The sequence below is a fragment of the Salifodinibacter halophilus genome (assembly GCA_012999515.1).
Taxonomy (GTDB): domain Bacteria; phylum Pseudomonadota; class Gammaproteobacteria; order Nevskiales; family Salinisphaeraceae; genus Salifodinibacter; species Salifodinibacter halophilus.
Genome location: JABEEB010000001.1, coordinates 633,829 through 749,171 on the forward strand (window position 1 = coordinate 633,829; position 115,343 = coordinate 749,171).

At 57.9% G+C, this 115,343-nt stretch carries 105 protein-coding genes, 2 tRNA genes, 1 other RNA gene and 2 pseudogenes (2 of these 110 only partly in view); 47 read left to right on the forward strand and 63 right to left on the reverse strand.

Translation table 11 applies throughout. The features are described 5' to 3' along the window. The 6 genes from HKX41_02865 to HKX41_02890 form a co-directional block, all read left to right on the forward strand. On the forward strand, positions 1-583 hold the 3' portion of the coding sequence (locus tag HKX41_02865; GenBank protein ID NNC23098.1) for a LacI family DNA-binding transcriptional regulator. 401 nt of this gene lie to the left of the window's left edge; 583 of the gene's 984 nt are visible here — the last part of the coding sequence; its start codon lies beyond the left edge, outside the window; its stop codon occupies positions 581-583. Beyond that, entirely contained in the window at positions 580-1,482 is a 903-nt protein-coding gene (locus HKX41_02870; protein ID NNC23099.1) for a ribokinase, read from the forward strand. The genes HKX41_02865 and HKX41_02870 overlap by 4 nt, the downstream gene beginning before the upstream one ends. 7 nt (positions 1,483-1,489) lie before the next feature. Then, positions 1,490-1,903, forward strand: a complete 414-nt coding sequence (rbsD, locus tag HKX41_02875) for a D-ribose pyranase (protein NNC23100.1) — start codon at positions 1,490-1,492, stop codon at positions 1,901-1,903. 74 nt (positions 1,904-1,977) lie between these two features. After that, positions 1,978-2,898, forward strand: coding sequence for a substrate-binding domain-containing protein (locus tag HKX41_02880; protein ID NNC23101.1), 921 nt, complete (start codon positions 1,978-1,980; stop codon positions 2,896-2,898). Beyond that, on the forward strand, positions 2,895-3,686 hold the full coding sequence (locus HKX41_02885; protein NNC23102.1) for a sugar ABC transporter ATP-binding protein: 792 nt from the start codon (positions 2,895-2,897) through the stop codon (positions 3,684-3,686). The genes HKX41_02880 and HKX41_02885 overlap by 4 nt, the downstream gene beginning before the upstream one ends. Next, positions 3,683-4,648 (forward strand): ABC transporter permease, encoded by a 966-nt coding sequence (locus HKX41_02890; protein NNC23103.1) that lies wholly within the window; start codon positions 3,683-3,685, stop codon positions 4,646-4,648. The genes HKX41_02885 and HKX41_02890 overlap by 4 nt, the downstream gene beginning before the upstream one ends. A gap of 561 nt (positions 4,649-5,209) precedes the next feature. Here the strand turns inward: HKX41_02890 and wrbA are convergent. After that, entirely contained in the window at positions 5,210-5,812 is a 603-nt protein-coding gene (gene wrbA, locus HKX41_02895; protein NNC23104.1) for an NAD(P)H:quinone oxidoreductase, read from the reverse strand. 31 nt (positions 5,813-5,843) lie between these two features. Then, positions 5,844-6,725 carry a pirin family protein gene (locus HKX41_02900; GenBank protein NNC23105.1) on the reverse strand — a complete coding sequence of 294 codons (882 nt, stop codon included), beginning with the start codon at positions 6,723-6,725 and terminating at the stop codon, positions 5,844-5,846. Positions 6,726-6,841: 116 nt separating this feature from the next. Between HKX41_02900 and HKX41_02905 the strand changes: the two genes are divergently transcribed. Next, positions 6,842-7,774 (forward strand): LysR family transcriptional regulator, encoded by a 933-nt coding sequence (locus HKX41_02905; GenBank protein ID NNC23106.1) that lies wholly within the window; start codon positions 6,842-6,844, stop codon positions 7,772-7,774. Positions 7,775-7,932: 158 nt separating this feature from the next. Here HKX41_02905 and HKX41_02910 read toward each other — a convergent pair whose 3' ends face one another. After that, positions 7,933-9,102, reverse strand: coding sequence for an AI-2E family transporter (locus tag HKX41_02910; GenBank protein ID NNC23107.1), 1,170 nt, complete (start codon positions 9,100-9,102; stop codon positions 7,933-7,935). Positions 9,103-9,784: 682 nt separating this feature from the next. On the opposite strand from HKX41_02910, the gene HKX41_02915 reads away from it, so the two are divergent. After that, on the forward strand, positions 9,785-10,834 hold the full coding sequence (locus HKX41_02915; GenBank protein NNC23108.1) for a class I fructose-bisphosphate aldolase: 1,050 nt from the start codon (positions 9,785-9,787) through the stop codon (positions 10,832-10,834). 37 nt (positions 10,835-10,871) lie between these two features. Further along, positions 10,872-12,227, forward strand: coding sequence for a phosphomannomutase (locus HKX41_02920; GenBank protein ID NNC23109.1), 1,356 nt, complete (start codon positions 10,872-10,874; stop codon positions 12,225-12,227). 221 nt (positions 12,228-12,448) lie between these two features. Here HKX41_02920 and HKX41_02925 read toward each other — a convergent pair whose 3' ends face one another. Beyond that, a complete protein-coding gene (locus HKX41_02925; protein ID NNC23110.1) occupies positions 12,449-13,681 on the reverse strand; it encodes a class I SAM-dependent methyltransferase in 1,233 nt (410 codons plus the stop codon). 399 nt (positions 13,682-14,080) lie between these two features. Between HKX41_02925 and HKX41_02930 the strand changes: the two genes are divergently transcribed. From HKX41_02930 to ribA, 3 genes are all read left to right on the forward strand, one after another. Continuing rightward, positions 14,081-15,127 (forward strand): glycosyltransferase family 4 protein, encoded by a 1,047-nt coding sequence (locus HKX41_02930; GenBank protein ID NNC23111.1) that lies wholly within the window; start codon positions 14,081-14,083, stop codon positions 15,125-15,127. Continuing rightward, a complete protein-coding gene (locus HKX41_02935) occupies positions 15,124-15,429 on the forward strand; it encodes a hypothetical protein (GenBank protein NNC23112.1) in 306 nt (101 codons plus the stop codon). The genes HKX41_02930 and HKX41_02935 overlap by 4 nt, the downstream gene beginning before the upstream one ends. 167 nt (positions 15,430-15,596) lie before the next feature. Next, a complete protein-coding gene (gene ribA / locus HKX41_02940) occupies positions 15,597-16,718 on the forward strand; it encodes a GTP cyclohydrolase II RibA (GenBank protein ID NNC23113.1) in 1,122 nt (373 codons plus the stop codon). A gap of 57 nt (positions 16,719-16,775) precedes the next feature. Here ribA and HKX41_02945 read toward each other — a convergent pair whose 3' ends face one another. Continuing rightward, positions 16,776-17,543, reverse strand: coding sequence for a creatininase family protein (locus HKX41_02945; GenBank protein ID NNC23114.1), 768 nt, complete (start codon positions 17,541-17,543; stop codon positions 16,776-16,778). 323 nt (positions 17,544-17,866) lie between these two features. Between HKX41_02945 and HKX41_02950 the strand changes: the two genes are divergently transcribed. The 7 genes from HKX41_02950 (at position 17,867) to HKX41_02980 (ending at position 24,173) form a co-directional block, all read left to right on the forward strand. Further along, on the forward strand, positions 17,867-19,183 hold the full coding sequence (locus HKX41_02950; protein ID NNC23115.1) for a dicarboxylate/amino acid:cation symporter: 1,317 nt from the start codon (positions 17,867-17,869) through the stop codon (positions 19,181-19,183). A gap of 488 nt (positions 19,184-19,671) precedes the next feature. Further along, on the forward strand, positions 19,672-20,301 hold the full coding sequence (locus HKX41_02955; protein ID NNC23116.1) for a LysE family translocator: 630 nt from the start codon (positions 19,672-19,674) through the stop codon (positions 20,299-20,301). 184 nt (positions 20,302-20,485) lie between these two features. Further along, positions 20,486-20,905, forward strand: coding sequence for a cytidine deaminase (locus HKX41_02960; protein NNC23117.1), 420 nt, complete (start codon positions 20,486-20,488; stop codon positions 20,903-20,905). Between the two features lie 569 nt (positions 20,906-21,474). Next, positions 21,475-21,882: an MliC family protein gene (locus HKX41_02965; protein ID NNC23118.1), complete on the forward strand. Its 408-nt coding sequence runs from the start codon at positions 21,475-21,477 to the stop codon at positions 21,880-21,882. 13 nt (positions 21,883-21,895) lie between these two features. Continuing rightward, on the forward strand, positions 21,896-22,966 hold the full coding sequence (locus tag HKX41_02970) for a M42 family metallopeptidase (protein ID NNC23119.1): 1,071 nt from the start codon (positions 21,896-21,898) through the stop codon (positions 22,964-22,966). Positions 22,967-23,104: 138 nt separating this feature from the next. After that, a complete protein-coding gene (locus tag HKX41_02975) occupies positions 23,105-23,452 on the forward strand; it encodes a CidA/LrgA family protein (GenBank protein ID NNC23120.1) in 348 nt (115 codons plus the stop codon). Between the two features lie 7 nt (positions 23,453-23,459). After that, positions 23,460-24,173, forward strand: a complete 714-nt coding sequence (locus HKX41_02980) for an LrgB family protein (protein ID NNC23121.1) — start codon at positions 23,460-23,462, stop codon at positions 24,171-24,173. 111 nt (positions 24,174-24,284) lie between these two features. On the opposite strand, the gene HKX41_02985 is transcribed toward HKX41_02980, so the two are convergent. Together HKX41_02985 and HKX41_02990 are read right to left on the reverse strand one after the other, a co-directional pair. Next, a complete protein-coding gene (locus HKX41_02985; GenBank protein ID NNC23122.1) occupies positions 24,285-24,860 on the reverse strand; it encodes a gamma-glutamylcyclotransferase in 576 nt (191 codons plus the stop codon). Between the two features lie 48 nt (positions 24,861-24,908). Continuing rightward, positions 24,909-25,547, reverse strand: a complete 639-nt coding sequence (locus HKX41_02990) for a glutathione S-transferase family protein (protein ID NNC23123.1) — start codon at positions 25,545-25,547, stop codon at positions 24,909-24,911. A 118-nt stretch (positions 25,548-25,665) separates the two neighbouring features. On the opposite strand from HKX41_02990, the gene HKX41_02995 reads away from it, so the two are divergent. Further along, entirely contained in the window at positions 25,666-26,304 is a 639-nt protein-coding gene (locus HKX41_02995) for a DNA-3-methyladenine glycosylase 2 family protein (GenBank protein NNC23124.1), read from the forward strand. Positions 26,305-26,453: 149 nt separating this feature from the next. Here the strand turns inward: HKX41_02995 and HKX41_03000 are convergent, their stop codons facing one another. Further along, positions 26,454-27,452: an NAD(P)H-quinone oxidoreductase gene (locus tag HKX41_03000; protein ID NNC23125.1), complete on the reverse strand. Its 999-nt coding sequence runs from the start codon at positions 27,450-27,452 to the stop codon at positions 26,454-26,456. A gap of 7 nt (positions 27,453-27,459) precedes the next feature. Beyond that, on the reverse strand, positions 27,460-27,792 hold the full coding sequence (locus HKX41_03005) for a multidrug efflux SMR transporter (protein ID NNC23126.1): 333 nt from the start codon (positions 27,790-27,792) through the stop codon (positions 27,460-27,462). 224 nt (positions 27,793-28,016) lie between these two features. Here HKX41_03005 and HKX41_03010 point away from each other — a divergent pair, with 224 nt between their 5' ends. Further along, positions 28,017-29,123, forward strand: coding sequence for a class I SAM-dependent methyltransferase (locus HKX41_03010; protein ID NNC23127.1), 1,107 nt, complete (start codon positions 28,017-28,019; stop codon positions 29,121-29,123). Between the two features lie 172 nt (positions 29,124-29,295). Here the strand turns inward: HKX41_03010 and HKX41_03015 are convergent, their stop codons facing one another. Then, positions 29,296-30,447, reverse strand: a complete 1,152-nt coding sequence (locus HKX41_03015) for an aminotransferase class I/II-fold pyridoxal phosphate-dependent enzyme (protein ID NNC23128.1) — start codon at positions 30,445-30,447, stop codon at positions 29,296-29,298. Positions 30,448-30,758: 311 nt separating this feature from the next. Here HKX41_03015 and HKX41_03020 point away from each other — a divergent pair, with 311 nt between their 5' ends. The 3 genes from HKX41_03020 to HKX41_03030 all read left to right on the forward strand — a co-directional run bounded on the left by HKX41_03020 (position 30,759) and on the right by HKX41_03030 (position 34,317). Next, entirely contained in the window at positions 30,759-31,739 is a 981-nt protein-coding gene (locus HKX41_03020; GenBank protein ID NNC23129.1) for a D-2-hydroxyacid dehydrogenase, read from the forward strand. 82 nt (positions 31,740-31,821) lie between these two features. Then, the gene (locus HKX41_03025) at positions 31,822-33,273 is read left to right on the forward strand and encodes an NAD-dependent succinate-semialdehyde dehydrogenase (GenBank protein NNC23130.1); all 1,452 of its coding nucleotides are present in this window, start codon (positions 31,822-31,824) and stop codon (positions 33,271-33,273) included. A 21-nt stretch (positions 33,274-33,294) separates the two neighbouring features. Then, the gene (locus tag HKX41_03030) at positions 33,295-34,317 is read left to right on the forward strand and encodes a histone deacetylase family protein (protein ID NNC23131.1); all 1,023 of its coding nucleotides are present in this window, start codon (positions 33,295-33,297) and stop codon (positions 34,315-34,317) included. Positions 34,318-34,419: 102 nt separating this feature from the next. Here the strand turns inward: HKX41_03030 and HKX41_03035 are convergent, their stop codons facing one another. Together HKX41_03035 and HKX41_03040 are read right to left on the reverse strand one after the other, a co-directional pair. After that, on the reverse strand, positions 34,420-34,920 hold the full coding sequence (locus HKX41_03035; protein ID NNC23132.1) for an Hsp20/alpha crystallin family protein: 501 nt from the start codon (positions 34,918-34,920) through the stop codon (positions 34,420-34,422). Between the two features lie 146 nt (positions 34,921-35,066). Then, complete coding sequence (locus HKX41_03040; protein ID NNC23133.1) at positions 35,067-36,644, reverse strand: BCCT family transporter; 1,578 nt, start codon at positions 36,642-36,644, stop codon at positions 35,067-35,069. Positions 36,645-37,091: 447 nt separating this feature from the next. Between HKX41_03040 and HKX41_03045 the strand changes: the two genes are divergently transcribed. Further along, on the forward strand, positions 37,092-38,069 hold the full coding sequence (locus HKX41_03045; GenBank protein ID NNC23134.1) for a glycine betaine ABC transporter substrate-binding protein: 978 nt from the start codon (positions 37,092-37,094) through the stop codon (positions 38,067-38,069). A 70-nt stretch (positions 38,070-38,139) separates the two neighbouring features. Here HKX41_03045 and HKX41_03050 read toward each other — a convergent pair whose 3' ends face one another. Further along, the gene (locus HKX41_03050) at positions 38,140-39,213 is read right to left on the reverse strand and encodes an AI-2E family transporter (protein ID NNC23135.1); all 1,074 of its coding nucleotides are present in this window, start codon (positions 39,211-39,213) and stop codon (positions 38,140-38,142) included. A 10-nt stretch (positions 39,214-39,223) separates the two neighbouring features. Next, a complete protein-coding gene (locus HKX41_03055) occupies positions 39,224-39,382 on the reverse strand; it encodes a hypothetical protein (protein ID NNC23136.1) in 159 nt (52 codons plus the stop codon). Positions 39,383-39,481: 99 nt separating this feature from the next. On the opposite strand from HKX41_03055, the gene HKX41_03060 reads away from it, so the two are divergent. Further along, positions 39,482-40,999 carry a M48 family metalloprotease gene (locus HKX41_03060; GenBank protein ID NNC23137.1) on the forward strand — a complete coding sequence of 506 codons (1,518 nt, stop codon included), beginning with the start codon at positions 39,482-39,484 and terminating at the stop codon, positions 40,997-40,999. Positions 41,000-41,015: 16 nt separating this feature from the next. Here the strand turns inward: HKX41_03060 and HKX41_03065 are convergent, their stop codons facing one another. The 4 genes from HKX41_03065 to orn form a co-directional block, all read right to left on the reverse strand. Beyond that, entirely contained in the window at positions 41,016-41,282 is a 267-nt protein-coding gene (locus HKX41_03065) for a DksA/TraR family C4-type zinc finger protein (protein NNC23138.1), read from the reverse strand. A 43-nt stretch (positions 41,283-41,325) separates the two neighbouring features. Then, positions 41,326-41,832 carry a protease complex subunit PrcB family protein gene (locus HKX41_03070; protein ID NNC23139.1) on the reverse strand — a complete coding sequence of 169 codons (507 nt, stop codon included), beginning with the start codon at positions 41,830-41,832 and terminating at the stop codon, positions 41,326-41,328. A gap of 24 nt (positions 41,833-41,856) precedes the next feature. Beyond that, a complete protein-coding gene (cysC, locus tag HKX41_03075) occupies positions 41,857-42,495 on the reverse strand; it encodes an adenylyl-sulfate kinase (protein NNC23140.1) in 639 nt (212 codons plus the stop codon). A 198-nt stretch (positions 42,496-42,693) separates the two neighbouring features. Next, the gene (gene orn, locus HKX41_03080; protein ID NNC23141.1) at positions 42,694-43,239 is read right to left on the reverse strand and encodes an oligoribonuclease; all 546 of its coding nucleotides are present in this window, start codon (positions 43,237-43,239) and stop codon (positions 42,694-42,696) included. Positions 43,240-43,371: 132 nt separating this feature from the next. On the opposite strand from orn, the gene HKX41_03085 reads away from it, so the two are divergent. Continuing rightward, a complete protein-coding gene (locus tag HKX41_03085) occupies positions 43,372-43,653 on the forward strand; it encodes a 4a-hydroxytetrahydrobiopterin dehydratase (protein ID NNC23142.1) in 282 nt (93 codons plus the stop codon). 11 nt (positions 43,654-43,664) lie between these two features. Here the strand turns inward: HKX41_03085 and recR are convergent, their stop codons facing one another. The 4 genes from recR to ffs form a co-directional block, all read right to left on the reverse strand. After that, positions 43,665-44,273: a recombination protein RecR gene (gene recR, locus HKX41_03090; protein ID NNC23143.1), complete on the reverse strand. Its 609-nt coding sequence runs from the start codon at positions 44,271-44,273 to the stop codon at positions 43,665-43,667. A gap of 58 nt (positions 44,274-44,331) precedes the next feature. Then, complete coding sequence (locus HKX41_03095) at positions 44,332-44,655, reverse strand: YbaB/EbfC family nucleoid-associated protein (GenBank protein ID NNC23144.1); 324 nt, start codon at positions 44,653-44,655, stop codon at positions 44,332-44,334. 10 nt (positions 44,656-44,665) lie between these two features. Beyond that, positions 44,666-46,504: a DNA polymerase III subunit gamma/tau gene (gene dnaX, locus HKX41_03100; protein ID NNC23145.1), complete on the reverse strand. Its 1,839-nt coding sequence runs from the start codon at positions 46,502-46,504 to the stop codon at positions 44,666-44,668. 131 nt (positions 46,505-46,635) lie between these two features. Further along, positions 46,636-46,732, reverse strand: an RNA gene (ffs, locus tag HKX41_03105) — signal recognition particle sRNA small type. Positions 46,733-46,857: 125 nt separating this feature from the next. Here ffs and poxB point away from each other — a divergent pair. Beyond that, complete coding sequence (gene poxB / locus HKX41_03110) at positions 46,858-48,588, forward strand: ubiquinone-dependent pyruvate dehydrogenase (GenBank protein NNC23146.1); 1,731 nt, start codon at positions 46,858-46,860, stop codon at positions 48,586-48,588. 43 nt (positions 48,589-48,631) lie between these two features. Here the strand turns inward: poxB and HKX41_03115 are convergent, their stop codons facing one another. From HKX41_03115 to HKX41_03125, 3 genes are all read right to left on the reverse strand, one after another. Continuing rightward, positions 48,632-50,470, reverse strand: coding sequence for a glutathione-regulated potassium-efflux system protein KefB (locus HKX41_03115; GenBank protein NNC23147.1), 1,839 nt, complete (start codon positions 50,468-50,470; stop codon positions 48,632-48,634). Positions 50,471-50,612: 142 nt separating this feature from the next. Then, complete coding sequence (locus HKX41_03120) at positions 50,613-51,158, reverse strand: AAA family ATPase (GenBank protein ID NNC23148.1); 546 nt, start codon at positions 51,156-51,158, stop codon at positions 50,613-50,615. Further along, positions 51,151-51,777 carry a nicotinamide mononucleotide transporter gene (locus HKX41_03125; GenBank protein ID NNC23149.1) on the reverse strand — a complete coding sequence of 209 codons (627 nt, stop codon included), beginning with the start codon at positions 51,775-51,777 and terminating at the stop codon, positions 51,151-51,153. The genes HKX41_03120 and HKX41_03125 overlap by 8 nt, the downstream gene beginning before the upstream one ends. A gap of 336 nt (positions 51,778-52,113) precedes the next feature. On the opposite strand from HKX41_03125, the gene HKX41_03130 reads away from it, so the two are divergent. Next, the gene (locus HKX41_03130; protein ID NNC23150.1) at positions 52,114-52,485 is read left to right on the forward strand and encodes a DUF488 family protein; all 372 of its coding nucleotides are present in this window, start codon (positions 52,114-52,116) and stop codon (positions 52,483-52,485) included. Beyond that, the gene (locus HKX41_03135; GenBank protein NNC23151.1) at positions 52,482-52,697 is read left to right on the forward strand and encodes an acetyltransferase; all 216 of its coding nucleotides are present in this window, start codon (positions 52,482-52,484) and stop codon (positions 52,695-52,697) included. The genes HKX41_03130 and HKX41_03135 overlap by 4 nt, the downstream gene beginning before the upstream one ends. A gap of 50 nt (positions 52,698-52,747) precedes the next feature. On the opposite strand, the gene HKX41_03140 is transcribed toward HKX41_03135, so the two are convergent. From HKX41_03140 to rpsB, 27 genes are all read right to left on the reverse strand, one after another. Further along, positions 52,748-54,046, reverse strand: a complete 1,299-nt coding sequence (locus HKX41_03140; GenBank protein NNC23152.1) for a BamA/TamA family outer membrane protein — start codon at positions 54,044-54,046, stop codon at positions 52,748-52,750. Between the two features lie 223 nt (positions 54,047-54,269). Continuing rightward, positions 54,270-56,531, reverse strand: a complete 2,262-nt coding sequence (locus HKX41_03145; protein ID NNC23153.1) for a mechanosensitive ion channel — start codon at positions 56,529-56,531, stop codon at positions 54,270-54,272. 99 nt (positions 56,532-56,630) lie between these two features. Then, positions 56,631-57,899, reverse strand: coding sequence for an aminotransferase class III-fold pyridoxal phosphate-dependent enzyme (locus tag HKX41_03150; protein ID NNC23154.1), 1,269 nt, complete (start codon positions 57,897-57,899; stop codon positions 56,631-56,633). An 81-nt stretch (positions 57,900-57,980) separates the two neighbouring features. Further along, complete coding sequence (locus HKX41_03155) at positions 57,981-59,144, reverse strand: isocitrate/isopropylmalate dehydrogenase family protein (protein NNC23155.1); 1,164 nt, start codon at positions 59,142-59,144, stop codon at positions 57,981-57,983. A 157-nt stretch (positions 59,145-59,301) separates the two neighbouring features. Continuing rightward, positions 59,302-61,332 (reverse strand): TRAP transporter permease, encoded by a 2,031-nt coding sequence (locus HKX41_03160; GenBank protein ID NNC23156.1) that lies wholly within the window; start codon positions 61,330-61,332, stop codon positions 59,302-59,304. 91 nt (positions 61,333-61,423) lie between these two features. Next, positions 61,424-62,422 (reverse strand): TAXI family TRAP transporter solute-binding subunit, encoded by a 999-nt coding sequence (locus HKX41_03165; GenBank protein NNC23157.1) that lies wholly within the window; start codon positions 62,420-62,422, stop codon positions 61,424-61,426. A gap of 292 nt (positions 62,423-62,714) precedes the next feature. Then, complete coding sequence (gene tadA, locus HKX41_03170) at positions 62,715-63,224, reverse strand: tRNA adenosine(34) deaminase TadA (GenBank protein NNC23158.1); 510 nt, start codon at positions 63,222-63,224, stop codon at positions 62,715-62,717. A 121-nt stretch (positions 63,225-63,345) separates the two neighbouring features. Beyond that, on the reverse strand, positions 63,346-63,663 hold the full coding sequence (locus HKX41_03175) for a cell division protein FtsB (GenBank protein NNC23159.1): 318 nt from the start codon (positions 63,661-63,663) through the stop codon (positions 63,346-63,348). 37 nt (positions 63,664-63,700) lie between these two features. After that, positions 63,701-64,984 (reverse strand): phosphopyruvate hydratase, encoded by a 1,284-nt coding sequence (eno, locus tag HKX41_03180; GenBank protein ID NNC23160.1) that lies wholly within the window; start codon positions 64,982-64,984, stop codon positions 63,701-63,703. Between the two features lie 101 nt (positions 64,985-65,085). Continuing rightward, positions 65,086-65,919, reverse strand: a complete 834-nt coding sequence (gene kdsA / locus HKX41_03185; GenBank protein ID NNC23161.1) for a 3-deoxy-8-phosphooctulonate synthase — start codon at positions 65,917-65,919, stop codon at positions 65,086-65,088. A 6-nt stretch (positions 65,920-65,925) separates the two neighbouring features. After that, the gene (locus HKX41_03190) at positions 65,926-67,575 is read right to left on the reverse strand and encodes a CTP synthase (protein NNC23162.1); all 1,650 of its coding nucleotides are present in this window, start codon (positions 67,573-67,575) and stop codon (positions 65,926-65,928) included. Positions 67,576-67,658: 83 nt separating this feature from the next. After that, positions 67,659-68,972, reverse strand: coding sequence for a tRNA lysidine(34) synthetase TilS (gene tilS, locus HKX41_03195; protein NNC23163.1), 1,314 nt, complete (start codon positions 68,970-68,972; stop codon positions 67,659-67,661). Further along, entirely contained in the window at positions 68,969-69,931 is a 963-nt protein-coding gene (locus tag HKX41_03200; protein NNC23164.1) for an acetyl-CoA carboxylase carboxyltransferase subunit alpha, read from the reverse strand. Before HKX41_03200 ends, tilS begins: the two co-directional genes overlap by 4 nt. A gap of 96 nt (positions 69,932-70,027) precedes the next feature. Continuing rightward, positions 70,028-73,522: a DNA polymerase III subunit alpha gene (gene dnaE, locus HKX41_03205; GenBank protein NNC23165.1), complete on the reverse strand. Its 3,495-nt coding sequence runs from the start codon at positions 73,520-73,522 to the stop codon at positions 70,028-70,030. A 59-nt stretch (positions 73,523-73,581) separates the two neighbouring features. Further along, complete coding sequence (locus tag HKX41_03210) at positions 73,582-74,202, reverse strand: ribonuclease HII (protein ID NNC23166.1); 621 nt, start codon at positions 74,200-74,202, stop codon at positions 73,582-73,584. A gap of 2 nt (positions 74,203-74,204) precedes the next feature. Then, positions 74,205-75,377, reverse strand: a complete 1,173-nt coding sequence (lpxB, locus tag HKX41_03215; GenBank protein ID NNC23167.1) for a lipid-A-disaccharide synthase — start codon at positions 75,375-75,377, stop codon at positions 74,205-74,207. A 2-nt stretch (positions 75,378-75,379) separates the two neighbouring features. Next, entirely contained in the window at positions 75,380-76,153 is a 774-nt protein-coding gene (gene lpxA / locus HKX41_03220; GenBank protein ID NNC23168.1) for an acyl-ACP--UDP-N-acetylglucosamine O-acyltransferase, read from the reverse strand. Then, the gene (gene fabZ / locus HKX41_03225; protein NNC23169.1) at positions 76,143-76,592 is read right to left on the reverse strand and encodes a 3-hydroxyacyl-ACP dehydratase FabZ; all 450 of its coding nucleotides are present in this window, start codon (positions 76,590-76,592) and stop codon (positions 76,143-76,145) included. The genes lpxA and fabZ overlap by 11 nt, the downstream gene beginning before the upstream one ends. A gap of 16 nt (positions 76,593-76,608) precedes the next feature. Then, positions 76,609-77,640 carry a UDP-3-O-(3-hydroxymyristoyl)glucosamine N-acyltransferase gene (lpxD, locus tag HKX41_03230; protein ID NNC23170.1) on the reverse strand — a complete coding sequence of 344 codons (1,032 nt, stop codon included), beginning with the start codon at positions 77,638-77,640 and terminating at the stop codon, positions 76,609-76,611. Positions 77,641-77,690: 50 nt separating this feature from the next. After that, positions 77,691-80,042, reverse strand: a complete 2,352-nt coding sequence (bamA, locus tag HKX41_03235; protein ID NNC23171.1) for an outer membrane protein assembly factor BamA — start codon at positions 80,040-80,042, stop codon at positions 77,691-77,693. 9 nt (positions 80,043-80,051) lie between these two features. After that, complete coding sequence (rseP, locus tag HKX41_03240; protein NNC23172.1) at positions 80,052-81,422, reverse strand: RIP metalloprotease RseP; 1,371 nt, start codon at positions 81,420-81,422, stop codon at positions 80,052-80,054. Between the two features lie 91 nt (positions 81,423-81,513). Beyond that, positions 81,514-82,332, reverse strand: a complete 819-nt coding sequence (locus tag HKX41_03245) for a CDP-archaeol synthase (GenBank protein ID NNC23173.1) — start codon at positions 82,330-82,332, stop codon at positions 81,514-81,516. A gap of 75 nt (positions 82,333-82,407) precedes the next feature. Next, positions 82,408-83,139, reverse strand: coding sequence for a di-trans,poly-cis-decaprenylcistransferase (uppS, locus tag HKX41_03250; protein NNC23174.1), 732 nt, complete (start codon positions 83,137-83,139; stop codon positions 82,408-82,410). Positions 83,140-83,141: 2 nt separating this feature from the next. Then, the gene (gene frr, locus HKX41_03255; protein NNC23175.1) at positions 83,142-83,699 is read right to left on the reverse strand and encodes a ribosome recycling factor; all 558 of its coding nucleotides are present in this window, start codon (positions 83,697-83,699) and stop codon (positions 83,142-83,144) included. Then, positions 83,696-84,442, reverse strand: coding sequence for a UMP kinase (locus HKX41_03260; GenBank protein NNC23176.1), 747 nt, complete (start codon positions 84,440-84,442; stop codon positions 83,696-83,698). Before HKX41_03260 ends, frr begins: the two co-directional genes overlap by 4 nt. A 120-nt stretch (positions 84,443-84,562) precedes the next feature. Further along, positions 84,563-85,444, reverse strand: a complete 882-nt coding sequence (locus HKX41_03265) for an elongation factor Ts (protein NNC23177.1) — start codon at positions 85,442-85,444, stop codon at positions 84,563-84,565. 3 nt (positions 85,445-85,447) lie between these two features. After that, the gene (gene rpsB / locus HKX41_03270; protein NNC23178.1) at positions 85,448-86,341 is read right to left on the reverse strand and encodes a 30S ribosomal protein S2; all 894 of its coding nucleotides are present in this window, start codon (positions 86,339-86,341) and stop codon (positions 85,448-85,450) included. Between the two features lie 222 nt (positions 86,342-86,563). Between rpsB and map the strand changes: the two genes are divergently transcribed. Both map and glnD read left to right on the forward strand, forming a co-directional pair. After that, a complete protein-coding gene (gene map / locus HKX41_03275) occupies positions 86,564-87,328 on the forward strand; it encodes a type I methionyl aminopeptidase (GenBank protein NNC23179.1) in 765 nt (254 codons plus the stop codon). Positions 87,329-87,405: 77 nt separating this feature from the next. Beyond that, the gene (glnD, locus tag HKX41_03280; GenBank protein NNC23180.1) at positions 87,406-90,015 is read left to right on the forward strand and encodes a [protein-PII] uridylyltransferase; all 2,610 of its coding nucleotides are present in this window, start codon (positions 87,406-87,408) and stop codon (positions 90,013-90,015) included. Between the two features lie 169 nt (positions 90,016-90,184). Here glnD and HKX41_03285 read toward each other — a convergent pair whose 3' ends face one another. Then, entirely contained in the window at positions 90,185-91,024 is an 840-nt protein-coding gene (locus HKX41_03285) for an EamA family transporter (GenBank protein NNC23181.1), read from the reverse strand. 536 nt (positions 91,025-91,560) lie between these two features. On the opposite strand from HKX41_03285, the gene HKX41_03290 reads away from it, so the two are divergent. The 5 genes from HKX41_03290 to astB are packed head-to-tail and all read left to right on the forward strand — an operon-like array spanning position 91,561 to position 97,784. Continuing rightward, on the forward strand, positions 91,561-92,769 hold the full coding sequence (locus tag HKX41_03290; protein ID NNC23182.1) for an acetylornithine/succinyldiaminopimelate transaminase: 1,209 nt from the start codon (positions 91,561-91,563) through the stop codon (positions 92,767-92,769). Positions 92,770-92,776: 7 nt separating this feature from the next. Beyond that, complete coding sequence (locus HKX41_03295; protein ID NNC23183.1) at positions 92,777-93,838, forward strand: arginine N-succinyltransferase; 1,062 nt, start codon at positions 92,777-92,779, stop codon at positions 93,836-93,838. Further along, complete coding sequence (locus tag HKX41_03300) at positions 93,832-94,899, forward strand: arginine N-succinyltransferase (GenBank protein ID NNC23184.1); 1,068 nt, start codon at positions 93,832-93,834, stop codon at positions 94,897-94,899. Before HKX41_03295 ends, HKX41_03300 begins: the two co-directional genes overlap by 7 nt. Positions 94,900-94,932: 33 nt before the next feature. Next, entirely contained in the window at positions 94,933-96,429 is a 1,497-nt protein-coding gene (gene astD, locus HKX41_03305) for a succinylglutamate-semialdehyde dehydrogenase (GenBank protein ID NNC23185.1), read from the forward strand. Then, positions 96,429-97,784 carry an N-succinylarginine dihydrolase gene (gene astB, locus HKX41_03310; protein ID NNC23186.1) on the forward strand — a complete coding sequence of 452 codons (1,356 nt, stop codon included), beginning with the start codon at positions 96,429-96,431 and terminating at the stop codon, positions 97,782-97,784. Before astD ends, astB begins: the two co-directional genes overlap by 1 nt. A gap of 234 nt (positions 97,785-98,018) precedes the next feature. Here the strand turns inward: astB and HKX41_03315 are convergent, their stop codons facing one another. Continuing rightward, the gene (locus HKX41_03315) at positions 98,019-98,816 is read right to left on the reverse strand and encodes a transporter substrate-binding domain-containing protein (GenBank protein ID NNC23187.1); all 798 of its coding nucleotides are present in this window, start codon (positions 98,814-98,816) and stop codon (positions 98,019-98,021) included. A gap of 417 nt (positions 98,817-99,233) precedes the next feature. Between HKX41_03315 and HKX41_03320 the strand changes: the two genes are divergently transcribed. Continuing rightward, positions 99,234-99,854 (forward strand): LysE family transporter, encoded by a 621-nt coding sequence (locus tag HKX41_03320; protein ID NNC23188.1) that lies wholly within the window; start codon positions 99,234-99,236, stop codon positions 99,852-99,854. Positions 99,855-100,047: 193 nt separating this feature from the next. Beyond that, a pseudogene (locus tag HKX41_03325) lies at positions 100,048-100,173 on the forward strand (IS5/IS1182 family transposase). Between the two features lie 85 nt (positions 100,174-100,258). Here HKX41_03325 and HKX41_03330 read toward each other — a convergent pair. After that, complete coding sequence (locus tag HKX41_03330; GenBank protein NNC23189.1) at positions 100,259-100,897, reverse strand: TetR/AcrR family transcriptional regulator; 639 nt, start codon at positions 100,895-100,897, stop codon at positions 100,259-100,261. A gap of 73 nt (positions 100,898-100,970) precedes the next feature. Here HKX41_03330 and HKX41_03335 point away from each other — a divergent pair, with 73 nt between their 5' ends. After that, positions 100,971-101,843, forward strand: a complete 873-nt coding sequence (locus tag HKX41_03335) for an NAD(P)-dependent oxidoreductase (GenBank protein ID NNC23190.1) — start codon at positions 100,971-100,973, stop codon at positions 101,841-101,843. A 136-nt stretch (positions 101,844-101,979) separates the two neighbouring features. Here the strand turns inward: HKX41_03335 and HKX41_03340 are convergent. The 5 genes and pseudogenes from HKX41_03340 to HKX41_03360 form a co-directional block, all read right to left on the reverse strand. Further along, positions 101,980-102,261, reverse strand: a pseudogene (locus HKX41_03340) (IS30 family transposase). Between the two features lie 170 nt (positions 102,262-102,431). After that, a complete protein-coding gene (locus tag HKX41_03345) occupies positions 102,432-103,154 on the reverse strand; it encodes an ABC transporter permease (protein ID NNC23191.1) in 723 nt (240 codons plus the stop codon). Continuing rightward, on the reverse strand, positions 103,154-103,858 hold the full coding sequence (locus HKX41_03350) for an ABC transporter permease subunit (GenBank protein NNC23192.1): 705 nt from the start codon (positions 103,856-103,858) through the stop codon (positions 103,154-103,156). Before HKX41_03350 ends, HKX41_03345 begins: the two co-directional genes overlap by 1 nt. Further along, positions 103,855-104,622 carry an ATP-binding cassette domain-containing protein gene (locus HKX41_03355; protein NNC23193.1) on the reverse strand — a complete coding sequence of 256 codons (768 nt, stop codon included), beginning with the start codon at positions 104,620-104,622 and terminating at the stop codon, positions 103,855-103,857. The genes HKX41_03350 and HKX41_03355 overlap by 4 nt, the downstream gene beginning before the upstream one ends. An 82-nt stretch (positions 104,623-104,704) precedes the next feature. Continuing rightward, complete coding sequence (locus tag HKX41_03360) at positions 104,705-105,769, reverse strand: succinylglutamate desuccinylase (protein ID NNC23194.1); 1,065 nt, start codon at positions 105,767-105,769, stop codon at positions 104,705-104,707. A gap of 307 nt (positions 105,770-106,076) precedes the next feature. Between HKX41_03360 and gcvA the strand changes: the two genes are divergently transcribed. The 6 genes from gcvA to dapE all read left to right on the forward strand — a co-directional run bounded on the left by gcvA (position 106,077) and on the right by dapE (position 114,097). Then, on the forward strand, positions 106,077-106,991 hold the full coding sequence (gene gcvA, locus HKX41_03365) for a transcriptional regulator GcvA (GenBank protein ID NNC23195.1): 915 nt from the start codon (positions 106,077-106,079) through the stop codon (positions 106,989-106,991). 186 nt (positions 106,992-107,177) lie between these two features. After that, positions 107,178-108,548 carry a VOC family protein gene (locus HKX41_03370; GenBank protein NNC23196.1) on the forward strand — a complete coding sequence of 457 codons (1,371 nt, stop codon included), beginning with the start codon at positions 107,178-107,180 and terminating at the stop codon, positions 108,546-108,548. Between the two features lie 4 nt (positions 108,549-108,552). After that, positions 108,553-111,609, forward strand: coding sequence for an FAD-binding oxidoreductase (locus HKX41_03375; protein NNC23197.1), 3,057 nt, complete (start codon positions 108,553-108,555; stop codon positions 111,607-111,609). 172 nt (positions 111,610-111,781) lie between these two features. Further along, complete coding sequence (gene dapD, locus HKX41_03380; protein NNC23198.1) at positions 111,782-112,609, forward strand: 2,3,4,5-tetrahydropyridine-2,6-dicarboxylate N-succinyltransferase; 828 nt, start codon at positions 111,782-111,784, stop codon at positions 112,607-112,609. Further along, complete coding sequence (locus HKX41_03385) at positions 112,606-112,950, forward strand: Spx/MgsR family RNA polymerase-binding regulatory protein (protein ID NNC23199.1); 345 nt, start codon at positions 112,606-112,608, stop codon at positions 112,948-112,950. The genes dapD and HKX41_03385 overlap by 4 nt, the downstream gene beginning before the upstream one ends. Positions 112,951-112,957: 7 nt before the next feature. After that, on the forward strand, positions 112,958-114,097 hold the full coding sequence (gene dapE / locus HKX41_03390; protein ID NNC23200.1) for a succinyl-diaminopimelate desuccinylase: 1,140 nt from the start codon (positions 112,958-112,960) through the stop codon (positions 114,095-114,097). 20 nt (positions 114,098-114,117) lie between these two features. On the opposite strand, the gene HKX41_03395 is transcribed toward dapE, so the two are convergent. Next, positions 114,118-114,207: transfer RNA gene (locus HKX41_03395), tRNA-Ser, on the reverse strand. 132 nt (positions 114,208-114,339) lie between these two features. On the opposite strand from HKX41_03395, the gene HKX41_03400 reads away from it, so the two are divergent. Next, positions 114,340-114,416: transfer RNA gene (locus HKX41_03400), tRNA-Thr, on the forward strand. A gap of 206 nt (positions 114,417-114,622) precedes the next feature. On the opposite strand, the gene HKX41_03405 is transcribed toward HKX41_03400, so the two are convergent. Next, positions 114,623-114,958 carry a hypothetical protein gene (locus HKX41_03405; protein ID NNC23201.1) on the reverse strand — a complete coding sequence of 112 codons (336 nt, stop codon included), beginning with the start codon at positions 114,956-114,958 and terminating at the stop codon, positions 114,623-114,625. Positions 114,959-115,121: 163 nt separating this feature from the next. Further along, a protein-coding gene (locus HKX41_03410) for a competence/damage-inducible protein A (GenBank protein NNC23202.1) crosses the window boundary here: on the reverse strand, positions 115,122-115,343 show its final stretch. 543 nt of this gene lie beyond the right edge of the window; the window shows 222 of its 765 coding nt (coding positions 544-765); its start codon lies beyond the right edge, outside the window — the gene reads right to left on this strand; its stop codon occupies positions 115,122-115,124.

A 115,343-nucleotide genomic window follows, 5' to 3' on the forward strand; every position in this document is an offset into this window, starting at 1 on the left:
ACCCACTGTGGCAATCGACCGATTTGTACCAACGGTCGATTGCGTGAGCACGGACCACCGACAATCCGGCGCTGTGCTCGGGCACTACGCTGCGTCGCTCGGCCATCAACGCATTGGTTTTTTGAATGGGCCGCAGTCGCTGGTCAGTGCGCGTTATCGGCGCGCCGGCATAATGGATGCGCTGCCCGAGTCCATCGACACCGTCTGGGAGCGCGATGTTCCATTTTCTCTATCGTTACCCGCCGAGATCGAAGTTTTGCTGACCGATCCGGGCGTGACCTTGGTCGTCGGCGGCAATGACGCCATCGCTCTGAGTGCCATGCATAGTCTAAGCGAGGCCGGTTTTACGGTCCCCGACGACGTGTCGGTGCTCGGATTCGACGACATCCCGCTGGCCCAATTGGCCTGCCCACCTTTGACAACGGTGCAACAGCCACTACGAGATATCGGATCAGTCGCCGTCCAGCGGCTTCATGAGCGCTTAACGGGTGTGCACGGCGCCCCTGAGTACCGCGAATTGCCCGGCTCACTCGTCGAACGGCGGTCTGCCCGCTCGCTTCCCGAAACGGTGTATTCAACATGATTATCGTGGTTGGCAGTATCAATATCGATATGGTCGCGTCGGTGGCTCGTCATCCAGCGCCGGGCGAGACGCTACTAGCCGATTCCTACGCACAGCACCACGGCGGGAAAGGCGCCAATCAAGCCGTCGCCGCAGCGCGCGCCGGGGCGGACGTTCGCATGCTCGGCGCGGTCGGCACCGACGCATTCGGCACCCAACTCACTGATGGATTGCGGCAAGAGGGCATCGATATTGCGCACATGCACACTGCCGACGGCAGTAGTGGCATGGCGCTGATCCAAATCGATCAGCACGGTGAAAACAGCATCGTTGTCGTGCCTGGAGCCAACAATGCGTTTCAGCCACAAATGCTGGAACCGTCCAACTTCACGGACGCCTCGATTGTCCTTCTCCAGCTCGAAATCCCATGGGCAACGGTTTTGCACGCGGCCAAACTCGCTCACACAGCCGGCGCACAGGTGGTTTTGAATGCCGCCCCAGCTGACGGCGTCAATGTCGAGGCGCTCGGTGATATCGACTGGCTGCTTGTTAATGCCAGCGAAGCAGCGCAACTGTTAAACACCACGCAGGCAGAACGCGTTGAGGACGCACAGGCACAGGCACGCACTTTAAAACAATCCGGACCCTCCACAGTCGTGACGTTGGGCTCGGCGGGCCTCGCATGGTATGTCGACGATGACGATACTGGCTCGATGCCAGCACCGCCGGCTCATGTCGTTGACACAACGGCGGCGGGCGATGCCTTCGCGGGAGCGTTTGCACAAGGTATAGACGCGGGTTTGACGACCCACGAATCCATCGAGCGTGCCAATAGGGCGGGTGCACTGGCAGTCGGTTGCGCCGGCGCCCGCGACAGCCTGCCAACGTCACGCGTCTTGAACTCGGACATTAATCAATAGGCACACCATGAAACGTGACGGCATTCTGCATCCCGCTCTGAATTTCGAACTATGCCAACTTGGCCACGGCGATCGATTCGCGATCGCGGATGCTGGCTTGCCAATCCCACCATCCGTTACCCGCATCGATCTGGCGTTTAGTCCAGGGCAGCCTGACTTTTTAAACGTGCTAACCGCAATTTTGTCCGCCAGCGTTATCGAGGGCGCAACCGTTGCCCAAGAATTCGGCGACGATAACGAGCGGCGCCCCGAGTTCGAGCATTGCCTGCAAGGGCACGGCGGGATATCACCGTCCGCGATCACATATTTGACGCATGAGCAGTTAAAAACCGAGCTCACCAATATGCGCTTTGTGGTTCGCACCGGTGAAACGACACCATTTTGTAATGTGATTTTGCAAAGCGGGGTGTTTTTCGGGTGATCACGTCACCCGACACGGCCCAATCAAGGGGCAAATCAGAAGGCTAGGAGGTCTCGGCTATGTGTATAAAGCAATTGCAAACACGAACACAGGGTGTGATACCGGCATTGTTATTGGCGCTGGCAATGACAATGGCGCTGCCGGCGTTCGCAGACAGTGACGCGAATTCGAGCGAAGGTCAGATGGCATTGCTGCTGTCGACGACGAATAATCCATATTTCGCGGCCATGAAACGCGCCGCCCAGAACAAAGCCGAAGATCTTAACGTTGATTTTCAGGTTCTCGATGCGCATAACGACTCCAATCAACAGGTCAGCCAGATTCAGACGCTGCTTGCGAAGCAGGTCGACATGCTGTTGGTGAACCCGACGAATGCCGACGCGATAACGCCTGCCATCAAACAGGCCAACAAGGCCGGTGTGCCTGTGATATTCGTTGATCGTGCGACCAATGGCGGCGAGTCACTGGCATTTTTCGCTTCCGATAACGTCCAGGCGGGCAAGACGGCGTGCCAATATCTGGTTGATCAGATGGACGGCGAGGGCAGTCTTGCGATTCTGACGGGCGTACCCGGCGCATCCGCCACAAACGAACGCTCCAGTGGCTGTGACCAGGTTTTGAACGAGCACGACAAGATTGATGTTGTAGCTCGCCAGAGTGCGCATTTCGACCGCAGCGAAGGGCTCAACGTCATGCAGAACATGTTGACGGCGAACCCGCAGGGCATCGGCGCCGTGTTTGCTGAAAATGACGAAATGGCGCTTGGTGCCATCAAGGCGTTGAAATCGGCGCACGCATTGGACAATACGCTGGTTGCGAGTATCGACGGCACACCCGGCGGCCGAAAAGCGGTCAAAGCTGGCGAAATCGATCTGAATGTCGCTCAACAGCCCGCTTTAATGAGCAAATCTGCCGTTGCCACCGGCTATCAATATCTAAAAACCGACCGGCTGTTCATTCCCGTTCCGCTACAAAAACTTACGCAGGACAAATGACTGACAAGACAGAGGAGGGCGGTAGCAGCGGCGCTGCTGCTGCCGGCCCGTTTTTAACGCTTTCGGGTATTGCCAAGCGCTTTGGCAGCGTCAATGCGCTCACCGGGGTGGATCTGAATGTCCATGCCGGTGAAGTGGTCGGGCTTCTGGGCGATAACGGAGCAGGGAAGTCGACACTAGTCAAAATCATGTCCGGTGTCGAAGCGCCGAGCGCTGGGTCGGTCGCAGTGGCAGGGCAGGCAATGACCGAAGTCACGCCACAGCGGGCACGCACTGCCGGCGTCGAGACGATTTATCAGGATCTGGCGTTAGCCAGCAATCTGGACGTGGCGGAAAACATATTTCTCGGCCGGGAAATGACCGGCCGCATGCTCGGCATCGTGCCGACAGTCAGAAGAAAGGCGATGCGTGAGCAAACGCAGGCCTCACTCGATCAACTTCGAATCCGAATCCCATCGTTACGCGCTAAGGTCTCGACACTTTCAGGTGGTCAACGACAGGCAGTAGCCATCGCACGGGCGCTCTATTGGCAAGCAAAACTCGTGATTATGGATGAACCAACCGCCGCGCTAGGCGTTTCCGAACACGACAAAGTTATTGAATTGGTCAGAGAGCTGGCCGCAAAAGGGGTCGCCGTTATTCTCGTCACGCACGTCATGCAGGACGCGCTCGCGGTTACCGACCGTATTACCGTTCTAGCCAGAGGCGCCAAAGCGATGGATCGGGCGACCCGCGATCTCGATCGAAACCAAGTGGTCCACGCGATGATGACTGGAGAAGCATCGTGAATCGAGCAAACGCAGCCCAGCTCTATCGAGCCACAACGCGGATCGCTCTCGATAACACGGTACTGGTCGCATTTCTGCTACTCGCGATCGCTTTGGCGTTTACCACGCCGTATTTTCTGACCAGCCGCAACATTCTAAATATTTTGTTGCAGGCGGCCCCGTTCGTCATATTGGCGCTCGGCGAGCTCGCTGTCGTGCTTGTTGCCGGCATCGATCTATCTGTCGGCTCGATGGTGGGGTTGAGCGGCGTGCTGTTCGCATTTTTAACCGTCTCAACCGGTCTGCCATGGCCGTTGGCCATCGCAGTCGCGATCGCAGCCTGTACGACGCTTGGCATAGTCCAAGGGGCGCTGATTAACTATTTCAACGTTGCCGACTTCGTCGCAACACTCGCCGGATTATCGATTTTCCGCGGGCTGACGCTGATCATCACACAAGGAGACCCAATCCCCGGGTTGCCACCGGCTTTCAATTTCCTGGGCCAGGGGTTTATCGGGCCAATTCCGTTTCCGGTGATCATAATGGCAAGCCTCTGGGTCGTGACATCGTACTGGCTTTCCAAATCACGATCGGGGGTGCACATCTATGCCATTGGCGGCGGCCGAACGGCCGCACACCGTGCTGGTATACCGGTCGCACGCATGCGCATGTTGCTTTACGGGTTTAGCGCATTCATGGCAAGCATTGCCGGGTTGATACTGGCAGCACGCTTGGGCACAGCCGATCCAACTGCTGGCGCCACCTATGAGTTAGCGACAATCGCCGCGGTTGTTATTGGCGGCACGAGTCTTTTCGGCGGTCGCGGTTCGGCCTGGGGCGCAGCTCTCGGCGCGTTGATTCTCGCGACAATACTAAATGGTTTGACCTTACTCGATGTACCGCCGTTTTATACGGAATTGGTGCAGGGCCTGATTATTGTGACGGCCGTGCTGTTGGATAATCTGCGGCGCCGCACAGCATAGCGATCTTGCGGCGCTCGACACTCGTGTGTGCATCGAGCCAGATTAGTTATTTAACATAATATACATTATGTGTACTTAAATACAGGCGGCTCAAGCCCAATGATTACCCGCTGGACTGTATTTTCATCAGCATGTCTCCCATGTTGATTCGTCTGCGTACAGCATTGGTCGTCGCGGGCGCTAATTAAAACGCGGTAATACCGCACGAAACCATGACGACACAGCAACCGAAACGAGTCGACGGCACGGCATTTCCTACGGACTGCTCGCCGCAGCGTTCTGTGTCCCGGGATATTCGTGGTACTTGGTTATACGGGCGGCCATCGGCGACTGAGCTCGTGTTCTAGCGCTATGTAACCGTCCTATTCGCGCTCCTCGCGATACCGCTCGGCCTACTTTTTTTCGTTCGCCGCGAGCGCCACGTCGTTTAATTGGCGCCTTCGCTCGCCCAACTCGCGGTTACCGCCGCGCTTGGTTTGTTCACCCTGTATTTCTTCGAGATACTGGCATACCGCAGGCGCCGCACCGGCTTTTTGCGCGGTGCAGCGCCTTGAGCGTTGATCAATTGGAAAATTGAGTGGCCAGACGGGCAATTTTCTCGCCCTGATAGTGCGCGATGGATAATTCATTGTCGGAGGGCTGGCGCGAGCCATCACCGCCGGCGTAGGTCGATGCACCGTAAGGCGATCCGCCCCGCAATTCAGAAATATCGAACAGCTCCGTGGCACCGGCATAGTCAACCGGGACAATCAACATGCCGTGATGGGCCAGCGTATTCCAGAACGACGTAATGGTGGTCTCGTTGCCAGCGCCGGTCGCGCTGGAAGTAAACACGCTGGCAAGTTTATTGATCAGCCCGCCGTTGGCCCACAAACCGCCGGTCTGATCCATGAAGGTACGCATCTGGCCGGCCATATTGCCAAAGCGTGTTGGCGTGCCGAACACGATGGCGTCGTAATCACCCAGTTCGGCTGGTTCGGCCATGTCACCGGCTGGATCCTGTTTGGCACCGAGTTGATCCAGTGCTTCACGGCTCATGGTTTCGGGCACATGCTTGAGCGTTACCTCGACACCATCGACCGACGCTGCGCCTGCGGCCACGGTTTGAGCCATCGTCTCGATATGGCCGTACATGGAATAGTAAAGAACAAGAACTTTTTTCATAACAAACATCTCCGTCGTTTAAACTTTTAGATTATTCAGACAATGTTGCCGGGGTATTACCGAAGTGACCGGCCTGAAATCCCCGAATGGATTCCTGGATTTCTTCGGTCGAGTTCATCACAAATGGGCCGTGGCCGACGACCGGCTCGTTAATCGGTTCGCCGGTGAGAACCAACAGCTTGGCATCCGTATCAGCTGCCAGGTGGATATCGCTTTCCGCCCGGTCGAACAAAGCCAGCTCAGCATCTCGCACGGCTTCCACGCCATCCAACTGCACCGTACCGCTGAGCACGACAACCATCGTCGTGTGCCCTTCGGGTGCGATCAGCGTAGTGGCGTCATTGCGGACGAGTCGTAGATCCCAGACATTGATCGGACTGAACGTATCCGCGGGACCGGAAACGCCCGCATATGTGCCCGCAATCACATTCAATGACCCCACGTTTCCAGCCAGTTCCACACGCGGAATATCCGCCGCCCGGATAGACTGATACGACGCAGGCGCCGACTTGTCGGCAGCGCGTAGATTAACCCAGAGTTGGACCACTTCGAATCGCCCGCCCTGCTTGGCAAAAGCCGACGAATGAAACTCTTCATGAACGATACCGTTACCGGCGGTCATCCACTGTACATCGCCCTTGCCAATCACACCGCCACCGCCCGACGAATCGCGGTGCGCGACTTCACCGTCGTAGACAATGGTCACGGTTTCGAAGCCGCGATGCGGATGGGCACCGACACCGCGTGGTGTATTCGTCGGCTCAAAGTCGTGCGGCCCCGCATAATCGAGCATCAGAAATGGCGTGATGTGGTGTGCCCCCAGTCGGTCGTAGTTGAATAACGATCGAACCGGAAAACCATCGCCAACCCAATGTCCATGTGGTGCGGCGTAAATTCCCATAATGTTTTTCATGCTGATTTACCGGCTATCCGGTCTCGAACTGCTGATGCCAATCATCCTATGGGCGGAACGAGGACTCGGCTAGTAGGGTAGAATCAAACGCAGCGTCTCATTAATGGAACGTCGGTATGCAAGATCTCAACGATTTGTTCTATTTTGTGCAGGTCGTTGACCACGGCGGCTTCGCACCGGCAGCCCGCGCAACCGGCGTGCCGAAATCGAAACTTAGCCGTCGCATCGCAGAACTGGAAAAGCGGCTGGATGTCGGGCTGATTCATCGCAGCACACGCAGTATCACGGTTACCGAACTCGGTCAGGCCTATTACGAGCACTGCGCCGCGATGCTCTCGGAAGCCGAAGCCGCGCAGGAGACCATCGATCGCTCGATCGCCCAACCTCGAGGCCTGATTCGCATGAGTTGCCCGCCGGGATTACTGTATTTTTCGGTAGGCGAACAGATTTCAGCGTTCATGGCACGTTATCCAAACGTGCGTGTCGAGCTCGAATCCTCGAGCCGGCGCATCGATGTGGTGCGGGAAGGTTTCGATCTCGCATTGCGCGTACGATTCCCACCGCTCGAGGACAGCGACCTAAACGTCCGGGTGTTGTCGCATAGTCCACAGCGCCTGATGGCGGCTCCGTCACTATCCGAGAACGCACCCTGGCCTGTCACCCCGACCGATCTGAGCAAACTACCATCGCTCGATCTGCGGCGCGCTCACCATGCACATACGTGGTGCCTGGAAGGTCCCGACGGCGCTAGCGCCCAGGTTCACCACCAGCCACGTCTTGTAACCGACGACTTGATCACCTTACGACGCGCCGCCCTGGCCGGCCTCGGCATCGTCCAGTTGCCAATGCTATTCGGGGGACAGGATATTACCGACGGCACACTTGTCGATGTGCTACCGGACTGGGCGCCACGCAGCGGTATTGTTCATGCGGTCTTTCCCTCGCGACGCGGTCGCTTGCCAGCCGTGCGATTGTTAATCGACTTTTTGGCGACCCAGTTCGCGGAACAGGATTTCTTAACCCATACTGGCATCGAAACCGAAATTTAATGCACCCCACCGTCACAGGGCCACGATTGGTCCTTGGGGCGCAACGAGTTCTCGCCACAAGCTATCGCGCTGACGCGGTCGTGGGCCTCTGAGTTGTCGTAGACCTCGCCGAACGCGACGGACTACCGACTCATCAGATCACCAGTAAAAGCGCTTTTTTAGAATTCGGTATGTGCGGCCGAGTGTTCCTGATGGCATGCCTCGAATTCGGTGGACATACCGGGCATATGGGGCTGATCACCCAGCACATCCTCGATATAAAGCGCCTGCACGAATATCTGAGCGCACAGAGAGATGGGTGCGGCGAGCATCATTCCGAATGTGCCAGCGATTGCGAAGCCAAGTGTCTGGGCAATCAGCAAAAATCCCGGCGCAATCGAAACAGCACGACGCTGGATCAACGGTGCAAGAATATACCCCTCGAGTATGTGCAGAACCAGATAGAGGCCGGCTGCATAGAATGCGATGTCGACTCCCTGTAGCCCTGCGACTAGCACCGCTGGAACCGCCGATAGGATGGCGCCTAGATACGGGATAAAGGTCAACACACCAGCGATAAGACCTAGAGATACAGCAAAGGGGACATCCAATAACGCCAGACCGACCGCGCTGCCGATACCCACCGCGATCATTGATAGCCCACGGCCAATCAACCAACGGCGAAGCACCCACCCTACTGCGACCAACAATTTTTGGGTGCGCTGTCGTCGATCCTTGGGCACGAGTCGTATCAACGCGTTCAAATAGGCCGACGGCGTAAACGCCAGGTAGAAGCCGATAATAGCGACCACGAATGCGTTGGCCAGCGTGCTAATGGTGAGTGTAGCCGCACTCGATAGTTGACCGCTTAAGCGTGTACCAATCGATGTGTCGCTTTTATTGGATTGACCGCTAGCCCCGCGGTTGTTGTTGCTGGCCATATCCGCGCTACCCGAATCACGCACCCAAGAAGGCGCGAGGTGGGCCTGCTCGAGATTATGGGATATGCGATCGACCGAATGCGCAATCTGTGCCCGAAGTTGCGGCGCCTTGGCAGTGACATTGATAGCGCCGAACGTGATGATGCCGGCCAGACAAGCGACCACAATCACACTGGCAGCAGCAATAGACAGATGCCGGGAGATGGGCACGATGCCATGGATAAGCCGGGCCAGCCCATCAAGTGCAATGGCCAGGATTACGGCCGCGATGACCAGTAATAAACCGTTGATGGCATACCAGACAAACCAGCCCGCCACCACTAACGCAGCGGCCACCGCGCAAGCCAACAGGAAGCGGCCGAGAAACTGACGGTCGACCGTCGGCTTGTCATCCGTTTGTTGTGTCATAGCAAGCGCTATCAGTCATTGTTGTCGCGTGTGCCTTGTTGCACCAAGCGCCGCATGGCACGAGCACTCAAGCCGGTCACGCGTCGTGCATGGTAACGAGTCGTCGCGAGTAACAGTTTCGCTCGACACAACCGATGGTCAGTTCCATGCCAGTCACGTGCAATCTCAGACCCTCTGACGAACACTCTAATTGAGCTGTCTCAGCTGCGCTTGTATATAATCTATGCAAACGGGTTGACCGATACATACCACGTACGTGATAAATATACGTACCGTATAGACTGTTGGTTCCATGCCGCTGACCGGCCGCTTCTCTACGCTAGGCGCTAGACGTGCCACTTGCGCGCAGTTGATTGATGCCCATCAAATCAGACGGTCCCAGTCATGAACTCGAGCGCTACGATGCTGTCTCGCCCTTTATTGGCGCAACAGGCTGCCCACGCACTTTTGACTGGACCCCCCAAGCATTCGAAGATAACGCGCAGTTGCCCCATAGATCGCCTATCACGCCCAATCACGGCGGCCTTGATGGACGACACACCGCAGTTGAACGGAATACACCCCCAAAACCCGACATCGCCGCGTAAAAAGACTACGACGACGCATGCCGCTTGATGATTGAATAAAACGCGCCGGCCAGCCGACAGGCCTGCCGGTTGTCTTAGCCATAGGAACGAACGCCATGATCGATATCGAAAGCCACCTCGGCAATGAAGCCGACGACCTGCTGGGTCACAAATGCGAGACCATTGACAAGAGCAATCTCTATCTCCCCGGCCCGGATTTCGTCGACCGAGTCGTCGCGGACAGCGATCGTTCGCCCGCTGTCATGGCCTCTTTGCAACGGTTATTCGACCACGGCCGCCTCGGCGGCACGGGGTATCTCGGCCTGCTGCCAGTCGATCAGGGTATCGAACACTCGGGTGGCGCCTCGTTCGGGCCCAATCCGATCTACTTCGACCCGAAAAACATCGTGGAACTGGCCATGGAAGGTGGCTGCAACGGTGTGGCATCGACGCTCGGCGTATTGTCCAGTGTGGCCCGGCGCTACGCCCATCGAATCCCGTTCATACTCAAGCTCAACCACAACGAAACGCTGTCCCTGCCCCCTGTCTCCGACCAGACCTTGTTCGCCGATGTGGAACAAGCTAAGAACATGGGGTGTGCAGCGGTCGGCGCGACGATCTACTACGGCTCCCCCGAGTGTCGCCGGCAAATTCAGGAAATCAGCGAAGCTTTCGAGCGCGCTCACGAGCTTGGCATGGCTACGGTATTGTGGGCATACCTGCGTAACGACGCCTTCAAAAAAGACGGCGTCGATCACCACACATCGGCTGATTTAACCGGGCAAGCCATCCACATGGCGGCCACAATCAATGCCGATATCGTCAAGCAGAAAATGGCCACCAATAACCGCGGCTACACCGAAATCGGCTTCGGTAATACGCACGAGCGCGTCTATGACACGTTGTCATCCGACCACCCGATCGACTTGGCCCGCTATCAAGTGGCTAACTGTTATATGGGCCGTACCGGCCTGATCAATTCCGGCGGCAGCTCAGGGTCGGACGACTATGCACAGGCTGTGCGCACGGCTGTCATCAATAAACGCGCGGGCGGTACGGGCCTGATTTCCGGCCGCAAAGCGTTCCAGAAATCGATGAAAGACGGCGTTGCGCTCCTAAATGCGATCCAGGACGTATATCTCGACGACAATGTAACGATCGCATAGCACTCGATAAGTGCAGCGATCACCAGGAGAATCAACGGTGGGTGAATACTACGACTTTTTCAAAGCCTACGACGTCCGAGCGCGTGTGCCAGACGAACTCGATGCCGATCTCGCTTACAGGATCGGTCAATCGTTTGTCGGCGTCTTCAATCTGAAGACCGTAGTGCTTGGACGTGATATGCGACTGTCCAGTCCGGATATCGCCAATGCGCTTGCCGGCGGTTTGACCGCGGCTGGCGCCGACGTGCTCGATATCGGACTGAGCGGGACCGAAGAAGTCTATTACGGCGTGATCGCACAGCAGGCCGATGGCGGTGTCATGGTCACGGCCAGCCATAACCCGAAGGACTACAACGGCCTGAAGTTCGTGCGCGAAGGGGCGCGGCCCATCAGCAGCGACACGGGGCTAGCCGATATCGAAGCATCCGCCTATTACGGTGATATCAACCCACCGGCGCAGGCCGGAACGCGTCGCGAGTTGGCTCAACGCAGCGATTATGTCGATTTCCTGCTCGGCCAGATCAAGCGCGATCACATGAAACCGCTAAAGATCGTGGCCAACCCCGGCAATGGCTGTGCCGGCCTGGTCGTCGATGCATTGGCCGATCAGCTGCCGTTCGAGATCATACGCATGAATTTCGAGCCGGACGGCCACCTACCCAACGGTATTCCAAATCCACTGCTGCCCGAGAACCGCAGCGTCACGGCCGAGGCGGTTCGAGCACACGGCGCTGATCTCGGCGTGGCTTGGGATGGCGACTTCGATCGTTGCTTTTTCTTCGACGAGCGCGGCGAATTCGTCGAGGGCTATTACATAGTTGGCCTGTTAGCGGAAATGCTGCTGACAATGACGCCAGGTGCAGCGATCGTGCACGACCCGAGGCTCGTCTGGAACACACTGGCCCAGGTTGAAGCCGGCGGTGGCCAAACGGTTGCCTCGAAATCGGGCCACTCGTTCATGAAACAGGTCATGCGCGAATCCGATGCACTCTATGGCGGCGAAATGAGCGCACACCATTATTTCCGTGAATTCGGCTACGCCGATAACGGCACCCTACCTTGGCTGGTGCTGGCCCAACTCTTAAGCGAAACCGACCAGACAATGTCCAGCCTGGTGGCATCCCGGATCGCGGCGTTCCCGGCCTCGGGCGAAATCAATCGCGAAATTAACGATCCAACGGCCGCGCTGGCCGATCTCGAATCCCACTACACGGATGCTGCCGAGTCGGTCGACTATCTCGACGGGCTATCAATGGACTTCGGCAACTGGCGCTTCAACCTGCGTAAGTCGAATACCGAACCGGTCGTGAGGCTGAACGTCGAAACGCGCGGTGACCAGGCTTTACTCCAGGAGAAAACCGACGAGCTCCTGGCGCGCATCGACGCGAATTAAGTCCGGCACCATCGCCGCGAGCCTGTTTTGGAGCGCACGGTACTCGCCAGCCGTGCGCTCTAGCGATCGGCATCACGCGACCGCACAGGCGCACGCTTTAGTGGCTTTTCCTCGCCATCGGAGATCGGTCGGGTCGGTGCTGCCGTGCTGCCGTGCCCGACTCTTGGCGGCACATCTTGATTTGCCGGTAAACAAACCAAGATGCCCGCGTAACATCAGGTCTAGCTGTCGACCGGCGTCATCGTGGTGTCGCCCAGATAAGGTCGGGCGGCGTCACCGTCGTAGAGATAATCCCGGGTAACGGGGACCGCGTCGTTGGTATGGCCGAGCTGAATCTGGAACACGACGAGATCGCCCCAACGGAACACAGCTTCACAACTTTGCAAGTAGAACTCCCACATGCGACAGAAGCGCTCACCGAGCCGCTCGGTAAATATGTGCCGTCGATCCTGAAAATTAGCATTCCAGCAGGATAGTGTCCGCGCGTAGTGGCGCCGTAATACTTCAATATCGGTGCTGGCCAGGCCTGCGTTCTCGACCTTGGGCGCGATTTCGGAAAGCGATGGAATATAACCACCCGGAAAGATATATTTCGTGATCCAGTTGCGGTTCATCGGCGTCGGCGGACCATTGCGACCAATCGTATGGATCAAACTGCGACCGCCGGTACGCAACAGGTTGCGCACCTGATTGAAAAATATCTGGTACTGCGGCCGACCGACGTGTTCGAACATACCGACACTCACAACCGCGTCGAACGCGTCGCCGTCGAGGCTACGGTAGTCCTCTTGTTTGAACGTCACCTTATCGGTCAGTCCCTTGCTTTCCGCACGTTCCTGTGCAATCCGGTATTGATCGTCAGCAAGTGTCAGACCGACGACTTCCACGTCGTAGGTTTCGGCCAGATGTAGTGCCAGACCACCCCAGCCGCAGCCAATATCGAGCACGCGTTCGCCGGGTGACAGACAAAGTTTGCGGCCAATGTGGGCACATTTGGCGCGCTGCGCGTCGGCCAATGTCGTGTCATCAGTCTCGAAATAGGCGCAGGAATACTGCATGTCCGGGTCGAGGAATTCCCGGAACAGTTCGCTGTCTACATCGTAATGATGATGAATATTGCGCTGTGCCGACAGCTTGGAATTGGCTTCGCGGAAGCGCCGCACGCAACTGCCAATCAGGCGGTAGAAAAATGAAGCACTGGCCGACTCGACATTCGCGAAATACAACCGGAAAATCGCCAGCAAGCCACCACGACCCGGCCGCCAGTCATCGTCCATATAGGCTTCGCCGAAGGCCATCTCCGGATCAGCCATCAAGCGGCGCATAACGCCTTTACGCTGAAGGATGACTTCGGCACTCGGCTCGCCACTGCCGAAAGACTCACGCTTACCTGACGGATGCACCAATGTCAGGCTACCGTGGTGTAAAAATCGTTCGAAAATCCGTCGTTTCACCCTGACTCCCGGATTGATAACGCCCCACGCGTTAGCCGCGTACGAGCGCGGCAATGAATATTCGGAATATGCCCATTATAAGCCACATCACGTGCCACTCCAATCTTGATAACCAGCAGACCCCGCAGCCACAACGACAGACCCGCGCCCTTTAGCTCTATCCGCCGAATGACGCAGCAATCCATGTGCACACGCATCGGCACCGAGCAGCAACGAGCTCGTGATCCGCACGCGCTATACAGCCGTGAGTCGCGGCGCCAAGATTCGAGCGTCTGCACACAACGATCCGCAATGGGCGCGTCGATGAAAATGCCAGGCAGTGTCATCGCATGCAGGTAACGTTAGGCGAACCCACATCGCCTGGGCGAGCGCAAATGATCTCTAATCGGAGCGTATGGCATGCACTTCATCGTTGCCGGTAAACTTGATCAGGCAACAGGCGGCTACCGCTACGACGCACGTATCGTCGCGGGGTTGCGCGACGCCGGCTGGCGCGTCGTCGTCCACGAATTGGATGGATGTTTTGCCACGCCCGACGACCAGGCCGCCTCGGCACTTGAGCAGTCGCTGGCAAGCATTGACGCGGATCAACTGGTTGTAATCGACAGCCTGGCTCTGGGCGGACTACCGGAAATCGCCCAACGTTGCGCACAGCGTCTAACGCTCGCCGCCCTAGTCCACCACGCGCTCGCCGATGAACATGACACCGACGCGATGACACGCAGACGCTGGCTGGCCAGCGAGCATCAAGCATTAGCCGCGGCCACACGCGTGATTACCACAAGCGACTATACCGCCAATAGGCTGCTCGAACTCGAGCTGGTGGCGACGCGGCCCGCCGTGGTCGAGCCGGGCGTCGAGCCGCGGCCGTGCGCCACGCCCAATCTCGACATGCCGTTACGGCTGTGTTGCGTGGCAAGCATCATCCCGCGCAAGGATAACGCTGGCCTGGTGGCCGCCCTGGCCCAACTACGTGATCTGAATTGGCGCTGCGATATCGTCGGCGCACTGGACCGTGATCCGGCGACGACGACCGATTTACGCCACCGAATCGAGCGCCACGGCTTGGGCGAGCGTGTTCATCTGCGTGGCGTTCTGCCGAACGATGAGCTCGACGTGGTTTACCGACAAGCCGATCTATTTGTGCTCGCCAGCCGATTCGAGGGCTACGGCATGGTCATTACCGAGGCGCTGGCCTATGGGTTGCCGATCGTCACGACCACCGGCGGCGCACTGCGCGATACCGTACCGGTCAATGCTGGGCTCACCGTGCCCCCGAACGATGTACCCGCGCTCAGATCGGCGCTTGCACGTGTGCTTGGCAACCGTACGTGTTTCGACGCGCTTGTCGCCGGTGCGCGGCGCGCACGTAAAAACTTGCTCGACTGGCCGGCCGCCACCCAACGATTCACCCAGGTTCTAGCTGAAATGGACTCGATACGATGATCAATAAGCCGAATGTCTTTGCCGCTGAGTGGCTGGCATTACATGAGGCCGTTGACGCGCGTGTGCGTAGCTCGCGCCTGGCCGAAGCCGTCGATGAATGGCTGTGGCGCCACGCCGACACCGATTGTCGACCTAGGCGCCGGCACAGACGCCAATCTGCGCTATCCGGCGCCGCGGTTGACGATGCCCCAACGTGGACACTGATCAACCACGATCCGACGCTACTCGCCAACCACCCAGGCGGACCCGCTGCCGGATGGCTGGTCATCGATGCACCAGTCGTGTCTGTCGACCAATTTTGAGTCGCTGCATCGCGAACGATGCCTCAGGCGTAAGGAGTCCCTAGTGTCGGCATACTTGGGTTCAAAATCGACGTGCGCCAGGCTGCGCGGCATACTCGCACACCAAATAACCGCCGGCGGCGCTCGTCGCCGTCCGCGGCGACTACTCACGGATATCTCTTAACGCCATGGAACACGTTGAGCGCTGTTTGTTCGATCTACGCCGCGGTCTGCCGATCCGGTTACGCGACGATACTGTCGACGTTCTGATCTGGCCCGTCGAGCATCTGGATGAAAACGCGCTGGGACGACTACGCCATGTCGCCGATGATAATCCGGCGCTTGTCGTGACCGGTCACCGATTGGCGAGCGTCAAATCCATCGCGTCACAAGCAAACGAGACAAGCAATGCCCGCATCGGCATTACAGCCGCGGATGCCGCCGACGATGTCATCCGCTGGGCCTGCACACCGGACGTTGAAATCGACGCCGGCCGTATCGGCCCCGGACCGGACGACAATATCGACACATTGGCCCTTTTTCTCATGCGCTGTGCGCTACTCATCCCGGCCGCGGTGGTGGCCACGATTGGCGTCGATGCCCGGGGCGAGCTCGACACCGACGTTGATACGCGCGATCTGTTATCGATCGAACCAGCCACGGTGCACGCGTACGAGGCCGGGCGGCCGGAGCCACTCAAGCGTGTTAGCGAATCCGAGGTTCCGCTCGCGGACGCGTCCAGCACGCGTTTCGTTGTATTTCGCGAACCGGACGGCATGCGCGAGCACATCGCGATTTTGATTGGTGACAGCCAACACTGGCCAACTCCGGTGCCTGTGCGCCTGCACTCGGCATGCCTGACCGGCGATTTGTTCGGAAGCCTTCGCTGTGACTGTGGCGAACAACTACGCGGCAGTGTCGCTGCCATCGGCGAGCGCGGCGGTGGCGTATTACTGTATCTCGCCCAGGAAGGGCGCGGTATCGGCCTGGCCAACAAGATGCGCGCCTACCATCTTCAGGACGACGGCCTCGATACGATCGATGCCGATCAGGTGCTCGGCTTCAGCGAGGACGAACGACGCTACACGATAGCGAGCGAAATGCTTGCCGCACTCGATATCCACACCATCGATCTGCTAACCAACAATCCGGCCAAGTTGGACGCTATGCGTCAAAACGGCATTGCGGTCGCCGCACGCCAAGCGATTTACGGCTATCTAACGCCGCAAAACCGTGGCTATCTGAACGCCAAGGCCACGCGGGCCGGCCACTGGCTCGATAATCTGCTGGACCACAGCGCCGAACGTTAAATCGAGCTTGCGGCAGGAACGCAAACTCGGCACCGGCGACACCTCTGTGGGGTTCGGTCAACGCGGCAATTGCAAATCGGCTGTCTCTCGAATGACAGCCGCCAGACACCCGCCGAAATAAGCGACTAGTTGCCGACCGATATCACCATCGGCCCGGGCCGGCTCGCCGGCAATACCATCATCGCCAAAATCTTCAGCGAGCCAAGCGTAAGCCGCCCGGCCTTCCGGCGCCACCCACTGACTGGCCGGCGCATGCTTGGTCCGGGTCGATGGCGGGATGTGGTCGCGTCGAACCGCATCGGGAGCAATGTGCAACATCATCGATGTCTCCAACGCGCCGGCATGCAGATCCTGGGCTAGTTCATCAAAGTCATCGACCGCATCCGGCGTGCCGAACCGGAAATACGTGGCTTTAATCACATGTAATCCATGGTAGGCCCGTAAGTTGAGGGCCGCCGCATCCAATACGGCGGTGTTACCACCATGACTGTTGAACACGACCAGACGCTCAATGCCTGCCTGCCGAACGCTTTGCCCAAGCGCCTCGATCGTTGCCATGGCGGTTTCCGACGACAGAGTGAGCGTACCCGAGAAATTCGCGTGTTCGACGCTTGCTCCCATAGATTGGGTCGGCAGCACTATCACGGATACGGAATCGTCCGCCCTGCCCGATTCGATCTCGCCAAGCGCATGCGTGACGATAGCCTCTCCAACCACCACATCGGTATCGAGCGGCAAATGTGCGCCGTGTTGCTCGATCGCTGCCAATGGCAACAGCGCAACAGCATGCGTGGCTGCCACATCGGCGATTTCGGCGGTTGTCATACGTTGCCAATAGTAAATGCGCATTACTGCTCTGTTGGACCGAACTGCGGATTACCAATAATAGCCAGATTCGGCACGGACCGGTTATCTGGCGACGCCATTTTCCAAAGAATCAATTGCTGGCAAAACTCTGAATGCCGGGCCATGGCAACCTTGTAAATTACCAGGCGGCAGGCTGGCCACATTGGAATTATCCCGCGTCAATAGGAAAAAGGTTTTATTGACAAATACTAAATAATCTATTTAAGTTAATAAGATTATAGGCATTAAACATCTTTGATGCCGAATCAAGCGCCGCAAATAGATGAAATGGTTTAGTAATTATGGCAAGCCAAAATAAACAGAACGGATTCATGGCGTGGTATTTTAATACCAATTTATTACTTAAAATACTCATTGGCCTGGTTCTTGGCATAATCACGGGGCTGGCTGCTGGTGAACATATACTTTGGGTGTCACCTCTGGGCCAAATATTTGTTCATCTCTTAAAAATGATCGTCATGCCGATCATTGTTTCAACCCTGGTTCTCGGAGCGGCCAGTGTTAACCCAGCTCAGCTGGGTAAAACCGGTCTTAAGATTTTTGTATATTACATCCTGACCGGAGCCATTGCGGTCGCAATCGGCCTGATAGCAGGCAACATTTTTCAGCCCGGCAAAGGTCTCAATCTAACCAGCGGCACAACGGATGCCACGGTCGACCAACCCTCTTTAATACAGACTCTGATTAACGTCATCCCGACGAACTTTTTCGACGCCTTGTCCTCCGGCGATGTACTGCCGGTTATTTTCTTTTCGATTTTATTCGGCATCGGCCTCTCTTTTCTACGGAACAGCAACGAGCCGCGGCTGCGCAACGCCGGAGAGACCTTATATACATTATTCGATGGCGCAGCTGAAATAATGTTTCTTATCGTGCGGTGGATCCTGCAATATGCGCCGATTGGCGTTTTCGCCTTGATTGCAGTCGTTTTCGCTAAACAAAGCGCGTCCACCATAACCTCGTTGGGGATGGTTATTGTCGCTGTGTATCTGGGGTTGGCTTTTCATCTTGTGGTGGTCTACGGCGGACTGTTAACACTCAATAAACTAAGCTTCATCACCTTTCTCAAAGGCGCGCGCGAAGCCATGATCACCGCATTCGTGACACGCACCTCCAGCGGCACGTTACCCGTAACGATGCGGCGAGCCGAAAACAATCTCGGCATTAATCGAAAAGTGTATTCATTTACATTGCCCCTGGGCGCAACGATCAACATGGATGGCACAGCCATCTATCAAGGCGTATGCGTCATCTTCATCGGATTCGCCATTGGTGCGCCGCTGTCTTTTGCCCAGCAAGTCACAGTCATGTTGACCGCCGTACTGGCATCCATCGGCACTGCCGGCGTGCCAGGCGCCGGTGCCATTATGTTGCTGATGGCACTTAAGGCAGTTGGCCTGCCCATCGAAAATGGGTCGGCAACTGCAGCCGCTTATGCAATGATCCTCGGTATTGATGCCCTTCTGGATATGGGTCGAACGGGCCTGAATGTCACGGGCGATTTAACCGGGACCACCGTGGTCGCCAAAAGCGAACAGGCTTTGGCCATGGATTATTGGGATTCCTCTGCATCGCAAGAACCAAGGGAGCACAAGTAGGAATAAATAACAAAGCAATGTAGTGTAGCCCCTGAAGGACAGGCGTGTTCGAAGTCTCTTTATTTCGGGGCTATCTGCTAAGTGAAATACACGACAATCGAGCACTCGTGCATCTGAACCCGATCCCGGAAACCGGAAACGATACATTTCTAGCTGATTAGCTGGATCGGATCGCTCGATCCCATCCACCTGGGCCGGCGGATCCAGCGTATCCGCCCAACCTGCTCGATGATTTGCCTTGATCGCCTGGTCTCTGGCTGGCTGCTTTACCTTGCCCTTGGGCCTCTCAAGCGCAGGTTTTTGTATCCTTTACCACCGTCAAGTCAGCCGCAATGGTGGGCATGGGGTTGTCACTCGTAAATATGGGCGTTTTTTGACGTCGGCTATCGTATACTTGCCTTCGGCTAGGTTTTGGATACGAGCACAAGCGGCTCAAAATGAGCTTCGTCACCATAAGTAGACAGAGCGACTGCAGAAGAGTTTATTTTATGGAAAGCGCTCATCAATTCTTATTGTTCCTATCAATCGCAACCTTATTAAATATCACGCCAGGTGCGGATCACGTCTACATCGTTAGTCGCACCGTGGCGCAGGGCCGCTTGGCCGGCTTTTTATCGAGTTGGGGCGTATGTACTGGAGCAATGGCTTATGTGATCGCTACCGCCTTGGGCATTTCAGCCGTGATCGCGAGTTCCGAAACTGCGTTTCTGGCGATTAAGCTAATGGGCGCTGGCTATTTGATTTGGCTCGGTATTCAGGCTTTACGGTCGCGCGGCATGAGCTTTCAGGTGGACACTGGTATAGCGAACAAAACGACATCGCGACAGCTATACCTTCAGGGTGTGTTGGTCGACATCCTGAATCCGAAAGTCGCTATCTTTTTTATCGCTTTTTTGCCGCAGTTTGTTGACCCTTCCAAAGGTGCCGCGTGGTGGCAGATGATCGTGCTGGGCACGATCGTAGTCGTAATCGCGAGTATCTGCGAGGCCATGCTGATCTTGGGTGCGGGTGAGATTTCAAAGCACCTGCGTAATAACAAAGCGATTGGGAAGTGGTTGGATCGCGCATTGGGCTGTGTATTTATCAGCCTCGGGCTCAGCCTCGCCTTCGGCGATTAAGTCACGCGTGGATAAAAGCCACCCAGCAAATCGCCCTATTTTGCTTCTTTACGGTGTCAGAACGTAAATCTATGTGGTTGCGGTAATATTCTCGATTTAAAGGGTGAAAGGCATCCATGCCATCACTCGGTTGATGCCGGCTGTGCCATAACTGATTTGAGCGTTAGATAGAGGAAAGAAGGTGATGCCGGTAGACCAAAAATTAGTCGAGGCCGCGCAAGCACAAACTATTGCCCGTTTCCCCAACGGAGTAGGCGGAGCAGCCGCCGTATATCTTAGCGATAACGTCATTTTGACTAGCGTTGGCTTCGAGTCGCCCAACGAAGCTTCAAACCTCTGCTACGAAGCGGGTGCTTATTGCGAAGCATTTCGCCTCGGCAAATCTGTAACCGCTTCAGTATGCGTGGCCCGGGATGGGCCCAATCAGCCATTTTATGTGATGGCTCCTTGCGGTATTTGCCAAGAGCGGCTCGCAATATGGCGTGAGTTGGTTGAGATAGCGGTGCCTGTTCGCGAAGATGCGACCAAGTGGCAATCGCTATCTTTCGACGAAATACAGCCGTGGTATTGGGCGGATTCGCTATCTTTTGGAAGTAAGACCTAAGACGGTACTGCGCCTTGTCCCACGATGGGCGTGTTTAAGCCGTGCCTGACAGATCGACCTCAGATGAACTCTGGGACGCCGGAAACGCATAGGCAAAAGGCGCAAGCGCGCTAGTTACCACCACCGCCGCGGAACCCCCGGCCTAACCGACTATATTTAAGCCAAGCGAACATATAAGTGGTGATGGAACGCGTTGCCCGAGCGCGCCAGCAAACGTGGGACCAAGGTACGACAAATCATCGATCGAGAGCACAAAAATCAATGCCTGCACGGGCTTCGACCTGACGCCACGGCGACCTGTAACAAGACCTTACCGGTCGTGCCTAGCGTATTATCGTGTCGATATAACCAACCTTAGTTAATCGGGTGATGGCGCCACAACCGCTTTAGCAAAGTTGATGGTATCTATATTGACCGGAATCTGGCCCACACAAAGCGCGCGACGCAAACACCCCGTTCCAACCTGGGCCGCAGTAGACGATCGCATATAGAATGGCCAATCAAGACATTCATTTTCAGTCAATTATCAATATTAATTGACCTGATAGGTAAATGGTAAGGACGCATCTATGAGCAAACATAAGTGTTTAATAACTGTGGCGGCATTCGCCACGGCTGCCATCGGCGCGGGCTGCGCACCCAATACGCTACCTCAGGACAACGATGACGCTAACGCTGGTCATTCCGTGGCCCGTGTGACTTATGCCTGTGACCACTCGAATGACCGTGAAGTGCGTTACCCCAACGATCACACCGCTGTGATCCCGTATAAGGGCAGCCAACATACACTCACCCTCACCCGGTCGGCGGATGGCGCCCGCTATACCAACGATGACATCGTATGGTGGAATAAAGGCAGTGGCTCCAACGCTAGCGCATCGCTATTCCATACCAGCAATGGCAATGGCAATGGCGATAAAATTGCCACCTGCCACCAGACTCAAACCTCGCGAACTGCTCCAAAAGAACATGACTAAAAACGCTTACACAATCGACGACCACGCGCTCGATTTTCTCGAACGCTATTTGAATAACCCGGCCCCGGTTGGTTACGAGGCCGGCGGGCAGCGGCTTTGGATGGACTACCTGAAGCCGTACGTGGATCAGTTCATAACTGACAGCTACGGTTCGGCGGTGGGGGTCATCAACCCCGACGCCGACTATAAAGTCGTCATCGAGGGCCACGCCGACGAGATCGGCTGGATGGTTAATCATATTACCGACAACGGCATGCTCTACGTGATCCGCAACGGCGGCAGCGATCACCAGATTGCGACGTCCAAACGGGTCTCGATCCACACCGATAACGGGGTGGTCCCCGGTGTTTTTGGCTGGCCCGCGATCCACACCCGCGACAGCTCGCAGGAAAAACAACCACAGACCGACAATATTTTCATCGACGTCGGTGCACACTCGGCCGATGAAGTGGCTGCGTTGGGGATTCACATCGGCTGCCCGGTCACCTACCCCGACCCGTTCGAAACCTTGAATGATGATAAGTTCGTCTGCCGCGCTCTAGACAACCGGATCGGCGGCTTCATTATCGCCGAGGTGGCACGACGCTTCCACGAGCTGGAGACTCGACCTAATTTCGGACTATATATCGTTAATTCGGTGCAGGAAGAAGTCGGCCTGCGTGGTGCGGCCATGATCGCGGAAACGATTACACCCGACGCAGCAATCGTGATTGATGCCACTCACGACACCTCGACGCCCATGGTCGAAGCAACCAAGGCCGGTTCGGTCAAAATCGGCGACGGCCCGGTCATCACCCACGCGCCGGCGGTTCAGAACCGACTTCGGGACCACATCGTTGACACCGCCAAACAAAACGGCATGACATTCCAACGCAACGCCAAGGCGCCTGGCTCTGGCACCGATACCGATTCGTTTGCGGTCAGCGGCCGTGGGGTGCCATCGGCGCTCATCGCTCCGCCGCTGCGATATATGCACACCACGGTCGAAATGGTTCAGCGTTCCGATGTCGAACAAGTCATTGATCTGCTGTATCGCTCGGTAGCCGCTATCGAAACCGGCGAGACGTTTTCCTATTTCGAATAGCATGGGGCGCCACCACGTCAGGATTGAGCACGCACAACCCGCTATACGGGGCCGCTGCGTCCTCGAAGCCCGCACGAGCCGAACCAACTTCTTGGTTCGGCTCCGGGTGGCCGGCTAACCACGCTCGACGGACTCCCCATGATTGGCGCGCTCATCATCCTGATCGGGCTGCAAGTGCTGGGCACTGTTATTACACGCCTCACCGGCGCACCGGTGCCCGGCCCAGTCTTCGGATTGGTCATTCTATTCGTTGTGCTATCCCTACGAGGCACGACGCCGCCTGCTCTTAGCCGCACGAGCAACACCTTAATCGACCACCTCGCGCTGTTATTCGTGCCGGCCGGCGTCGGCATCGTGAACCATCTACACATTCTCGAGCGCCATGGCCTGGCCATCATCGTCATCTTAATTACAAGTGCCATCACAACGACCATCGTCACCGCGGCAACATTCGCCGGCGTTACCCGACTGATGAATCGGCGCTGATCCGATGATGACCCCCTTCGCCACCATCTGGGCTATGCTTGCGGCCAATCCATTGTTCTGGCTGTTGCTTACGATCGTGGTCTACGCCGGATCGCGCCACCTTTCTGCGACGACGGGATTGGCCGTATTGAATCCGGTGCTGGTCAGCGTCGCCGTCCTGGCGACCATATTGCTGGTTAGCGACACGTCGTATGGCACCTATTTCCGCGGCGCAAAATTTGTCGATTTATGGCTCGGCCCCGCGACGATCGCGTTGGCAGTGCCGCTGTGCGGCCAACTCACCGTACTGCGCAGCCGACTGGTACCGGTTATCGTGGCGTTACTCGCGGGCAGTTTGACGGCAATCGGTTCGGCATTTCTGCTGAGCTGGGCCTTTGGCCTCGCCCCTCAAACACTTATCTCCATGCTGCCGAAATCGGTTACAACGCCGATCGCCATGGGCGTGTCCGAACAGATCGGCGGCAGCGCCTCGCTGACGACCGTGTTCGTGCTCATTACCGGCATGATCGGCGCTGTGATCGGTCTACCGACGCTCACCGCAATCGGCGTCGCAGATAATGCCGCTCGCGGGTTTGCGCTCGGCACCGTCGCGCACGGCATCGGCACTGTACGTGCGTTTGAGGAAAGCGAGACCGCTGGTGCATTCAGCAGCTTGGCGATGGGGCTAAACGGTGTCTTCACAGCACTCGCGCTACCTCTTCTGATTTGGCTACTTACCTAAATCTCTACATGGGAACGCGCGCCACGCTGCGCTCATGTCGTTGTGCCTCGGTTGAGCCAACAAATAACCAGAAGCATCAGCTTATACAAACAGACTGCCCGAGGCGCGAACCTACGCGTTCGGTTGTGCGGCCGCTAGATAGTCTTGTAGCGCCTGCTCGACAGCGAATACGTGCGCATCCTCAGTCCCGAGTCGGCGCAAACCGTCAGCAAGCCCTAATAGATATTCGCGATTCTCGCCACTAGCGCCGACCGAGTGTGCGATATCGCGCGCAATATCGGCCGTCGATGCTGGCCCCAGATACGCGGGATTATCCGGGCCGGCGAGATACACGATACCTTCGCCCTGGTCGCCGTCGAAAAACTCGAGGTCAACGGAAATACGCCGGTAGCCATCTTTTTCGCGATCATCAAGATGGTCAAACGCGGCGGCTGAAACTTGATACGCCATGCCGCTGCAGATTGCGCCGGCTTGTTCAACAAGCGTGACCACGCGTCCAGGCGAGCCTGGCACACCGCGGTGATCGCGCGACCCCTGCCAGAAACGCCGCACCCAACCTCGGATCGAGGCCGGTCGCGCTTGAAAATAGTCAAAATCGGCTTTGTAGATGATCGAGCCATAACCGAACAGCCAGATCCTACGCCCGGACCGGTTTTCGGTTGCATCGGTTGTTGGCATGTCGCCCATTAGCAGTGCTGGTTCTGAGTCGTCTTGGCCGAATAAGGTCTCGCACGGTTACTGATTAGATTTGCTCCCAATCAGCACGTTGACACCCGCTTGTACGGCATCGCGCTTGCCGATGGCATCGGACCAACACTTGACGTTCGGATAAGCTTCAATATCGACGCCCTGGAACTCGGGCGCTTGCAGCCATGGCCAGACCGCGATGTCAGCGATCGTGTATTGCTCGCCAGCCAAGTAGTCGGACACGCCCAGCCGCTTGTCCATGACGCTATAGAGCCGGTTGGCTTCTTTTTCGTAGCGGGCCACTGCATAATCGATGGTTTCCGACGCGGCCCTGTTGAAGTGATGCGCCTGGCCGAGCATGGGACCAACGTTGCCCATCTGAAACATTAGCCACTGATAAACTTCAAACTTGGCACGCGGCTCGCTCGGCATGAGACAGCCGGTTTTTTCGGCTAGATATAGCAATATCGCGCCCGACTCGAACAGTGAATATTCGTGTCCACCCAGGCCATTGTGGTCGACAATAGCCGGAATCTTGTTATTGGGACTGATCGCGACAAACGCCGGATCGAATTGATCGCCGGCACCGATGTCGATCGGATGCGCGGTATATGCCAGGCCTAGCTCCTCGAGCATGATGTGGACCTTGCGGCCGTTAGGTGTGGTCCAGCTATAAAGATCAATCATCGTGGCCTTCTGGGCAGTATGAGCAGTCTGTGACAGGTGCGACGCACAGTATCGAATATACCGGCAACAGTTATCCTGCTGACATTTCTGCAAAAATCAATACGAACACGAGGCTTAAATGAGCGATGCAACAATCGGACCGGTCGATCGCCAAGTAGCCGAAGCTCATCTGCGAAGCATCGATCCAATACTGGCAGGCATCATCGACCGCACCGGGCCATTTGATCCCGAGCCTCGCGCCGAGCCAGACGTATTTCATGCCTTGACGCGCGCCATCGTTTATCAGCAACTATCCGGCAAAGCTGCAGCCACCATCCATCGTCGCCTTTTCGACGCGCTTGGCGGCGACACAGCACTCAGTCCAGCATCAATCCTGGCAGCTCCCGACGAACAGCTACGCGGCGCCGGCCTATCAGCCAACAAAATGCGCGCGCTACGTGGACTAGCTGAAGCCACACAGAACGGCCATGTACCGAAAGATGCCGAACTGGCGCATTACACCGACGACGAGTTGATCACAGCATTCAGCACGCTTCGCGGAATCGGGCGATGGACGGTGGAAATGCTATTGATTTTTCACTTAGAGCGACCCGACGTCTTGCCCGTGGACGACCTCGGCATCCGCAAAGGCTTCGCCCGCACCTACGGATGGCAGACGTTACCCAAGCCGAAACAACTCGCCAGTTACTGCGAATCGTGGCGCCCCTATCGTTCGGTCGCAAGTTGGTATATGTGGCGGGCGACCGAGCTCACGTAGTCCCGACAGCCGCCCGATCCACATGCTTACCTAGTGCTTACCGATTAAGCCGCTGCCACTAGGCCTTTGGCCGCGTATCACTAACAGCCCCATCTGCGCGCGAGCGGCTGCAATGGATATTTCCATTTGCGACAAACGCCCGAACGGGATTATACGGTCACGACGATCCGGCCTAGATGCTGGCCGGCAGCCATCTCCGCCTGCGCTTCGTTGAGCGCGTTGAAATCGAACACCTGATCGATCATCGGCACCAAGCGCCCAGCTTCAAACAGCGGTGCCAAGCGGGATTCGAACCAGCGGGCGACTGCGATCTTGCGCTCGATCGGCAAGCTGCGCATGGTCATGCCGCGTAGTGTCAGGCGCCGTGCCAACATCTTGCCGACGTCGAAATCAGTGGCACCGCCCCCGATGACGCCGACCTGGACTTGTGTACCTTCTGCAACCAGTGCGTCGAGGTTGTCATTCAATGCGGCGCCACCCACGAAGTCCATAACCACGTCGGCGCCGCCGATCTCGGACTGAACCGCTTCGGCAACGCCTTCATCGCCGTCAGTCAACGCCCACGTTGCGGCGCGTTCAAAACCAGCATCGACGAACCGCGCGTCCAAATCTTTCAAACGCTCGGATGTTCGGCTAGTGGCAATCGCTCGCACACCGAGTGCATAAAGGAGTTGCAAACCAGCCTGACCGACGCCGGAGGTAGCACCACGAATGAGTGCCCACTGTCCTGGGCATACGCCGCCTTCAAGGAACAGGGCGCGGTAAGCTGTTGCAAACGCTTCGGGTACCGCAGCGGCCTGTGCCCACTCGAAGCCTTCAGGCACGGCAATCGTTTCACGGGCGTGAACCACAACCTGATCGGCGTAGGCACCACCACCGATCAACCCCATCACGCGATCGCCAATGGCGCGTTCCGTTACGTCCTGCCCTATTTCAACGACCTCACCGGCGTATTCGATCCCTGGACGCAGCGGATCGAAACCGGGCGGCGGCGGATAACGCCCCTGGCGCTGGAGCAAATCAGCACGGTTGATGCTAAACGCCCGAACCGCGACGCGCACGGATTGGCGATCAAGCGTAGGCTCTTCGATCTCGTCGATGTAAAGCGGGTTGTCCGCACTCTCAGCATCGATAAACCAGGCTTTCATAAATATCTCACGTTCGCAGCAAATTAAGACCGACCACGCCGGTCAGAATCAGCGCAATAAAAAACATTCGAGACACGGTAATCGCTTCGTTGAAGACAAGGCTGCCAACAAACGTGATGAAAACGATACCAAGCCCCGCCCAAACGGCATAGGCAATGCTCATATCGATCGTTTTGAGCGCCAATGCGAGGCCGACAAAAGAAGCGATGTAGCTGACGACCACAGCCACCGAAAACCACGGCCGTGTGAAACCTTGGCTCGCGTTCAGGAAACTGGTGCCAATAACCTCGAATACGACCGCTAACAACAGAATGGTCCAAGCTAGCCAATTTACGCTCACCACACGCGCCTCCTTATTCAGCGCCTATCGTTGCCGGGCATCCGAATGGTCGTGCACCCGGCGATGCAGTTCACCATCATAGACGAATTCAACAGACCACCGCGTGGCTTGCGCTATGCTGACGCGTCGGCAAACACAACAATGTTGAATGATCCAGCTCTATTCTACCGCTGTCGGTCTAGCAACCATTTCGAAAACGAGGCTGCAACCAGCATATTTATTCCATGGTCAACGAAAGGCAAGATGACACCGTGAATGTGCACCGAGAGAATCCATTCATTGAGGCCTGCGAACGCGGCTGGATGCCGGATTGGTGCACGCGCGCCGGTATACGGCGCTTGCTCGACACCCGCTTGACCAGTGCCCAGGCGCGCGACCCTGAAATTCGCAGCGAAGCACAGCGCGAATTCATACACCGCGCTTCAACAGGACCTGTCGTCGAACATACGCGTCAAACCAATGAGCAAAACGACGTTTTACCGCCGGTTTTTTTCGACCACGTACTCGGTGCACGGCACAAATGTAGTAGCGCCCTATTCGAGGCTGGCGTCGACAACCTAGACGAAGCTGAACACGCTATGCTGGCTCTGACCGCCCAGCGTGCCGGCCTGGCTAATGACCAAGCGATACTCGATTTCGGTTGCGGCTGGGGGTCGTTGGCGCTATGGGCGGCCGAGCGCTATCCGCGCTCGAGCGTGCATGCTGTGCCCAATACCGAAACCCAGGCAGCATTCATTCGCAAACGTGCCGACAAGCGCGGCCTGGACAACCTCACAGTTGAAATCTGTGACTTCAACCAATTCGATCCCGGCACTGGCGTATTCGACCGGATCGTATCGATCGAACAGCTCGAACACATTCGTAACTACCATGCCTTATTCGGTCGCATTCGACGCTGGCTTACCGCGCGTGGCCGTCTTTTCGTGCACGTGGTTGCGCACAAATTCCTCATGTCTCGAGGCATGGATACCGGCACCAACGATTGGCTGGCGCGCCATTTATTTGCCGGCGGCGTGATACCGAGCGAGCATCTATTCGCCCATTTCCAAACCGATTTGGCGCTACTCGATCATTGGTGGCTATCCGGCACCCACTACCGCGATACCGCTAACGCTTGGTTAGACCGACTCGATGCCAATCGCAAGACGATCCATTCATTGCTTACCGATGCGGCTAGCGCCACACGCCGCCGCCGGATTCAAAGTTGGCGGCTGCGGCTGATGGCCATGGCCGAATTGTTCGGGCACGACGAGGGGAACGAATGGGGCATCGGCCACTACCTATTCGAACCGCACCCCGGACCGACACAGCCTAGAAAACGACAACAATAACCTCGTATCGCCCTCGCCTGCGTGGCTACGCCCATCGTCGCCGACGCCGCTAGCCGCTGACGTAGAACAAACAGCTCATCACCCACATCAAATGACATAACGAGTTTGCCGCCTCCCCAAACCGATTCCGCCAGCACTTAGACAGTGCCGGCGGTAAAACGCGCACTTGGGTTTAGGCGCGCTCGATCTCCGGTTGCCGCGCCATCCACGGCTGCATACGCGCAAACGCATCCTCGATGCGGTCCATCGAGGTCGAGAAGCTGATCCGCATCAGGTTGCTCGAGGATTCACCAAAGGCGTCACCGGGAATGACACAAACCCCGGTCTCCTCGAGCATCCGCATGGCGAGCTTACCTGCATCGACGCCGGCGGGCAGCGATGGCGCAATGTAGAACGCGCCCTGCGGCCAATAGCCGGTCAGCCCGGGTGTATCCGCGACGAGATCGACGACCCGGTCACGCCGGCGCGCGTATTCGGCCACCATGTGGTCGACATCGTCGGCACAATCGACAAGTGCCGCCACGGCCGCCCACTGCGCGGGTGTGTTAGCGACCGTAGTCGTGAACATATGGTAGCGCCGCAGCGTGCGGATCGTATTCTGGTCGGCCACAATCCAGCCCACGCGCAGCCCCGGCATAGCAAAAGTCTTGGAGCAACTCGATACGACCGCGACACCATCGAGATCCATGGCACAGGACAACACGCTCGGGTACTCGATATCGTCGAGAATCAGGTGGTCGTAGACTTCGTCGGACAGAATCTCGACACCACGGTAGGCTGCTTCCTGACACAACCATTCGATGGTCTCGCGCGGATACACAGTGCCAGTCGGGTTACTCGGTGAATTCAACACGATGGCGTGCGTATTGGGCCCGATCATGTTGATGATTCGTTCCGCATCGAGCTGATGGCCTTCGGAAGCCGAAGTCGGCACCATTCGGACTTGACCGCCGTTCATACGGATTAGCGGCGCATAGAGTAAAAATGTCGGATCAGCGATGATGAATTCACGGCCTGGTGCAGCCATCGCCGTCAACATCAGATAGATGCCTTCGGTCGCACCCGTGGTGATCAGGAAGTTGTCTTCGGACAGCGTGGATCGGTAGCGCGCGCTATAGTGCTCCTTGAGCGCGGTTAACAACTCCGGCAGCCCGGCATCCATGGTGTAACCCGTTTGCCCGGCCTCAAGCGCATGTATGTGGGCGTCGATGACTTTCTGCGGTGCGGCAAAATCCGGCTGGCCGAGCGAAAGATGGGCGACATCATCCAACTCCGCGGCACGATTGACCATTCGCCGGATGCCCGAAATCGGGATGGCGTGCATCGCCGGATTCCAGACCAAACGGTCGCGCACATAGCGCTCGTCCGGGTCGTTGGCTAGAAGATTGTCTTCGTTTCGGGGGTTGGCTGCCACGACCGATACCTGTCTTTACTGGGCGACTTACAGGTTAAGCGTAGGCCCGCCCGAAGACAGGGTCAATACAGATTGCAAATGATCTTGCCAACGAAGCCGCGCATCCGCGAAAGCCTTGTCATTCGTTGACCTATCTCGGCATTCGGCGTAGCTTGCCACGACTATAAACAGCGCACTGCTGAGCCCTTTTCAGGCCGATAAAACCAGTGAGTGAGATAAGCATTAGCAATTCGAGTGCCCCTAAGCCGACCGTTACGGTACTAGCCGGCGATAACGATGGCCCACCCGGCGTTGAACGCCTCTACGATCACGTCGATGCACGGATCGTATGCGATGAGGCTGGATTAGCCGAGTCACTACCGGACAGCCAAATCGTTCTGGTTACAGACTTTCGTAGCGACGCCCTAGCCCGCACTTGGCCGCAAGCCAAAAATGTCGACTGGGTGCACGCCGCCAGTGCCGGCGTTGATCAATTGATGTTCGACGCCCTGCGCACCAGTGATGTAGCCATCACCAATGCTCAAGGCATATTCGACCACGCAATCGCGGAGTATGTGCTCGGCGCGATCTTGTTCTTTGCCAAGGACACGCGCCATAACGTGGTGTACCAGCAGCAAAAACGCTGGGTACACCGCGATACCGAGACTATCGCCGATAAACGCGTGGTGGTTGCGGGCGCTGGCTCGATCGGACACGAAATCGGGGCACTGTGCCGCGCGGCCGGGATGGCTGTCGACGGTGTGGCTAGCCGAGCGCGTGAAGGCGACGATGTCTTTGGCCGTATTCATGCAGCGGCCCATATCGACGATGTGCTCACCGAAGCCGATTACGTCGTCATCGCGGCACCTCTGACCGATGCCACCCGTCATTGGTTTGATGCCGCACGTTTCAACGCAATGCCACCCCATGCCCGCCTGATTAATATTGGGCGCGGACCGATCGTCGTTACCGACGATTTAGTCGATGCATTGCAAAACAACCAAATCGCGGGGGCGGCACTCGATGTCTTCGAAAACGAGCCGCTGCCTGCGGATCACCCGCTCTGGTCGATGGATAACGTGCTGCTCTCGCCCCATATGGCCGGTGATTTCGTGGGCTGGCGCGAAGCCTTGATCGACCAGTTTTTGGCGAACCTCGATCGCTGGCAAACCGGTCAGCCGTTATTCAACCCGGTCAACAAAAAAGCCGGCTATGCCGCTTGAATCGCCGATTATGGCCACATACGTTCAATTCTGCGACACCGTTTAAAAAAGCGCATGAGCCATGCGCGAGGCTGACTATTCCATGATCGACTCCCATCTTTTGACCAATATCGCCGGCTATGTTGATGGCAACTGGTGCCAATCCGACGGCAATCAAACAGAGCCCGTCATCAACCCGGCGAACGGCGAAACGTTGACCGAATTCGGCGTTATGGGATCGGCCGAGACCGAACGCGCCGTTGCCGCCGCAAAACGTGCCAACCAAAACCGGCGCGATTTGCAGACGCGGCGTCAATGGCTAAAAGACATCGGCGACGCCCTACGCGCAGAAAAACGAGAAATTGGCCGCGTGCTCTGCCTGGAACACGGCAAACCCTGGCCGGAAGCGCAAGGCGAAGTCGAATATGCGGCGAGTTTTTTCGATTACTTCGCCGAAATCATCGACGAACTTGAACCTGAAACCCTGCCCGAGAACGCCAAGGGCTGCAGCTGGACGATCTATCACCGCCCGATCGGCGTCGCGGGTCTGATTACACCGTGGAACTTCCCGATCGGCATGATCGCCAAGAAATTGGCGCCGGCACTAGCCGCCGACTGTCCGAGCGTGATCAAACCGGCCAACGAAACCCCGCTTACCACGATTACGCTCATGCAGCTCATCCACGAGCGACTGGACTTGCCATCCGGCATGGTCAATCTTGTCATGGGCAAATCCAGCGAGATCGGCAAAATACTGACCGAATCGCCGGACGTTCCCATGATCTCGTTTACCGGCTCGACGGAAGTCGGACGCACCCTCATCGATCAAGGCAAAACGCAAGTCAAGAAAATGGGGCTGGAGCTCGGCGGTAACGCACCATTCATTGTCTGTAATGATGCGGATCTGGATGCGGCCGTCGATAACCTGATTGCCAACAAATTCCGTGGCAGTGGCCAAACTTGTGTGTGCGCGAACCGCATCTATGTGCAGAGCGACGTCTATCAAGAGTTTACGAACAAGCTTGTAGCCAAAATCAAAACCATGCGAGTCGGCGACGGCATGGATGACAATGTCGACATGGGACCACTGATCAATCGTAATGGCTTCGACAAGGTGCACGAGCACGTCGCGGATGCATTGAGCAAAGGCGCAACCCTAGAAGCCGGTCAGCATCCGGACGAATTGTCGAGCGAGCGCAGCTTATTGTATCCGCCTACCGTCGTTAGCGGCGCGACGCACGCCATGCGATGCACCCAGGAGGAAACATTCGGCCCACTGGTGCCGTTGATCCGCTTCGAAACCGACCAGGAAGTGGTAGAAGCTAGCAACGATACCGAGTTCGGCCTCGCGTCCTATGTGTTTTGCCAAGATACTGATCGCGCCCACGGGATCATCTCGCGACTTAGCTTCGGGCACTGCGGCTGGAACACCGGCACGGGGCCGACCGCACACGCACCTTTCGGCGGCATGAAACAGTCCGGTATCGGCCGTGAAGGGGGCCGCGACGGCCTAATCGAATTCACCGAAGCGCAATCCGTTCCCAACGGCGGTTAACGCACAACTGCGGAGCCCACTGTGAAAGCTTTTTTCGACGACACCCAGAACCGCCACGAGCCAAAAAGCTACTTTACACGTGGGCAGATGCGTGCCCCACAAGAATTGCCGGCGCGTACACCGCCCCTCATTAAAGGAGCGGAATCCGCGGGCCTGTCGGTCCAGGCACCCGCGGATTTCGGCATGGCACCTATCGCAGCGGTCCATGACCTCGGCTATCTGCGTTTTCTAGAATCCGCTCATCGGCGTTGGACCAGTGGCTCGGAAGATTGGGGCGACGAAGTGATGTCGAATATCTTCGTGCGCTCGCCCAACCCGCTACGTGGCATTCTAGCCGAAGCGGCCCGCTATCAAGCCGACGGCAGTTCGCCAATCGGTGCCGGAACATGGGAAGCCGCTTATGCGTCGGCACAAACCGCGGTTACGGCCGCAGACTCGGTCGCTCGCGGCGAACCGGCCGCGTATGGCGTATGTCGGCCACCGGGCCATCACGCGCGCCACGATGGTGCCGGCGGCTTCTGCTTTTTGAACAACGCGGCCATCGCCGCCGAGTGGCTACGCGGCTGCGGTTTTAGCCGAGTAGCTATTCTCGATCCGGATATCCACCACGGTCAGGGTATCCAAGAAATATTTTACGAGCGTGCCGACGTTCTCTATATCTCGATTCATGCTGACCCGACAAACTTCTACCCAGTGGTTACTGGCTTTGAGGACGAACGTGGCAGCGGCCCCGGATACGGCGTTAATATCAACCTACCCATGCCGCACGGCTCCTCAGCGTCGGCCTTTTTCGATCGCCTGAACGAAGCCCTCACCGCAATTCGTTTGTTTGCTGCCGATGCCTTTGTGCTACCGCTTGGCTTCGACACCTATAAAAACGATCCCCAGTCCAAGGTAGACGTGGATAGCGACGATTTCACGCGGCTGGGCGCTTTAGTGCGCCAACTCGATCTGCCCACGGTTGTTTTACAAGAAGGCGGCTACGACGTCGACAGCCTGTCCGTAAACGCCGAGCGTTTTCTGACCGGGTTGCGCAGCACCTAGCGTCGGTCTAACGACCGCCAGCTGCCACACCACCCGGCCAAAGGCGGGTTATACGCCGCCTTTTGACGCCGTGGTGCTCAACCTCCTGGCCTACGCCAAGCTCTAACTATCCCCTTTCGCGGTGATCGAAATGTCGTTGGTTTTCGATGCAGCGCCGCCAGCAATGACGATCTCGAGCAAGCCGTTGTGCGTGTGTGCTGTCACATCATTGGACTTTACGCCGTCCGGCAGCATCATGTCGCGACGGAAATCACCGTAACTCCGCTCGCGCGCGTAATACGCCACATGATCCTCATCGAGCTCACTGTGCCGTTCGCCGGAGATCGTCAGCACACCATTGGTCACGGCCAGATGGATATCATCCTGGCGAACACCCGGCACCTCGCAGCGAATCACCAGATCATTCCCTTGAGCGAAAATATCGGCTAGCGGAATATAAGCGTGCGAGTGCGCGGCGGCACCGCTATTGGCGGCGCTGGCGTCGCCCCCACTGTGCTGCAACATGAACTGTGTCTGCGCACGATTCATCTCACTCATGAAATCCATGAAGCCGCGGAACGGTTTATGCTCTCGACGGCTGGAGGAACTCGTTTTCTTAGCCATAATGTCTACTCCTCGGTCTCAAATAACGCTAAGTCGATATCACCGAACGGGCGAGATTACCCACCGAACCACTATTTCATGACGTGGTTCGGTGGGAACACCTCGCGCTAGACACCTTTCCTTAGCGCTCTAATTGTTGGTATGCGCTATCGGGCTGACGCGGACGCTCGCCGCTCGGTATTGGGCGTTTTATCGCTCATATCCTCCTCACTCAAAGACTTGAACAACGACCAACACATCACGAGTAAAACGATACAAAACGGCAGCCCGGTCGTAACTGCCGCGGTTTGAAGCGAACTCAACGCATTACCGCCGCCGAGCGATCCCGCAATGAGCAACACCGCTGCAGTCACACCTTCCATGATCGCCCAGAAAGCGCGTTGCTGCCAGATCGGATTGGGATCGCCGCCGTTGGTCAGAATATCGATGACCAATGACCCCGAGTCGGACGATGTGGCGAAGAACAGTGTCACCACAATAACGGCGATTAACCCTGCAATTACCGACACAATCGATCCCACCGGCAATTGATTCATGAGCACGAAGATCGCCTGTGGCGCGCTCGCGCTCTGCAGCGCCTTGTCACCGCCTTCAAGCATGTAGTGGAGCGCGGTACGGCCAAATATCACAAACCAAATAACCGAAGCACCGGATGGGATCAGCAGTGTGCCGAGGATGAACTTGCGAATTGAATAGCCGTAGGAAATGCGAGCCAGGAACAGCCCAACAAACGGCGACCAGGATATCCACCATCCCCAGTAAAACAGTGTCCACGCCTGCTGGAACTGGAGTCCTTCACCCTTAGTCCATAACTGCAGCGAGGTATTGACATAATGCTGCAGATAGTAGCCAGTATCGGTCATGATGTTCGCGAGGATATAAAGCGTCGGGCCAACAATGAACACGAACAACGCAAGCCCGATAGCCAGCCACATATTAATGACTGACAGGCGCCGCACGCCCGCATCAACGCCTAACATGACACTCATGATCGCCACGATTTCGACGACAAGGATAATCAGAAGCTCAGTCGCCAAGTTCCCGGGAATACCGAATAACGTGTTCAAACCGGCAGCAATCTGATCCGCGCCGAGACCGATCGACGTGGCCAAGCCGAAAAGCGTTCCGAAAACAGCCAACACATCGATGGCGTGGCCAATCGGACCGTAGATGCGGTCGCCAATGAGTGGATAAAACGCAGCGGCGGGCTTGAGCGGTAAACCACGTCGGTAGGAAAAATATCCGAGCGACAGACCAAGCACGATATAGACGGCCCAAGGCTGAAGACACCAGTGGAAGAACGTCCAATTCATGGCTGCGGTCGCAGCACTCTCGGTCCCGCCAGTACTTACCGGCGGATTCTTGAAATGCATGATCGGCTCAGAGACGCCGTAATAAACCAGTCCGATCCCCATACCGCAGGTGAACATCATGGATATCCACGACCAGGTATCGAACTCCGGCTTGGCGTTATCGGGACCAAGCTTGAGGGTCCCCCAGCGGCTGAGCGCGATGAATATCACAAAGATGACGAACGTCGCTGTCGAGAACACATACAACCAACCGAAATAGGTCGTAATGAAGCTCAGGACCGCGTTAGCAACCGCGCTGAAGCCTTTCGGAAATATCGATGCAATGATTACGAGCGTAAACAGCAGAATAACCGATGTGATAAACACCGGCGGGTTCGTGTGCTCGTTCAAATATGCTTTTACTTTGTCCATCGGGGCACGTCTCCTTCGACGGGCGTATACGCGCAGCGGCAGTCACTCCGAACGAAACAGGCCAGAGCGGGATGCCGACTCCACGCAAGTTTATAGTTAGCTGAACTTGGAAAATCTCCCTCTAGCGAGCCGCCAATAGCGACACCGTTAGCCATAGAGCCTGATTCCACCAAGGTCGTCAAGGCCGACGGTGTCGGGCTCAAGGCGCGCCACAGGCTTATCCGCCTGCAAACATAAGTACTCTCGGACACGCTTACGTTTCCCGTTAACATGCGATTTCCCCATGTTGACACGCGTTCTCTGAACGTCGGATATCGATTCAGAAAACACGCCAAACGCTCGATACCAATCGGCCGAGCGATGGACTCTACAACTAATTGGTCAGATGGCAACCCCTCCCCCATCGTCTAGACTCCTAGAAAGCTGTCGATAATTAAGGATTCCGCTATGGCGTCAAAAAACGATTATGAAATCACCAAGCGTGGCGATACCGGCATAACCCGTCGTGGGCTTTTCCGCTGGAGCGGCGCCGCCGTCGGTAGCACTCTATTGGCTGGTAGTGGCATTGGGCGCGCCATTGCCGACACTTCTAAGACCTTGACGATCGGCAACATTGGCTGGGTCGAAGATGTCGCTCTTAGTCACCTGACCAAAGTCATTCTCGAAGATCATTTCGGATACCAAGTCAATGTCGTCAGCAAAAGCGTTGACGACTTGTTTGCAGGCGTAGCCGATGGTTCGATCGATACGTTTCAAGACGTTTGGCTTCCCCAAACGCACAAACCCTATTGGCAAGAATACGGCGATCAGATTCAACGCTTGGCGCCCTGGTATCAGGGCCGCGCCACGCTCGGCCTGACTGTCCCCGACTATGTACAAGCCAAAAGCATCTCTGATCTGACGCCGTATGGCGAACAATTCGATCACAAGATCGTGGGTGTCGAACCGGGCGCTGGTGAGACACGTATCATCAAAAACGATGTCATGCCGGGCTACAATCTTGACGATTACACGTATGAAGCTGGCTCCACGCAGCATATGCTGAAAAAGCTGGACCAGGCCATCAGTGAGCGTGAACCGATTGTGGTAGCGCTGTATCGTCCACACTGGGCGTTCAACGTCTATAACCTGCGTTATCTAAACGATCCGAAGAACCTGATCAGCAACCTGAACGATCGCCTTTACACGATTGTTCGAAAAGGACTTTCATCCGATACCCCGGAAGCTTACGCGCTTTTGGAATCGATTAACCTGAGCCCATCACAACTCGGGCAGCTGGAGCTAGCGATTCAAAGCGCGGATGGCCCCACGCAAGGTGTTCGTAATTGGCTCGCCGGTGATCGAGCGTTCGGCTCCAACAAGAGCGTCAATAAACAGTTGGTCGAGCCCTGGATCAACGCTGCACGCGCCGCAGCGAAAAAATAAACGACCAAGCCTTTTAACCGTCCTATGGCCCCGCTTCGCCCTTATCGGCGTCGCGGGGTTTTTTTGTGGCCTAGGTATCGTCTGCCGCAGACGATTCGGCGTTCTGCCGTGGCCAAGCACGTATGACGGCGTGGACGACCGTCGCCAGTGGGATGGCGAAAAACACGCCCCAGAACCCCCAGATACCGCCAAAGAACAGTACCGAGACGATGATGGCCACGGGATGCAGATTAACGGCCTCCGAGAACAAAATCGGGACTAGCAGATTACCGTCGAGCATCTGTAGCACGATATAAGCCAGAAGCACGTAAAACGTGTGGGCGTGCATGCCCCATTGCGCGTAAGCAACAACCATGACCGGCAATGTCATGCTGAATGCACCAACATACGGGATCAAAACCGAGAAACCGACCACCCAAGACAACAACATCGCGTAGTTGAGACCGAGTGTAATGAAAACCAGGTAAGCCGTGATCCAAACAATGAGGATTTCCACCGCCTTGCCTCGGATGTAATAGATCAGCTGGACATTAACCTCCAACCACACGCGCCGAATCAGTGCGCTATTAGCAGGCACGAAACTGCCGAACCAACGCAGCACGCGCTGTTTATCACGCAGAATGAAAAACACCATCAACGGCACCAGGATCAAATACACGCCGGTGTAGAGAATGCCAAGTCCAACCACCCACGAGCGACTAAGTATCTCGCTACGCAGCGGCCCTGCATCAAAGGACGTGCTGTTGATGATGGCGTCGATCTGACCATGCGTGATCAATGTCGGATAGCGTTCCGGCAACGTAGAAATCCAATGCTGAATCTTGGCTGCGAGCTCCGGAATCTGCTGAACGATTTGGCCCGCCTGCTGCGTCAGCAACGGCAGCAATGCAAACAGCACCCAACCTGCACCGACAAGTAATGCGACCGAGACCATTCCCGCCGAAAGGCTGCGCGGCAATCGCAAACGAACCAGATACTCGACCGGCTTATCAAGCAGATAGGCAAGCACGACTGCCGCAAATACGGGCGCTAATACGGATCCCAACACCAAAATCGCGATCAAGCCCGCGACCAATATCAGTATCAACGCGACCACTTGTGGATCGGAAAAATGGCGCGTTAACCACGCGCGAATTACGTTCATGCCGCTCCCGTCATTCAACTACCAACATATCGAGAGAAATGGTCAGGATGCATAGTTTAGACGTCGCCATGATTGATGTGGCAAGTGCCGACAAATCCGGATCGCGAATACGCTTGTAGGCAACCAGCCAGCGCCGCGAATGCATCGGATGACGCGTAAAATTTGGCATACTGACGTATCTTGATACATCCGCTTCATCCCTCGAATCCCGCGAACGCGCCAGTGCGGCTGCGGTCTCATTCGTAATGCACCTCTACGAGCGAGCGTCGTGCCCAACATCTCGCAAATAACCGCTGTGCTATTGGCTTGCGCGCTTACCGCCGGCATGGCGACAAATGCTAGCGGAGCAGTGGCGGGCGCTGATCTGCCCGATCTCGGCAACCCGAGTGGTCGCGCCATGTCAGCCGACAAAGCCCAACGTATAGGCGCGCGGGTCATCGCCAACCTTCACTCGAAAGGATTGGTTCTGGAAGATCCGCAGCTTGTGACGTTCATCCGGAGCATCGGTCAGCGTTTGCTCAGCAATATCGAGACCAATGATCAGGATGTCCAATACTATGTACTCAAGCTTAGTGCGCTAAACAGTTTCGCACTACCTGGCGGCAACATCGGTATTTTTACCGGCATGATTTCGGAGACCGACAACGAAAGCGAGTTGGCGGCCCTCATGGCACATGAGACGGCTCATGTGGTGCAACATCATATCGCCCGCGAAGCCGAGCAAATGGAGGGCATCGGCTGGCAAAACCTCGCTCTGATTCTTGCCGGCGCCATCGCCGGTGCATCCACGGGTAACGCCGATGCTATTCCAGCAGCGGTCAGCGGTGGCTTGACGCACCTCATGAAACAACGTGCCGGGTACACGGAGGCCCACGAATACGAAGCCGACCGCATTGGTATCAAAACACTGGCTAAGGCGGATTTTGATCCGCACGCGATGGTGACTTTGTTCCAAAAATTCCAACGCCAGCGCCAAAGCCATAGCAGCAACGAAATATTACCGACGTTTTTAAATCATCCGCTGCCGGGTACGCGAATCGCAGAAGCCGCTGAACGAGCCGTTGGTCAGCCGAAACGCAAGGTGCGCACCAGCTCGATCTATCCGTTGATGCGCGAGCGTGCCCGAATCATGCAAAGTTCGAGGATGGACAAGTTAAGAGCTCGCTATAAATCTCGGATCGCGACTGGGGAAGCTAATGCCGCGAATGCCTATGGTTATGCGTTAACGCTCATGCGGCTCGGGAAAAATAGCCAAGCGATCGATATCTTGACGCCCTACGCGCAGGCCCACCCGAACCAAGCACCGTGGCAACTCGCTTTGGCCAGCGCCGAAAAATCCAGCGGGCAGCGTCAGCATGCGCTTAAACGATTGCGGCAAGCCAAGACGCGTTTCCCCAGCAACAGCGCGGTCAAGCTGGCCTATGCGTCAACCTTGTTGGCGGTCGGCAAGCCTGCAGCTATGCGCGACTTCCTATTGTCGCAGAACCAAGTTCTCAAGCAGTGGCCGAAGGCACAACATCTGCTAGCGAAGGGTGCAAACCGTCAGAAGCGCCTTGGCGAGGCCTATTATCGGCGCGCTAAGGCATATGCTATGCGCGGCGCCTATCCCGGTGCCATCAATCAATTACGCTCCGCACTGCAAACCGCGGAGTTAAATAGCTATAACAAGTCCCGACTCAGCGCCCTACGTACGCAATTTGCGCGCAAATGCAACCACACCTATGGCACTGATCATTGTCGCCGGGCCGTCGAACACTTAGCCAAGCGCAACAGCTCAGCCGGTTAAGAACGAATACGCTAGCTTATCTGAGCAGCGCGTCTTTACTCGCTCTACGATTAGAGCCACCACCCTTGTCGGCCTCGTCACGCTCGGCCTGACAGGCGACACAACACATAACGCCGGGAATAGCTTGGCGACGAGGCGCTGGGATCGTCTCACCGCATTCGGCGCACGTCTGCCGCGAATCCGACTCGCTGCCAAATTGCGCCCGGGCAGTTTCGACCGCGTCCGAAACTGTCTGGTCGATCTGTTCCTGTACGGCGCCGTCCTTCGCCCAGCCTGATGCCATGTCGCCCTCCGTCGGACTTTAATGCTCAGAACCCAACGATATACTACGAGCGACTTGATTTCGATGGCCGATGAAATGCCGTTTCACCGCGTTTATCACCGAGTTGGTCAACCAGTTTGATGCGATCGTAGTCACCTTTCGGTGGATTAAAAGCAATGCAACGGGAGTTCAGCGCCTGACTGACTTTGGCGTTTAGCCCAGGCGCTGTCCATTTCATGGCGACGACTAACGTTTTGTTCTCGATCCGTGTCTTTTTCGGTAGAAGTTGGATGTCGTAACCATCAGTTGCTCGCTGCCCCATTTCAGCTACGATCACGCCGTTTTTTGCGGCCATATCCGGATCGAACGCACTCAAATTGCGTTCGTTGATCCAGGTCGAGAAAGTCGAAGGCTTAGCAAAATATTTCACCCCCGAGGCTTCGGACGGTGTGCCGCAGTAATCACTCGAGGCGATCACGTCCATATCGCGCCAATGGCTGCGTGGCAACAATGCGCATGCAGACAGCGGGATTATGCAAGCAAGAACAATCAGTAAGCGAAAGGAGGTCATGTAAAAAGCCGTTGGCAGTTAAACTTAAGCGTTGGCGCCCGCCGACGCATCTTGGCTCAGGCTCGCTTCTATATAGCCTTGTGTCAGCAGGTAATCGACAAGTTGATCAACACACTCGCCAAGCGTGTTCGCATCGGTGTGCACTGTCAGCTCTGGCTCTTCCGGTGGCTCATACGGCGCGCTAATGCCCGTGAAGTTCGGAATATTGCCGGCCCGGGCCTTAGCGTACAAACCCTTTGGATCGCGCGTTTCACACACGTCCAGCGGCGCATCGACAAACACTTCGACGAAGTCGCCCTCGTCGGCCAATGCGCGGGCCATTTCTCGATCCTGGCGATACGGTGAAATAAACGCCGTGAGGTTAATGATGCCAGCATCTCTGAAAAGCCCGGCAACCTCCCCGATACGGCGGATGTTTTCGATGCGGTCGTTGGGTGAGAACGTCAGATCACGGCATAACCCGGTCCGCACATTGTCGCCGTCGAGACGATACGTGCGACACCCCATGGTCGCCAGGCGCTCTTCCAACGCCACGGACAATGTTGACTTACCGGAGCCGGACAACCCGGTAAACCATATCGTCAAACCATAGTGCTGATTGCGAGCCTCGCGCTGCTGCCGATCCACGCGGGACTCGTGCCTGACAATATTTTCCTGGGCCATCGCATTCTCACTTTTGACTAAGCAATCGCTAAGCCAGCGATGCTTACGTTGTGACAAACAAAAACAATCGATTTGATTATATCGGTTCGAATCGAGCTACGCTGAGAAGTTCCCGACTAAGTCCCAGAGACTTATATCAAACGGCATCCAATGCAGTCGCGATAACCGACCACCCCATTACGTATGGCGGACACATTGTCAGACTTTCAACATGGCGCGCCGGTAGTGGGCCAATTCCGCGATCGAGTCACGAATATCGTCCATTGCCAGGTGGGTCGCGTTTTTCTTCAAACCATCAAGCACTGTGGGCGACCATCGGCGGGCCAACTCCTTGAGCGTGCTGACATCGAGATGGCGATAGTGAAAAAACATTTCCAATTCGGGCATATGGCGCGCCATGAAACGCCGGTCCTGGCAGATGCTATTACCACACATCGGTGAAGTCCGCGGCGGCACATATTGGCGTAAAAACTCTAGCGTCTGCTGCTCTGCGGCGCGGCAGTCGAGGTCGCTGTCGCGCACCCGCTGAGTCAGGCCGGATTGGCCATGCTGCCGTGTGTTCCATTCATCCATGCCCGCGAGCACAGACTCGGGTTGGTGCACGGCCAGGATCGGGCCTTCCGCAACCGTATTCAGCGCCGAATCAGTAATTAGCGTTGCGATTTCGATGATTTGATCGGAAGCCGGGTCGAGGCCCGTCATTTCCAGATCAATCCAGATCAGGTTATCGTCGCTTACCGCCATATCGGAACTCTCTTATTTTTACTTGATAGATGCTGGGCGTACGATGGCATCCAGTGACCAATCAACGTCGAGGATACCGTGGCGCAACTAGCCGAACAGAATTGTGAAGCCTGCAGCACCGACACGCCGCCGATGACCACCGAGGCCATCGAAACCCACGCACAACAACTCGCCGACTATTGGCAGATCGTCGACGACCGCATACTACGCGCCGTATTCGACTTTAAAAATTACTACCATACCCAGGCGTTTGTGAACGCCGTCGCGTGGATTGCGCACTGCGAGCGCCACCATCCCGACATCAGCTTCGGCTACAACCAAGCGACCGTGGATTGGTCGACCCACGCCATCGGCGGGCTATCGGCCAACGACTTCATCTGTGCCGCCAAGGTCGATCGGCTGCGAGCCGACTAACAAAGACGCTGCTAGCGCTGAATCGCGCTACGCCCCGCGAATGCCTGATTAAGCGTACCGGCATCAACGGTTTCGAGATCGCCGCCCACCGGTACGCCCTGCGCGATACGGGTGATCGCCACGCCGGCGCCCGCCGCCAGATCAGCGACATATTCGGATGTAGTTTGTCCCTCAACCGTGGCGCTCGTCGCCATAATCAATTCCGCGACTACGCCGCTACTAATCTGATCGCGCAGCAATTCGAGGCCGAGTTCGTCCGGGCCGACACCATCAATCGGCGATAAGCGCCCACCGAGCACAAAGTAGCGACCATCGAATCCGGTGTTCGTCTCGATCGCGACGACGTCAGCCGGGCTTTCCACCACGCAGACCCGACTTTGATCACGGTTTGCGTTGTCGCAGATCGTGCAGGTCTCGCGCTCGGTCAACATCCGACAGTTATCGCAGTGGCCGACACTGTCCATGGCATCGGTCAACGCCTCGGCCAGTTGACGACCACCGTTTCGATCCTCGGCCAACAGATTGAACGCCATGCGCTGGGCGCTTTTCTGGCCGACGCCGGGCAACGTCCGAAACGCGCCGATCAAGCGCTCGATTTTGGGTGAAAATCCAGCGCCCATCACCCGGCAACAAAACGCTTGCGCTGGCGCACTCGCGGCTGCCGGCGCGCCGACACACTCAAAACGGCAAGTTCATACCGGCCGGCAAATCCATGCCACCGGTCATTTCCGACATTTTTTCTTTGCTCGCAGTCTCGACCTTCTGTACGGCGTCGTTGATCGCCGCCGCGACCAGATCTTGGATGAATTCGGTCGATTCCTCGCGCACGCTGTCATCGATAGTCACATTTTTGACACCGTACTTGCCGTTCATCTGCACCTTGACGAGCCCGGCTCCGGCCTCGCCTAGGATTTCCATTTTCGCCAGTTCTTCCTGGGCTTCCTGCATCTTGCCCTGCATTTCCTGGGCTTGCTGCATCATTTTGCCGAGTTGGCCTTTCATCGCGTTCTCGCTATCGGTTGGCCCGGTCGTCGCGGGCGGGTTGGATGGTTTCCGGACGCACGTTAGCGCCCAGCCGTTCTTTCAACCTATTGACGAACGGGTCTTTTTCAATCGCCTCACGGGCTTTGTCATGCGCTTGTTCGACGGCGCGTTGATTGCGATCGGCCGGTGTATCGTTACCTGTATCGGCGATCCGAATCGACAACTCAGGTGGTTGTGCGTCCGGCCCCAGAAAGGCCGCGAGCGCTTCAACCAAGCCCGATCGCGCCGAACCGTTCAATAGAAAGCGCCGTGACTCGGCGAGTATCAACTCGACGCGTTGATCGTCCAGTCGTTCACAAACAGCGTTGGTACCCAGCTGCGCACTAAGCCCCGAGATATCCAGTTTCGAAACCAGTGTGTGCCAATCATCCGGCAACGCCCGGTTGCGCGTGCCGTCAGTCTCGGAGCTGGAATCCACTGCCCCCGGGTCGTTATCCGGCTGCATATGTGCCGTCTCAACGGGGTTCGGCGGTGCCGCAGCGTCACCTTTATCCGTTTCCGATGGCACGCCAACGCCCGCTATCGATGATTCACCAGCATGCTCGGACACCACGTCGGTGGCGGTGTCGGCAATGGCCTCATTCGCCTTTTGAGAATCCGTGGCGGTCTGTGAAGGAGTCGTAGCCGAACTTGGTGGAACCGATTCGGTTTGTTGCCTTTGCTCTGGCTTACCGCCCACCACGGCCGCGTCGCCCAAATACTGTGAGCCGCCGCTCGCGGCGCCCGGAACAAACGCCAACATCCGCAGGATCGTCATACGCGTGCCGACCAACGGATCGGGCGCGTAGACCAGATCGCGGATACCGGCGATGGCGATGTCGTAGCAAACCTGCACGGTGCCGGCATCCGCGCGCAGCGCGGTTTCTTGCCAGACCTGGTCGGATTCATCAACCGGTGCCCCAACAATCTGAATCGTGGCCAACCGCTGCAAGGCCGTGGCGACGGCATCCAACACATAGCGCGTATCAATGCCGTCGGCATAGAGCGCATCAAGCGCGTTCATCGCGGCCGAGGCGTCGGCATCCACCACCGCACCGACCAGCCGCTCGATCCGATCGCCTGCGACCGTACCGAGCATCTCATGGACGGTCGATTCGTTGAGCTGGCCGACGCCGAACGCCAAGCCCTGGTCCACGAGCGATAGCGCATCACGCATGCTGCCATCGGCCGCGTGCGCAATCTGCTCGAGCGCAGCGTCGTCCACGGTCAGTGCTTCGCGCGTGGCGACATGACGCAACTGATTGACAATCTGCGGTGGCGGCAGACGTTTTAGCGGAAACTGTAAGCAGCGCGACAGAATTGTCACCGGAATCTTTTCCGGTTCGGTTGTCGCCAGCACGAATTCGACGCCCGGCGGCGGTTCCTCGAACGTTTTTAACAGCGCGTTGAACGAATGCTTGCTCAGCATGTGCACCTCGTCGATGAGATACACCTTCGTTCGGCCGACTGTCGGCGCGTAGGCGACGTTGTCCATCAACGCGCGGGTGTCATCAACGCCGGTGCGCGAGGCCGCATCGATCTCGATCAGATCGACGAAACGCCCGGCGTCGATTTCACGACAAACCGTACAGGCGCTATCGTCATCGGGACACGGGCGACTGGATACGCCGTGCTCGCAGTTCAGGCATTTGGCGATGATGCGAGCAAGCGTCGTCTTGCCTACACCGCGGGTGCCGGAAAACAGCAGCGCGTGATGGAGTTGGTCATGGTCGAGCGCGTATGACAGCGCTTGCACGACATGTGCCTGGCCGACGATATCTTCGAAACGCCGTGGACGCCAGCTTCTTGCAAGTGGTTGGAAACTCATCGGCACCGTAAAAACTGGACGGTACGCGCGTCGCTTAACGCAGCACGACGCTCCCGACGCGAAATAGTGGCCAAGTCGATAACCCGGTGACCCATGCGCGAGTCCGTGCCAAGCCGTGATCGGGTGGCAGCCTGCGCCAGCGACACTCCGGCGCCCAAACGAACCGCTACCGCTGCTCCCTTCCGGGCCTGACGGGGTTAACGGCTGTTCGTCGCGAAGGCACCGACGCAGACCACCTCTGAACTGCCTATTCTAGCAACTACAATCGACGAACGGTCGCCCCATCGCAATCAATCTGCCGATGTCCACGCATTGCGATAAATTGGGATTGTTCATTAAATCCGGAGATCACCATGGCAAAACCCAACGTCGCCACTGTGCTCGTCGATCTTATCGCCCGCGCCGGCGCAAGTAATGTCTGGGGCTTGCCAGGCGACTCACTGAATGGCGTCACGGCGGCCATTCGCACTGATGAGCGACTGACCTGGCGTGGCGTATGCCACGAAGAAACCGCCGCCCTCGCCGCCTCGGCCGAGGCTGAGGCCACCGGCGGTCTCGCCGTTTGCGCCGGGTCCTGCGGCCCCGGCAACTTGCATCTCATCAACGGCCTGTTCGAAGCCAAGCGCGCTAATGTGCCAATGCTGGCGATCGCTGCGCAGATTCCGTCCAGCGAGATCGGGCTCGGCTATTTTCAAGAAACGCGTCCGCAACACCTATTCACTGAATGCAGCGATTACTGCGAGCTGGTCTCCACTGCTGGTCAATTGCCGGAGGTGTTGACCACTGCCGTCAACACAGCGTTGGCCGAGCATTCGGTGGCTGTACTCGTATTACCCGGCGATGTTGCCCTTGCCGAAGCACCTGTCGAAGCTGCGCATTGGTATCCACCGGTCCCGCCGGTCGTTCGACCACTGGAAACCGAACTCGAGCGCGCGGCAGCAACCATCGACCAGTCGAAAAAACCCGTACTCCTGGCCGGCTACGGTTGCGACGGCCAGCATGATGCCGTAGTTGAACTCGCCGAGCGGCTAAAAGCGCCAATCGTGCACGCCCTACGTGGCAAACAGTCGCTGGAATACGACAACCCATTCGATGTCGGCATGACTGGGCTGATCGGTTTCTCATCCGGTTATCACGCGATGCGTGAATGCGACCTACTACTGATGCTCGGCACTAATTTTCCTTACCGTGAGTTTTTCCCCGACCACGGCAATATTATTCAACTCGATGTTCGCGGCGGACATATCGGGCGCCGCAGCGCCCTGACCCAAGGCCTGGTCGGCGACATCGGCACCACGCTGGCCGCGCTGATCCCCAAGCTCACCGAAAAAACCAGCCGCAAATTTCTGGAGCGTTGTCAGCAACACTACCGCGACACACGATCCACGCTCGACGAGCTCGCTCAACCACGAGCCGACAATAAACCGCTGCATCCACAGTATTTGACCGCTCGCATCAGCGCCCTTGCGGCCCAAGACACGGTATTCACATGCGATGTCGGCACCCCGACAGTCTGGGCAGCCCGCTATATCGGCATGACGCGGGCGCGTCGCTTGACCGGCTCATTCATGCACGGCTCGATGGCGACCGCAACACCGCAGGCTATGGGGTGGCAAGCCGCATTTCCGGACCGACAAGTCATCGCCCTGGCAGGCGACGGCGGCTTGAGTATGCTCATGGGCGAACTGGTCACCCTGGCGGCCGAATCACTGCCCGTAAAAGTAATCGTCTACAACAACGAAACACTGGGCTTTGTCGCCATGGAAATGAAAGCAGCCGGCTATCTCGACGACACCACAAATCTGGCCGAACAGGACTACGCCAGCGTCGCCGAGGCACTAGGCATCCGCGGTTTTCGTGTGACATCGTCGAACAAGATCGACGACACACTAGCCGAGGCATTTGCATTCGAGGGCCCGGCGGTCATCGATGTGAAAACAGCTAAGCAGGAACTGTCGATGCCGCCCAAAATCGAGGCCAAGCAGGCGCGCGGGTTCTCGCTCTACATGCTGCGTGCGGTTATGAATGGACGTGGTGACGAAGTTGTCGATCTCGCGACCACCAATTGGCTGAGCGGGCGATAGCTCGCCGTCAGCCGGCGGTTACGGCCCCCGAGATCGATACCGATCAAGATTTCGACGCCTGACGCATGCGCGTACGCGTGTGCGTATCGCTTGAGGTGGCCGCGTAAGCAGCCTCATCACGTTCGAACTGTTCTTCGAGTTCGGCGATCGCCGCGCGATCGAGCCGCGCTTGGCGCGCGGCATCGTCGGCCAATTGATGATGCTCGCGGAGCCGGGCTTCGTCATAGCGACGAAAGGTTCGGTTCGTACGCTCAACCTCCTCGCCGCCGTAACCGAGTGCCTGCATGACATCGCCGGCAAGCGCCACACTTGCCCGGAATGTTTCGCGGTGGAAAACCGTAACGCCGTATTCGATCAGCTGATACGCATGGCGCCGATCACGTGCGCGCGCTACGATCTTCAGGCTAGGAAAATGCGTCTGGACAACTTGTATCGTGGTCAACGATACCTCCGGGTCATCCATCGCCAGGACGAGCACGCGGGCACGATCGGCGCGAGCTGCGCGCAGCATTTCCACGCGTGACGCGTCGCCATAATAAACCTCGCCACCGAAACGACGTACAAAGTCGACCTGTTCCGGATTGACGTCGAGCGCGGTAAAACCGATTCGTTTGGCGCGCAACAGTCGGGCGATGGTGCTGCCAAAACGGCCGAAACCGGCGATTATGACGGCATGCTCCGAATCGACTGGCGTATCGTACATACGCGCTTGCGAATCGGGCGACTCGAGACGTTTGTTCAACCATGAACTAGCTTTGACCGCGAACGGCGTAAGCACCATGGACAGCGTAACTACCGCCACCAGAAGATCCGCCTCCGGACGCGCCAGCAAGTCGTCCGCCACCGCTGTCGACAGAATCACGAACGCGAACTCGCCCCCCTGACTGAGATAGGCGCCGAGATTGCGCGTTGCACGCCAGCGCAGGCCGTACCGGCGCCCGAGCAACGCCAGCGCGACGCCTTTAATAACCATCAACGCGACCGTTAGACCGATCAATGCAAACGGTCGCTCAAGGAACAGGCCGAGATTGATCGACATGCCGACAGCCACGAAGAAAAGCCCCAACAACAGATCCTTGAACGGATCGACATTGGCTTCCAGTTCGTGACGGTATTCGGAGTCAGCCAGCAGCACACCGGCCGTGAACGCGCCCAATGCCAGCGAGACGTCAACCGCTTGCATGATCGCCGACGTCCCCACAACGATCAGCAACGTCATGGCGATGAATATTTCCTGCATGCGCGTCGCCGCGACCACGCGTAGCACAGGTTTAAGGATATAGTGGCCACCGATTATGAGCCCGACGATCACTAGCGTCGCCGTACCGGTTTTCTCCAGCCCGCCGATAATACTGAGCTGCGACTGGCCAACCGATAATAGCGGCAGAATCGCCAATATCGGAATTACAGCCAGATCCTGGAACAACAGAATCGAGAATCCAGCACGCCCGTGGCGCGTGGCCATTTCACCGCGCTCGGCCAGCATCTGAACCGCAAACGCGGTCGACGACAATGCTAACGAAACGCCAGCGGCAAACGCCGGTGCGGGCGACAAGGCCAGCGCCCAACCGAGAAAAAGTGCCAACACAACGGTTGTCAGCACCATCTGCAACCCGCCAAGACCAAGTATCGACCGGCGCAACGCCCATAACCGGCGCGGCTGCATTTCGAGACCAATGATGAACAACAGGAACACGACACCGAACTCGGCGAAATGCAGAACCTGATCAACTTTGCCGATCAGCCCGAACGCCCACGGTCCGATAACAACGCCGGCCGCCAGATAACCCAGCACCGAGCCGAGCTTGAGACGCTGAGCGATGGTTACAGCGATTACGGCCGCGGCCAAATAAACTGCAATCTGAGTCAGCGACGCGTCCATTGTTTAACTCCGCTCCATAAAACGTGCTGAGCGCACCTTGCTTAAAAGAGTAACCCGCCGCAGCTGATACGTTGCAAGGCACAAGCCGCGAGCACTGGCGCAGCGTCGCCGATCACCAAGATACGACCGTGCCGAATACATCCTACCGAGGCGCCAGACTCGATACACCATGCGTGAGAGCCCGCACAGCACGCTGCTCGCGTATGGCGCCACGGCCGTCGACGGTGACAAATGGCAACCGCTCGCGCGTCAATCTGCGCTGCAAACTGGCCTGAAAAGCGTCACGCATACCGGGTTGAGTCAGACAGCGTTGCGGATCTGACTCGAATGCCAAGTCGGTCGCACAAAGCAGATACAGGCTGAACCGACGGCCGCGCCGGCGTGCAGCGTATCGAACCCAATCCGGACACTGGCCCGGAAACAACCAGTCGGCATAGCAGACATGCAGCCATAGATCGGTGTCGCAGATGACCAGACGCCGGGCGCGACGCGCGGCGCGGTCTTCATTGTCTATCTGGCCGCGGGCAATCGTCGGTAGATCGGCAGCGCGAATATCGCCGTTACGTGCATACCATAAGTCACGCACATACTCCCGCGACCATGGCTCGTGAAAACGCCGCGCCAACGCTTGGGCCAAAGCGGTCTTGCCGGTCGATTCGGCACCGACAATTGCAACACGCTTAGCCAACAGTCGAGGCTCGCATCATGGATCGCCGCCAAGCCCGCCAGCCAGCGACCGCGAGCACAATGTAGAGGATGTACAACCCGACGAAACCGTACAGCTCGACCTGCCAGTACACCACCACGCCGACGACGTTGACGACGAGCCAACCAAACCACACCTCCAGCTTTTTATGCGCCGCCAGTGCTTGTGCGACCAAACCGAAGGCACCGATAAAGGCATCGCGGTACGGCAGCGGATCGGCACCGAAATGGGCCAATCCCACACCCCAGAGCAACGCCCCGACCCCAGCGATGGCCACGGCCACCAAGCGCCCGGTGCCGCTAAGACACGTGACCGGCAGTCGCGTTCGGTGGGCCCCGTACGATGCCGGGTGTGTCCAACACCACCAACCATAGACCAGTGCCACGGCATAGGCGCTTTGCAGCGTCATATCCGCGTAGAGTCGTTGATCGTAGAAAATCCAGGCTGTCAGCGTGACTTGCACGAGCCCCACCGGAAAATTCCATAGCGACTGCCGGACTGCCAGGCCCACGCCCAACAGCCCGAGCACGACAGCGGCAATTTGGACCGTCCCTGCGTCGACGACCATAGCGCCGATCTGGCACAAGATCTCGCTCAACATGGTCGACTCGGGATGGCCTCAGAACAACCGGCGTGGCACACGCGTGTTCTACCCCAGGCCATCGTCGACCCCGCCGCCGGCATGATCTGGTCCAGCTTCAACACCTGTTGGTGATTGCCAAGCGCTAAGACTAACAGGGCCATGACATCTCCTAGCAACTCCTGAGTACCGATGATCGCCCTGCTCCGCAAGAAGCACGCAATCCATGCAGCCATACCAATTGGCGTCCGGGTAACACATCGTTCATCCTCGATCTCAGACGACCGAGGGAAACTACGGTACAACCATGCATTGCCAATGCACGTCATCGATAGCCGTAATGGATGGCAAGTGAGCATGAAGATCCGCCTCAAACGCGCCTATGATGCCGTAGCCGAAGACGATGGGCATCGTGCACTCGTCGACGGCATGTGGCCACGCGGCGTGGCCAAGGCCGATGCCGCACTCGACGAATGGTGCAAGCATATCGCGCCATCGAAGGAACTCGTAAAGTGGTTCGGTCACCGGCGGGCGCGTTGGCCGGATTTTCGCGCCTCCTATTGGGCGGAGCTTGAATCCGCCGACGCCGAAACGCTCGGCCGACTGTGCTCAAAAGCTGCCGACCCCGGCCTGACACTAATTTTCGCCGCGAAGGACACCGCGTGCAACAACGCCGTCGTACTTAAGGAATGGCTAGAAAGCAGCCAACAAGATAGCGATCGACCATGAGCGAAAACCCCGAACACATCGCCGAACATGTGCGTGACACCTGTATTCAAGCAGCCCGCAAAGGCTACGAAGACGCCGCGATGGCGGGACTCTGCGGCGAAGGCGCGCTAGAGGCCGCACTCAGCGCAATCGAAAAACTCGACCCAGCCTCATTGGTCCCAGAGACAACCGCAGCGGATAATACAACCCGCCGAGATTCTGAACAGGAGTAGACGGTGACCGTCCACCTCTGGCCTCCGGATATTTGTAGACACAACCCAGACTAGAAACGATTGCCGAATGTCAGATAGAACAGACCCTGGCTTTCCTTGCTAAAGCCCACATCGGCACGCGCAATCAACGCCTCGCCTAGCGCGATACGGAGCCCAGCGCCGCCGCTGTATTGAATCTCGTTATCGAGCCCCGGATAAACCGAGCGCGACAGATCGTTAGGTAATTTGGATTTATCTAAAAAGACACGGCCAGCCCCGCCAAAGACGGCACCATCCAGGCGCACGCGCCAAATATTGTGGAAATTGAAATCGGCCAGTTTGCGCCGCAGACCGGTTTGCACGAACACGCGCGATTGGCCGCGGAAACGATCGAGACTAAAACCTTCGAGATTGGCTCCGCCGCCGAGCGACGCAAGCTCATAGAATGGCAGATCGTCACCGCTGCCATCGACATAACTCCCATTCAGGCGAAACCCGAGGATATTTTTCCGAGAAAAAAGCGGGTGTGTATATTTTATATCAGCAAGATAGCGCGTATATTTAACGTTGTTCCCAAGCTCGGAACCAACGTGTTGAACCTTGAAAACGTTGTTCCAACCGCGCATTGGCCGTGTCAGATCACGCTGGGTGTTGTAGAAAAGTGACACCGACACAGGACTGTTGGTCCCGCCATGCACGTCGGGTAAATTCGAAAACTCGTTGACCGTCCGCGGCTTACTGCCATCTCTACTGCCACGACTGATGCGCACTTTGTTAAACCCCGCGTCGACAGCCGCCACCCAGTGTGGCGCCAACCTATAGCCGAGCATGAAAAGTGCTTTCTGTGACATCCGCTCGTGTGTGGATAATGCGGCCGGCCCGGCGCCGTTATTACCCAAACCGTAGAAATGCCGGCTCGGCGCCAGTTGATAACCGAATTGCGCCAGCCCAATCCAGCGCTTGGCACCCAACAGATGGGGCGTTCCAAAAGACAGGTTGAATGACGTGTTACCGCCAGACGATTGGGTCGCCCCAAGATCCAGCGTGCGGTTGCCATTGCCGAAGCCGACCACGCTGTATTTCACGCCCAGGATTATCCCATCGCTCGGGTTATAACCGATCTGTGGCAAAACCGCGCTCGAGCTCTTGCTACCCACAGATGCGGGCGCTTCAGGCTCGTCTGTCGGCATGACCCCATTGTCGGGCGGCATTACGACGTCGTGGTGACGAACGTAGCGTTTCTCGTTGTCGATGATCATGATGCGACCGAGATGGCGGCTCAGTTCGCGGTTTGGTCCTGCATGCGCACCAAACGATATGGCACCGATACAGAGGGCAACCGTCGCGAGCAGACAACTCAGAAAACGCATACGTCACCCCCTGGTTCGAAAAGCGGTCTCGCTTTTCGGGTCAACAGACAAGAAAACGAAATTATTCCATGCGAAGCGGCAGCACCGGCCGGTTCGCCGTATCGGCTAACCGGCGCGGCACACTCACTGCTCGTATCCTATTCTCATAAGGCATCATGCGGCCGATCACGATCCGCCCGCTACCGCACTGGTATTTGGCACCATCCAATCATCGGGCATCAAATCACGCGGGCTGATCGCCATCCGGCGCATCGAGCCGACCGGCACCCGATTGCGGCGTAGCGTTCGCGTCCGAGTGCACCAATGCCTCATTACCGAAATAGACCTTTTGGTGCGGCAATGGAATCTCGATGCCAGCCCGGTCGAAATACATCTTGACCAATCGATTGAAACCACGGCCGACAGCCCATTGCATACCGGGCTCAGTAATGATCATGGCACGGATACGCAGCCGATCGGATTCCATTGCCGAGACACCCGGGATGTCGATATCACCGTGGATGCTTGGCGCCAATTCGGGATCGTTTTTGAGTTGTTCGAACGCCTCGCGAAGACATGCAATCGCGGCATCGATATCTGCGCTGAGCGCGATCGCGTATTCCCCGCGCCAGGTCGTACCCGTTCGACTGTGGTTCGACACCACGCGCGCCGACGAAAACGGCACCACGTGACATGCGCCGTCGAGATCCCGGATCGCGACCGAGCGAATTGTCAGTCGTTCGACCGTCCCGAACACGCCGGCTGTGGCAACGACATCACCGACATTCATCGAATTCTCGAGTTGAATGAACACACCGGCGATCACGTCGGCCACCAGATTCTGCGCACCGAATCCGACCGCAAGCCCCAGAATGCCGGCCCCCGCGATCAGCGGCCCAATGTCGACACCAATCTGCGACAGCACGATCATGATGGTCAGCGTGACGATCACAATGGCCAGCACATTGTGCAAAAGTGCGATCAGTGTCTTTTGGCGCGTACTGGGCTCGCCTTTGCCAGTGTGCGGACTGAGTCGGAACTCCAGCAATGCGGAGGTCACGATCCAGATCGAAAGAGCGATCGCTACGATCAGAAGAACCCGGATCGCTGCACCCACCGTATCGGCACCTGACTGACTATGCAGCCAAGCCGAAAAATCGACGATATTCCAAATACCAGCGAACGAACCAATAACGCAGATCACCACCAGCAACTTGGCAATGAAAGCGATTATCGGCACATAGCGATCGATCTGATGCTGCAGTTGCGGCACTTTGGGCGCGGAGCGGTCGCCGAGTTGGCTTGTCACGTGCCGCAAAAGCTCGATGCCAAGGCAAAGCACCCAGCCGACCACCATGACCAGCGCCGTTTTCAATGAAGCCCAAACCACGAACGCGAATGCGTCCGACGTGGGTAGCTGACTGAGGGTGAACACAATGACCAGATAGACAATCGCTATCGGCAGCCAAATGCGTGCGACCAAACGATAGAGGCCACCAAAAATAGCCGAGCGTGCACGCGTCGCCCGCACCGAAAACACGCTGGTTAATATATGCCGATAGCTAACCAGAGCGACAACACTCGTTATAAGCGCCACAGCACAGATAACCAGATAAACCAGCGCCGCCAGTCGCGATGAAACCTGAGTATCCAGCACCGGCACGGCAACCATGATGCCGTAGCCAAGCCAGCTGATCAGCCAGCGCAGGCGAATACTCCACCAACCCGCCAACGTACTAGCCATGGGCAAGGGCCGAAGCGCCGGATAGCCGGTTGAGAAAACAACGCGCACCGCCACCTTCAGCATCTCGACCGCGAAGAACGCATTAACGAACAAAAGGCCGCGCGTAGCCGCCTGTGTGCCGGATTCAGTGACCGTGCCAGCGACTATGGCCCCCACGGCACCCGCCACCGCGACACCAACCACATCAATCAACAATCCGGCTACAACCGCACCACCGCGCCGCGTCCAGATGCCGAGCACGCTGCCTTCGGATTGGTTCGCACGCTCCGAGAGTTTGTTCAGCCAGTCGAATAGTCGCCGAAAAAGGTTCCCTACAATCAACCACGTAGCAAACGTGGCCGCGACAATGATCGCCAGTGTAAACGCGGCGTCGATAAACTTATGCCAGTTGAAAGTCGGCCCGCCCGAGCTTGCCGGGTTGGAAGCTGTCAGCGTCTGCCAAATCGAGACCACACCAGCACCGATGGTGTGAACCCAGCCAGCGCTCAAACGAGCGAGCTGCTGCGACGCAGATTGCGACTCACCATGATCGCTGTCAGCTTGTTTATCGTCTGACGGCGATCCTGATTTGTTAGCACCTTTTTCAGGCTTATGCTGATTCTGCTCCGCTTTTTTCGCAGATGCTTGGTCACTCGACGCCTTCACCGTGGCACCGGTGGCAGCTTGATCGCCCGAGCTTGCAGCCATGGCCACGCCGGTCGCGCCAAACACACCAACAATAACGGCACAAATCGCTGCGAATACGATGCCTCGGATACGCACTATCGGTCTCCGAATTGGAAAATTAAAATCGTTTGAACAAACGAGTAACAGTGGCGCCTCGACGCGCTTTCAAGCCGCCGAGGCACGGCACTGGGTTGATTAGGATGCGGTCGATGCGAGCACACGCTCGAAGATATCGACAGCCTTATCGATTTGTTCGCGATCCACGATCAACGGCGGCAGCCAGCGAATCACTTGCTTGCGCGGCCCACAACGCAGCAGCAGTAACCCCTCGGCTTCACAGGCGTCAGTTATAGCAGTGGCGAGCTGAGACTCGCTTGTACCGCCGGTCTGCTGGATTTCGACACCGAGCATCAAGCCTTTGCCGCGCACATCGGCTACACAGTCATAGCGCGCCGCCAGATCAGTTAGACGTTGGCGTAGATGGGCTCCTTGCGTCGCGGCATTATCGGTTAGGCCTTCTTCTTCGAACACATCGAGTGTCGCCAAGGCCGCTGCGCAAGCAACCGCGTTACCGCCGTAAGTGCCACCTTGCGAGCCTGGCCCACCGCGCGCCATCGTCTCATTCGACGCTGCAAAAGCCGACAACGGGAAACCGCTGGCGATCCCCTTGGCGGTTACGACGATATCGGGCTGGACGCCGAAATGGCTGTGGCTCCAGAACTGGCCCGTGCGGCCATAGCCGGCCTGGACTTCGTCCACGCCGAGCAACATGCCATGGTGGCTGCAGCGCTCACGAAGCCCGGCCATGAAACGTGTATTGGCCGGCACGAAACCACCTTCGCCTAGCACTGGTTCGATGAACATCGCCGCCGTATCCGAGGGTGCACTGCAAGTTTCGAGGATACGGTCCAGTTCACGCAGACAAAAATCCGCTGCCTCGTCTTCGCTCCAGCCGTAATAAAACGCGTGCGGGAATGGCGCCACGACGACTCCACCCATCAATGGCTGCAAGCCGGCACTGTAAGCGGTGCCCGACGAGGTTAGCGACGCCGCTCCCATGGTCCGGCCATGGAAACCACCTTGAAAGACGATGATGTTGGGCCGGCCAGTGGCGTGACGCGCCAATCGCAATGCGCCCTCAATGGCTTCGGTACCAGCGTTGGCATAGAACAGCGTATCGATGTCCCCCGGCATCAGCGCACCGAGCCGCTCGGACAGCTGCATAAGCGGTTCGTGCATTACGGTGGTGTATTGCCCGTGGATCAGCTTGCCGACCTGTTCTTGGGCCGCGGCGACAACTTTCGGATGACAGTGGCCAGTGCTGGTTACACCAATTCCGGCGGTAAAATCCAGATAGCGCTGGCCGTCGCTTGTATAGAGATAGCAGCCTTCGCCATGCTCGACATTGACGCCGGTCGCCTGCTTGAGAAGCGGTGATAGATAGCCCGGATGCGATCCTGTCATCGATCTCGTCCTTCTATATGGAATATTTTTCTTTCAGTGTACGCGAACTTGTCCATACCTGCTCCGACACAACTTCGCTGATCAGCCAAGGGCCTCGACAACGGCTGTACCAATGTCGTCGGTGGCACGCGGCGCGCCTTGCGCCCCGGTACCGCCCATCGCAACAACGTGTGCCACAGCCGAATCGAGCCGACGGGCGGCCTCACGCGACGCCGAGTCAACCTCACCCATCCAGTCCAACATCATGGCCGTAGTGCGCAGCATGGCAGTCGGGTCAGCCTGGTTACGGCCAGCAATATCCGGGGCGCTGCCGTGGGTTGGCTCGAACATGGATGGCACGCTGCGATCGTCGGGATTGATGTTAGCCGAGGGCGAAACGCCCAGGCCACCGCTGATGGCCGCTGCCAAGTCGGTCAGGATGTCGCCGTGAAGATTAGACGCCACGACCACGTCGAACTGCCACGGCGCCTGCACAAATTTCATCGCTGCGGCATCGACAAGCTCATGACGTGTCGCAACATCCGGATATTCGTCGGCAATCGCGTTGAAGCGTTCGGTGTAGAGATCACCCCAATATCGCTGGGCATTGCGTTTGGTGATCAGGCACACCTCAGCGTGGCGGTTGTCCTCGCCGAACGCGCGCGGACCAGCGCCATCTCTGCGATCGGCCGCACGCTGACGCGCACGCTCGAATCCAGCTCGAATTAACCGGTCCGTGGCCTGGCGGGAAAACACAGCGAGTTGGGTCGCAGTCTCACGCGCGCTTCCGGGCGCTAACCGCCCGCCCTGATTGACATATTCGCCTTCGCTATTCTCCCGCAGCACAATGAAATCGGTCTCACTGGCCCGTGCATCCGCTAGCGGCAACTGAGTTCCCGTCAACGGTCGACACGGTCGCTGACAACACCACAAATCGAAATATTTGCGAATTCCAAGCAACGGCGCCAGTGATTCGGCGTCGGATAACACCCGGCGATCAGGGTCACTGGTAGGGCCTGGATCGCCGAGCGCACCGAGCAATACGGCATCAAATTCGGCCAGTTGGCTAAGATAGTCATCAGGGGCCATCCCCCCGTTGGCGGCCAACCAAGTATGCGACGGCCATTCGAATTGCGTGGTCTCAATCGACAGCCGCTTATCGCTGTGCGTCAACGCACCTAGCACACGCTCTGCTTCGGCCACCACTTCCGGGCCGATACCGTCGCCTGGACACACTGCAATCCGCCAATTCCGGTCGGTTGTCATAGCCCTACTCGTTTAAATGTTCGGAAAAAGTACTGGCCAAGCTATGCCTGGCATTCAATCCAACTACAGTCGAGGATGCCCGCGCCATCTCAACCGCACCATGATAGCGACTATAGCGCTCACGACACGGAATGGCACCTGCAACGTTTGCCACAACTCAAGCGCCGGCCTGGACTGCGCTCGGCGCCGACGGTCCTCGACCGGCACGCCAGATATTGTAGAGGACCACGGTGGCGAGTAACGCGAGGCCAATGACATCGCCTTCCCAGCCCGGCTTTAACGTCAAGATGGCCCCGACAAGCGCCAGTCCGCGCTCGATCCACCCCATATGGGTTTTCAAAAATCCCTGCGTCGCTGCGACAAAGCCAAACATGCCGGCGAGCGCCGTCACGAGTACCCAAAGGCCGTTGTACCAGCTACCGATATCGATCAACAGCAACGCCGGATTGAAAAAGAAAATAAACGGCAGAATCACAGTGCGCAGATCGTAGGTGAAACCCTGAACACCGGTGGCAATCGGGTCGGCGCGCGATATGGCCGACGCCGCATAGGCGGCCAACCCAACCGGTGGCGTATCGTCGGCCAAAATGCCGAAATAGAACACAAATAGATGAATCGCGACGAGCGGCACTGCTATGCCGGATTGGTCGGCAAGATTCGCGATGACTGGCGCCACCAGGGCTGCCATAACGATGTAGTTGGCCGTCGTCGGCAGACCGATCCCTAGAACCAAAGACGTGATCGCAGCCAGAATCAACACGATCCAGATACTGCCCCCGGAGACCGTGCCAAGAATCTGGGTCAGACCGTAGCCCAGATTGGTCATGGTCACCATGCCAACAATAATTCCGGCTGCCGCGGTGGCAACGGCGATGGTGGTCATGTTGCGAGCGCCGATCGCGAAGCCATTAAACACGTGAACAAGGCCCTGCCACAGGCCGAGGATAATGCCGCGTTGATCGCGCCAACCGCGATATATCTCCTGCAGCAGGATCAACCCGATTAGCATAAAGGTGGCGTTGAGTGCGCTGCGGGCGGGCGTAAGGTGGACCCACATGAGTTCATAGAGCAAAAACGCAACCGGCAGCAGATAATGCACGCCTTTGAAAAAGGTCGGCCAAAATGCCGGCAGCTCAGCTCGTGGCATGCCTTCGAGCCCCAACTTGAGGGCTTCGAGGTGGACCACGAATAACAAACCGATATAGGTCAGCGCCGCCGGGACGATCGCGTAGGTAATAAGCTCCGAGTACGGTATATTGAGAAACGTCGCCATGATGAACGCGGCCGCACCCATGATCGGCGGCATGAGTTGGCCGTTGACCGAAGCTGCAACTTCGATCGCACCAGCTTTCGTCGCCGGGTAGCCGGTGCGTTTCATCAACGGAATCGTGAACGTGCCGGTAGTCACTGTATTGGCTGTCGACGACCCCGAAATAACGCCAGTCATCAAACTGGCAACAACCGACGCCTTGGCCGGACCGCCGCGATAACCACCAAGCCCGCTGTAGGCCAGATCCACGAAATATTGGCCTGCCCCCGCTCGATCAAGCAACGCGCCGAATAAAACGAACAGGAAAATAAACGTCGCGGAGACCTGGATCGGCGTGCCCCAGATCCCCTCTGTCGTCACATAAAGTTGCTGGACGATTTGCGACCAGTCATAACCATTGTGCAGATAGATGATGTCGGGCGGCTCAATCGGAATAATGCCGGCCGGGCCCAGCGCGCCATAAATAATCGTGATAGCGGTGATGATGGGCAGCGCGAAACCGACGATACGTGTCGCCGCCACAGCCAGAAGCACGAGCAACACGGAGCCGATCCAGACGTCACGCGTGATCGGCACGCCCCCTTGGACGGCGGTCAGGTTGTAGTAATCAAAGAATACGTAGAGCGCTGAAGCAACCGCGACGAGCGCTAGCAGCCAGTCATACCACGGAATCCGATCAGTGGCGCCACGCCGGTGCGGATAGGCGAGAAACGCTAGTGCAAAGCCGAACGCCAGATGGATCGAGCCGACTTTCTGCGGGTTCAGTGTGCCGGTATAACTCGCATAGAGCTGAAAGAGGCTCCACGCGACAGCGATTAGCGCCAGCAACCAGCGCTGCCAAGCCGCGCGCGGCTGACGATCGCCGCGGTCGCTCGCTTCGATATTGCTGGCTGATTCGGTATTTGGCATCTCGCCCATCGAACAAACTCAACTCGTACGAATCAAAAAACCCCGGCCGAGACCATCGACCGGGGCCGAGGACCGGCCAACTTGACGCGGTCCTTTCCAGTTAAGCGGCCGACGGTTTCACATCGTCCGGCACTTTGATTCCGTGCGACTCGAAGAACGCCACCGCGCCGGGATGCAGCGGTATCGACATTCCCTTAAGCGCCGTTTCCAGCTTGAAGAATTTCTTTAAGTTCGGATTCTGAATATCGTTATAGAACGCGTCGATATTTTTATCGAATACGACATTCATGAACTGCTTGACCGTTTTCTTCGACAGGTCGGCGGTGGTCAGAAGCATGGCCTTAAGCGTAACCGCGCGCACATCGTTATCCACGCCCGGATACGTGCCCCCGGGAATGGTCACACCAGTGTAGAAGGAGTACTTATCGTGCAACTGGTCTATTTTGGACTGCGGCAAGCTCACCAGCTTGATGGGCGCGGTCTGGGCGGCTTCGGTGATCGCTGACGCACCCAGGCCGACGCTATAGAACATCGCATCGATCTTGCCATCGCGCAGCAGGCCAACCGCATCGCCGGAGCTGCCACGCACTGGTGACTTCAGATCATCGAGGCTCAGGTCATAGGCCGCAAACAGATGCTTGACGTCCTGCTCGGTACCGGAGCCGATATCACCGACGTAGACGCGTTTATTCGCCATATCGGCAATGCTATCGATGTCGGCATCCTTGCGCGCCAGAATCTGAATGGTCTCCGGATAAAGGACCGTGACACCGCGAAGGTTCTTAATGGCGTTGTCCTGGAATGCCTGGATGCCAGCGCCATGATAGGCGTAATAAGCCACGTTATTCTGGCTGATGCCCATCTGAAGCTGGCCTTTACCGATCGCCCGGCAGTTATAGACCGAAGCGCCAGTGGAGCGTGCATTGGCACGAATCGGCACGTCAGCCTCGTTGACGATTTTCGACATGCCAACCGCGGTCGGATAGTACAGTCCGCTGGTCGACCCGGACCCCATGGTGATAAACGTTTTGGCCGCCGCCATCGAAACTACGCCGAAAACGAGCGACACAGCGAGTGTGATCTTGAGACATCTGAACATCATGGCGAGGCGTTCTCCGGTTACCGCGAGACAGTTACGTGCGAGAGGCTAGCAGTATCAGTGGCTGACACAACCTTAGAATCGACATCAATTGGTCGCATTCGCCATCGAACGACAACCCGACATCCGACCGGCTTGGCAGCTTCCCCCGTATCTGACGCAGCCAATGCATACGGCACTTCACCGTGTGTGGCGTACTTATCGCCGAAGGTATCACCTGCGACATGCTTGGCCCCAGCGACGGTTTTAGGCCAATACCGCCAAGACAACGATTCGCCGGGATGTACACCATTCACGAAGACATTTCGTCAGCCACCGATCGCTCGCAATCGTCAAACTGACTGCATGAGACACCACTGCGACGCGCCCGAAAGAATGAGCGCAATAAGTGCCGGCTTGCATCGGCGCCCACGCCGGCTTCGACGGCAACTCGATGATTCAAGCGCGGTTCGCTTAAGACGGAAAAAACGGACTGCACCGCGCCGGCACGCTCGTCCAACGCACCGAACACAACCCGCGCCAGCCGGGCCTGAATGATCGCCCCCGCGCACATCGCACAGGGCTCAAGCGTGGTGTATAGCGTGGCGCCCGGCAAGCGATAGTTACCGGTGCGCGCGGCAGCATCGCGCAACGCGCCGATTTCGGCGTGCGCGCTCGGATCAGTCGCACCGATCGGTTGGTTGCGCCCCACGCCAATAACGCACTCGTCACGCACCAGCACAGCCCCCACCGGCACTTCGCCGGCTTGACCTGCGCGACGCGCTAAATCAAGCGCCTCGTTCATCCATTGTTCGTCAGTCATGAGCTACGGACAGGACCGTTTTATTACATATAATTGAGGCGCAACGATCATACCGGCTTTGCCAATACGACGGCCGTTGAGAGTCCGGTATATCAGCGCGGCGATTTAGTCAATAACGATGTTATTTCTGGTCGTCCTGGGCCAGCTCGGTGTTCCGACCATCTGCTTTGTCGGCCGTCAGAAAAAATGTCTCGTTTTTCCCAACCATACCCATTTCGTGACGCGCCAGTCGCGCCACACCAGCGGTACCATTTTTCAAATCGCGAATGCGGGCGGCCAGTTGCTGGTTGTCAGCACGTTGCTGTTTGTTCGACGCTTGAATGCGATCGAGCCGATTCTGGAGGCGTTGCACCTGCCCGAGGCTGCCCTCGCCGATCCACAGTCGATACTGCAAGCCGGCCAAAACGACAACCAGCACGATTAGTATAATCCGGCCCATGATCGGTTGACGCGCCGCGCCGTGGGGTTGCCCACCATTAGCCGAACGGTGCAAATGCGTGCCACCCCGGATAGCTCGCGCTGGTGCCAAGCTCGGCTTCAATCCGCAACAGGCGGTTGTATTTGGCCACGCGATCCGAGCGTGACAATGAGCCGGTCTTAATCTGCGTGGCGTCGGTCGCTACCGCCAGGTCAGCAATGGTCGTGTCCTCAGTCTCGCCGGAACGGTGCGACACGATCGAGCTATATCCGGCTTGAGCCGCCATGTCGATAGCCTGTCGCGTTTCGGTCAACGTCCCGATCTGATTGGGCTTGATCAAGATCGAGTTGCCAATACCACGCTCAATTCCCTGGCCAAAGATGCGGGTATTGGTCACGAACAGATCGTCGCCGACGAGTTGCGTTTTATCGCCAATGCGAGCGGTGAGCTTGTCCCAGCCATCCCAGTCGGACTCGTCCATGCCGTCTTCCAGGGAAATAATTGGATATTTTTCAACCAGGTCAGCCAGATACTCAACAAACCCATCGGCGTCGAATGTCTGCCCTTCCGATGCCAGGTGGTAACGGCCGTTGTCACAGAATTCGCTGCTTGCGGTGTCCAACGCCAACCAGACATGTTCACCCGGTTTGTAACCCGCACGCTCGATGGCTTCGACAAGCGTGTCCAAGGCCGCGGCATTGGACGGCAGATCGGGCGCGAAGCCTCCTTCGTCGCCGACGGTCGTCGCCAGGCCACGTTCACCAAGTAATTTTTTCAGATTCTGGAAAACTTCGGCGCCACAACGAAGCGCGTCGGAGAACCGGTCAAACCCGGCCGGCACAATCATGAATTCCTGAATATCAACGTTGTTCGAGGCATGCTCACCGCCGTTGATTACGTTCATCATGGGAACTGGCAGCTGGGTACGCTGCCCGCCACCGAGGTAGGCATGCAGCGACTGACCCGCTTCGCTTGCTGAAGCGTGGGCCGCGGCAAGCGAAACACCGAGAATGGCGTTAGCACCGAGGCGCGATTTGTTATCGGTGCCATCCAGCTCGATCATCCGTTGATCGAGTCCCGCCTGATCAGTTGCATCGAGGCCTTGCAAAGCCTGGGCGATCTCGCCGTTAACACTGGCGACAGCCTGCGACACACCTTTGCCGACAAAGCGTGACGCATCGCCATCGCGTCGTTCGTTGGCCTCGAGGCTTCCGGTCGACGCGCCAGACGGCACCTTGGCACTGCCCACAGCACCGCTGTCAAGCGTAACCTCCGCAGCCACAGTCGGCGTGCCGCGTGAATCGAGTACTTCAAAGCCCTTAATGCCGGTGATTTTGGCCATGTCGTCGTGTCCTTGTCGGTTCAATCCGATTTATACGCTATCGCAGCTACAGCCGCGACAAGCAACGAAAAATTTTATTTGAGTACGGGCGAGGATACGCATCACACTTCCGGTCCGATGACGCCGGCTTGTTTGACGACGTTATCCAACTCGACAAGCGTGGTCAGCAACTCCCGCATCTTCGCGAGCGGCCAAGAATTGGGGCCATCGCAAAGGGCCTCGTCAGGACGCGGATGCGTTTCCATGAAAAGCGCACTGACGCCAGCCGCGACCGCTGAGCGAGCCAAAACGGGAATGTGCTCGCGCGCGCCGCTGGACGTCTTACCCGCCCCACCCGGCAATTGCACCGAATGGGTCGCGTCGAATACGACCGGCGCGCCGTGGTCGCGCATCATCGCCAATGAACGCATATCAACCACGAGATTATTATATCCGAAGGCAAATCCGCGCTCGCAGACCAACACCGATTCACCCCCGGCCGCTCGAGCCTTGGCGACGACGCTCGCCATTTCACCCGGCGCCATGAACTGCCCTTTCTTGATGTTGACCGGCCGGCCGCTGGCCGCGGCAGCCTGGATCAGATCGGTCTGACGGCATAGAAACGCCGGAGTCTGCAGCACATCGACGACGTCGGCGACTGGCTCGATCTGCTCACGTTCGTGAATATCGGTCGTTACCGGCACACCGATTTGACGCTTCACGGCCTCGAGTGTTTTCAAACCGGCATCGAGGCCCGGACCTCGATAACTGTCATTCGACGAGCGATTGGCTTTGTCGAACGATCCCTTGAATACGTAACCGATACCAAGATCACGGCAAATCTCGGCAACTTCGCCAGCGACTTCAACAGCCAGGGCCTCAGATTCAAGGCTGTCCGGCCCGCTGATAAGACATAGCGGCTGATCGACGTCTACGTTAATACCAGCAACATTCATGGTGATCTAAGCAACCTTGTGGGCGCGCGCCGCCGCGATGAACCCGTTGAAAAGCGGATGGCCGGAACGCGGGGTTGATGTGAATTCGGGATGAAACTGGCAGCCAACGAACCACGGATGATCCGGCAACTCAATCACTTCAACCAAATCATCCTCGGGCGCCCAACCAGAAAATACCAATCCTGCGTCAGCCAGGCGATCCCGATAATGGTTATTGAACTCGAAGCGATGCCGGTGGCGCTCATAGATTTCGGCCGCACCATAAGCCTGGGCAACATGCGAGCCTTCAATGAGCGTACAACGCTGTTCACCGAGACGCATCGTGCCGCCGAGATCGGCGTCGGCGCTACGCCGCTGGACGCCGAGTTCCGCATCCCGCCATTCGGTCACGAGCGCGATCACCGGGTCGTCGGCATCGGTTACAAACTCAGTGCTGTGGGCGCCAGGAAGCCCGGCCAGGTTGCGCGCGAACTCAATCGCGGCGACCTGCATACCGAGGCAAATCCCAAAATACGGAAGCCGATGCTCGCGGGCATAACTAACGGCGGCAATCTTGCCTTCGACACCACGTTCGCCGAACCCGCCCGGAACCAGCACGGCGTCGACATCAGCCAGGCTGGCGTCCGGATTACGCTCCACGCTGGATGAATCCAGATAGACGATTTCGACGTTAGTTCCGGTCTGAAGCCCGGCATGGCCAAGTGCCTCATTGACCGATTTGTACGCGTCAGCCAGATCGACATACTTGCCGACCATCGCAACTCTGACAGTGGCATCCTGCATTGATCGTGCTTCGATCAGCGCCGACCAAGGCGACAAATCAGCAGCCGGCACATCCTTATCGAAACCGAAGTGGTCGATCACCAGGCCATCAATGCCCTGGCGCTGCAGCAAGCCGGGCATTTTGTAGATGTCATCGACATCGACTGCGGCCACGACAGAACGCTCGTAGACATTGCTAAACAATGCGATCTTGCGGCGCTCCGATTCCGGCAGCACACGATCCACGCGACACACCAAAAGATCGGGCTGAATGCCGATCGAACGCAGCTCCTTGACCGAGTGCTGGGTCGGCTTGGTCTTCATCTCACCGGCCGAGGCAATATACGGCACCAGCGTCAGATGCATGAACAAACCGCGCTGTGGCCCCAGTTCGACCGAAAACTGGCGGATCGCCTCCAGGAATGGGAGCGATTCGATATCGCCAACCGTGCCACCAATCTCGACCAGGCAGATGTCGGCGCCCTCGCCGCCTGCCACGATCGCGTTCTTGATCTCGTCGGTGACGTGCGGAATGACCTGCACGGTGCCACCAAGGTAGTCGCCGCGGCGCTCCTTGGTGATGACATTATTGTAGATCTGACCGGTCGTGAAATTCGACAGGCCGGACGTGCGCGTACTCAAAAACCGTTCGTAATGGCCGAGATCGAGGTCAGTCTCAGCGCCGTCGCGCGTAACGTAGACCTCGCCGTGCTGGAACGGGCTCATGGTTCCCGCATCGACATTCAGATACGGATCGAGTTTGATAACCGAGACACTAAAGCCTCGAGACTCGAGCAGTGCGCCGAGCGAGGCGGCTGTAATGCCTTTGCCGAGCGACGAAACAACGCCGCCGGTTACGAAGAGATATCGGGTGCCGCTTGCCGGCTCAGTCATGCAGTTTGTCTCGCCGCCGCGCAAAGCATGCAAATGCTAGCGGATCAGCGGCCAGAGAGCAACGCGGGTGGGCGCCTGTAGCCTCATGAATCTGGCGGCTGACCGTCGGTAGCCGGATCGCCGACTAGCTCGTGACACCACTTAAAACCGGCACCTCGGCCCAACCACAAGTCGATCTCGGGGTGGCGCCAGGCGTCGGCTACCGCAATCAATGTGCCATGCGCGTAGACCAACGGTGCGCGCTCACGCAGCCATAACGGCCAGCCATGCGCGTAGAACCAGCGACCAAGGCGCGTAGTCCCATCATCGGCGCGTGCGAGTCGTTCGCCGCCGCGACGAAAGTCAATCGTGAGTGGGCTGCGCGCCGCCCCATCGCCCACCAAACACAGTCGACCGGCCTCGCCAGGCAAATCAATCGATGTGCCGTCATGCCAGTCGATCGATCCGCTCGGTGCGGGTCCCAATCGCCGCATGACCCAGACCGCACCGGCGAACACACGCAATTCGGTATGCCCGAATTCGACGCGCGGGCTGGCGTGGGGCCGCGCATCGAGAAGCCGTTCGAATTCGTCAATATGACAACTCGCCGGCGTATCCCTCCCAAGCTCGGCGAGCCAGTGCCGAAGCGCAGCGGCACGGCGAGCGGGCGTCAACTCGGTAAGCACCGCGAGTGACAGGCGACGACTGTCGATGCGTGCATGACTCAGATCGATGCGGGCCAATGCCGCCATGGCTTCGGCCGCGTCGGCAGCATGGCTCGCGCTTCGTGCCAGCGTGCGTTCGGCAGCCGGGAACGCCGCGGTTAGCATCGGCCAGAGCGTTTCGCTCAGCCGCCCGCGCGCCAGTGCGGTATCGGCATTGCTCGGATCCTCGATCCAATCGATGCCGTGTTGAACGACATAATCGGCGATGACCCAATGTTCGACATGACGCCAGGGCCGCCACTGCCAGCCCGCTCCAAGCGGAGCCAGCGCCGGCATAGCCGCTGTTCCAGCGACGCCAGCACCGCGCAAAGCTTGCAGCAGCATCGTCTCGGCCTGATCACGCGCATGATGGGCGGTTACCAGCCACTCGTCCGGTGCGATATGCGTGGCCAGCGCTGCGTAGCGCGCCCGCCGCGCGGCAGCTTCCGGGCCATCGGCGCGATACGCCCTGGTCGCAACCGGCAACACCTCGAGATCGATTGCGAGCGCGCGACAAGTATGGCTGCAGTGAGCGGCCCAATCATGGGCTCGATCGGCCAGATCGTGCTGAACATGGAGCGCGCGCAGCCGATTGCGCGGGACAATGCGGCTGACGACGTGCAACAGGGCTGTCGAATCATGGCCGCCGCTGTAGGCGACGACCAAGCGCGTATCTTCGTTTAGTTGTTTAAACGCGTCAGTTAGCTGGCTCAAGCCTCGGACTTGAACGCACCGAACGCGCGCCAGCGCGTATCACGGTTTGCCAACAACTCGTCGTGTTCTAGATGAACAAGCGAATTGAGTTGTGCGCTCAATTGTTTTTTAACGTGACCGATATGCGTCGCCGAATCGCGATGTGCGCCGCCGGCCGGCTCATCGATGACCTCATCGACCAGCCCCAGCTCGTCAAGCTCACGTGCGCTGACCTTCATCGCTGTGGCGGCCTGTTGCACGTAATCGGCCGATTTCCAAAGAATCGAGGCACACCCTTCCGGCGAGATCACGGAATAAATGCTGTATTGCAGCATGCAGAGTTTATCCCCGACGCCAATAGCCAACGCGCCACCGGAGCCGCCCTCGCCGAGAATCGTGCTGATGATCGGCACGCGTAGCCGCGAAAACTCATACAAATTGCGTGCGATGGCTTCGGACTGGTTGCGCTGCTCGGCGCCAATCCCAGGATACGCGCCCGGTGTATCGATAAAGGTCAGAATGGGCAGACCAAAGCGCTCGGCCATTTTGGCGATACGCAAGGCCTTGCGATAGCCCTCGGGCCGCGGCATGCCGAAGTTACGGGCGATCTTTTCCTTGGTGTCGCTGCCTTTCTGGTGGCCGATGACCATCACTGGCCGCCCTTCCAGTCGCGCCGTACCAGCGATGATTGCTTGATCATCGGCGAATTGGCGATCACCGTGGAGTTCCACGAAGTCGGTCAACATGCCATCGATATAATCGACCAGATTCGGCCGCAACGGATGGCGCGCAAGTTGAGCCACCTGCCAAGTGGATAGTTTCGCGAAAATCTGCTCTGTCAGGTTTGCGCGCTTGGCCTCGAGACGCTTGATCTCTTCACTGAGATTCACTTCGCTGTCGTCGGCGACGTTGCGCAGTTCATCGATTTTTTGCTGCAGCTCGGTAATCGGTTGCTCGAAATCGAGATAATCGAGATTGATCTGCGCCATGGGCGGGGTAGCGGTCTCCTACCGGAATTATTGTGACTTTACGAGACGCCAATCACTAGCCACTGTCTAGTCGTGTTATCAGTATTGTCAGGCGTCTAACGCGTGACCATAACGCACTTGAACCGAATCCGCACCTATCAAACCATCGAGATCGTCGAAAAAGCCATTCGAGACATCCACGCGGCGATTTTCGAACGTCAGCACGGCTTCGGCGTCAGCATTGGCATAGCGCAGCACAAGCTCACAGCCGGCGCGGTTGTTGTAACGATCCACACAATCAGCAAGCGCGTCGACATCGGGCGCGGCTTCGGCATGCACGTCGAGTAATACCCGCGACGCGTAAGCCGCACGCGCTTCGGCCAAGTCCATGACGCGATTCGGGTTCAGTCTAAAACCGTCTGAAAACGTGTCGTATTGCAACGTGCCGTCGATCACCACGAGCTTATCCGCAGCCAGCTTGTCGCCATAAGCGGCGGCCTTATCTTCGAAAAGCGGACATTCGATGCGACCGCTGCCATCATCAAGTGAGACGATCACACGCCGGCCCTTATTCATGCGCCGCACGTCGATAACCAGCCCAGCAACAATCGCACTACGGCGCCCACCATTGCCCCGGCGACCGCCAGACTCTTCCGACCGCGACATGGCCGCGACTTGTTCGGCAATCGTCCCGTGGGTCATCGCTGCGAGTTCAGACTCAAACGCCTTTATCGGGTGACCCGTTAGATAAAGCCCAAGCGTATCGCGTTCGGCGCGCAATCGCTCGTCGGTCGGCCAATCCGCGATTGCGGCCAACTCCGAGGCGTTCGCGGTTGCCGCGATCCCCAAGCCGAACATGTCGTTCTGACCGGCTGCACTGGCACTTTGGTCCTGTTCCGCCGCGGCCAGCGCTTCACTCAGGCCGTGCATAAGACTCGCCCGGTTCGGCCCGAGTGCATCCAGCGCGCCGGCACGGATCAGACTTTCCAGCGCGCGCCGGTTGGCCTTGCCGGTATCGATCCGGCGACACAGGTCGAACAAACCGTCGAATGCACCCCCTCGCTCGCGCTCCGCAGTGATCGCCTCGATGGCGCCCCGACCGACACCCTTAATCGCGCCGAGGCCGTAGCGAATTGTCGCCTCTTCCACCACACTGAAAGTGAACGCGGACTCGTTAACGTTCGGCGGCGCCACGGTAATCGATAGCCGTCGGCATTCGTCGATCAGCACCACGATCTTATCGGTGTTTTCCATGTCCGCCGACAACGTCGCCGCCATGAAGTCGGCCGGGTAATGGGTCTTGAGCCAGGCAGTTTGGTAGGAGACCAGCGCATAGGCCGCCGAGTGCGACTTATTGAACCCGTAGCCGGCGAATTTCTCGACCAGGTCAAAAATATAAGCGGCCGTGTCGGCGTCGACACCATTGTCCGCCGCGCCAGCCAGGAAACGATCGCGTTGCTTGGCCATCTCCGCGGGTTTTTTCTTACCCATGGCCCGGCGCAACAGGTCAGCATTACCCAGGCTGTAGCCAGCCAATACCTGGGCGATCTGCATCACTTGTTCCTGATACAGGATCACACCGTAAGTCGGCGCCAAAATCTCGGCCAGCCACGGATGCGGATAGACAACTTCGGTGCGGCCGTGTTTGCGGTCGATGAAATCCTCGACCATGCCGGATTCCAGCGGCCCGGGCCGGTACAAGGCCACCAATGCCACGATGTCTTCGAAGGCATCCGGCTGAAGACGCTTGATTAGGCGCCGCATACCAGCCGATTCAAGCTGAAACACGGCCACGGTCTCGCCCGTCTTGAGCGCATCCAGCGTGGTTTGATCGCGGTAGGAAACGCGCCGGACATCGAGTGTCTCGTCGGCGCCGGCCGCGCCACGCGCATTGATCGACCGCTCGGCGTGATCGATGATCGTCAGCGTTCGCAGGCCCAGAAAGTCGAATTTGACCAGACCCACGGCTTCGACATCGTCTTTGTCGAACTGGCTCACACGCGCACTGCCATCGGGCTCGCAGTACAATGGTGTGAAATCAGTCAGTGCGCTCGGTGCAATGACCACGCCACCCGCGTGCTTGCCCGGATTGCGCGACAGCCCCTCCAGCGACTGGGCGAGATCCAGCAGGTAGCTCATCTCTTCGTCGTTCTGTCGGGTCTCAGCCAGCTCCTCGGACTCTTCCAACGCGCGGGCCAGCGTCATATCCACCGCGAATGGGATCTGTTTGGCCACGCGGTCTATGCGGCCGAAAGGATGGCCCAGCACACGGCCGACATCGCGCACCACAGCGCGTGCCGCCATCGTGCCGTAGGTGATGATTTGGCTGACTTTTTCGGTACCGTAGCGCTCGGCCACATACTCGATTACGCGATCGCGGCCGTCCATGCAGAAATCGACATCGAAATCCGGCATCGACACGCGTTCGGGGTTTAAAAAGCGCTCGAACAGCAGGTCGAAAGCCAGCGGGTCGATGTCGGTGATGCCGAGCGCATAGGCGACCAGCGAGCCGGCACCAGAGCCGCGCCCTGGCCCGACCGGCACGCCCGCCTCGCGTGCCCAGCGGATGAAGTCGGCGACGATTAAAAAGTAACCGGGAAAGCCCATCGACTCGATGACACCGAGCTCGTGCTCGAGTCGTTCGCGATAAGCCGGTGTGTGCTGTTCGCGGCTCGCCTGGTCGGGATACAGATGGACCAGTCGGTCGGTCAGACCAGTCTCTGCCTCAGCGCGCAAGAAACTGGCAGTGTCGTGCTCTGCCGGCACTTCAAAGTCCGGCAGATAATCTCGGTCCAGCTCCAGTTCGAGGCTGGCCCGCCGGGCTATCTCGACGCTATTGGCCAGCGCTTCCGGCAAATCAGCGAACAGCTCGACCATTTCAGCCGATGTTTTCAGGTATTGCTCGCGGGTATAGTCGCGCTGGCGCCTCGGGTCGGCCAGTGTCTCGCCGCGATTAATACACACCCGTGCTTCATGCGCATCGAAATCTTCGGCGCTCGGGAAACGAACGTCGTTGGTCGCGACCAGCGGCACATCCAAATCCAGCCCTAATTCGACCGTGGCTGCCAACCAGGCCGGCTCGCCCGAGCGCTGACAACGCGTCACCTCGAAGTAGTAGCGATCGCCGAAGGTTTGCTGCCAGAAGTCGGCGTGTGCGCGCGCCATCTCATACTTGCCGGCAATCAACGCCTGACCAACGTCGCCGGCCATACCACCCGACAGCGCGATCAAACCGTCACTGGCAGCGACGATCCATTCACGTCGACAACAGGCCAACCCCTCGGTCTGGCCGTAAAAATAGGCCTGGGTTAACAACCGGCAGAGATTGGCGTAGCCAGTCTGGTTCTGGACGATAACCGTCAGGCGCGTGGCTGGCTCGTCGTCATGATCGCGGACTGACAGATCGACGCCGATAATCGGTTTGACGCCGGCGGCAAGTGCAGCGTTGTAGAACTTAACCAGGCCGAAGACGTTGGCACGGTCGGCCATGCCGATGGCCGGCACCTCGGCCGTGCTTGCCATATCGACCAGATCGCCAATCCGCACGATCCCGTCAACCAGCGAATACTCGGTATGGACGCGCAAGTGAACAAAGTCGGGCATGGCCTCAGTCTACAACGCATCGGGCCAGCCGGGGTAACGAGTGCGGCGCGCCGACGGCTTTAGAAGTCGCCGAGACTGATTTGCTCGGGCGTTTGATGACGCGCGACGGGCGCGAATGAGGCGCGGTGCGCTGGCGTCGGCGCGCGTTCGGCCAGCGCCCGGCGGTGCGCGGCCGTGCCATAGCCTTTGTTGGCCGCGAGATCGTAGCCGGGATAGCGCGCATCGAGCGCTACCATCTCGCGATCGCGCGCCACCTTGGCCAGAATAGAGGCCGCGCTTATAGCGGGTTGCAACGCATCACCGCCCACCACAGTCCGACAGGCGCCGATTCCGTCCGGAGCCCGATTGCCATCGATCCAGACCGCGCCCGGCCGGCGCGGCAGCGCATCGACTGCACGACGCATGGCGAGAAACGTTGCCGCGAGGACGTTATGGGCGTCTATTTCGGCGGCCGAGGCCCAACCAAGCGCCCAGGCTACGGCATCCATTTTGATACGCCCGTCGAACCATTCGCGGCGCGTCGCGCTCAATTGCTTCGAATCGGTCAGCCCGGGATCGGCCACGGCGGGGTTCAGCATAGCCGCGGCGGCAGTCACCGGGCCGGCCAGCGCACCCCGCCCTGCCTCATCCACGCCGGCGATCAGCGGGCATACGACACGCCGCTCGTGGCTCTGACTCATGTTCACGCGCGTGGCTCGATGAGTTCGGCCACGGCATCGGCGGCCCGCCGGTCGGTATCGCCGGTCAGACTGTGGCGAATACGTGCGAATGCCTGTCGCTGCGCATCACGACACCCTTCGTCAGACAACACAGCGTCAAGCGCACGGCCCAGCGTTACGCCGTTGGCCCTGGACTGCAGATATTCAGGCACCACAGCCTCACCAGCCAACAGATTGGGCATGCTGACGTGGCGTGTGCGAATAAGCCGAAAACAACGCGCCAGCGCTGCATTGAAGGCTGACACGCGATAGGCTATAACCATCGGCGTGTCGGCGATGACAGCCTCAAGTGTCGCTGTTCCCGAGGCCACAAGGGCGGCATCGGCGGCTATCAGTGCCTCGTATGCGCCGCCGTCGGTCACCCGGACGTCGAGGGCTGGTTCTGCCCCGCCAAACAGCCATTCGAGTAATGTTTTCAGCTCGGCATTGGCAGCCGGCACGATGACGGTTAGATGGCCGACGCCGCGTGCCACACGCGTCGCTGCATCGACAAAAACCGGGCCAAGCCGCCGCACTTCGCCTGTACGACTGCCAGGGAGAACGGCCAGCACACGCGTGTCGTTATTAAACTTATGACGCGTACGCGCGTCCGCACGTCCGTCGGTGTGTTCGATTTGATCCGCTAATGGGTGCCCAACAAAGCGTGCCGTAATCCCGAAGCGAGCAAAAAAATCCGGCTCGAAAGGAAATATAGCCAACAACAAGTCGATCGAACGTCGGATACGGCGCGTCCGGCCCTGGCGCCAAGCCCACGCTGTAGGAGCGACGTACTGCGCGGTTGCAATGCCCCTTCGCTTAAGGCTAGCGGCCAAACCTAGATTAAATGCCGGCGCGTCGACGCCGATAAAAATCGTCGGATTGGCGGCCTCGATCCGGTGCCGTAGACGCGTGCGAAGCCGGATAATCCGCGGCAAGCGAAACAACACCTCGCTGATGCCGAACAGACTGAGTTCGCCGATATCGGCGAGTGTCGTGCAGCCCGCCTCGCGCATGGCTGGCCCGGTCACGCCGATGAACTCGGCGTCCGGCCAGCGTCGAAGTAGCTCACATATCAGGCCTGCGGCCAGTCGATCCGATGACGGCTCGCCAGCCACAATCGCGACGATTGGTCGGGCGTCGTCGGGGATCGAGGCCATTGTCAGCGCACGATACCGCGCGTCGAACGCTCCAGGGTGTCAGCAAACTCGGCAACCGCGTCACATTCGACTGCGGCTTCGCGCACCTTCGCGCGGGCTTCATCGAATTTAAGTTGTTGACGGTAGACGACCCGATAGGCGGCTTTGAGAGCACGGATATCGTCGCTTGAGTAGCCGGAACGCCGCATGCCGATCGAGTTGATGCCGTTCGAGTATGCCGGCGAACCGGCGGCACGGGTGAACGCGGGCACGTCCTGGACCACGCCACTGCTGTAAGCCAGGAAAGCAAGCTTGCCCACACAGCGATACTGATAGACCAGTGCAAAACCAGACAACACGGCACCGCTATCGACACGCACATGCCCGGCCAGACTGGCGCCGTTGGCCATGTTGATGTTGTTGCCGAGGACGCAATCGTGCGCGATGTGCGCATAGGCCATGACGAAATTATCGTCGCCGATGGTGGTGTCACCACGATCCGCGGCCGTACCACGATGGACGCTAACGTATTCGCGGATGGTATTGCGGTCGCCGATTTCAAGCGTTGTCGCCTCACCTTGATAGCCGCGATGCTGCGGCGCATCACCCAGTGAGACGAACGGCGCTATACGGTTATCCCGACCGATACGCGTTCGGCCCGAGATGACGGTATGCGAGCCGACCTTCGTACCACTGCCAATCTCGACACCGGGACCGATTACGGCGAATGGTCCCACCTCGACGTCCGGGGCTAATTGGGCGTCAGCATCGACGCTCGCTAGGCGATCAACTGCCACTGCGTCGATCCGGAATAGCCATCAATTGTGCGCTGCAAGCCAGCTCGTCTCCGACCCAGGCTTCGGCATCGAAACGCCATAGACGCTTTTTAGCCTGACCGATCTCGAGCTGAAGCAGCAATTGATCGCCCGGCACAACCTGGCGTTTGAACCGGGCACCGTCGATGCCGGCGAAATAGACGATCGTGCCACCTTCGGCCTCGACCGTGCGGTGGCCAAGCACCAGCCCGGCCTGGGCCAGCGCTTCGACAATCAAGACCCCCGGCATCACTGGTTGACTGGGAAAATGGCCGGGAAAAAACGGCTCGTTATAAGTTACATTTTTGAGCGCGGTTATCCACTGCCCCGGCTCACAACCGACGACTCTATCGACCAGCAGAAATGGGTAGCGGTGTGGCACCTCGGCCATGATGGCCTGAATATCGTCTTGTTCCGTCATAAAAATCCTTGTCAGATCAGGGCCTGTTTTCCAGTCGCCGGAGGCGGCGCTCTAATTCCGGCAAGCGCCGTAGTCCAGCGACACAGCGCCACCACGCACGCACAGGCATCGCCTTGAGAACCGTCGAGTACACACCGGCAGTGGTTATGTCATCCGGCACCTGAGTACCGGCAGTCAGCCACACCTTGTCATCAATTTGAACGTGATCGGAGACACTGACACCACCACCGAGCTTGCAATCGGCACCAATCTTTACCGAGCCGGCAATACCCGCACAACCGGCGATCACCGTGCGCGGACCGATTTCGACGTTGTGTCCGATATGCACTTGGTTATCGATGCGTACATCGTCGTGAATCACGGTGTCGTCAACCGTTCCGCGGTCGATGGTCGCACCAGCACCGATCTCCACCATATTGCCGATCGACACTCCGCCGAGTTGCGGCACACGCTCCCAGCCGGCGTCATTCTCGACTAATCCGAAACCACGCGCGCCGAGAACCGTATTGGGGCCGATCGGGACATCGTTCCCAACCCATGTCCCAGGCGCTAGCACGGCACCGCGGCCAACGCGACAACGATCACCGATAACGACACCCGCGCCAACGACGGCGTTGGCGTTCACAATCGAATCGTCGCCAATGACGGCCTCTGATTCAACGACTGTACCCGGCATAATCGCCGCCGATGCGGCGATATGGGCAGAATCGGCCACACTGGCCTGGGGAGCCACACCAGCAGCAACAGCCGGGCGCTCGAAGGCCGAGACCATGGCCGCGAATGTCTCACGTGGCTGCTCGCACACGACAACTGGCTTATCCGTCCAGTCCGACTGCTCAGCCGTCGTCACAATCGCGGCCGCATTCGAGCTGGCCACGGTTTCACGCGCAACACCCGGCGCGGCGAAAGCGATCGCGTTGTCATGTCCGGGCGTTAGTGAACACACACCGCGAATCGCGACTTGTCCGCCACGCACTCGCAACACCCGCTCATCGGCACGTGCCACGAGGTCGTCAAGCGTCAATATGGTCACATCGTGTCCGGTCACGCGTGTTGATGCATGTCGTTTAAAGCCGCTGGCCCATTCAATCTGAAATACTAAAAACCAACGCCAAACGAGAATTGGAAGCGTTTCTTATCGTCACGCTCCTGCCCATCGACATAGCCAGCGTAGCTGACACGCAGGAGGCCGAAGAAAGGCGTGAACCACTCAAACGCGACACCCGCCGATTTACGCATCTTGCCGCTGTCATAATGGCCCACATCTTTATAGGCTGCCCCCATGTCGTAAAACAACATAAACCGTGTCGATTTACCGTTAGACGGCAGGAACGTCGGCAATATCAGGTTGGATTGCAGCGTCGTCAAAAACTGACCGCCGTAGGCGTCGCCGTACTCGTTCTGTGGGCCGGCACCACCACTTTCAAACCCGCGAATTGACTTCGGACCGCCGGCGAAATAGTTGGCATAAGGCGGCACATCAGTGCCCTTACCCCAGATATCCGTCTGTGCCACGCGCCCCTTAACCGAAAAGACCAAACCATCCGGCACCACCGGCAACGCGGAACCAATAGCGAAGAATTTTTTCGCCTTGAGACTGCTGCTGTAGTACTCGAGATCGGACCCCGGGCCCTTGACGCTGGCATCGATCTGAAGATTCGACCCTTTCGTGGCAAATACTGTCCGGTTACGCGTATCGCGTTGCCAGCCGGCTTTCAACGAGTAAGTGGTGGCATCCGTACCGTTTTCACGCACAAAACGTCTGACCCGGCTGGAAGTCCCGTTACCGACATCAATATTGTTTTGTTGCGCACCAAAACCGAATTTGATGTTGGAGTATTCCGAAATCGGGAAGCGGAAGATATCGGAAGCGCCAAACGAATCCAGGTTGAAATCCGAACCGCGCCGGACCAGTGAATCGGTCTGGCGATAAAACGCGGATACGGTTTGCGAGACACCGTTGCGCGTAAAGTACGGATCGGTCCAACTCCCGCGGATACTTCGCTGGTACGAATTGGTCTGGGCCTTGAACTTGACCTTGTTGCCGGTGCCTCGGAAGTTGTTGTTGGACACACTGCCGTTGATCAAAAAGCCTTCGTTACCGGAATAGCCCAACCCGACTTGCAGCTTTCCGGCAGCCCGCTCCTTCAGCTTGTAGTCGAGATCGACTTGATCTTTGGCGCCGACCTTCTTGTTTTTGTTCAATTTTACCGTTTTGATATACGGCAAACGCTGCAGCCGTACGCGCGAGCGTTGAACGGCACGCCGGGAATAAGGAGCGCCTTCGAATTGACGCAATTCGCGACGTAGCGTCTGATCCGTGGTCTTTTTATTGCCGGTAAAACCAATCTGGCGTACGTAGGTACGGTCTCCCGGTTTGACCAGAAATGTCAGCGCAACCGTGTGTTTTTCCTTATCGACCTTACTCAAAGGCTTAACGTCGGCAAACGCGTAACCGAAGTTGGCCAGGCTGGTGGTCATCTGCTTGGCTGTATCCTGCACCTGCTTGCGCGAGTAAGTCTGGCCCTCCTGCACGCCGACCAATCGCTGCAAACTCGCTTTGGGCTCGATCGTCTGGCCAGCAATCTTGATGTCGCTGATCTTATATTTATGGCCTTCGTCGACATTGACGGTGAGATAGACATCTTTTTTGTCAGGCGCGATCGAGACCTGAACCGACGACACATTAAAGCGTAGATAACCGCGATCCTTGTAGAACGAGGTCAAACTTTCCAGATCGCCTAGCAGCTTCTGACGCGAATAATGGTCATGCGACTTCCAGAAGGTCACCGGGTGAGCGCCGAGCTGGCCGAGCCACGATTTTTTCTGCTCGAGTTTGAACACCGAACGCAGTTTGTCGTCCGCGAACTTGTTGTTGCCGATGAAGTTGATTTTCTTGATCGCGGCGATCGGACCTTCATCAACCTTAACGTCGATCGCGACCCGGTTATTCTCGAGCTGTTTAACCTTGGTATCGATCTTGAGGCTGTAGTAGCCGTTGGCGTAGTAGTGCTGATTCAGCTGTTGGCGCAGTTGATCCAGCAGTTTGCGCTTGAATAAGCGCCCCTGCGCGAGCCCTTGTTTTTTCAAGGCCTTTTTCAGCTTATCGCTCGATAGCGCCTTGTTGCCTTCGAGCTTAAACGACGCGATCTTGGGTCGTTCCTCGACATCGACGATAAGACGTCCGCCCGACCGATCCAGTGACACATTACCGAATAGTCCGGTTTGATAGAGCGATTTGATAGAGCGCGCGGCACGCTTGGTTGTCATGCGGTCACCGACACTGACCGGCAGATAGGTCAGCACCGTGCCACGCGATAATCGCTTGACGCCGTTGACTTCAATTTTGCTTATTCGAAACGGCTGTGTGTGGAGAGATTGTGCCCAGCCGCCAACGGCAAACAGAGCCAGCAAAACCGCGCACAGCGCGCGGATAATCAATACGGGCATAGAGCTCGCTTATCCCAGCAGGCGTGTGATGTCGTTATAAAAAGCCAGAACCATGAGCGCCATCAACGCGCCCACGCCGACACGTTGCACTAGGGCCTGCGTCGCTTCACCTAGTGGACGGCCGATGATCCATTCGGCTAAATAATACAGAATGTGTCCACCGTCTAACACCGGAATTGGCAAGAGATTGATAACGGCAAGACTCAAACTGATCAGTGCCAGAAAATCAACGAATGCCACGAATCCGACACTCGCTGTCTTACCGGCGTAATCCGCGATTTGGATCGGCCCGCCGATGTTGTCCCACGATACCTGCCCGGTAAACATGTGGCCAAACATACGGACCGTCAGCGCCGACAGTCGCCAGGTCTTATCGACCGCCGCCGGAACCGCGGCAATGGGCGACATCCGACGTGTGGTTTGCATCGTCTCGAGTGCACTGGCATCAACACCGATAGCCACGCCCAGATGCCCGACATCGCTGCTGCCACCCTGCTCGGCCGTTTGACGACCGAGCTTTATGTCACGCATCAACGTCCGGTTGCTACGCTCGAACTTGACCGCAACAGTCTGACCGGGGCGCGCACGGATCGCTTGTACGAGGGCTTTCGGTGAATCCACGGCCTGGCCGGCCAGCGCCTTAATCCGATCTCCGGATTGCAAACCACCTGCAGCTGCTGGCGAGCCGTCGACCACATGATCGACGATGGGTGTCGCCGGCGGCTGATATGGCGCCAAACCGAGTTTATCGAACAACTGCTCGGGATCGTCGGGCACGTGGGCTAGATTCAACGTCGTCGAATGACGTGTCTGCCCCTCTCGTTGCAACGTCAATACGGCCGAATTGTCGTTATCGAGCGCATGATCGATCAGCTTGAGCTTTAGACCTCGCCAGCTGTCGACCGACTGACCGTCGACTGCCACGACCCGGTCATGCGCCTGTATATTGGCCTCGGCTGCCAGCGAGTTCGGCGACGGTGCACCGACAATTGGCTGGATACCACCGACGCCGATGATCAGCACGAGCCAATAGGCAGCAATCGCAAACAAGAAGTTGATACCCGGACCTGCGGCAACGATCGCGATGCGTCGCAGCGGGTGTGCACGGTTCATCGCCCGCGGTTTATCCTTATCGGCAACCGGCGCGTCGTTTTCATCCAGCAGTTTGACGTAGCCGCCGAGCGGCAGCGCCGCGATCTGATATTCGGTGCCGGTGCGTTTACTGGTAAAACCAGCCAACCGCTTGCCAAACCCGATCGAGTATCGGACAACGCCAACGCCCAGCAGGCGCGCAACGATGTAATGCCCCCACTCGTGAACCGCCACCAAAATCCCGATAGCAACCAGGAAGGCCGCGACGGCAATAATCACTTGTATCAAGATCGCATGGCTCCCGAGATCGACTGGCTATGTTCGACAGCGCAGTGCGCGTTATGCTCCTGAGATAGGAATAATCGTAAACATCGGCGTATCACGCTGAGACAGTCAACCATTGAAGCAACAAAGCACACCACGGTGCGGCAAACACTAGCCCGTCGAACCGATCGAGCATACCGCCGTGGCCCGGAAATAGCGCCCCCGTATCGGCCAAGCCCGCGCGACGCTTCAAAAAGCTGATTGTCAGATCGCCCCATATCGCGACGATGGCCAAAACGGCGCCAACCAAGCCAAACACAATAAATGCGCCCGCAGAAGCGGTCGCGACGCCATAGATTGCAGCAGCAGCCGCGGCAACCACGACACCAGCAACCGCACCGACGATGGTTTTGCCAGGGCTGATTGTTGGTATCAACTTCCGGCCTCCGATTGATTTACCCGCGATAAAACCGGCGCTATCGACCAGCCATATCAGCACAAAAAAGGCGAGCACCAGCCCGCCGCCACCGACATCGCTACTCAAGGCGGCCACCGTGGCGACCGCGCCGGTGAAAACGCATATGCCCCAAACCGATCCGGGCCACCCCTGAATCAGCCGTTGCGAGAACATGCCGCGCGGCCGCATCAGCAACCAAATACCGACCAACGAGGCAAACACCCCAAGCAAGACGCCAACCGTGTACACGGTGGAGGATATGGCGGGCGCGCCAATAATCACCCCAACGTAGACCACGACCACAGCGATGATCGTGATTACGAGTGCATGACTCACCAAGCCGCCGGCACCAATCAGTCGCCCCCATTCGCGCGCACCGACCGCCATGATCAGACCGAAAATCGCAGTGATAACGCTTGCCGGTAACAGGAGCAGGCCGGCCACAACGAGCGGAATGGCGATCGCGGCTGTGGCCACGCGCTTTATCAACTCAAGCCGACGTCGAGCGGCGCCCCCCGAATCAGCATTAGACGTATCGAACGCGGCCACGGCCTAACCCGACGACTGAGCAATGGCCGGAATCTGGCCAAACCGTCGATTACGGCCTGCGTACCAAGCCAGCGCCGCGTCCAGACTCTCGGCATCGAAATCCGGCCACAGTTCGTCGCAGAAATAGAGTTCGCTGTAGGCTAGATACCACAGCAAGAAATTGCTTATCCGTCGCTCACCGCCAGTGCGGATAAAAAGATCCGGTGGCGGCACATCGCCCAACACCAGCTTCGAAGCAAAGCCAGACTCGTCGATCGTCTCCGGTGCTGCGCCATCTTCGACGCATCCCCGAGCGCATTCGCGCGCGGCCTGAACAATATCCCAACGCCCCCCATAATCGACGGCGATGTACAACTCCAAGGCGTCGTTGCCGGCGGTGCGCGCCTCGGCGGCATCCATTTGCTGGGTTAGCGACTCCGAGAGCTTGTCGCGCGCGCCCACAAAGCGCAGTCGCACATTATTGGCATGTAGACGTTCGAGGTTCCGGCGTAGCGTGCGGCGAAACAAACCAAGCAGTACTTGCACTTCGGCCTCGGGCCGATTCCAGTTCTCGCTTGAAAAGGCGAACAGCGTCAGTCGATGGATACTACGGTTCGGCGCCGCCTCGACGATACGCTCGACAGCGTTACCGCCCTCGCGATGACCAACCGAGCGCGACAAGTTGCGCCGACTGGCCCAGCGACCGTTACCGTCCATGATAATCGCAACATGGTCAGGGCCAGACACCGCGGCCATCGCTATACCGTCATGATTTCCTGCTCTTTATCCTTGAGCAGGTCGTCGACACGTTCGACGTGCTGATCGGTCAATTTCTGAATGCGTGTCTCAGCATCGCGTGCCTCGTCGGCACTGATCTCGGACTCACTCGCCAACTCCTTGAGGTCGGCATTGGCGTCCCGCCGTACATGCCGAATCGCCACGCGGGCTTCTTCGGCTTCCCGCCGCACGACCTTGACCAGGTCCTTACGCCGCTCTTCGGTCAGCGGTGGCAACACTAGTCGAATCACCTGGCCCGCGGTATTCGGATTGAGACCAATATCGCCGGCTATAACGGCACGCTCCACCTTGCCCACCATCGATGATTCGAACGGTTTGATGGCGATCGTACGCGCATCCTCGACCGAGACATTGGCGGCCTGGTTCAGCGGCACCTCGACGCCATAATAATCCACGCGAACCGAATCCAGGATGCCAGTGTTCGCACGCCCGGTACGTACTTTGCTGAAATTGTCGGACAACACATTGATCGTCTTGTCCATGCGCTGGCTAGCGTCGGATTGAATATCGTCGATCATTGGCCTTTATCCTTCGGTCCCGAATCGACCAGCGTGCCGGCATCGCCAATGCCATGCACGATCCTTCCGATCTCACCGGCACGCTGGACGTTGAATACGCGAATGGGCATGTCATTGTCTCGACACAACACCATCGCCGTTGTGTCCATCACCTGGAGGCGACTGTCGATGACCTCGTCGTGGGTCAAATGCGTATAGCGCTGCGCGCTATCCTCACGTGCCGGATCGGCACTATAAATCCCATCAACCTTGGTCGCTTTAAGCAGTATTTCGGCGCCGACTTCCACCGCTCGCAGGCTGGCCGCGGAATCGGTGGTAAAAAACGGATTGCCAGTGCCAGCCGCCAAAACTACGACACGCCCTTTATCCAAATGACGGATCGCTCGTCGCCGGATGTAGTCCTCGCAGACTTCGTTAATGCGAAGCGCCGACATCACACGCGCGGTCAAGCCGGTTTTTTCCAGCGCATCCTGAAGCGCCAAAGCGTTGATCACCGTGGACAACATGCCCATCTGGTCACCAGTCACACGGTCCATGCCGCGACCAGAAAGACCAACCCCGCGGAATATATTGCCGCCACCAACCACGAGCGTGACACCCACTCCGTTGGCCACGAGCCCAGCGATTTCGTCGGCTAGACGCGCTAGAACATCACCCGAGATACCAAACTCACTACCACCGAGAAGCGCTTCGCCGCTCAGCTTGAGCAGGATGCGTCGATAAATCGGTGGCGAACTTGTCATCTATGCTTTCCCCGGATGGCGAACAACAACGCCTATACATACTACGCTAACGCCGATCGGACCAGGTGCCGACGGCGATCAATTATGTCGCGCACCGCGCATCGGTGCGCGACATCTTCCTCATCCCGAGCCTTCGGCCTGCGCCTTGACCTCGGCGGCGAAATCCTGGCTCTCGGTCTCGATGCCTTCGCCGACCTCAAGCCGACCACATTCGGTGACCTGGGCGCCAGCTTCATCCAAAAGCGCCGACACTGTCTTGTCCGGATCTTTGACAAAAGGCTGGCCAAGAAGCGTGATTTCACCCAGATACTTATTGAGGCGCCCTTCGACCATCTTCTGGATAATGTCGTCGGATTTGCCGCTTTCCTGGGCTTGCGCGACCAGATTTTCGCGCTCGGTTTCACGCACGTCGCTGGGCACATCGTCGATCGACCGATAGGCCGGCGCCTGTGCCGCAACATGCATGGCCAGATCGCGCGCCATATCGCCGTCAGCGCCGGTGATCACGACCGCACTAGCGATACGCGCACCGTGGCTGTAGACACCGATATGGGCATCGTTGGCCACAAAATGCCGGAAACGACGGATCGTGATGTTTTCACCGAGCGTAGCGATCAGTGCCCGGCGTTTCTGATCAATTGCCTCATCTTCGATAGTGAGCGCGGCCAAGGCATCGACATCGGCCGGCGTCTCGGCCAACGCTACCTGCGCAACGCGATCAGTGAAGTCGACAAAGTCCGGGTTTTTAGCGACGAAATCGGTCTCGCAGTTGACTTCCAGCAGCACTGCATGCTGATTGTCAGCGCTTTGCGCAATCGATATGCGGCCTTCGGCAGCGACTCGATCAGCTTTGCGATCGGCTTTAGCCAGACCTTCGCGCCGCATGTCCGCCGCGGCCTGTTCGAGATCCCCGTCGGCCTTCTGGAGCGCTTTTTTGCACTCCATCATGCCCGCTCCGGTGCGGCTTCGAAGGGTTTTTACTTGGTCTGCGGATATACTCATGGATTACTGTTTCGAGTTCTGGCCGTCTTCTTCGGACTCGGCGACATCACCGAGGCTTGCCGTCGCCGCGGGCGCACTTTCACCGAGCGATTCCTGAATCACTGAATTCTGCGTCCGCTCGCGAGCCGCCTCGCCCTCGGCCGGCTTGCCCGGCTCATGCGATGCGCCTGCGGTCTGGGCTGCCATGGTGTCGTCGTTGCCCGTGAAGTGACCCTTGCTACCGCGACCAGCCAATACAGCATCGGCCATAACCTCGGAATAAATCCGAATCGCGCGAATCGCGTCGTCATTACCCGGGATCACGACATCAACCTTGTCCGGTGCGCAGTTTGTGTCGACCACGCCGACAACCGGAATACCCAGCTTGCGGGCTTCGGCGACCGCGATGTTTTCGAAACCAACATCGACCACGAACAGCGCATCCGGCAGGCTGGTCATTTCTTTCATGCCGCCAATGGAGCGCTCGAGTTTGTCGCGCTCGCGGTAGAGATCGAGTCCTTCGCGCTTGGAGAGTTTGCGGATCGAGCCGTCAGCGATCATCTTCTCGAGATCGTGAAGGCGCTGGATGGAGTTGCGCACCGTTTTGAAGTTGGTGAGCATACCGCCCAACCAGCGGTGATTGACAAACGGCATACCGGCGCGCTGGGCGTGCGAGCCAACCGCCTCGCGGGCCGCACGCTTGGTGCCAACAAACATGATCGTGCCGCCGTTGGCCGCCAGTCGCGAGACATAGTTGTATGCTTCACGAACGAGCGGTAGCGTCTCTTCGAGGTTAATAATATGGATTTTGTTGCGGTGGCCGAAAATATACGGGGCCATCCGCGGACTCCAGTAGCGGGTGCGGTGACCAAAGTGCACACCGGCTTCCAGCAACTGGCGCATGCTGATATCGGACATTGTTAAGCTCCGGGTTGGGCCTCCGCACTTCCCAAGCTAACGACCCGCGCCTTGCGCGAGCACCCCGTTGCTGGTTATCGAAGTGCGTGTGGATTTATTGAGTTTGCCGGACGACATGACACTATCGATTTGTCGCCGACAGCCGTCATTTATAACATAGCGTGGCCTGATAAGCCATACGCGGCGACATCATCAACCCGCCACATTCGACCCGGATCCGTCATGAGCGTTATTCCCAAAAGCCCCGCCGCCCAAGACAAAATGCGTGTCGCCGGCCGCCTCGCTGCCCAGGTGCTCGATATGATCGAGCCCTATGTCGTGCCCGGCGTGACTACCGATGAGCTGAACACGCGCTGTCACGATTACATGGTCGACGAACTCGGCACCACGCCGGCGCCTTTGAATTACCACGGGTTTCCCAAGTCAGTATGCATCTCGGTCAATCACGTGGTCTGCCACGGCATTCCCAGCGACAAGAAGCTAAAAAAAGGTGACAGCGTCAACATCGATGTCACGCTGATCAAGGACGGCTACCACGGCGACACATCGCGCATGTTCTTTGCCGGCCAACCGTCGATCCGCGCACAGCGCGTCTCCGATGTGGCACGCGAATCGATGTACGCCGGCATAGACGTCGTAGCGCCGGGCGCGACCCTGGGCGACGTCGGAGCCGCCATTCAACGCCATGTTGAAGCCCAGCGGTTCTCAGTAGTGCGCGAGTACTGCGGCCACGGCATTGGCGAGGCATTTCACGAACAGCCGCAGGTCCTCCATTACGGTCACCCCGGCACCGGAACCGAGTTGGTCGCTGGCATGACGTTCACGATCGAGCCGATGGTCAACGCCGGCAAACCCGGCGTCAAAACACTCGGCGATGACTGGACCGTCGTCACCAAAGATCACTCACTGTCAGCGCAGTGGGAACACACGATTCTGGTTACGGATACCGGCCACGAAATACTCACGCCCTCCTCGGATACCACGTGAATAACACCGCCGGCGACTTCGGCCACCCACCGACAGACACGAACCACACAGTCGACTGGCAGGCCCGGCTCGCCACAATCCATACCCCGGATCACACAGTCACCGATTTCAAGGCAGCGCTAACGGCCGGCGATGACGCCCTGGCTTCGGCGTTCACCGACGGCGCTGATATCGGCTGGCTGGTGCAGGCACGCGCGGAACTAGTCGACGCTATCTTGATCAGCGTCTGGAACCGCCACATGGCCACCGACGCGCCAGCGTGTCTAGTGGCCGTGGGCGGCTACGGCCGGTCTGAATTACTGCCGCATTCCGACATCGATCTGCTGGTCCTCTATGCGGAGGACCAACTAGAAACACTCGCCGGCGCTATCGAATCATTCATCACCGCCGCATGGGATATCGGCTTGGCCATCGGGCACAGCGTGCGCTGCCCCAGTGAATGCCGCGACCAGGCTGCGGCGGACATTACGATTGCCACCAATTTGATGGAGTCGCGCGCACTGACCGGCGACCGACAGCTGTTCGATGCCGTGCATGCAGCGACATCACCAGACCAGCTATGGAACGCCACAGCGTTTTTCCACGCCAAATGCGAGGAACAGCGTGCCCGCCACGCCCGCTTCGATGATTCAGCCTATCGGCTCGAACCCAACATCAAGGAATCACCTGGCGGCTTACGCGATATCCAGATGATCGCCTGGGTCACCAAGCGCTATTTCGCGACGGGCACGCTGGACGGCCTGGTCGCGCATGGGTTTCTGACCCGCGAGGAGCTCAACGAACTAACCGACGGCCAGCGTTTTTTGTGGCGTGTACGTTTTGTGCTCCACGGTTTAACCGGCCGCGCCGAGAACCGACTGCTTTTCGACTACCAAGTCGCCATTGCCGAGAAACTCGGTTTCACCGCGAGCGAGAATAACCTTGCTGTCGAAAACTTCATGCAGAAATACTACCGAATTATCAGGTCGTTATCTGCGCTTGGTGATATTTTAATTCAACTTTTTTCTGAAGCCACACTAAACGCGAACCCCACCGACACGCCCCAACCGTTAACGGACAACTTCCAATCCCGCAGCAGCTATATCGAAGTCGTCGACGATGCGGTATTCGACCGCCAGCCGAGCGCTATCCTCGAACTTTTTCACGTGCTCCAAACGCGGCCCAACCTTGTCGGCATCCGCGCCCGGACACTTCGTCTTCTACGTGACGCACGCAAGCACATCGACGACGAGTTCCGCACCTCACTCCGTTGCCGGCTACTATTCAGCGAAATCTTGAATCAACGCAGCGGCGTTACCCGCGCCCTGCGACGCATGAACCGCTACGGGATCCTTGGGCGCTATCTGCCCAATTTCGGCCGCATCATCGGCCGCATGCAGTACGACCTCTTCCACACGCTAACTGTGGATGAGCACTCCTTGTTCGTCGTCCGTAACCTGCGCCGGCTGGCACTGCCACGTTTCAACGATGAGCTGCCATTTGCCAGTTCGTTGATGCAAAACCTCGACAAGCCCCAGCTCATGGTTATCGCCGGACTGATGCACGACATCGCCAAAGGCCGCGGCGGCGACCACTCCGAACTGGGCGCTACTGATGCGCGTGAGTTCTGTCGCCAACATGGCATTGCCTCGGCCGACACCGAACTCGTCTGCTGGCTCGTGCGTCACCATTTGGATATGTCGATGACCGCTCAACGCCGCGATATCAACGACATAAATGTGATTTATGAGTTCGCACGTGAAGTAGGAACCCAGGCTCGTCTCGATCGGCTGTATATCTTTACGATCTGCGATATTCGGGCGACCAATCCCGAGCTCTGGAACGGATGGCGCCGGACGCTGCTCGGCCAGCTCTACACCAGCACGCGGCGCGTGCTGGAACGCGGTTTGGATACGCCCATCAGCGAAACCGAGCTGATTGCCGAGACCCGCAGCAGCGCGGCCGCCATGCTGACCCGATCCGGAATAAAAACCCCGGATTTCAAGCATATCTGGGCACAACTGGACCGCGATTATTTCCTGCGCCATACGCCCGAGGAAATCGCTCGCCAGACACAAGCCATCGCTCACCACCACGACGATGGACCGTTGATATCGATCGAGCATATCGCCGACCGCAGCACGATCGTCTTCGTCTACTGCCGTGACCGCGACTACCTGTTCGGCGTCACTGCTGGTGCGCTGGCGCGTACCGGTGTTTCAGTCCAGGATGCGCGTATTAATTCCACACACGATGGCCACACGCTGGACACTTACATCGTCAGCGAGGCGGACGGCTCTCAGATCGCGGGCCCGGGCCGTGAAGCCGAGATCCGCGATGCACTAGCCGGCGCGATCAACGACCCATCTCGTGACAACATCGCCGTCGCACGGCGAGCGCCACGCCGCCACCGGCAATTCAACGTGCCGACCCAGATCTATTTCCGGTCGGCCACCGAGCGTGGCGCTACGGCGATGGAAATCATCACCGCCGACCGACCGGGCGTCCTTTCCGAGATTGGCGGCGTTTTTCGTCGCCAACATATCGTTTTACAAAACGCCAAGATCGCGACTATCGGCGAGCGTGCCGAGGACGTTTTCTTTATTACGGACCATGACGGCGACCCAATCTCGAATCGAGACGCCCAACGCGAGCTCAGACGCGCTCTCACCATCGAACTCGACCGACCCTCGCAGGGTCAACACTGATGCGGCCGCATGTGGCCGCCATGCGGCAGTGGACAGTGCCACCCCGTATTTCAAAACGCACCGACGAGGCCGAAGCCACTACCCGATCCATGATGGCAGCCCAACATACTGACCGCGATTTCGAGGCCTCTCACACGCCACGCCCTGCGAGCGCATTCGGATTGGGAGCTTAATCCGGCCGCGGCGGCTCTTCGGCATGGGCCGTGGTATCGGCGCCCGGCGTGAGCGTAGTGCCGATTGACGCCGCCATCACGGCACCGATGGCCAGCCATTGCCAAACGCCCAACTGCTGACCTAGAAACACCAGTCCAGACAAGGCACCAAAAGCCGGCTCCAGACTCATCAGTGTGCCGAAAGTCGGAGTCGGCAGACGCGGCAAGGCAATCATTTCCAAAGTGTAAGGTAGCGCGGTCGACAGGATCGCCACGCCAGCGCCCAACACTAAAACGTGCGGCTCAAGCAATGTGGCGCCGGCCTCCCAGACGCCAATCGGCGCGATCACGATCGCGGCAATGGTGATACCGAGCACGGCACTATGCATGCCGTGAACCGCCCCGGCCTTCTGGCCGAACAGGATATATAACGCCCAGCAGGCACCAGCGCCCAGCGCACAAGCCGCGCCGGGCCAGTTCACGGCCCCCGTGGTATCCGAGCCGGGCCACAGCAACACGGCCAACCCGGCCAACGCCAACATCACCCAAAATAGATCCAGCGTGCGGCGCGAAGCGATAACCGCGACCATCAATGGCCCCGTAAACTCGAACGCCACTGCAATCCCCAGTGGGATCCGAGCCAGCGCCTGATAAAACAAAAAATTCATCGCCCCGAGGGCGATACCGTAGATCGCGATCGCCGGCCAAGCCCCGGCTGCTATCGGCTGGCGCCACGGGCGCAATATAACCAGAAGCAACAGCGCGGCCAGAATCAAGCGAACGGACATGGTGCCGGCCGGTCCCGCTATAGGAAACAGACCCTTAGCCAACGACGCGCCACTTTGGATGGCGCTCATCGCAACGATAAGCAGTGCCACGGGCCAGCCTCGGGCAACAATGGCGCGATATGTTTGTTGCACGCTCGTCACCTGAAGCGTGATGGCATTGCTAGCACGCAGCGCATAAGACAGCCCTCATTTCCCAAACACTATTGGAACACGCACCAACACTCGTCGCCGCCGCATTTGAACAGAATCCTGGATCGACGATTGTCTGTGATGATGGGCAAATCTAACTTGAACTGATCAGCGATACCGGCCGATTCCCAAATAGACGCCGCCATGTTCGATTATTCGCTGCCCGAATCCCTTCGACACAAGGCAGCATTTACCGGATCGCAAGGAGTCATTAGAATAATTCGCCTATGTGCAGGCAGCCAATCTGATGCAACCTCTCCCAACATCTGATGCCGTCAGAACGTGCTTCGCACACCTGCTGCTATGTATTGCAAGCACCTAATGTTCGCGCACGAGAATCAAGAAGCAACATTGTTTGCCCGCTGTGTATACAGACAAACACACCACCCATTCGATTGACTCAACAGGCGAATGCCATGACCTGGACCCCGACCCGCGATGATTATCCAGCCTATTTGACGGCCAACTATAATCCACAGTCAGTCATCCCCGTGCGTGGGCAAGGTAGTCGACTATGGGATCAGGCAGACAATGAATACATCGACTTTGCCGGCGGTATCGCGGTCAACGCACTCGGCCACGCGCACCCCGCGCTGGTTGACGCGCTGAAATCGCAGAGCGAAACCCTTTGGCATTTGTCCAACGTCTATACCAACGAGCCTGCAATCAAGCTGGCGCGCCGACTGACCGAGACGACATTCGCCGACAAGGTGTTTTTCTCCAACTCTGGCGGTGAGGCCAACGAAGCCGCGTTCAAACTCGCCCGTCGCTATGCCTACGACCGCTTCGGCGAACACAAGGACAAAATCGTATCGTTCAACCAGTCGTTCCATGGCCGAACCTGGTTTACCGTCTCGGTCGGCGGCCAGGAAAAATATACCCAGGGTTTCGGACCAGTGCCCGGCGGCATAGAACATGCCACCTATAACGATTTGGACAGTGCGGCCGCGCTGATCGACAACAATACCTGCGCGGTGGTCGTCGAACCGATACAAGGTGAAGGCGGCGTAACATCGGCTCAAGCCAACTTTCTGGCCGGCCTTCGACAACTATGCGATGACCACGACGCGCTGTTGGTCTTCGATGAAGTTCAATCCGGAATGGGTCGTACGGGGCACCTGTTCGCGTACATGGCCTATGGCGTCACGCCGGATATCCTGACCAGTGCCAAGGCGCTCGGTTGCGGTTTTCCGATCGGCGCGACACTAATTGCCGACCGGGTTGCCGAAGTTTTTGTCGTCGGCACCCACGGTTCAACATTTGGCGGCAATCCGTTGGCCACAACGGTCGCGCTTACCGCGCTCGAAACCATCAACAGCAACGAAGTGTTAAACGGCGTCAGTGAGCGCCACGCCTTATTCCGCGCGGAACTGGAAGCAATCAACGACAAACACGACTGCTTTGCCGACATCCGCGGCATGGGACTGCTGATCGGCGCCGAGCTCAAGGGATCTTTCGAACAGCGCGGGCGCGAGGTTCTGGCAGCCGCCATCAACAACGGTTTGATGCTGCTGATCGCCGGGCCCAATGTATTGCGTTTCACACCGTCGTTGATTATCTCCGAAGCCGATATTCGCGAAGGTATGGCGCAGTTGGATCGCGCGCTGGACCAGATTTCGGCCTGAGGCCTTCATGACGCTAGTCGTTCGACCTGCCGCGTTAACGGATCTCGATTCGCTCGTCGCACTCGCCAGCCAGGCACAGCCACCGCTGACCAACCTACCCGCCCATCGCGAGCGCTTGGGTCAGCGTATCGAACAGTCGGTCGCTGATCTGGCCCGCACCGTCACCTCACCCGGCGCCGAATATTATGTATTCGTGGTCGAAGACCAGCGGCACGACGGTGAACGCCGTGTGGTTGGCACGGCCAGCCTGCGCGCACGCACCGGTGCGCGCGAAGCCTACTATACCTGGCGCCGCGAAATGCTGATTCACGCCTCGCAGCAACTTGATGTTCGCCGCGAGGTCGCGATCCTATCGCTGTCGCATGAATTGTCCGCGGCATCGCTGCTGTGCGCGTATGCACTGGCCGATGAATACCGCAACACGCCCGCCGAACGGCTATTGCGACGCGCTCGTCTGGCGTTTGCTGCCCAACACCCGGAGCGATTCACCCAGCAAATGGCGGTTGCCATGCCGGGCTGGCTGGATGCCGACGGTTACTCACCATTCTGGGAATCGGTCGGCCGTCATTTTTTCGATCGCGATTTCCAGGCGATGAATGAACTTGCCGGTGTTCACTCAAAAAGCTTCATTGCCGAGATCATGCCACCATTTCCGCTCTACGAATCCCTCTTGAGTGAAGCTGGCCGCGCTTCCATCGGCACCGTGCACCAAACCCACGATGGCGCCATGGAAGACCTGACAGCCGAAGGCTTTAGGGCCTCCCGTCACATAGATCTCTTCGATGGCGGCTTGATTCTCGAGACGCCTGTCGAGCACTTGCATGCCAAGCGCTACAGCCAATGGCATCCAGTACGGGCTGTCGATTACGTGGATCCAAGCCTTTGGAAATCGGCGCTTGTGGCCAACCAGCAGACGACCGACTTTCGTTGCACGCTGGTGCCCTACGCCTGCAGCGCGACCCATACGCTCGGCCTGCAACAAGCTACGCTCTCCGCACTGGACGTAACGCCCGGCGAAGCCGCCCTGGCCGCCCCCATCGATATGCCAATGGCGAACGCGACATGTTAATTCGGCCGATCGAACATGACGATCTCGACGCGCTGGCCGCGATTGCGGTCGAGACCGGCGCAGGCTTTACTTCGTTACCCGATAACCGCGCCTTTCTCGAAAACAAGATCGCGCAAGCGCAAGCCGCGTTTCATGCGGCGACCAATGAACCCGCGGATGCCGAAAACGCGGCACTGTATTTCTTCTTAGCTGAAGACGACGAGTTGACACACGCCACACGTGCCGAGCGTATCGCCGGCTGTTGCGCGATCGAAGCGCGTGTGGGCCTGGACGTACCGTTTTACAACTATCGCGTCGGGCGACTGGCCCAAGCCGCTCCACAACTCGATCTACATCGCGTCATCGACACCTTGTTCTTGTCGTCGGACCATACAGGCGACGCCGAAGTCGGCTCGCTGTTTCTGCGCGAGCCATGGCGTGGTGGCAGCGCGCGTAACGCCGCCCTGTTATCGCAAATGCGCTGGCTGTTCATGGCTACATTCAGAGAGCACTTCCCTGACCGAGTGCTAGCCGAAATGCGCGGCCGTTTCGACAACGCCCAGGTCAATCCCTTCTGGGAAGCGCTCGGCGCCCATTTCTTCCCCATCGATTTCAGCCGCGCTGACCAATTGACCGGGCTCGGCCAAAAGCGCTTCATCGGCGAATTGATGCCGCGCTATCCGATCTGTACCGCCATGCTGCCCCAGGCCGCGCGCGACTGTATCGGCCAGGTCCACAAACAAACCCAGCCGGCACTCGCTATGTTGCGTGCCCAGGGGCTGCGTTTCGAAGGATACATCGACATATTCGACGCTGGCCCAACCGTTGAAGCCTATTTGGACGACGTCCGCGCGGTGCGTCATAGTCGAACCGTGACCGTGACCGGCATCGACGAGCAAGCGTCGGAACCCGCCAGCCCCCGGGCTCTGGCCACGAGCACGGGCGACCCCGCTGCTTTCCGGGCAACCTGGGTCGGCCGGACACCGACTGACCCCGACTCGACGGGAGTCATACTTCATCCCCATGAAGCCAACCGTCTGAATGTTTCAACCGGCGATACGGTACGCATTCTTACCGATTAGCTCCGGAGACACACTATGGCCGATACGACTTGTTTGACCCCACACCAGCAACAGTTTATTGCCGGCCGCTGGTCCGACGGCACCGGACAGACACTAACCAAAGACGACCCGGTTGCCGGCGACACGACGTGGACTGGCCAGGTCGCTGAAACCGAGCAAGTTAGCGAAGCCGTGGCCGCCGCACGCGCAGCATTTACCGACTGGGCGCGGCGCTCGTATGACGAGCGCGTCGCTTGCGTCGAAGCATTTGGCGAACAGCTGACCGCGCATAAGGAAGACCTAGCCCACGCGATCACCCATGACACGGGCAAGCCATTATGGGAAGCCCGCGGTGAAGTCGGCGCCATGATCGGCAAGATCGACGTGTCGCAGACCGCTTACGCCGAACGTACCGGTGAACGTGAAAAGGCGATCAGCGGCGGGCGTGCCGTTTTACGCCACCGGCCACACGGCGTGTTAGCTGTCTTCGGCCCCTCCAACTTTCCAGGCCATCTACCGAACGGCCATATCGTGCCGGCACTCCTGGCCGGCAACACGGTAGTGTTCAAACCCAGTGAACAAGCGCCGACAACAGCCGATCTAACCATCCAATGCTGGCAGAAGGCTGGGTTGCCGGCGGGTGTGCTCAATCTCGTACAAGGTGGCCGTTCAACCGGTAAAGCGCTTGCCGGCGCATCAACTATCGATGGCTTGCTTTTCACCGGCGGTGCCGCCACTGGCAAGCAACTACACGCCGAATTCGGCGGCCATGTCGACAAGATCCTGGCGCTGGAATTGGGCGGTAACAATCCTTTGGTCGTCGCCGAGGATGGCTACGACATAGCCACGGCGGTACTGACCATCATCCAGTCGGCTTATATGTCGGGTGGCCAGCGCTGTACCTGTGCGCGCCGCTTATTAGTGCCGCACGGCCAGGCCGGTGACCAACTGATTACCGATTTGATCGACGCGCTGGGCCAAATCAAAGTCGATCACCCGATGACAGAGGAAGATCCCCCCTTTTACGGCGGGCTCGCCACATCCGCAGCCGCCGACGCATTACTCGAGGCCCAGGATGAGCTCGAAGGCCGCGGGGCGACTGTACTATCGAGGTTATCGCGTGTCGCCCCCGAAACCAGCATGCTCAGGCCTGGATTGATCGATATCACCAGCGTTGCAACCGACGACGAAGAGCATTTTGGCCCCCTTTTGAAGATCCAGCGTTATAGCAATTGGGACGCGGCCATTGAGGAGGCCAACAACACACGCTTCGGTCTGTCCGCCGGGCTGATCGGCGGCGGTGACAGCCACTGGGACGATTTCCGGCTACGCATCCGGGCCGGCATCGTTAACTGGAACCGCTCGATTACCGGCGCGGCCTCGGATGCGCCTTTCGGTGGCATCGGCGATTCCGGTAACCATCGGCCAAGTGCTTACTACGCAGCTGACTACTGCGCATGGCCAATGGCCTCGATGGAATCGCCGGCGCCCGAGCTACCCGAGACCTTGCCGCACGGCATTTCGCTAGCCGGCATCGGCGCCGGCTCATGATGCCCAAGCCAACTGCCCGCGAAGTTAATTTCGATGGCCTGGTCGGGCCAACCCACAACTACAGCGGGTTGGCACATGGCAATCTGGCCGCCGCACGGCACCAAGGTGCTATCGCCAACCCGCGCGCTGCCGCGCTCCAGGGGCTGGCCAAGATGAAAGCCCTCCATGACGAGGGCTTTGCCCAGGCTGTGTTGCCACCGCACCACCGGCCCAATCTCGATCTGCTGCGCCGCCTCGGTTTCGCGGGCGGCGACACAACCATTATCCGCCAAGCGGAACGCGAAGCGCCGCAACTGCTGCGCTCAGCCTCCTCGGCGGCTGCGATGTGGACCGCCAACGCCGCCACCGTGACACCCAGCGCGGACAGTGCCGATGCACGCGTGCATTTTACGCCAGCCAATCTCCAAGCGAGTTTGCATCGCTCACTGGAAACCGAGACGACAGCCGCCGCACTGTCGGCGATCTTTGCCGACGAGCAACACTTTAGTCACCACCCGGCGCTGCCGGCGACGTCTATTTTAGGCGACGAGGGGGCGGCCAACCACACCCGCTTGTGCGAAGGTTATGCGCATCCGGGCATACATCTATTTGTCTACGGCCGGCATGGTTTCGGCGGCGATAGCGCGACCCGGCGTTTTAGCGCCCGCCAGAGTCTGGAAGCCAGCCAGGCAATTGCACGCCAGCACGGATTAACCGACGAGCAATGCGTGTTCAGCGCCCAGCATCCGGACGCAATCGATGCCGGCGCCTTCCATAACGACGTGATCGCGGTCGGTAACGGCCGCGTTTTGTTCTATCACGAATATGCTTTTGGCGATGAACAGGCCACGTTAGACGCCCTATCCCGCCGCATGGACACGTTGGATACCACGCTCTGTCCGATACGCGTATCCAATGATTCGTTGCCGCTGCAAACGGCTATATCGACCTATTTATTCAATTCGCAACTTCTAAGTCGAGAAGATGGGTCGATGATGCTCATTGTCCCCGCCGAGTGCGATACCGATCCAACGGTCGCTGAGGTGATCGAAGCCATTGTCGACGACACCGACAATCCAATCACCGAAGCACGCGCATTCGACATCAAACAAAGCATGGACAACGGCGGCGGCCCGGCGTGCCTACGTTTACGCGTGGTGTTGAACGACGCCGAACGCGACGCGCTGGGCGCCAAAGTCATGCTTGACGATGCCCGCTACGAAACACTTTGCGACTGGGTGCGCCGCCATTACCGCGATCGGCTAGCCATCGAGGACCTGGCCGATCCAGCCTTGGTGACAGAATCCGCGGCCGCACTGGATGAGCTCAGCCAACTACTACAGCTCGGGTCGATTTACCCATTCCAGCGCACTTGAGCCAGCGCTTAGCTAAGCGCTAAAAGCTCGGTATTTTAAGCGGGCCATTCGGCAACGAATGGCCCGCGCCCGAGAAACCAGCCAAGTGCAACTTGGCGCGTCTATTCACAAACAAACGGGCTGCCCAGCAACCTGAGCAGCCCGATCTGTGCCGTGGACGATACGCCCCCGCCAGGGTTAACTAGCGCATAAAGCGCCTAGCAGCCGGCAGTCGCCTAGTCTGCAACGAACCGATTACTCGCTATACCCCTTATCGGAGCTATTACCGAAATACTTCTTGTGAATTTCGGCGTAAGTACCGTTTTCCTTGAGCGTAGCAAGCGCCTTGTTGACTTTCTTGGCCAGTGCCTTTTCACCTTTCCGGAAAGCGATGCCAAACCCGCTACCGAAGTATTTCTTCGGTTTGGTTAGCTTGGGACCGATTTGCTTATACTTACCCGGATGTTTCTCGATCAATGACGCGTGGCCGGTAATTTCATCGAAAAACGCGACATCCACTCGGCCTGTCGACATATCCGTGGTTACGCCACTGGCATTTTTATAACGTTTGATCGTGGCAATATCGTCATATTCGGCAGTAACGTAATCATCCTGAACGGTACCCCGCTGCACGCCGATATTCTTGCCTTTTAAGCTCTTTTTACCAATTTCTTGAAGCGAGCTACTTTTCGGAATATAAAAAGCCGACGGCACGACGATATACGGGTTCGAAAACAACACATGCTTTTTACGCCGTTTATTGATGGTCATCGAGGACATGATGGCGTCGTACTTATGTGCCATTAACCCCGGTATGATTCCGTTCCAAGACTGTGGCGTCCATTCACATTCCAGGCCAGCTTGCTTGCACATGGCATTACCGAGCTCGATATCGAAGCCTTTCAATTGACCGCTCGGTGTTGTGTATTCCATCGGCCGGTACGGTGGATTGGTCGCGATCGTGATCGACTGGGCTGCCTGTGCGCTACTAATCAGACCAACGAGAAGTGCGAGCGCAACAAGAACGATGGATTTAAACTGTCTAATTGGCATAGTGTTTCCTCTGACCGCTAGTGATACTGATCTATTAAGCAACCGTAGCATACCGAGTGGTCAAAGACATGTGCCAAGTTTGTCCAAATAAATGGTGGCTTCAGCGGCATAAACTTTGAAGTTTTATTGGACTTGGACAACGATACAGTTTATAAGGGGCATGAATCCGTTGATAGCCATGGACACGTCAGTTTGACCATACGCCACCGCTGACCGAGCGTAGATCTTTGGGCTACATCAGCGTTTACTCGTGAGTATCAATTAGCTCACTGTTTGGCAATGCCATAGCGTCTCTGGCGGCTATCATCGTCTTTCAAACAGATCACATATTCGCTCGACATGAGAACGTGCGCAAGGCGTCCAATAGCCTTAAATCATACGGGTTCATATTAGAAGAACGGCAGGGAGTTATTAGCGTTGGTGACGGCGACAGTTAAAGGCTATTTTCTTTCTCTATCTCTTATCGTTGCAATTGGAAGCCAAAACGCATTTATTCTGCGCCAGGGTTTGCATCGATCGCACGTAAGCATAGTGGTCGCAATATGCATACTATGCGACGTTTTGCTGTTCTCTTTGGGTGCGCTTGGGGGAGGCGCAATGGTCGAGGGCAAGAGTCTGTTTGCCGACGCCATCAGAATTTTAGCGGTGGGCTTTTTAGGAGCCTATGGGATGGTCGCACTGCGCTCGGCACTTCGGGGTGGCGGCAGTCTAGACGCAGCCAATGAAACACGTGGCGGTGGGAGGCTTAGCGTAGCCTTGGGCGCGTTGGCAGTCACACTCTTAAATCCTCACGTGTATTTGGATACGGTCGTGCTGTTTGGAGGGCTTGCGAGTGGCCATGACTTCGGCTACAGGGCTGCACTTGTAGCCGGTGCGGTCGCGGGTTCCGCGACTTGGCTTGCGGGACTTGGGTTTGGGGCAGCGAAGCTTCAGCCACTCATGCGATCTCCTCGTGTATGGCAGATATTAGATGCAGGGATTGCGGTAGTTATGTGGTCGATTGCGGGCATGCTGGTGGTCGAGTTCCTGACCCAGTGACTACCCAAGATGTGTCCTCAAGAAATGGGATCAGAACCAATTTCTGCTTGCAGTCATCGGCTTCAGCAGTGATCTGACGCTTGGTGTCCTGAAACAACTCGCGCCGAGTATGCTGTCCTAGCCGCAAGGCCCTAGATAGTGTCGTCACGAGCTACGGTTAAATAGATGTTTCTCCATAGCTGAAGGTATCCCGATGACCAATTCATATCGTCGCCACGACATCTCTGACAAGGACTGGGCACTGCTGGAGCCTCACCTGCCAGGGAGAGCAGGCCAATGGGGCGGAATGGCGAAGGACAACCGTAATTTCATTAATGCTGGGCGGATGCAGGCTCTGAGTGCAACACCATTAATGCGTCGATGACGGAGCTTCATGGTACTTCGCCATCTGCTTGCTCATCACCTCAATGGGACACGTGGCCAGAGGCCATCAGATAAGCATGACACAAGGTAGTTAGCTCGCGTCTCAAGATGCCGATCTTGCTTGGTGGAGCACCCTCTTCAATCACCATACGCACCATCCCGACGAGAGCCGTACGGACTGAGAAGACCACTGAATCGAGGTTGGCGATGGTCGCATCGGACGCGCTTTCCAGAAGATGTCGAAGCACCGTGTCGATTCTCACGACCAGCGCCGCTTGTAACTCAGCAACTTCCAAAGCAGGACTCAGTTGGTAGAGCGCGCGTGATATGTCGATGCGCGCGAGTTTCGCATCTAGATAGTCGGCAACAACCCCATTCGCGATGACAGCCAATGTCTGCCCCCGGTAGCGCAGCAGGCTCGCTTCCATGGCTGTACCGATGTGATCGAGATGCTGTCGCAGGACTTCATGAAACAACGCATCCTTGTTGGGAAAGTACTGATACAGCGTGCCGACGGATACACCCGCACGATCCGATATGTCCGTGGTCGTCAATCGAGCTGCACCCTTGGACAGCAAAACCTGAATCGTCGCCTCGATGATTGCCGTTACGGTCGCTTTGGATCGTTGCTGACGCGGCATCTTGCGGGGGCATAGGCGGTTGGCGGGTGATTCATCCATATGCGAATACAAAAACTGAAGCATTCTTCATATAATTTTTCCAAACGAGATGTAAGCGCAACAGGAGCTATAGATGAAGGTGAGTGTGATAGGCCTTGGAGCGATGGGCAGCCATATCGCTGCCAATCTCTTGGATGCTGGTTATGACCTTACGGTTTGGAACCGAACCGCTGCCTCAACTGACGGCTTGGTCGAAGCAGGTGCGGCGAGAGCAGAGTCTGCAAGAGATGCCTTCGGATGTGATGTCGTGCTGACCACACTGTTCGACGATGCAGCCATTCGAACTGTCCTTCTGGATGGTGAGGCACTTGCAGGTGCGGCGGAGGGGACGATCCATGTCTGTATGTCGACTATTTCCACAGAGCTCGTAGATGATCTGATCGAAGTGCATCGCTCACGCGGCATCAGGTATGTTGCTGCACCGATGTTTGGCCGAGCGGACATGGCAGCAGCGGCGAAGCTGAACATGGCCATGGCGGGAGCGCCCGAGGATGTGGAGCCTGCCGAGCCCGTGCTTAGCGCGCTCGGCCAGATCTGGCTCATCGGTAAGGACCCTCGACTCGGACATCTATCAAAAATCGCCGGCAACTTCATGATCGGTTGTGCTATTGAAACGATGGCGGAGAGCACTGCACTCATCGAATCACGCGGCGGCGATCCAGCGCCTTTCATATCAATGTTGAGCGAGACGCTCTTCGCTTCTCCTGTCTACAAGTCCTACGGAGCCGCGATCGCAAGCGGCGAGTCACCGGGTGCACCGTCCGGTCTAAAGCTTCCACAGAAGGATGTTGGTCTGACTCTGAAGGAAGGGCGTACGACAGGGCTCTCCCTACCGTTGGCCGAACTGCTGCAGGATCGCCTTCAGACAGCGGAAAACGAAAGTTTGATGGACGAAGACTGGTCCATCGCCCTAGCAAAGCTGGCAAAAGGACCCCATCAGAGATAAGCCGAACACTTTTCTTTTCTTTAGGATCGTTCATGGAAAGATCCAGCCCTGCCGAAATCAGACGGGTGCAGTTTCTGAGTGCCACACCGTCAATGAGTGGATGATGGGGCTTCATGGCACTTCGCCATCAGCTCGCTCATCTCTCAATGGGACACTTGAAGTCGAAGCGCTTTCGCGGGCGCATGTTGAGCTCAAGCGCTACGTCATCCAATTCCTCCTGGCTGTAGACCGATAGACCCGTTCCCTTGAGCAAGTACTGCCGTATCAGTCCATTGATATTTTCGTTGGCGCCTCTCTGCCACGGACTGTGCGGGTCGCAGAAGCAGATGGCAACGCTGGTGTTCTGGGTGATTCTGGCATGCTGCGCCATCTCGCGTCCCTGGCCATACGTTATGCTCTTCCGTGCGGCCAATGGCATGCGATATAGCAGGAGATTGCCGGCGACCTGCGTGACCCGCGAGCTAACGGTCCGGGTGTATCGGTATACCCTGCGCGCCCGGCGTTTCATGGCACAACGTCAACGCGTACCACAGCCGTTGGGGCCAGTGGATACGACGCTTCCACGGAAGCGACCTGGACAGCCATGTTTTAAGCCGTGTTCAGATGCCGCATCAGGTATTTTTCCAGTTGCCGAAATGCTGCCTGAATTGTGAAAGTGATCAATAGATACAGTACAGCAGCGAAGATAAAGGCCACGAACGGGGTATAGAAACGCGAGTAAACGTAGTACGCCGCACCGGTTAGATCCATGATCGTCACCGTGCTCGCAACCGAGCTGGCGTGAAGCATGAAAATCACTTCGTTGCCGTAAGCAGGCAACGCACGTCGAAACGCACTCGGAAAAATGATGCGTCGATAAACCGTTAACTTGGACATACCGTAAGCACGCGCGGCTTCAACCTCACCGGCCGCCGTCGCCCGAACCGCACCGTAGAAAACCTCGGTCGTGTAGGCTGCCGTATTCAGCGTATACGCCATCAATGCCGGATACAGCGGATTCTGGACGAAAAACCCGAACATCGACTCCTGGATATTGGGTATAAACGCCACACCGTAGTAAGCGAGATAAAGCTGGACGAGCAGCGGCGTGCCGCGAAACACATAGGTATATAACCAAATCGGCGCACTAATCCAGCGACTGCCGTCTCGTGCCACAGATAGTGGTACAGAAAGCAACAATCCAACGACCAGTGATATGAACACCAATTGCGCGGTGTGTACCAAGCCGGTCCAGTAATGGGCCAGCGAATTGGCCGTAAAGACCGGACTATTCGCTAACCAAGGTGCAATGTCGGCTAACCACTGGTGCATCAGTGAACGCTTTTAACCCCGATTTCGAAGCGCCGTTGCAATCCGGCGATGATCAATTCAGACACCGTCGTCATCAACAGATATACCGCAGCAACTGGCAGCAAAAATAGAAATGGCTGATGGGTGTCCCGAACGCCCTGATCGGCGACATGCACCATACCGCTCAACCCAATGATCGAAACCAAAGCTGTGGCTTTCAAAAGCACCATCCAATTATTGCTAAGCCCTGGCAACGCATGGCGCATCATCAGCGGGAAACGGATGCGGCGGAATGCGAGGCGGCCAGACATGCCGAACGCCTGTGCGGCCTCCATCTGACCAGCATCGACGGCTAGAAACGCACCGCGAAATGTCTCCGACATATAGGCCGCGTAAATCATCCCGATGATGATGATGCCGGCCGCCAACGGTTGGATATTGATAAACCAGTCCACGCCTAAAAGCGGATTGATGGTTCGAAGTAACTGGTTTAATAAAACCTGGCCACCGTAGTACCCGAGCATTAACATTACTAGCGGCGGCACACCGCGCACGAAATTGATATAACCGGTCGCCAGCGCGTATATCGTTCGCGAGCGCGACAGCCGTGCGCTTGCCAACACCAAGCCCAAGCTAAATGCCAACGCGAGTGAGGCCAGTGCCAATTCGGCCGTCGTCAGCATGCCCGCGAGAAATCGCGGCCCATAGCCGTGTAAATCAATCATCGCGGTTCCAGAAACTGCTGCAACCGTTTTGACTTTGGACTGACCAGGACTTCAGCCGGATCGCCCTCTTCTTCCACGCTACCGGCGTCGAGGTACATAACATGACTGGCCACATCTCGCGCGAATGCCATCTCATGCGTAACGACGACCATGGTACGACCCTCATCAGCGAGCCCACGCATAACCCGCAGCACTTCGCCGACCAACTCCGGATCGAGCGCAGAAGTGGGTTCATCGAAAAGCAGAACTTCCGGTTCCATAGCCAAGGCACGTGCTATCGAGCCACGCTGTTGCTGACCGCCGGACAACTGGGATGGAAAATGATTGGCGCGGTCGGCCACGCCAACACGTTCGAGCAGATGCATGCCACGTTCACGGGCTTCTTTTTTCGGCACCCCGAGCACGTGTATCGGCGCCTCTATGACATTGTCGATAAGCGACATGTGTGCCCAGAGATTGAAATTCTGAAACACCATCGACAACCGCGAGCGTATACGCTGAATCTGCCCGGCATCGGCCGGTTCGCGCCGCCCTCGCCGATGACGAAACTTGACCGACTCACCATGGACCAGCAGGTCGCCAGCGTCCGGACATTCCAGCAAGTTCATGCAACGCAAAAATGTGCTTTTGCCTGACCCCGAAGCACCAATCAGCGCAATTCGATCGCCCTTACGTGCAGTCAATGACAACCCGTTTAGCACTGGTTGCTCGTTGAACTGCTTGTATATATCACGAACATCGAGCGGCAGCGCCGTTTCATTCATAAGGCTTTATCCGCATTTGCGGCCGACCTGAACTGATTATTACAGCCGTCATCGACACATCGTTGAAAACAGCGCACCTTAATTAGTGCGTCGTACTGGGGCAAACAGCGCGCGCCAAAAGAGCCGCCCGCGCACCGCGCTCTACTTTGGCGTTGGGAAACACCACGTAGGCCGGCTGATCCTCGACGCGAGTCTCGCCATATCCCGCATCACGTGCAATGAGCTGACCCGGCTCGAAACGAGTAAAGTTGGGCGTGTCATCGGCAAAGGCCAGCTCGAAATCCGGACCGTGCCGCACAACTTCATAATCCGTTTCGAAAAACTGCATCCGATCGGCCGGCCGTTCGGTCGGTGCGACACCCGCCACCCGGGCCGCTAGAAGACGCGCCATCGGTGCCAACGCATCGAGATCGTTGCAACCGAAAGACGCAACGCGCCCAAGCTCAAGCGTAAAGCCGCAGATATGATGGTAATGCCGACTATAATGCGAAAACGTCCAACTCGGCCCGTATTGGGACACGGCTGCCTGCAAGCCGGCCCCGGCCAAAACCCGCCACACATAGTCTGGCGTAGCGGGCACCGATAACGGTTCCACCGCGAAAAACGGATAGTGGCTCGCGCGGATCGCGGTATGTAGATCCAAGTGTAGCGCTACAGCCGATGTGTCTGACGCCGCCCCCGTGTTATCGCCCGTGCCGTGCTCGGCCCAGAATGCATCCACCGCAGCCATGAGTTGAACCGCACGCCGATGCTCAACGGTATCTCCGTCGTGTGCTTTATCGCGATGAAACAAACGGTTCAGATTGGTTTCGAGATAGCGCTGGCCGGCAGCAATGGCCGGCAAATGCCCCAAGATAATCAAAGTCGGCACCGCCAATGTCTGGCGCCCAGCGTCTAAATCGCGGGCCAATTGGCTGACCAGTTCGATGGGTGCGGTTTCATTGCCATGCACACCCGCCGAAATCACCGTCGGTGCCACACCGGCAATCGGTTCAGACGGTTGCAGCGTGATTATCCCCGGCGTGCTCGCTTGGGCACTACCACCCGCAATGGCCACGCTAAATGGCTCAAACCGATCATGTATGCAGTCATCAAGCGCGTTAAACAGTGATTCAGGTGCGGCCATATCAAACGAGGAGTCGCCCATCACGATCGATAGACCCTAAAAAGGTTGGTACAACATTATTATCGATACAACGCCCCTAAAGCCAGCCTGTCTGCAGTGCCACAAGCTCGCCACGATGTGCTCGAGAACCGGTCATAGTGCGAGACCACCCACGCCGGCGCCGCGTTCGTAATGTCTTGGAAATGTCGAGCCGTTGTAGCATGTCGTTGACCATAATCGCGCGTCGTTCGCTAATGCCTAAACGCTTATGGACTGAACACCGGTTGACCGGTGCGCTTCAAACGATTATTCAGATGAACATCATTCCAATTATTCATGGTGATCGCGCATGGCGCGGCCTTCCCTGCCCACGTTAACCGCCCTGCAGTGTTTTGAAGCCGCAGCACGCCACCAAAGTTTTACGCGTGCTGCCGACGAACTGCATCTAACCCAGAGTGCTGTTAGCAAACAGGTTGCTCAACTTGAACATGTCTTGGAGAAGTTTTTGTTCCGCCGCGTCCGTAAGCGGCTGCAAATAACGCCTGAGGGCGCACTCTATATCACTGAAGCTCGAAGGATCCTGTCACAAGCCGAAATGTCGGTTCGCCAGATGCGTTCATACAGCGGTCGCAGTGAGCGCCTGAAAATTGCCACACCACCAACGTTTGGCGCGCGCTGGCTAATTCCAAATTTGAATGATTTCCGTGTTCAAAATCCTCAAATCGACTTAGATATTCGCAATCGAACCGAACCGCTGGATTTCGACACTGATCCAATGGATGTGGCTCTTTTTTTCGGCAATGGCGTATTGCCAGGCGCTGAATGTATAAAACTATTGCACGAAGAAGTCGCACCAGTGTGCGCTCCTCAATTGATCGCCGATACTCCTATTACCGATCCTTTGGACCTGACCGAACTGGTGCTGTTGCAAACGCTGAGCCGTCCGGAAGCTTGGCATGATTGGTTTGAGGCGCAGGGACGCCAAACCGACCACAGCTATCACGGCCCACGTTTCGAGACCTTCGACATGGCTCTATGGGCAGCACGCACGGGCGGCGGTGTCGCGCTGGTTCCAAAATTTCTGGTTACTGAAGAACTTGAATCTGGCCAGTTAATTGTGCCGTGGCGATTCTCATTGCCACATCGGAATGCTTATTACGTGGCCTATCCGGAAAACACAGGAGAAGTCGCCAAGATCAAGGCATTTGTGTCGTGGCTTACTGGGCACGCCACGGTCGCTAGTGACGCACAATCGCACGAATAAATGGAATATTGATATCGTCATTTTTCGTTTGTGACGACGCCCATGCTTTGTTGTGATCGGGCCGAGTAATAACAAACGCGCATGCTTTGATCATGGGAACAGCCTCACAGCCAAGCGATGTGATAACGCATTTGGCGTTCAAGGCAACACCCTGATCCCACGATCGGCACAGTAAGGAGCGTTATCATGAGTGACACGAATTTTGTGCATGCCGCCGACATCCGAGCGCGTTTTGCACGCGCGATGTCGGCCATGTATCAGGCCGAAGTACCGCAATACGGCACACTTATCGAGCTGGTGAACGACGTGAATGCGGAAGTGTTAGCGGCTAATCCAGCACTGGCCGAGCGACTGACAGCCGCCGGCGAGCGCGACCGCATCGGTGTCGAGCGCCACGGGGCGATTCGCGTTGGCACACCCGATGAATTGGCAATGCTGCGTCGTTTGTTCGCGGTGATGGGTATGCAGCCAGTCGGCTATTACGACCTGTCCGTGGCCGGTGTGCCGGTGCACTCGACCGCCTTCCGTCCGCTCGACAAAGCCGAACTCGATACCAACCCGTTCCGGCTTTTTACTTCACTACTACGCCTGGATCTAATCCAAAACACAGCCCTACGCGAACGTGCTGAGGCCATCCTGGCCGCACGCGATATCTTCACACCGAATGTGCGCACGCTGATCGATCGCTACGAGCGCCAAGGTGGGCTCGACACGACCGACGCCGATGCCTTCGTGACCGAAGCACTGGAAACATTCCGCTGGCACGCCGACGCCACAGTCGACTACGCCACCTACGACGCCCTGCGCCATGAGCATCCACTGATCGCCGATGTGGTCTGCTTCCGCGGCCCACACATCAATCACCTGACGCCGCGCACGCTGGATATCGATGCCGCACAGGCACGCATGCCGGATCGCGGCATCACGCCCAAGGCGGTAATCGAAGGGCCCCCACGGCGTGATCAACCAATTCTGTTGCGCCAGACCAGCTTCAAAGCGCTCGAAGAGACAATCCGCTTTGCTGGCGACACGGCCGGCCAACACACCGCGCGCTTTGGTGAAATCGAACAACGTGGCGCCGCGCTGACACCACGTGGCCGCGCGCTCTACGACCGACTTTTAAACGCCAGCAAAGATTATAAACAAGGCGCCGACAACACCGAGTACCAAGCGCAACTGGCCGCGGTTTTTGAAGATTTTCCGGATGATCTCGAAACGCTGCGGCGCGACGAGCTCGCCTATTTCCAGTATCGGGCAACCGGCCAACCCGCCCCCAACGACTCGGCCAACGACCTCGAAACCTTGGTCGCCGCCGGCTGTATCACAGCCGATCCGATTATCTACGAAGATTTTCTGCCGGTTAGCGCGGCCGGTATTTTTCGGTCCAACCTCGGTGACGACAGCGAGGCGGATAGTAGCGGCGATGCCCAGCGCGACGCCATGGAGAGCGCACTCGGCACCGAGATAACCGATGAAATGGCGCTTTACGCCGATATCCAGGCCCGATCGATCGAGCGTGCGTTGACCGACGTGCCAACCGCAGCGACCCCCGGATAAACCGATGGCCACCCTACCCGAGATACGGCCCGAGGCCAGCATTGACGCGAATCACGCCGCATTTATCGAACGGCTGACCAGCGACGGCTTCACCGGCGATATCGATACCCGCTACGCCACACGTTTAACGCTGGCCACCGACAATAGTCCATTCCAACAATTACCCGCCGGTGTCCTATTTCCACGCGACGAAGCCGATATCGCACGCGCGGCCCAACTGCTCGCTAAGCCAGCGTTTGCCGATGTTTGCTTGACACCACGCGGGGGCGGCACCTCGACCATCGGCTGCTCGCTGACCGCCGGGCTGGTGCTCGATTGCTCGCGCTACATGAACGAAATCGGCACGATTGATTCGGAAGCCGGCACAGTCACTGTGCAGCCGGGCGTCATTCTCGACAAATTAAATAACACCGTAGCCGACCACGGTGTTTTTTTCGCGCCCAATGTCGCACCGTCATCGCGCGCCACGCTTGGCGGCATGGTCAACACCGACGGCTGTGGACGCGGCTCGCGCGTCTACGGCAAGACCAGTGATCATGTGCGTGCCATGCGCGTCGTATTGGCCGACGGCACACGTTGTGTCATTACGCGTGACAGTGCCGAAGTCACGTCAGACACGACCGACGATCAACGGCTTGCCAATATCAAACAAGAAGTCGGCAAGCGCGTGCACGACAACGCCGCCGAAATCGAGCGTGTGTTTCCGGATCTGTCGCGTTACCTATCCGGTTACAACCTGGCCCAGGCTGTGGACGCCGACGGCCGCATCGATTTGATCAAACTTATCTGTGGCTCGGAGGGCACGCTGGCACTGGTTACTGAACTGACCCTCGATCTGACGCCAAAACCCGATACGCACGTGTTGTTTGCGCTGCGTTATCCCGATTTCGACGCCGCACTGCGCGACGCGCGCACGCTCGTCGCCTATCAGCCCATGGCGATCGAAACCATCGACGATGTGGTCATGGGACTAGCGCGTGACAACCCAATCTATGAGCGCGTGCGCGCCATGATCGAAAACACCGATGGCAGCACGCCGGCGGCGCTCAACTTGGTCGAATTCAGCGGCGTTGGCGGCCTACCCGATGACGTTACGGCATTTGCCGAGGCGCTGGCGGCGGGCCAAAGCACAGCGACCGGCCACTATCGTGCCGAATCCGTCGAAGCCCGCAACGCACTCTGGGATCTACGCAAATCCGGCGTCGGCTTGCTAGGGGCTGCGCCCGGCACGCGCAAGCCACTGCCGTTTGTCGAGGACACCGTTGTCGATCCACAACACCTCGCCGATTACGTCGCCGACTTCCGGGCGCTTCTCGACTCGTACGGCCTGTCTTACGGCATGTTCGGCCATATCGACGTCGGCTGTCTGCACGTGCGGCCCGCGCTGGACTTAACCGACCCCGATGACGAGGCCATCATGCGCGCGGTGACCGACCGCGTTGCCGAATTGGCCGCCTCCTACGGCGGTCTGCTGTGGAACGAACACGGCAAAGGATTTCGCAGCGAATACAACCGAACAGTTTTCGGCGAAACGCTCTACGCCGCGCTCGCGCACATCAAGCGCGCCTTTGATCCAAACAGTCAGCTCAACCCCGGCAAGATCGTGGCCCTCGACGATGCGCGCGTGCCATTGGCGTCGATGGATGCGCCAACACGCGGCACCTTCGATCGCCAGATTCCGGCAACCGAACGCACCACTTACAAGCCAGCGTTGGATTGCAACGGCAATGGCGCCTGCTTCGACTACGACACTAACCATGTCATGTGCCCATCGTATCGGGCCACGCATGACCGCTTACACTCCCCCAAAGGCCGCGCCGGCGCCATGCGTGAGTGGCTACGTCAGTTGGCCAAGCATGATTGCCACGCCGCTGATCTGCCCGCCGCCCGAACGCCGCTGGTGCTACGTGCACTCGTGGATGCCTATCGACGTAGCGTAGCCAAGCCAAGCCATGACTTCTCGCACGAGGTTTGGACGGCTATGGACGGCTGTCTCTCATGCCAGGGCTGTAGCACCCAATGTCCGATTAAAGTCGACGTGCCAACGTTCAAGGCGGATTTTCTGGCGAGCTACCACGGTAGCTACCCACGGCCGCCGGCCGACTATGCGCTTGCTGGTATGGAAGCCGGCGCAGCACTCGCCGCACGTATGCCAAAGCTGAGCAATCGATTACTGCGTAATCGGTCTGTGCGCCAAATGCTGTCGCAATCGGTTGGCTTGGTCGACCCACCACCGCTTAGCGATCCATCGTTGCCACGCTTTCTCCGCGCTCATCCAGAATGGCGATTCTCGGAACCGGATTGGGTCGCGATGGCGCCAGCCGATCGCGCGCGCGCCGTATTCGTTGTTCAGGATGCGTTTACGAGTTTTTTCGACGCCCCCGTCATGCGCGACACGCTCCAAACCATCGCCGCACTCGGTTATCGGCCGCTTGTGCTGCCATTTAGGCCCGCCGGCAAAGCCCTCCAGGTCAAGGGGTTTCAGCCAGAGTTTGAACGTGTGGCGCGACGCCAAGCGGCATTTCTGGCGTCAATTGCCGACCTCGGCCGGCCGCTGGTCGGCATCGAACCCAGCATTACACGCATGTATGCCCATGAATATGGCCGGCTTGACGATATCGACGCTCCGGCAATCCAGCCCATTGAACGCTGGCTGCGACAGACACTAGAAACCGAGCATACAGCTCACGCCGCCCCAGCCGACCATGGCGTGCCGACGCATACGCTTTTCCAGCACTGCACGATCGCCAGTTCCGATACCGAGAGTGCGCGCGACTGGCAGAGGGTATTCCAATCCATCGGCCTGTCGCTGGCCACGGCCAATGTCGGCTGCTGCGGGATGAGCGGCGCCTACGGCCACGAAGCCCGCCACCGAGACATCTCGCAGACCGTTTTCGAGCAGTCCTGGGCGCCAGCCTACAACAGCGTAACCAGCCAACCCGTGGTACCTGGTTATAGTTGCCGCAGCCAACTCAAACGATTTGCAGCTGCTGAACCGCTGCATCCGATGCAAATAATCCAGCACCAATTTACCCCGCGACCCCGTGACCCAAACGTATAACGACTAGCCGCCGGGTCGGCAATGCCAAGGCGCACTCACCCATCGATCTCGGGCGATGTCGCCGAGTCGGCATTGATACGGCCGACGCATGGCCCGATGCCGCCTCGATCGTTAAACTATGGGGCGCCACAGCGCATTGGCACATTCACTTAACGCCAGCGAGGCTCAATCAATGGCCGAGACCCGCCGCCTGATCGAACAGGCATTCGACGACCGCGAGAATCTAAGTCCAACCAACGTCGATGCCGACACACGAGCCGCCGTAAACGACGCACTGGCTCAACTCGACGCTGGCCATGCCCGCATCGCCGAACCTACGGCTGACGGTTGGGTGGTTAATGACTGGCTGAAAAAAGCCGTACTGGTCTCTTTCCGACTGACCGATAATCAGCCGATCGACGGCACCGAAACACGCTACTACGACAAGGTGCCGCTGAAATACGCCGCCTACTCGGATGCCGATTTCGAACAACAGGCCGCACGCGTCGTACCACCCGCTGTCGTACGCCGCGGCGCGCACATCGAGCCCAACGCTGTCCTCATGCCCAGCTACGTCAACATCGGCGCCTGGGTCGACCGCGGTGCGATGATCGACACCTGGGCCACGGTCGGCTCCTGCGCCCAAGTCGGGAAAAATGTCCACTTGTCCGGCGGCGCCGGGTTGGGCGGTGTGCTGGAGCCGCTGCAAGCCGCGCCCACGATCGTCGAGGACAATTGCTTTATCGGCGCCCGCTCGGAAATCGTCGAAGGCGTACGCATCGGCCGCGGCGCGGTCATCTCAATGGGTGTGTTCATCGGCGCCTCGACCGCGATCTACGACCGCGAAACGGATTCCATCATTCACGGCGAAGTGCCGCCCGGCTCGGTGGTGGTCGCCGGCAGCCTGCCGCGTGACAACGGTCGCTACAACTTGAACTGCGCCGTGATCGTGAAAAAAGTCGACGAGGCCACACGCGCCAAGGTCGCGGTCAATGACCTACTGCGTGGCGTCAACGAGTGATCCGGCTCTACGGCATCGGCAACTGCGATACCTGCCGCAAGGCGCGTCGCTGGCTCAGCTCGGCGGGTATCGATTTCGAATGGCAGGATTTCGACCGTCACAGCGTTGAGATCGAGACGGTCGCGCGCTGGCTGGATACCGCCGGCCTCGAAACGTTGCTCAACAAGCAATCGAAGGCCTGGCGCGAACTGACAGACGACCAGCGTGCAGCCGTCACCGCCTCGCCTGCCAGCGCCATGGCCCAGCAAGTACGGCTCATCAAACGCCCTGTGCTCGAGACCAGCAACGCGGTCATTGCTGGCTTTTCGACGGCGCGCTACGCCGCTTTGTTCGACGCATAACCACGCTGTGACCGACGATGCTCTGACGCTGACACGCGAGCTGATTACGCGGCGCTCGCTGACACCCGACGACGCCGGCTGTCAGGCATTGATCGCCGAAAAGCTCGAGCATGCCGGCTTCACTTGCCACCATCTGCGATTCCGCGGCGTCGACAACCTCTGGGCAGTCGCCGGCGACGACGATGGGCCGTTGTTTTGTTTTGCCGGCCACACTGACGTCGTTCCTCCCGGCGACGCAGCAGCCTGGCGTCACGATCCATTCGAGGCGGTGATCGACAACGACCGACTTTACGGCCGTGGCGCAGCCGATATGAAATCCGGCGTAGCCGCCATGGTCACCGCCGCCTGCCGGTTTCGGATGGAAAACCCCAAGCACCGCGGCCGAATCGCCCTATTGCTAACCAGCGACGAAGAAGGCCCGGCCATCGACGGCACACGCGCCGTGATCGACTGGTTATCGCAACATGACACCCAGATTGACTACTGTCTGATCGGTGAACCCACCGCTGACCAAATACTCGGCGACACCATCAAAACCGGGCGGCGTGGCAGTCTCAACGCGCACATCACCGTCGACGGACACCAAGGCCATGTTGCCTACCCACAGACTGCGGACAACGCGCTGCATCGGCTCATCAGCCTGCTCAACGAGTTAGTCGAGACTACTTGGGATGATGGTGACGAGCTGTTTCCGCCAACGTCTTTTCAGGCCTCGAACATCACGGCCGGCACCGGTGCCGAAAACGTCATCCCAGGCCGAGCGAGCGCCAACTGTAATTGGCGTTTCAACACCGCATGGTCGGCGGCCGCGCTCCGCGAATACGTTGCACAGCTCTGTAAAGCCCGACATATCGATCCAGACGGGATCGAATGGCGTACTTCAGGCGAACCCTTCGCGACGCGAACCGGTGCGCTCGTCGAAGCGACAAAAAACGCCGTCCATGGCCATACCGGTCTACACCCCACCTTATCGACCGGTGGCGGCACCTCCGACGCCCGCTATATCGCCCCGACAGGCGCTGAAACCGTCGAAATCGGCCCGGTCAACGCCACCATCCATCAGCTCGACGAGCACATCGCGGGCAGCGACCCAGCCCAACTCGCGGCGATCTACAACGATGTTCTCAGCACCTTACTAGCGGAATAGCGGCGCGGGCCTCAATAATCTGGCGGAGGGGGTGGGATTCGAACCCACGGAGGGCTTGCACCCTCGGCGGTTTTCAAGACCGCTGCAATCGACCACTCTGCCACCCCTCCAGGGAATGCACATTGTCGGTGTCGGCGCCGTCCCGTGCAACACGGTATGGCCAATAAACCAATTCAAAACCAACAAAATTGTATCCGGGTGATTGCTGTCCCCCCGGCCACTAGCCTATACTGCGCGCCGTCGCCGGGGTAGCTCAGCTCGGTAGAGCAACTGATTCGTAATCAGTAGGTCGGAGGTTCGAATCCTCTCCCCGGCACCAGCACCATCTTATGTGGCCCGATATCAGCGACCAACTGTCGCCACCCGGCCATAACACCTCGATGGGCGGTGGGTACAGGATCTGGCAATAGCGCGCACATAACCGTGTAAGACGGCTTCAGCGCCGCAATCGCCATACGCCGCAAGCCAACTCAATCAACAGGGCTGCCGGCCCACTGGCCACCTTGAAGCGCTGTATTCAGGTCTTTATTTCTGCCGCGGCGCGTCGGGATGCCAGCTCTCGCCGATGTTATCGCCGGTGCCTTCATAGCCGCCGTCACTATCCGGCTGCCACCCTTTGCTGAACGTGTCATCGCTATACCCCTGGCCATCGGCGTGCCAATGCTTGCCAAAGCACTTGCCGTGCCCGATATAGCCGCCGTGTCCGTCGGGGGTCCAGTCACAGTTAAACGCATCGCCCATGCCCTGGAAACCACCGTGACCATCCGGACGATAGCCGTCTCCGAAACTATCGGATGGGCCTTGGAAGGCAGCGCCAATGCCGCTAACCAGTAATAAAGTCATCGTTACGGCGTACTTCATGCGTCAACTCTACCGACAATAGATCGCCACATCTCGAATGCTTATCACAATGGCTTCAAACCGTTTCAGCACGTCACAACACGCCACGAAGCGATTACAGATGCCAAGCACTGATAAGCTGGACCCCATATCAGGCTATCGCGCCAGTAATGGTTAACGCGGCTTAATGGGTCGTGTGCGGCCCGGTTGGCACTTCGGCAGCATCCAATGCCGCCACCAGCGCTTCAAACGCCGGCGCCACCGCCACGCGCGGCCCGCGGACACCGAATTCTATGACGCGCCGGCCATCGGCGCTTGGTAGGCAGGCGATACGCACGTCGGGATGGGCATCCATCACGCTTTGCATAAGATCCACCAGCGCACTTTCCGGTGTATCGAACACTTC

Excerpts from the sequence above, each read along its gene's own strand:
- HKX41_02985 (NNC23122.1), bottom strand. The coding sequence starts at position 24,860 with ATGGGCGACATGCCAACAACCGATGCAACCGAAAACCGGTCCGGGCGT.
- HKX41_03070 (NNC23139.1), bottom strand. The coding sequence starts at position 41,832 with ATGACCTCCTTTCGCTTACTGATTGTTCTTGCTTGCATAATCCCGCTG.
- HKX41_03135 (NNC23151.1), top strand. The coding sequence starts at position 52,482 with ATGAGCGAAAACCCCGAACACATCGCCGAACATGTGCGTGACACCTGT.
- HKX41_02980 (NNC23121.1), top strand. The coding sequence starts at position 23,460 with ATGACCCCCTTCGCCACCATCTGGGCTATGCTTGCGGCCAATCCATTG.
- HKX41_02930 (NNC23111.1), top strand. The coding sequence starts at position 14,081 with ATGCACTTCATCGTTGCCGGTAAACTTGATCAGGCAACAGGCGGCTAC.
- HKX41_03010 (NNC23127.1), top strand. The coding sequence starts at position 28,017 with ATGGTCAACGAAAGGCAAGATGACACCGTGAATGTGCACCGAGAGAAT.
- tadA (NNC23158.1), bottom strand. The coding sequence starts at position 63,224 with ATGACTGACGAACAATGGATGAACGAGGCGCTTGATTTAGCGCGTCGC.
- ribA (NNC23113.1), top strand. The coding sequence starts at position 15,597 with ATGGAACACGTTGAGCGCTGTTTGTTCGATCTACGCCGCGGTCTGCCG.
- astB (NNC23186.1), top strand. The coding sequence starts at position 96,429 with ATGCCCAAGCCAACTGCCCGCGAAGTTAATTTCGATGGCCTGGTCGGG.
- HKX41_03285 (NNC23181.1), bottom strand. The coding sequence starts at position 91,024 with ATGAGCGCCATCCAAAGTGGCGCGTCGTTGGCTAAGGGTCTGTTTCCT.
- HKX41_03160 (NNC23156.1), bottom strand. The coding sequence starts at position 61,332 with ATGGGCGAGATGCCAAATACCGAATCAGCCAGCAATATCGAAGCGAGC.
- gcvA (NNC23195.1), top strand. The coding sequence starts at position 106,077 with ATGGCGCGGCCTTCCCTGCCCACGTTAACCGCCCTGCAGTGTTTTGAA.
- HKX41_03050 (NNC23135.1), bottom strand. The coding sequence starts at position 39,213 with ATGAACGTAATTCGCGCGTGGTTAACGCGCCATTTTTCCGATCCACAA.
- frr (NNC23175.1), bottom strand. The coding sequence starts at position 83,699 with ATGATCGACGATATTCAATCCGACGCTAGCCAGCGCATGGACAAGACG.
- HKX41_03055 (NNC23136.1), bottom strand. The coding sequence starts at position 39,382 with ATGCCAAATTTTACGCGTCATCCGATGCATTCGCGGCGCTGGCTGGTT.
- HKX41_02870 (NNC23099.1), top strand. The coding sequence starts at position 580 with ATGATTATCGTGGTTGGCAGTATCAATATCGATATGGTCGCGTCGGTG.
- HKX41_02950 (NNC23115.1), top strand. The coding sequence starts at position 17,867 with ATGGCAAGCCAAAATAAACAGAACGGATTCATGGCGTGGTATTTTAAT.
- HKX41_03350 (NNC23192.1), bottom strand. The coding sequence starts at position 103,858 with ATGATTGATTTACACGGCTATGGGCCGCGATTTCTCGCGGGCATGCTG.
- dnaX (NNC23145.1), bottom strand. The coding sequence starts at position 46,504 with ATGAGTTTCCAACCACTTGCAAGAAGCTGGCGTCCACGGCGTTTCGAA.
- HKX41_03260 (NNC23176.1), bottom strand. The coding sequence starts at position 84,442 with ATGACAAGTTCGCCACCGATTTATCGACGCATCCTGCTCAAGCTGAGC.
- HKX41_03190 (NNC23162.1), bottom strand. The coding sequence starts at position 67,575 with ATGACTGAGCCGGCAAGCGGCACCCGATATCTCTTCGTAACCGGCGGC.
- cysC (NNC23140.1), bottom strand. The coding sequence starts at position 42,495 with ATGGCCCAGGAAAATATTGTCAGGCACGAGTCCCGCGTGGATCGGCAG.
- HKX41_03150 (NNC23154.1), bottom strand. The coding sequence starts at position 57,899 with ATGACAGGATCGCATCCGGGCTATCTATCACCGCTTCTCAAGCAGGCG.
- HKX41_02945 (NNC23114.1), bottom strand. The coding sequence starts at position 17,543 with ATGACAACCGCCGAAATCGCCGATGTGGCAGCCACGCATGCTGTTGCG.
- HKX41_02910 (NNC23107.1), bottom strand. The coding sequence starts at position 9,102 with ATGACACAACAAACGGATGACAAGCCGACGGTCGACCGTCAGTTTCTC.
- HKX41_02960 (NNC23117.1), top strand. The coding sequence starts at position 20,486 with ATGCCGGTAGACCAAAAATTAGTCGAGGCCGCGCAAGCACAAACTATT.
- kdsA (NNC23161.1), bottom strand. The coding sequence starts at position 65,919 with ATGAATGTTGCTGGTATTAACGTAGACGTCGATCAGCCGCTATGTCTT.
- HKX41_03035 (NNC23132.1), bottom strand. The coding sequence starts at position 34,920 with ATGGCTAAGAAAACGAGTTCCTCCAGCCGTCGAGAGCATAAACCGTTC.
- HKX41_03085 (NNC23142.1), top strand. The coding sequence starts at position 43,372 with ATGACCACCGAGGCCATCGAAACCCACGCACAACAACTCGCCGACTAT.
- HKX41_02935 (NNC23112.1), top strand. The coding sequence starts at position 15,124 with ATGATCAATAAGCCGAATGTCTTTGCCGCTGAGTGGCTGGCATTACAT.
- fabZ (NNC23169.1), bottom strand. The coding sequence starts at position 76,592 with ATGACGGAACAAGACGATATTCAGGCCATCATGGCCGAGGTGCCACAC.
- HKX41_02885 (NNC23102.1), top strand. The coding sequence starts at position 2,895 with ATGACTGACAAGACAGAGGAGGGCGGTAGCAGCGGCGCTGCTGCTGCC.
- HKX41_03130 (NNC23150.1), top strand. The coding sequence starts at position 52,114 with ATGAAGATCCGCCTCAAACGCGCCTATGATGCCGTAGCCGAAGACGAT.
- HKX41_03095 (NNC23144.1), bottom strand. The coding sequence starts at position 44,655 with ATGAAAGGCCAACTCGGCAAAATGATGCAGCAAGCCCAGGAAATGCAG.
- HKX41_03300 (NNC23184.1), top strand. The coding sequence starts at position 93,832 with ATGTTAATTCGGCCGATCGAACATGACGATCTCGACGCGCTGGCCGCG.
- HKX41_03115 (NNC23147.1), bottom strand. The coding sequence starts at position 50,470 with ATGGACGCGTCGCTGACTCAGATTGCAGTTTATTTGGCCGCGGCCGTA.
- HKX41_02955 (NNC23116.1), top strand. The coding sequence starts at position 19,672 with ATGGAAAGCGCTCATCAATTCTTATTGTTCCTATCAATCGCAACCTTA.
- dnaE (NNC23165.1), bottom strand. The coding sequence starts at position 73,522 with ATGCCCGACTTTGTTCACTTGCGCGTCCATACCGAGTATTCGCTGGTT.
- poxB (NNC23146.1), top strand. The coding sequence starts at position 46,858 with ATGGCAAAACCCAACGTCGCCACTGTGCTCGTCGATCTTATCGCCCGC.
- HKX41_03295 (NNC23183.1), top strand. The coding sequence starts at position 92,777 with ATGACGCTAGTCGTTCGACCTGCCGCGTTAACGGATCTCGATTCGCTC.
- dapD (NNC23198.1), top strand. The coding sequence starts at position 111,782 with ATGGCCGAGACCCGCCGCCTGATCGAACAGGCATTCGACGACCGCGAG.
- HKX41_02975 (NNC23120.1), top strand. The coding sequence starts at position 23,105 with ATGATTGGCGCGCTCATCATCCTGATCGGGCTGCAAGTGCTGGGCACT.
- HKX41_02990 (NNC23123.1), bottom strand. The coding sequence starts at position 25,547 with ATGATTGATCTTTATAGCTGGACCACACCTAACGGCCGCAAGGTCCAC.
- HKX41_02965 (NNC23118.1), top strand. The coding sequence starts at position 21,475 with ATGAGCAAACATAAGTGTTTAATAACTGTGGCGGCATTCGCCACGGCT.
- HKX41_03355 (NNC23193.1), bottom strand. The coding sequence starts at position 104,622 with ATGAATGAAACGGCGCTGCCGCTCGATGTTCGTGATATATACAAGCAG.
- map (NNC23179.1), top strand. The coding sequence starts at position 86,564 with ATGAGCGTTATTCCCAAAAGCCCCGCCGCCCAAGACAAAATGCGTGTC.
- HKX41_03155 (NNC23155.1), bottom strand. The coding sequence starts at position 59,144 with ATGACAACCGACCGGAATTGGCGGATTGCAGTGTGTCCAGGCGACGGT.
- HKX41_03165 (NNC23157.1), bottom strand. The coding sequence starts at position 62,422 with ATGTTCAGATGTCTCAAGATCACACTCGCTGTGTCGCTCGTTTTCGGC.
- HKX41_03335 (NNC23190.1), top strand. The coding sequence starts at position 100,971 with ATGAAGGTGAGTGTGATAGGCCTTGGAGCGATGGGCAGCCATATCGCT.
- HKX41_03330 (NNC23189.1), bottom strand. The coding sequence starts at position 100,897 with ATGGATGAATCACCCGCCAACCGCCTATGCCCCCGCAAGATGCCGCGT.
- HKX41_03040 (NNC23133.1), bottom strand. The coding sequence starts at position 36,644 with ATGGACAAAGTAAAAGCATATTTGAACGAGCACACGAACCCGCCGGTG.
- uppS (NNC23174.1), bottom strand. The coding sequence starts at position 83,139 with ATGGCCGCGGTGTCTGGCCCTGACCATGTTGCGATTATCATGGACGGT.
- wrbA (NNC23104.1), bottom strand. The coding sequence starts at position 5,812 with ATGAAAAAAGTTCTTGTTCTTTACTATTCCATGTACGGCCATATCGAG.
- orn (NNC23141.1), bottom strand. The coding sequence starts at position 43,239 with ATGGCGGTAAGCGACGATAACCTGATCTGGATTGATCTGGAAATGACG.
- lpxB (NNC23167.1), bottom strand. The coding sequence starts at position 75,377 with ATGGCCTCGATCCCCGACGACGCCCGACCAATCGTCGCGATTGTGGCT.
- HKX41_03345 (NNC23191.1), bottom strand. The coding sequence starts at position 103,154 with ATGCACCAGTGGTTAGCCGACATTGCACCTTGGTTAGCGAATAGTCCG.
- HKX41_02995 (NNC23124.1), top strand. The coding sequence starts at position 25,666 with ATGAGCGATGCAACAATCGGACCGGTCGATCGCCAAGTAGCCGAAGCT.
- HKX41_03175 (NNC23159.1), bottom strand. The coding sequence starts at position 63,663 with ATGGGCCGGATTATACTAATCGTGCTGGTTGTCGTTTTGGCCGGCTTG.
- HKX41_03290 (NNC23182.1), top strand. The coding sequence starts at position 91,561 with ATGACCTGGACCCCGACCCGCGATGATTATCCAGCCTATTTGACGGCC.
- eno (NNC23160.1), bottom strand. The coding sequence starts at position 64,984 with ATGGCCAAAATCACCGGCATTAAGGGCTTTGAAGTACTCGATTCACGC.
- HKX41_03370 (NNC23196.1), top strand. The coding sequence starts at position 107,178 with ATGAGTGACACGAATTTTGTGCATGCCGCCGACATCCGAGCGCGTTTT.
- HKX41_02900 (NNC23105.1), bottom strand. The coding sequence starts at position 6,725 with ATGAAAAACATTATGGGAATTTACGCCGCACCACATGGACATTGGGTT.
- HKX41_03015 (NNC23128.1), bottom strand. The coding sequence starts at position 30,447 with ATGCACGCCATCCCGATTTCGGGCATCCGGCGAATGGTCAATCGTGCC.
- HKX41_02905 (NNC23106.1), top strand. The coding sequence starts at position 6,842 with ATGCAAGATCTCAACGATTTGTTCTATTTTGTGCAGGTCGTTGACCAC.
- HKX41_03360 (NNC23194.1), bottom strand. The coding sequence starts at position 105,769 with ATGGGCGACTCCTCGTTTGATATGGCCGCACCTGAATCACTGTTTAAC.
- HKX41_03265 (NNC23177.1), bottom strand. The coding sequence starts at position 85,444 with ATGAGTATATCCGCAGACCAAGTAAAAACCCTTCGAAGCCGCACCGGA.
- HKX41_03210 (NNC23166.1), bottom strand. The coding sequence starts at position 74,202 with ATGAGTCAGAGCCACGAGCGGCGTGTCGTATGCCCGCTGATCGCCGGC.
- HKX41_03125 (NNC23149.1), bottom strand. The coding sequence starts at position 51,777 with ATGTTGAGCGAGATCTTGTGCCAGATCGGCGCTATGGTCGTCGACGCA.
- HKX41_03025 (NNC23130.1), top strand. The coding sequence starts at position 31,822 with ATGATCGACTCCCATCTTTTGACCAATATCGCCGGCTATGTTGATGGC.
- HKX41_03140 (NNC23152.1), bottom strand. The coding sequence starts at position 54,046 with ATGCGTTTTCTGAGTTGTCTGCTCGCGACGGTTGCCCTCTGTATCGGT.
- rbsD (NNC23100.1), top strand. The coding sequence starts at position 1,490 with ATGAAACGTGACGGCATTCTGCATCCCGCTCTGAATTTCGAACTATGC.
- HKX41_03405 (NNC23201.1), bottom strand. The coding sequence starts at position 114,958 with ATGAAGTACGCCGTAACGATGACTTTATTACTGGTTAGCGGCATTGGC.
- HKX41_03000 (NNC23125.1), bottom strand. The coding sequence starts at position 27,452 with ATGAAAGCCTGGTTTATCGATGCTGAGAGTGCGGACAACCCGCTTTAC.
- recR (NNC23143.1), bottom strand. The coding sequence starts at position 44,273 with ATGGGCGCTGGATTTTCACCCAAAATCGAGCGCTTGATCGGCGCGTTT.
- bamA (NNC23171.1), bottom strand. The coding sequence starts at position 80,042 with ATGCCCGTATTGATTATCCGCGCGCTGTGCGCGGTTTTGCTGGCTCTG.
- HKX41_03045 (NNC23134.1), top strand. The coding sequence starts at position 37,092 with ATGGCGTCAAAAAACGATTATGAAATCACCAAGCGTGGCGATACCGGC.
- HKX41_03065 (NNC23138.1), bottom strand. The coding sequence starts at position 41,282 with ATGGCATCAGGCTGGGCGAAGGACGGCGCCGTACAGGAACAGATCGAC.
- HKX41_03375 (NNC23197.1), top strand. The coding sequence starts at position 108,553 with ATGGCCACCCTACCCGAGATACGGCCCGAGGCCAGCATTGACGCGAAT.
- HKX41_02915 (NNC23108.1), top strand. The coding sequence starts at position 9,785 with ATGATCGATATCGAAAGCCACCTCGGCAATGAAGCCGACGACCTGCTG.
- rpsB (NNC23178.1), bottom strand. The coding sequence starts at position 86,341 with ATGTCCGATATCAGCATGCGCCAGTTGCTGGAAGCCGGTGTGCACTTT.
- HKX41_03315 (NNC23187.1), bottom strand. The coding sequence starts at position 98,816 with ATGCCAATTAGACAGTTTAAATCCATCGTTCTTGTTGCGCTCGCACTT.